Source organism: Companilactobacillus pabuli (genome assembly GCF_014058425.1).
Taxonomy (GTDB): Bacteria; Bacillota; Bacilli; order Lactobacillales; family Lactobacillaceae; genus Companilactobacillus; species Companilactobacillus pabuli.
The window spans coordinates 1,787,815-1,903,157 of record NZ_CP049366.1 but is presented as its reverse complement, the minus strand read 5'-3'; the positions used below and the strand labels follow the sequence as shown (position 1 = coordinate 1,903,157).

General features: G+C 35.2%; 115 protein-coding genes, 1 tRNA gene and 1 other annotated feature (2 of these 117 only partly in view). Of the genes, 83 read left to right on the top strand and 33 right to left on the bottom strand.

Going from position 1 to position 115,343, the window contains the following annotated elements:
• Positions 1-148: the 3' portion of a helix-turn-helix transcriptional regulator gene (locus G6534_RS09290; RefSeq protein ID WP_182082628.1), read on the top strand. It extends 869 nt beyond the left edge of the window; 148 of the gene's 1,017 nt are visible here — the last part of the coding sequence; its start codon lies off the left edge, out of view; its stop codon occupies positions 146-148.
• A 40-nt stretch (positions 149-188) separates the two neighbouring features.
• Here the strand turns inward: G6534_RS09290 and G6534_RS09285 are convergent, their stop codons facing one another.
• A complete protein-coding gene (locus G6534_RS09285) occupies positions 189-779 on the bottom strand; it encodes a hypothetical protein (protein ID WP_182082627.1) in 591 nt (196 codons plus the stop codon).
• 204 nt (positions 780-983) lie between these two features.
• Here G6534_RS09285 and G6534_RS09280 point away from each other — a divergent pair, with 204 nt between their 5' ends.
• The gene (locus G6534_RS09280) at positions 984-1,649 is read left to right on the top strand and encodes a type 1 glutamine amidotransferase (RefSeq protein WP_059075025.1); all 666 of its coding nucleotides are present in this window, start codon (positions 984-986) and stop codon (positions 1,647-1,649) included.
• Between the two features lie 9 nt (positions 1,650-1,658).
• Positions 1,659-2,261 (top strand): alpha/beta hydrolase, encoded by a 603-nt coding sequence (locus G6534_RS09275; RefSeq protein WP_059075024.1) that lies wholly within the window; start codon positions 1,659-1,661, stop codon positions 2,259-2,261.
• Between the two features lie 19 nt (positions 2,262-2,280).
• Here G6534_RS09275 and G6534_RS09270 read toward each other — a convergent pair whose 3' ends face one another.
• Positions 2,281-3,093, bottom strand: a complete 813-nt coding sequence (locus G6534_RS09270; RefSeq protein ID WP_059075023.1) for a hypothetical protein — start codon at positions 3,091-3,093, stop codon at positions 2,281-2,283.
• A 375-nt stretch (positions 3,094-3,468) separates the two neighbouring features.
• Entirely contained in the window at positions 3,469-3,708 is a 240-nt protein-coding gene (locus G6534_RS09265) for a hypothetical protein (RefSeq protein ID WP_059075137.1), read from the bottom strand.
• Positions 3,709-3,836: 128 nt separating this feature from the next.
• On the opposite strand from G6534_RS09265, the gene G6534_RS09260 reads away from it, so the two are divergent.
• From G6534_RS09260 to G6534_RS09250, 3 genes are all read left to right on the top strand, one after another.
• Positions 3,837-4,217 (top strand): YueI family protein, encoded by a 381-nt coding sequence (locus tag G6534_RS09260; protein ID WP_059075136.1) that lies wholly within the window; start codon positions 3,837-3,839, stop codon positions 4,215-4,217.
• A gap of 15 nt (positions 4,218-4,232) precedes the next feature.
• Positions 4,233-5,213: a ribose-phosphate diphosphokinase gene (locus G6534_RS09255; RefSeq protein WP_059075135.1), complete on the top strand. Its 981-nt coding sequence runs from the start codon at positions 4,233-4,235 to the stop codon at positions 5,211-5,213.
• A 112-nt stretch (positions 5,214-5,325) separates the two neighbouring features.
• Positions 5,326-5,967, top strand: coding sequence for an SDR family oxidoreductase (locus G6534_RS09250; RefSeq protein WP_059075134.1), 642 nt, complete (start codon positions 5,326-5,328; stop codon positions 5,965-5,967).
• 38 nt (positions 5,968-6,005) lie between these two features.
• Here G6534_RS09250 and G6534_RS09245 read toward each other — a convergent pair whose 3' ends face one another.
• From G6534_RS09245 to G6534_RS09230, 4 genes are all read right to left on the bottom strand, one after another.
• Positions 6,006-8,687, bottom strand: coding sequence for a hypothetical protein (locus tag G6534_RS09245; protein ID WP_182082626.1), 2,682 nt, complete (start codon positions 8,685-8,687; stop codon positions 6,006-6,008).
• 142 nt (positions 8,688-8,829) lie between these two features.
• The gene (locus tag G6534_RS09240) at positions 8,830-9,198 is read right to left on the bottom strand and encodes a hypothetical protein (RefSeq protein WP_059075132.1); all 369 of its coding nucleotides are present in this window, start codon (positions 9,196-9,198) and stop codon (positions 8,830-8,832) included.
• Positions 9,199-9,335: 137 nt separating this feature from the next.
• On the bottom strand, positions 9,336-9,539 hold the full coding sequence (locus G6534_RS09235; RefSeq protein ID WP_119317167.1) for a helix-turn-helix domain-containing protein: 204 nt from the start codon (positions 9,537-9,539) through the stop codon (positions 9,336-9,338).
• 9 nt (positions 9,540-9,548) lie between these two features.
• Complete coding sequence (locus tag G6534_RS09230; RefSeq protein ID WP_182082625.1) at positions 9,549-10,022, bottom strand: DUF2975 domain-containing protein; 474 nt, start codon at positions 10,020-10,022, stop codon at positions 9,549-9,551.
• 281 nt (positions 10,023-10,303) lie between these two features.
• Between G6534_RS09230 and G6534_RS09225 the strand changes: the two genes are divergently transcribed.
• The 7 genes from G6534_RS09225 (at position 10,304) to G6534_RS09195 (ending at position 17,861) form a co-directional block, all read left to right on the top strand.
• Positions 10,304-11,140: a PRD domain-containing protein gene (locus G6534_RS09225; RefSeq protein WP_059075130.1), complete on the top strand. Its 837-nt coding sequence runs from the start codon at positions 10,304-10,306 to the stop codon at positions 11,138-11,140.
• A gap of 111 nt (positions 11,141-11,251) precedes the next feature.
• Positions 11,252-13,261, top strand: a complete 2,010-nt coding sequence (locus G6534_RS09220) for a beta-glucoside-specific PTS transporter subunit IIABC (RefSeq protein WP_182082624.1) — start codon at positions 11,252-11,254, stop codon at positions 13,259-13,261.
• Positions 13,262-13,325: 64 nt separating this feature from the next.
• Entirely contained in the window at positions 13,326-14,777 is a 1,452-nt protein-coding gene (locus G6534_RS09215) for a glycoside hydrolase family 1 protein (RefSeq protein WP_059075128.1), read from the top strand.
• Between the two features lie 74 nt (positions 14,778-14,851).
• The gene (locus G6534_RS09210) at positions 14,852-15,049 is read left to right on the top strand and encodes a hypothetical protein (protein WP_059075127.1); all 198 of its coding nucleotides are present in this window, start codon (positions 14,852-14,854) and stop codon (positions 15,047-15,049) included.
• 256 nt (positions 15,050-15,305) lie between these two features.
• Entirely contained in the window at positions 15,306-17,450 is a 2,145-nt protein-coding gene (locus G6534_RS09205) for an SLAP domain-containing protein (RefSeq protein WP_059075126.1), read from the top strand.
• A gap of 89 nt (positions 17,451-17,539) precedes the next feature.
• Positions 17,540-17,698, top strand: coding sequence for a hypothetical protein (locus tag G6534_RS09200; RefSeq protein WP_161936673.1), 159 nt, complete (start codon positions 17,540-17,542; stop codon positions 17,696-17,698).
• Positions 17,699-17,708: 10 nt separating this feature from the next.
• Complete coding sequence (locus tag G6534_RS09195) at positions 17,709-17,861, top strand: hypothetical protein (protein WP_161936672.1); 153 nt, start codon at positions 17,709-17,711, stop codon at positions 17,859-17,861.
• Between the two features lie 270 nt (positions 17,862-18,131).
• Here G6534_RS09195 and G6534_RS09190 read toward each other — a convergent pair whose 3' ends face one another.
• Positions 18,132-20,465: an HAD-IC family P-type ATPase gene (locus G6534_RS09190; protein WP_182082623.1), complete on the bottom strand. Its 2,334-nt coding sequence runs from the start codon at positions 20,463-20,465 to the stop codon at positions 18,132-18,134.
• Positions 20,466-20,552: 87 nt separating this feature from the next.
• On the opposite strand from G6534_RS09190, the gene G6534_RS09185 reads away from it, so the two are divergent.
• From G6534_RS09185 to G6534_RS09170, 4 genes are all read left to right on the top strand, one after another.
• A complete protein-coding gene (locus G6534_RS09185; protein WP_182082622.1) occupies positions 20,553-21,215 on the top strand; it encodes an HAD hydrolase-like protein in 663 nt (220 codons plus the stop codon).
• A gap of 5 nt (positions 21,216-21,220) precedes the next feature.
• A complete protein-coding gene (locus tag G6534_RS09180; protein ID WP_059075238.1) occupies positions 21,221-22,036 on the top strand; it encodes a hypothetical protein in 816 nt (271 codons plus the stop codon).
• Positions 22,037-22,101: 65 nt separating this feature from the next.
• Positions 22,102-23,757: a hypothetical protein gene (locus G6534_RS09175; protein ID WP_182082621.1), complete on the top strand. Its 1,656-nt coding sequence runs from the start codon at positions 22,102-22,104 to the stop codon at positions 23,755-23,757.
• A 47-nt stretch (positions 23,758-23,804) separates the two neighbouring features.
• A complete protein-coding gene (locus G6534_RS09170) occupies positions 23,805-25,508 on the top strand; it encodes a YfhO family protein (protein ID WP_059075236.1) in 1,704 nt (567 codons plus the stop codon).
• A gap of 317 nt (positions 25,509-25,825) precedes the next feature.
• Here the strand turns inward: G6534_RS09170 and G6534_RS09165 are convergent, their stop codons facing one another.
• Positions 25,826-27,217, bottom strand: a complete 1,392-nt coding sequence (locus G6534_RS09165) for a hemolysin family protein (protein ID WP_059074853.1) — start codon at positions 27,215-27,217, stop codon at positions 25,826-25,828.
• A 228-nt stretch (positions 27,218-27,445) separates the two neighbouring features.
• Here G6534_RS09165 and G6534_RS09160 point away from each other — a divergent pair, with 228 nt between their 5' ends.
• The 7 genes from G6534_RS09160 (at position 27,446) to G6534_RS09130 (ending at position 31,760) form a co-directional block, all read left to right on the top strand.
• Positions 27,446-28,006: a hypothetical protein gene (locus G6534_RS09160; RefSeq protein WP_182082620.1), complete on the top strand. Its 561-nt coding sequence runs from the start codon at positions 27,446-27,448 to the stop codon at positions 28,004-28,006.
• Positions 28,007-28,127: 121 nt separating this feature from the next.
• On the top strand, positions 28,128-29,051 hold the full coding sequence (gene gnd, locus G6534_RS09155; protein WP_059074856.1) for a phosphogluconate dehydrogenase (NAD(+)-dependent, decarboxylating): 924 nt from the start codon (positions 28,128-28,130) through the stop codon (positions 29,049-29,051).
• 55 nt (positions 29,052-29,106) lie between these two features.
• The gene (locus G6534_RS09150; protein ID WP_059074857.1) at positions 29,107-29,520 is read left to right on the top strand and encodes a fluoride efflux transporter FluC; all 414 of its coding nucleotides are present in this window, start codon (positions 29,107-29,109) and stop codon (positions 29,518-29,520) included.
• Positions 29,520-29,858, top strand: coding sequence for a fluoride efflux transporter FluC (locus G6534_RS09145; protein WP_059074858.1), 339 nt, complete (start codon positions 29,520-29,522; stop codon positions 29,856-29,858). Before G6534_RS09150 ends, G6534_RS09145 begins: the two co-directional genes overlap by 1 nt.
• A gap of 11 nt (positions 29,859-29,869) precedes the next feature.
• Entirely contained in the window at positions 29,870-30,292 is a 423-nt protein-coding gene (locus G6534_RS09140) for a DUF805 domain-containing protein (protein ID WP_059074859.1), read from the top strand.
• A 52-nt stretch (positions 30,293-30,344) separates the two neighbouring features.
• The gene (locus G6534_RS09135; protein ID WP_059074860.1) at positions 30,345-30,911 is read left to right on the top strand and encodes an SOS response-associated peptidase; all 567 of its coding nucleotides are present in this window, start codon (positions 30,345-30,347) and stop codon (positions 30,909-30,911) included.
• Positions 30,912-30,920: 9 nt separating this feature from the next.
• A complete protein-coding gene (locus G6534_RS09130; RefSeq protein ID WP_082666971.1) occupies positions 30,921-31,760 on the top strand; it encodes a methyltransferase domain-containing protein in 840 nt (279 codons plus the stop codon).
• An 11-nt stretch (positions 31,761-31,771) separates the two neighbouring features.
• Here the strand turns inward: G6534_RS09130 and G6534_RS09125 are convergent, their stop codons facing one another.
• Positions 31,772-32,323, bottom strand: coding sequence for a TetR/AcrR family transcriptional regulator (locus tag G6534_RS09125; RefSeq protein ID WP_182082619.1), 552 nt, complete (start codon positions 32,321-32,323; stop codon positions 31,772-31,774).
• A gap of 430 nt (positions 32,324-32,753) precedes the next feature.
• Here G6534_RS09125 and G6534_RS09120 point away from each other — a divergent pair, with 430 nt between their 5' ends.
• The 3 genes from G6534_RS09120 to G6534_RS09110 are packed head-to-tail and all read left to right on the top strand — an operon-like array spanning position 32,754 to position 36,749.
• On the top strand, positions 32,754-35,126 hold the full coding sequence (locus G6534_RS09120) for an ATP-dependent DNA helicase (protein ID WP_059074862.1): 2,373 nt from the start codon (positions 32,754-32,756) through the stop codon (positions 35,124-35,126).
• Positions 35,116-35,832: a hypothetical protein gene (locus G6534_RS09115; protein ID WP_059074863.1), complete on the top strand. Its 717-nt coding sequence runs from the start codon at positions 35,116-35,118 to the stop codon at positions 35,830-35,832. Before G6534_RS09120 ends, G6534_RS09115 begins: the two co-directional genes overlap by 11 nt.
• Complete coding sequence (locus tag G6534_RS09110; RefSeq protein WP_082666972.1) at positions 35,829-36,749, top strand: sce7725 family protein; 921 nt, start codon at positions 35,829-35,831, stop codon at positions 36,747-36,749. Before G6534_RS09115 ends, G6534_RS09110 begins: the two co-directional genes overlap by 4 nt.
• A 61-nt stretch (positions 36,750-36,810) precedes the next feature.
• On the opposite strand, the gene G6534_RS09105 is transcribed toward G6534_RS09110, so the two are convergent.
• The gene (locus tag G6534_RS09105; RefSeq protein ID WP_182082618.1) at positions 36,811-37,671 is read right to left on the bottom strand and encodes an NAD(P)-dependent oxidoreductase; all 861 of its coding nucleotides are present in this window, start codon (positions 37,669-37,671) and stop codon (positions 36,811-36,813) included.
• A gap of 447 nt (positions 37,672-38,118) precedes the next feature.
• Here G6534_RS09105 and G6534_RS09100 point away from each other — a divergent pair, with 447 nt between their 5' ends.
• The 7 genes from G6534_RS09100 to G6534_RS09070 all read left to right on the top strand — a co-directional run bounded on the left by G6534_RS09100 (position 38,119) and on the right by G6534_RS09070 (position 46,428).
• On the top strand, positions 38,119-38,970 hold the full coding sequence (locus tag G6534_RS09100) for a YitT family protein (protein WP_059074865.1): 852 nt from the start codon (positions 38,119-38,121) through the stop codon (positions 38,968-38,970).
• Positions 38,971-39,059: 89 nt separating this feature from the next.
• Complete coding sequence (locus G6534_RS09095) at positions 39,060-39,641, top strand: NAD(P)H-dependent oxidoreductase (RefSeq protein WP_182082617.1); 582 nt, start codon at positions 39,060-39,062, stop codon at positions 39,639-39,641.
• A 354-nt stretch (positions 39,642-39,995) separates the two neighbouring features.
• Positions 39,996-41,609 (top strand): LTA synthase family protein, encoded by a 1,614-nt coding sequence (locus tag G6534_RS09090; RefSeq protein ID WP_161936664.1) that lies wholly within the window; start codon positions 39,996-39,998, stop codon positions 41,607-41,609.
• A gap of 81 nt (positions 41,610-41,690) precedes the next feature.
• The gene (locus tag G6534_RS09085) at positions 41,691-43,571 is read left to right on the top strand and encodes an LTA synthase family protein (RefSeq protein ID WP_182082616.1); all 1,881 of its coding nucleotides are present in this window, start codon (positions 41,691-41,693) and stop codon (positions 43,569-43,571) included.
• Between the two features lie 126 nt (positions 43,572-43,697).
• Complete coding sequence (locus tag G6534_RS09080) at positions 43,698-44,780, top strand: DMT family transporter (RefSeq protein ID WP_235586380.1); 1,083 nt, start codon at positions 43,698-43,700, stop codon at positions 44,778-44,780.
• 113 nt (positions 44,781-44,893) lie between these two features.
• Positions 44,894-45,805: an aldo/keto reductase gene (locus tag G6534_RS09075; RefSeq protein ID WP_059074869.1), complete on the top strand. Its 912-nt coding sequence runs from the start codon at positions 44,894-44,896 to the stop codon at positions 45,803-45,805.
• A gap of 26 nt (positions 45,806-45,831) precedes the next feature.
• A complete protein-coding gene (locus tag G6534_RS09070; protein WP_059074870.1) occupies positions 45,832-46,428 on the top strand; it encodes an NAD-dependent epimerase/dehydratase family protein in 597 nt (198 codons plus the stop codon).
• 79 nt (positions 46,429-46,507) lie between these two features.
• Here G6534_RS09070 and G6534_RS09065 read toward each other — a convergent pair whose 3' ends face one another.
• Together G6534_RS09065 and G6534_RS09060 are read right to left on the bottom strand one after the other, a co-directional pair.
• Positions 46,508-47,173 (bottom strand): ABC transporter ATP-binding protein, encoded by a 666-nt coding sequence (locus tag G6534_RS09065; RefSeq protein ID WP_059074871.1) that lies wholly within the window; start codon positions 47,171-47,173, stop codon positions 46,508-46,510.
• On the bottom strand, positions 47,173-48,237 hold the full coding sequence (locus G6534_RS09060) for an ABC transporter permease (protein WP_059074872.1): 1,065 nt from the start codon (positions 48,235-48,237) through the stop codon (positions 47,173-47,175). Before G6534_RS09060 ends, G6534_RS09065 begins: the two co-directional genes overlap by 1 nt.
• A 117-nt stretch (positions 48,238-48,354) precedes the next feature.
• Here G6534_RS09060 and G6534_RS09055 point away from each other — a divergent pair, with 117 nt between their 5' ends.
• From G6534_RS09055 to G6534_RS09035, 5 genes are all read left to right on the top strand, one after another.
• Positions 48,355-48,915, top strand: coding sequence for a TetR/AcrR family transcriptional regulator (locus tag G6534_RS09055; RefSeq protein WP_059074873.1), 561 nt, complete (start codon positions 48,355-48,357; stop codon positions 48,913-48,915).
• A gap of 98 nt (positions 48,916-49,013) precedes the next feature.
• Positions 49,014-50,636 carry an APC family permease gene (locus G6534_RS09050; RefSeq protein ID WP_059074874.1) on the top strand — a complete coding sequence of 541 codons (1,623 nt, stop codon included), beginning with the start codon at positions 49,014-49,016 and terminating at the stop codon, positions 50,634-50,636.
• A 432-nt stretch (positions 50,637-51,068) separates the two neighbouring features.
• Positions 51,069-52,697 (top strand): APC family permease, encoded by a 1,629-nt coding sequence (locus G6534_RS09045; RefSeq protein ID WP_182082615.1) that lies wholly within the window; start codon positions 51,069-51,071, stop codon positions 52,695-52,697.
• Positions 52,698-52,827: 130 nt separating this feature from the next.
• Positions 52,828-53,358 (top strand): DUF1836 domain-containing protein, encoded by a 531-nt coding sequence (locus tag G6534_RS09040; protein ID WP_059074876.1) that lies wholly within the window; start codon positions 52,828-52,830, stop codon positions 53,356-53,358.
• A 5-nt stretch (positions 53,359-53,363) separates the two neighbouring features.
• Positions 53,364-54,212: a DegV family protein gene (locus tag G6534_RS09035; RefSeq protein WP_059074877.1), complete on the top strand. Its 849-nt coding sequence runs from the start codon at positions 53,364-53,366 to the stop codon at positions 54,210-54,212.
• A gap of 49 nt (positions 54,213-54,261) precedes the next feature.
• On the opposite strand, the gene G6534_RS09030 is transcribed toward G6534_RS09035, so the two are convergent.
• On the bottom strand, positions 54,262-54,861 hold the full coding sequence (locus G6534_RS09030; RefSeq protein WP_059074878.1) for a TetR/AcrR family transcriptional regulator: 600 nt from the start codon (positions 54,859-54,861) through the stop codon (positions 54,262-54,264).
• Positions 54,862-54,993: 132 nt separating this feature from the next.
• Here G6534_RS09030 and G6534_RS09025 point away from each other — a divergent pair, with 132 nt between their 5' ends.
• From G6534_RS09025 to G6534_RS09015, 3 genes are all read left to right on the top strand, one after another.
• Positions 54,994-55,680: a hypothetical protein gene (locus G6534_RS09025; protein ID WP_182082614.1), complete on the top strand. Its 687-nt coding sequence runs from the start codon at positions 54,994-54,996 to the stop codon at positions 55,678-55,680.
• A complete protein-coding gene (locus tag G6534_RS09020; RefSeq protein WP_182082613.1) occupies positions 55,680-56,648 on the top strand; it encodes an SIR2 family NAD-dependent protein deacylase in 969 nt (322 codons plus the stop codon). The genes G6534_RS09025 and G6534_RS09020 overlap by 1 nt, the downstream gene beginning before the upstream one ends.
• A 125-nt stretch (positions 56,649-56,773) precedes the next feature.
• On the top strand, positions 56,774-57,109 hold the full coding sequence (locus G6534_RS09015) for a hypothetical protein (protein ID WP_153000014.1): 336 nt from the start codon (positions 56,774-56,776) through the stop codon (positions 57,107-57,109).
• A 455-nt stretch (positions 57,110-57,564) separates the two neighbouring features.
• Here the strand turns inward: G6534_RS09015 and G6534_RS09010 are convergent, their stop codons facing one another.
• The gene (locus tag G6534_RS09010; protein ID WP_182082612.1) at positions 57,565-59,880 is read right to left on the bottom strand and encodes an ABC transporter ATP-binding protein/permease; all 2,316 of its coding nucleotides are present in this window, start codon (positions 59,878-59,880) and stop codon (positions 57,565-57,567) included.
• A 156-nt stretch (positions 59,881-60,036) separates the two neighbouring features.
• Here G6534_RS09010 and G6534_RS09005 point away from each other — a divergent pair, with 156 nt between their 5' ends.
• Positions 60,037-60,573: a TetR/AcrR family transcriptional regulator gene (locus G6534_RS09005; RefSeq protein WP_182082611.1), complete on the top strand. Its 537-nt coding sequence runs from the start codon at positions 60,037-60,039 to the stop codon at positions 60,571-60,573.
• On the opposite strand, the gene G6534_RS09000 is transcribed toward G6534_RS09005, so the two are convergent.
• Complete coding sequence (locus tag G6534_RS09000) at positions 60,560-61,090, bottom strand: PadR family transcriptional regulator (protein WP_059074882.1); 531 nt, start codon at positions 61,088-61,090, stop codon at positions 60,560-60,562. The genes G6534_RS09005 and G6534_RS09000 overlap by 14 nt on opposite strands.
• 70 nt (positions 61,091-61,160) lie before the next feature.
• On the opposite strand from G6534_RS09000, the gene G6534_RS08995 reads away from it, so the two are divergent.
• Entirely contained in the window at positions 61,161-62,576 is a 1,416-nt protein-coding gene (locus tag G6534_RS08995; RefSeq protein WP_182082610.1) for an MFS transporter, read from the top strand.
• Positions 62,573-62,749 (top strand): hypothetical protein, encoded by a 177-nt coding sequence (locus G6534_RS08990; RefSeq protein ID WP_182082609.1) that lies wholly within the window; start codon positions 62,573-62,575, stop codon positions 62,747-62,749. Before G6534_RS08995 ends, G6534_RS08990 begins: the two co-directional genes overlap by 4 nt.
• Positions 62,750-62,853: 104 nt before the next feature.
• Here the strand turns inward: G6534_RS08990 and G6534_RS08985 are convergent, their stop codons facing one another.
• Positions 62,854-64,206 (bottom strand): cytosine permease, encoded by a 1,353-nt coding sequence (locus tag G6534_RS08985; RefSeq protein WP_059074649.1) that lies wholly within the window; start codon positions 64,204-64,206, stop codon positions 62,854-62,856.
• Between the two features lie 205 nt (positions 64,207-64,411).
• Here G6534_RS08985 and codA point away from each other — a divergent pair, with 205 nt between their 5' ends.
• Together codA and G6534_RS08975 are read left to right on the top strand one after the other, a co-directional pair.
• Positions 64,412-65,644: a cytosine deaminase gene (gene codA / locus G6534_RS08980; protein ID WP_182082608.1), complete on the top strand. Its 1,233-nt coding sequence runs from the start codon at positions 64,412-64,414 to the stop codon at positions 65,642-65,644.
• Between the two features lie 50 nt (positions 65,645-65,694).
• Entirely contained in the window at positions 65,695-66,378 is a 684-nt protein-coding gene (locus G6534_RS08975) for a GTP pyrophosphokinase (protein WP_059074652.1), read from the top strand.
• Positions 66,379-66,422: 44 nt separating this feature from the next.
• Here G6534_RS08975 and G6534_RS08970 read toward each other — a convergent pair whose 3' ends face one another.
• Positions 66,423-66,965, bottom strand: a complete 543-nt coding sequence (locus tag G6534_RS08970) for a GNAT family N-acetyltransferase (protein ID WP_059074648.1) — start codon at positions 66,963-66,965, stop codon at positions 66,423-66,425.
• Positions 66,966-67,153: 188 nt separating this feature from the next.
• Here G6534_RS08970 and G6534_RS08965 point away from each other — a divergent pair, with 188 nt between their 5' ends.
• On the top strand, positions 67,154-68,800 hold the full coding sequence (locus G6534_RS08965) for an alpha,alpha-phosphotrehalase (protein ID WP_059074647.1): 1,647 nt from the start codon (positions 67,154-67,156) through the stop codon (positions 68,798-68,800).
• Positions 68,801-69,018: 218 nt separating this feature from the next.
• Positions 69,019-69,750: a GntR family transcriptional regulator gene (locus G6534_RS08960; protein ID WP_059074646.1), complete on the top strand. Its 732-nt coding sequence runs from the start codon at positions 69,019-69,021 to the stop codon at positions 69,748-69,750.
• 28 nt (positions 69,751-69,778) lie between these two features.
• Here the strand turns inward: G6534_RS08960 and G6534_RS08955 are convergent, their stop codons facing one another.
• From G6534_RS08955 to G6534_RS08945, 3 genes are all read right to left on the bottom strand, one after another.
• Positions 69,779-70,501, bottom strand: coding sequence for a UTRA domain-containing protein (locus G6534_RS08955; protein ID WP_059074645.1), 723 nt, complete (start codon positions 70,499-70,501; stop codon positions 69,779-69,781).
• Positions 70,502-70,648: 147 nt separating this feature from the next.
• The gene (locus tag G6534_RS08950; RefSeq protein WP_182082607.1) at positions 70,649-71,725 is read right to left on the bottom strand and encodes a GDSL-type esterase/lipase family protein; all 1,077 of its coding nucleotides are present in this window, start codon (positions 71,723-71,725) and stop codon (positions 70,649-70,651) included.
• Positions 71,726-71,878: 153 nt separating this feature from the next.
• Positions 71,879-72,685 (bottom strand): WxL domain-containing protein, encoded by an 807-nt coding sequence (locus G6534_RS08945; protein WP_152999995.1) that lies wholly within the window; start codon positions 72,683-72,685, stop codon positions 71,879-71,881.
• A 304-nt stretch (positions 72,686-72,989) separates the two neighbouring features.
• On the opposite strand from G6534_RS08945, the gene rpsN reads away from it, so the two are divergent.
• The 16 genes from rpsN (at position 72,990) to G6534_RS08865 (ending at position 88,156) form a co-directional block, all read left to right on the top strand.
• A complete protein-coding gene (gene rpsN / locus G6534_RS08940; RefSeq protein ID WP_010018385.1) occupies positions 72,990-73,259 on the top strand; it encodes a 30S ribosomal protein S14 in 270 nt (89 codons plus the stop codon).
• Positions 73,260-73,865: 606 nt separating this feature from the next.
• On the top strand, positions 73,866-74,015 hold the full coding sequence (locus G6534_RS12380; RefSeq protein ID WP_010018386.1) for a teichoic acid D-Ala incorporation-associated protein DltX: 150 nt from the start codon (positions 73,866-73,868) through the stop codon (positions 74,013-74,015).
• Between the two features lie 20 nt (positions 74,016-74,035).
• A complete protein-coding gene (gene dltA / locus G6534_RS08930; RefSeq protein ID WP_182082606.1) occupies positions 74,036-75,556 on the top strand; it encodes a D-alanine--poly(phosphoribitol) ligase subunit DltA in 1,521 nt (506 codons plus the stop codon).
• Entirely contained in the window at positions 75,549-76,757 is a 1,209-nt protein-coding gene (gene dltB, locus G6534_RS08925) for a D-alanyl-lipoteichoic acid biosynthesis protein DltB (protein ID WP_182082605.1), read from the top strand. Before dltA ends, dltB begins: the two co-directional genes overlap by 8 nt.
• Before the next feature lie 15 nt (positions 76,758-76,772).
• Complete coding sequence (dltC, locus tag G6534_RS08920) at positions 76,773-77,012, top strand: D-alanine--poly(phosphoribitol) ligase subunit DltC (protein WP_010018389.1); 240 nt, start codon at positions 76,773-76,775, stop codon at positions 77,010-77,012.
• Positions 77,013-77,020: 8 nt separating this feature from the next.
• Positions 77,021-78,277, top strand: a complete 1,257-nt coding sequence (gene dltD / locus G6534_RS08915; protein ID WP_059074640.1) for a D-alanyl-lipoteichoic acid biosynthesis protein DltD — start codon at positions 77,021-77,023, stop codon at positions 78,275-78,277.
• 124 nt (positions 78,278-78,401) lie between these two features.
• A complete protein-coding gene (locus G6534_RS08910; protein ID WP_161936658.1) occupies positions 78,402-78,815 on the top strand; it encodes a MerR family transcriptional regulator in 414 nt (137 codons plus the stop codon).
• A gap of 144 nt (positions 78,816-78,959) precedes the next feature.
• Complete coding sequence (locus G6534_RS08905) at positions 78,960-80,084, top strand: acyl-CoA dehydrogenase family protein (protein WP_182082604.1); 1,125 nt, start codon at positions 78,960-78,962, stop codon at positions 80,082-80,084.
• A 9-nt stretch (positions 80,085-80,093) separates the two neighbouring features.
• Positions 80,094-80,891 (top strand): electron transfer flavoprotein subunit beta/FixA family protein, encoded by a 798-nt coding sequence (locus G6534_RS08900; protein WP_182082603.1) that lies wholly within the window; start codon positions 80,094-80,096, stop codon positions 80,889-80,891.
• Positions 80,892-81,860 carry an electron transfer flavoprotein subunit alpha/FixB family protein gene (locus G6534_RS08895; RefSeq protein ID WP_059074638.1) on the top strand — a complete coding sequence of 323 codons (969 nt, stop codon included), beginning with the start codon at positions 80,892-80,894 and terminating at the stop codon, positions 81,858-81,860.
• Between the two features lie 209 nt (positions 81,861-82,069).
• Entirely contained in the window at positions 82,070-83,281 is a 1,212-nt protein-coding gene (locus G6534_RS08890) for a quaternary amine ABC transporter ATP-binding protein (protein ID WP_059074637.1), read from the top strand.
• Positions 83,274-84,140: an ABC transporter permease gene (locus G6534_RS08885; RefSeq protein ID WP_059074636.1), complete on the top strand. Its 867-nt coding sequence runs from the start codon at positions 83,274-83,276 to the stop codon at positions 84,138-84,140. The genes G6534_RS08890 and G6534_RS08885 overlap by 8 nt, the downstream gene beginning before the upstream one ends.
• A 10-nt stretch (positions 84,141-84,150) precedes the next feature.
• Positions 84,151-85,056: a glycine betaine ABC transporter substrate-binding protein gene (locus tag G6534_RS08880; protein WP_059074635.1), complete on the top strand. Its 906-nt coding sequence runs from the start codon at positions 84,151-84,153 to the stop codon at positions 85,054-85,056.
• Positions 85,057-85,278: 222 nt separating this feature from the next.
• The gene (locus tag G6534_RS08875) at positions 85,279-86,142 is read left to right on the top strand and encodes a helix-turn-helix domain-containing protein (RefSeq protein WP_182082602.1); all 864 of its coding nucleotides are present in this window, start codon (positions 85,279-85,281) and stop codon (positions 86,140-86,142) included.
• Positions 86,143-86,227: 85 nt separating this feature from the next.
• On the top strand, positions 86,228-87,349 hold the full coding sequence (locus G6534_RS08870) for an AI-2E family transporter (RefSeq protein WP_059074634.1): 1,122 nt from the start codon (positions 86,228-86,230) through the stop codon (positions 87,347-87,349).
• 12 nt (positions 87,350-87,361) lie between these two features.
• Positions 87,362-88,156: a hypothetical protein gene (locus G6534_RS08865; protein WP_235586363.1), complete on the top strand. Its 795-nt coding sequence runs from the start codon at positions 87,362-87,364 to the stop codon at positions 88,154-88,156.
• A 57-nt stretch (positions 88,157-88,213) separates the two neighbouring features.
• On the opposite strand, the gene G6534_RS08860 is transcribed toward G6534_RS08865, so the two are convergent.
• The 6 genes from G6534_RS08860 to G6534_RS08835 form a co-directional block, all read right to left on the bottom strand.
• Positions 88,214-89,425: an MFS transporter gene (locus G6534_RS08860; protein WP_182082601.1), complete on the bottom strand. Its 1,212-nt coding sequence runs from the start codon at positions 89,423-89,425 to the stop codon at positions 88,214-88,216.
• A gap of 159 nt (positions 89,426-89,584) precedes the next feature.
• A complete protein-coding gene (locus G6534_RS08855; RefSeq protein ID WP_059074633.1) occupies positions 89,585-90,034 on the bottom strand; it encodes a hypothetical protein in 450 nt (149 codons plus the stop codon).
• A gap of 109 nt (positions 90,035-90,143) precedes the next feature.
• Complete coding sequence (locus G6534_RS08850) at positions 90,144-90,797, bottom strand: HAD hydrolase-like protein (protein ID WP_059074632.1); 654 nt, start codon at positions 90,795-90,797, stop codon at positions 90,144-90,146.
• 49 nt (positions 90,798-90,846) lie between these two features.
• Positions 90,847-92,028, bottom strand: a complete 1,182-nt coding sequence (locus G6534_RS08845) for a CynX/NimT family MFS transporter (protein ID WP_182082600.1) — start codon at positions 92,026-92,028, stop codon at positions 90,847-90,849.
• A gap of 154 nt (positions 92,029-92,182) precedes the next feature.
• Positions 92,183-92,734, bottom strand: coding sequence for a TetR/AcrR family transcriptional regulator (locus G6534_RS08840; protein WP_057812555.1), 552 nt, complete (start codon positions 92,732-92,734; stop codon positions 92,183-92,185).
• Between the two features lie 11 nt (positions 92,735-92,745).
• Positions 92,746-93,219: a nucleoside 2-deoxyribosyltransferase gene (locus G6534_RS08835; RefSeq protein WP_059074630.1), complete on the bottom strand. Its 474-nt coding sequence runs from the start codon at positions 93,217-93,219 to the stop codon at positions 92,746-92,748.
• Positions 93,220-93,628: 409 nt separating this feature from the next.
• On the opposite strand from G6534_RS08835, the gene G6534_RS08830 reads away from it, so the two are divergent.
• Positions 93,629-94,570, top strand: coding sequence for an ADP-ribosylglycohydrolase family protein (locus G6534_RS08830; RefSeq protein ID WP_059074629.1), 942 nt, complete (start codon positions 93,629-93,631; stop codon positions 94,568-94,570).
• Positions 94,571-94,603: 33 nt separating this feature from the next.
• On the opposite strand, the gene G6534_RS08825 is transcribed toward G6534_RS08830, so the two are convergent.
• From G6534_RS08825 to G6534_RS08815, 3 genes are read right to left on the bottom strand one after another with little or no spacing between them, the layout of a single operon-like run.
• Positions 94,604-95,455, bottom strand: coding sequence for an amino acid ABC transporter substrate-binding protein (locus G6534_RS08825; protein WP_059074628.1), 852 nt, complete (start codon positions 95,453-95,455; stop codon positions 94,604-94,606).
• Between the two features lie 18 nt (positions 95,456-95,473).
• Positions 95,474-96,112 (bottom strand): amino acid ABC transporter ATP-binding protein, encoded by a 639-nt coding sequence (locus G6534_RS08820; RefSeq protein ID WP_119317247.1) that lies wholly within the window; start codon positions 96,110-96,112, stop codon positions 95,474-95,476.
• 12 nt (positions 96,113-96,124) lie between these two features.
• Positions 96,125-96,778, bottom strand: coding sequence for an amino acid ABC transporter permease (locus tag G6534_RS08815; RefSeq protein WP_059074627.1), 654 nt, complete (start codon positions 96,776-96,778; stop codon positions 96,125-96,127).
• 150 nt (positions 96,779-96,928) lie between these two features.
• Positions 96,929-97,149, bottom strand: a binding site (T-box leader).
• A 150-nt stretch (positions 97,150-97,299) separates the two neighbouring features.
• On the opposite strand from G6534_RS08815, the gene G6534_RS08810 reads away from it, so the two are divergent.
• From G6534_RS08810 to G6534_RS08795, 4 genes are read left to right on the top strand one after another with little or no spacing between them, the layout of a single operon-like run.
• A complete protein-coding gene (locus tag G6534_RS08810; protein ID WP_059074626.1) occupies positions 97,300-97,617 on the top strand; it encodes a PadR family transcriptional regulator in 318 nt (105 codons plus the stop codon).
• Positions 97,607-98,269 (top strand): DUF1700 domain-containing protein, encoded by a 663-nt coding sequence (locus tag G6534_RS08805; RefSeq protein ID WP_059074625.1) that lies wholly within the window; start codon positions 97,607-97,609, stop codon positions 98,267-98,269. The genes G6534_RS08810 and G6534_RS08805 overlap by 11 nt, the downstream gene beginning before the upstream one ends.
• Positions 98,262-99,194, top strand: coding sequence for a DUF4097 family beta strand repeat-containing protein (locus G6534_RS08800; RefSeq protein WP_059074624.1), 933 nt, complete (start codon positions 98,262-98,264; stop codon positions 99,192-99,194). Before G6534_RS08805 ends, G6534_RS08800 begins: the two co-directional genes overlap by 8 nt.
• Positions 99,195-99,253: 59 nt before the next feature.
• The gene (locus tag G6534_RS08795) at positions 99,254-100,039 is read left to right on the top strand and encodes a DUF975 family protein (protein WP_059074623.1); all 786 of its coding nucleotides are present in this window, start codon (positions 99,254-99,256) and stop codon (positions 100,037-100,039) included.
• 44 nt (positions 100,040-100,083) lie between these two features.
• On the opposite strand, the gene G6534_RS08790 is transcribed toward G6534_RS08795, so the two are convergent.
• The gene (locus G6534_RS08790; RefSeq protein WP_059074622.1) at positions 100,084-100,734 is read right to left on the bottom strand and encodes a metal-dependent transcriptional regulator; all 651 of its coding nucleotides are present in this window, start codon (positions 100,732-100,734) and stop codon (positions 100,084-100,086) included.
• Between the two features lie 128 nt (positions 100,735-100,862).
• On the opposite strand from G6534_RS08790, the gene G6534_RS08785 reads away from it, so the two are divergent.
• From G6534_RS08785 to G6534_RS08770, 4 genes are all read left to right on the top strand, one after another.
• Positions 100,863-101,384 carry a DUF308 domain-containing protein gene (locus tag G6534_RS08785; RefSeq protein ID WP_182082599.1) on the top strand — a complete coding sequence of 174 codons (522 nt, stop codon included), beginning with the start codon at positions 100,863-100,865 and terminating at the stop codon, positions 101,382-101,384.
• A 53-nt stretch (positions 101,385-101,437) separates the two neighbouring features.
• Positions 101,438-101,511 (top strand) — tRNA-Thr (locus G6534_RS08780).
• A gap of 182 nt (positions 101,512-101,693) precedes the next feature.
• On the top strand, positions 101,694-102,563 hold the full coding sequence (locus tag G6534_RS08775) for a DegV family protein (protein WP_059074620.1): 870 nt from the start codon (positions 101,694-101,696) through the stop codon (positions 102,561-102,563).
• 315 nt (positions 102,564-102,878) lie between these two features.
• Positions 102,879-104,723: a collagen-binding domain-containing protein gene (locus G6534_RS08770; RefSeq protein WP_182082598.1), complete on the top strand. Its 1,845-nt coding sequence runs from the start codon at positions 102,879-102,881 to the stop codon at positions 104,721-104,723.
• A 44-nt stretch (positions 104,724-104,767) separates the two neighbouring features.
• Here the strand turns inward: G6534_RS08770 and G6534_RS08765 are convergent, their stop codons facing one another.
• On the bottom strand, positions 104,768-105,841 hold the full coding sequence (locus tag G6534_RS08765) for an acyltransferase (protein WP_059074618.1): 1,074 nt from the start codon (positions 105,839-105,841) through the stop codon (positions 104,768-104,770).
• Positions 105,842-106,287: 446 nt separating this feature from the next.
• Between G6534_RS08765 and G6534_RS08760 the strand changes: the two genes are divergently transcribed.
• The 6 genes from G6534_RS08760 to G6534_RS08735 all read left to right on the top strand — a co-directional run bounded on the left by G6534_RS08760 (position 106,288) and on the right by G6534_RS08735 (position 110,679).
• Positions 106,288-106,953, top strand: a complete 666-nt coding sequence (locus G6534_RS08760; protein WP_059074617.1) for a CPBP family glutamic-type intramembrane protease — start codon at positions 106,288-106,290, stop codon at positions 106,951-106,953.
• 158 nt (positions 106,954-107,111) lie between these two features.
• The gene (locus G6534_RS08755; RefSeq protein ID WP_059074616.1) at positions 107,112-108,242 is read left to right on the top strand and encodes a helix-turn-helix domain-containing protein; all 1,131 of its coding nucleotides are present in this window, start codon (positions 107,112-107,114) and stop codon (positions 108,240-108,242) included.
• Positions 108,235-108,444 (top strand): PLDc N-terminal domain-containing protein, encoded by a 210-nt coding sequence (locus tag G6534_RS08750; RefSeq protein ID WP_059074615.1) that lies wholly within the window; start codon positions 108,235-108,237, stop codon positions 108,442-108,444. The genes G6534_RS08755 and G6534_RS08750 overlap by 8 nt, the downstream gene beginning before the upstream one ends.
• Positions 108,444-109,349 carry an ABC transporter ATP-binding protein gene (locus tag G6534_RS08745; protein ID WP_182082597.1) on the top strand — a complete coding sequence of 302 codons (906 nt, stop codon included), beginning with the start codon at positions 108,444-108,446 and terminating at the stop codon, positions 109,347-109,349. The genes G6534_RS08750 and G6534_RS08745 overlap by 1 nt, the downstream gene beginning before the upstream one ends.
• The gene (locus G6534_RS08740; protein ID WP_059074613.1) at positions 109,346-109,891 is read left to right on the top strand and encodes an ABC transporter permease; all 546 of its coding nucleotides are present in this window, start codon (positions 109,346-109,348) and stop codon (positions 109,889-109,891) included. The genes G6534_RS08745 and G6534_RS08740 overlap by 4 nt, the downstream gene beginning before the upstream one ends.
• 260 nt (positions 109,892-110,151) lie before the next feature.
• Positions 110,152-110,679: a GNAT family N-acetyltransferase gene (locus G6534_RS08735; protein ID WP_059074611.1), complete on the top strand. Its 528-nt coding sequence runs from the start codon at positions 110,152-110,154 to the stop codon at positions 110,677-110,679.
• Between the two features lie 57 nt (positions 110,680-110,736).
• On the opposite strand, the gene helD is transcribed toward G6534_RS08735, so the two are convergent.
• Positions 110,737-113,010 (bottom strand): RNA polymerase recycling motor HelD, encoded by a 2,274-nt coding sequence (gene helD, locus G6534_RS08730; protein ID WP_059074610.1) that lies wholly within the window; start codon positions 113,008-113,010, stop codon positions 110,737-110,739.
• Positions 113,011-113,335: 325 nt separating this feature from the next.
• Here helD and trpS point away from each other — a divergent pair, with 325 nt between their 5' ends.
• The 3 genes from trpS to G6534_RS08715 form a co-directional block, all read left to right on the top strand.
• Positions 113,336-114,352 carry a tryptophan--tRNA ligase gene (trpS, locus tag G6534_RS08725; protein WP_182082596.1) on the top strand — a complete coding sequence of 339 codons (1,017 nt, stop codon included), beginning with the start codon at positions 113,336-113,338 and terminating at the stop codon, positions 114,350-114,352.
• 129 nt (positions 114,353-114,481) lie between these two features.
• Positions 114,482-114,919, top strand: coding sequence for a MarR family winged helix-turn-helix transcriptional regulator (locus tag G6534_RS08720; RefSeq protein WP_059073636.1), 438 nt, complete (start codon positions 114,482-114,484; stop codon positions 114,917-114,919).
• A gap of 23 nt (positions 114,920-114,942) precedes the next feature.
• A protein-coding gene (locus G6534_RS08715) for an MDR family MFS transporter (RefSeq protein WP_059073637.1) crosses the window boundary here: on the top strand, positions 114,943-115,343 show its 5' end (the start). It continues 1,093 nt past the right edge of the window; the window shows 401 of its 1,494 coding nt (coding positions 1-401); the start codon lies at positions 114,943-114,945; its stop codon lies off the right edge, out of view.

Here is a 115,343-nt window from a genome sequence, read left to right as displayed (position 1 = left end):
TGTCATCATTGAAGGTAGTATTTTTACTGAAGGAGCGTTGTTGTGGATCTTTAGTCAGGGGAATCAATTGAAAGTTTTGGGACCTAATTCATTAATTAAAGAAGTTAAACAGCGTTTGGCTGATACCATGAAATTGTATGAAAAATAAAAAATCGTTTGGAAGTTAATCCAAACGATTTTTTTGAAGATTATTTTTCTAAAATATTCATTACTTGCTTGTGAACTATGTCGGCTTTCCAGTAATGATTATTACTTCCTGAATAATGGTACATGGTTTTTACGGGACGCTTAGCGTAATTAGTCAAAGCTTTATTTACATTTCCACCTAGGGCAACTAAAGTAGCGTCCTTTGAAATACCAAGGTTATCTAGATGATTTTCAAGATTGATAACGTCATCTTGTGTGATATTAACATTCTTACTTGAACTTTCAATAACATGTGATACATCAGTCATGAAAGAGCCCCAAAGATCAGTGTTGTATAAAGCAGCAGCTAAACGATAATCCATACTGCCTTTTTTCCCATGGAAGTTTAAGAACAATTTATCTGGGTCTTGATTAATAGCGGCATTTCCTTGATTCATACCGATAATAACGTATTTTGTGTTTTTTAAACGTTCATCGATATCGCCAGTTAATTTATCCATAGGAAAATGATTTGGTTGATAGTTTGCACCAAAGGCCTTTTCACGGTCATCTGGTGTCATACCAGTTAAATCATCGTTAGGAACGTCCCAGATTTCCCAGCTATCTATCGAAATAAATTTTGCATTTGTCATATAAATATTCCCCCAAGTAATAATTTTTATCGATTTACGTTTTTAGAATAACACGTAGGCATGTCATAATATGTCACTCTAAAGCCATTACTTGAATAAAGTTAAATTAAATATTATTTTTTTTACCATGCTATAATAATTGCATATTGGGCAGTTGCAGGCGATACCCAGACCAAACATTGCCGTTGTCTGAAAGGAATTCCTATGAGAATAAATGTATTGCAACATACTCCAAATGAAGGTCCTGGAATGATCCAAGATTGGTCACAAGAACATGGGCATCAAATGTATATCTATCACCCTTATCAATTCGGACATTTACCATCTGCTGAACAGACAGATATGCTAGTTATTCTTGGCGGACCAATGAGCCCTAATGATGATTTACCTTGGATAAAGCAAGAACGTCAATTGATTAAGGATTTATTGGCTCAAAACAAGCCACTATTCGGTGCTTGCTTTGGTGCTCAACAAATTGCGAAGACGTTAGGTAAGGAAATCAAAAAGGCTCCAGCTAAAGAAGTAGGTTGGGCACCAGTCTATCGACAAAATGAAGCAATCTTTGGTATCCCTGAAAAAATGACAGTTTTGCATTGGCATGAAGAGATGTTTGAAATCCCAGAGAATGCTAAATTATTATTCTCAAGTGATAAGGTCAAAAACCAGGGTTTTGTTATGAATCATCGAATCATCGGCTTGCAATTTCACATTGAACCTAAAGCTGATAATGTGCGTGAAATGGTAGTGAATGATTTTCCATATCTTGAAGGTTCAGTTTTGAATCAATCAGGTGAGAATATTTTGAATACACCAGTACCTGCAGAGAATAAGTTGATTTTAGACCGCATGTTAGATTACATTACAAACTGAGGTGGCATTTTGAAAAAAGCAATTATTTACGTTCATGGTAAAGGTGGCAGTGCTTTAGAAGCAGAGCGTTTTAAGAAAAATTGCCCTGGTTTTAAAATGATTGGCGTTGATTATCGAGAATATTTACCTTGGATTGTTGAGAAGCAAGTACGCGAGACTTATGAGAAATTAACGTCAAAATATGACCAAATATTTTTGCTGGCTAATAGTATTGGCGTTTACTTCTCGATGTTAGCCTTGCAAAATTTACCAATCAAAAGGGCTTTGTTTATTTCGCCAATTTTAGATATGGAAAAATCAATCACCGATACACTCAAGGAAAATAATTTAACTGAAATAGATTTAAAGAATCAACAAGAAATCACTTTAGGTCGTAAGACTTTATCGTGGAAGTATTTACAGTTTGTTAGAGAGCATCCAATCACTTGGCAAACAGAAACCGAAATTCTCTATGGTCAAAAAGATGATCATACTTCAAATGAAGTTTTGAATGATTTTATCGAGAATCATAACGCTCATGTAACGATAATGAAAAATGGAGAACATTGGTTTCATACAAAAGAACAATTAGCTTTTTTAGATAATTGGATGCAAAAAACAGTCGAATCGTAAAATTCGGCTGTTTTTGTTATTAATCGAATGAACGATTATTGTATGGAGGATATCCATCGACACGTACAGTAGATTCGTCATCGATATTCCATTGAATTTTATTGACGTCAGAATAAAAGTTACGACTGGCAAATGAACTTGATACGACATCGACAATTGGTGAATCAGTGGTAAAAGCAAGGTAACGGCCTTCAACGATTGAATTATTGAGAGCATAAAAATCGCTGTCGGGACATTCATCATTGGCATTTATAGTCATGCGAATAAAAGTTAATGATGATTGGAAATCAACGCCAATCGAATGATTGATCAGGCAGTCTTTTTGCTTACAATTTGAATTTTTTAAATAGAGCGTGTTGATTGTATCATTGACGAGTAAATTAGGGCAGTTTTCGAGATATAGACCAGCAGTTTCGATATCAGCAGTTGAAACGACGGAATCATAAAGTGCAAAAGAGGCATTTTTACAAAAAATCGTATTCCAATTGTTGTTAAGAGGATGTAAGAAACGAACGTTTTCAGCATAAAAATGGGCGTCATCGTATATACCAACGGTATTCATCGGACTTTGACCAGATGAAATGGTCATGTTTTTTAGAATAATTTGAACATCATTGCCAATCAAAAGATATGCATGGAGTTTTATCGCACGATTATTGGAATTGTCACCGATGATATTGATACTTTTTTTCAAATTGAAATAGTAAGGTTCATCATCAGAGAAGTAATCGCCATCAGCCAATTTGATGGTGTCAAAAGGTTTAGCAAGATTGAGAGCAGTTACTAGATCTAATTCCTTTTTGTTTGTGTTTTTGATATAGAATGTTGTCATATACGCAAGCCTCCATTTGTTTTATAGTTCCATTATATGGGGACTAGTAGCATAATATGGTAATCTAAAGAAACTACACAAAAATAAAAAACATCAATTCAGATATAGTCGATTAGCGATTTATATGAATTGATGTTTATTTGTTTGATCAAAAAAAATATAGAACCACTATCTAGTCTGGAATAGCAAAGAAAATTAGCTCAGTAGTGAAATTATTCTTAGCAACTTGTTGCTTAGAATAAGGCCGAGTTTTGAGATTTTGCGCACTTGGTTTATGCAAAAGCTCAAAATCGAGCCCACTACGTTCCAGCTAAATTTTCTTTGCTATGGAGGACGGAATATTACACTAATTAAACTCAGAAGGAACTATAATCTTTAAATTTTCTTTTTCAAATGATACTTAACAATACCAGTATCAGAATCTTTAATATCTTTTTTTTCGTCTTTAGCAAAGTAAACAGCAAAGCTCTTATTGTCGGAAACATCTTGTGCAACTACTAGGGATGATTCGTAGGGATCCTTTGCTTTATAAATTTGTGCCCCACGGACTGCTTCGCCGTAATCTTTTGAGTTGGCAATAGCATCGCCGGGGTTAAAAAATACCATTTCATCCATAAGTAACACATCCTTTCTCTTTTTTTCATTATACAATTATTGGCTAAAAGAATGGAAAGAATAACAATATCATTAACTTTTATTAAAAGGTTTTCTCCGCTATACTATGACATATGGAGGGTATATAGATGACTAATGTTGAAGATTATATTAAACAAAATGTTTTTGGCAAGCCACAGTTAAAGCCTGATGAGAAGAATAAATTCTTGGGAAACTTTGCTGAAAGAGTAGCAATTGCTTTAACGATTGCCCAATTAAAAAATGAGGATAATATCAAAACAGTTGAAAGCGTTATGAAAAAATATCCACAGTATCATCTGTACTTAAATGGAAAAATTGATTCATATATACTGGATAAATACCTACAATTGAGTGTAAAATTAAAGTATAAGTTTACAATAGTTTCACAATCGGGAGTCCGTAATAAAGACCGTGCCTTAACTGATAATGACATGGGACTAGTTATTGCTAACGAGGGTAAACCTGTTGATAGACCAGTGCTTATATAATTTTGGAGGACAAAAATGTCTAATAGCTCATTAGATAAAATTGCTTTACTTTCTTTAAATGGTAATAAACCATTAGCAAAAAGAATTTCTGACTACATGGGAATTCCATTGTTGGATGCTACCGTTTCACATTTTAGTGATGGTGAAATCAACATTCAAATGAACGAAAGTATTCGTGGAAAAGACGTTTACATTATTCATTCAGTTTCTGATCCTGTTAATGACAACTTCATGGAATTGATGATTGCTGTAGATGCTTTGAGACGTGCTAGTGCTAACAGCATTACTTGTGTATTGCCTTACTTTGCTTACACACGTTCAGATAGAAAATCTCGTTCTAGAGAACCTATCTCAGCTAAGTTGTTTGCCAATATGCTAGAAATGGGACAAGTTGATCGCGTTATTGCCATCGACATGCATGCTGATCAAATTCAAGGATTCTTTGATATCCCTGTTGATCACTTACGTGCTATGCCAATTTTTGCTAGCTACTTTGAACAAAAAATCAAGAACCCTGACGAATTCGTCTTCGTAGCTCCTGACCACAACTCAACTAAACGTGCTCGTGCTTTGGCTGAAGTATTTGGTTCACAAATTGCTATCGTTGACCAAAGATCAACTGAAGATGATGATGTTATTCCTGATATTATTGGTGACGTCGATGGTAAACAATGTGTTATCGTTGATGATTTGATTGATACAGGTACTAGAATGATCAATAGTGCTGAAGCAGTTAAAAAGGCCGGTGCCAAGACAATTTCTGCCGTTGCTACACATCCAATCTTCTCAAAGAATGCTGCAAAACGCTTAGAAGCATCAGACTTGATGGAAGTACTAGTTTCAGATTCAATTGTCGTTCCAGAAGAATGCCATTTTGATAAATTAAAGATCTTATCTGTAACTGATTTAGTTGGCGATGCTATTCGCATGACTCAAGATAATGAATCAATTGACTCATTATTTGATGTTCGTGATAGCTTCACAATTATTAAATAAGTTAATTAATCTCAATCCTTAGTGATTGGGATTTTTTTGTTATCAAAATACTTAATAATGGAAAAATAAAAAAATTGTTGTTAAGGTAATGGTACTTGAGGAGGTTTTATTAATGAAAGTACTTATTATTGGTGCCCATGGTAAAGTGGGTCGTTTGTTAGTTGACGAGTTGAAAGCTAGAAAGATTGATTTTGCGGCTGGTTTGCGTAAAGAAGAACAGATCAAAGCATACCAAACAGATGGTATTTCAACTCAATACATTGATTTAACAGCATCTCCAAAGGATATTCAAAATTCCATTGCTGAATCTGGCGCCGACACGATCGTCTTCTCCGCTGGTGCCGGTGGTGCTGGATATGACAAGACAATTGAAATCGATTTGGACGGAGCTATCAAGACAATGGATGCCGCTCAAATTCTTGGTATCAAGCGTTATGTCATGGTTAGTGCTGTTTACAGTGATGATCGTACGAAGTGGGAAGCTTCAGGAATCAGACCTTATTACGTAGCTAAGCATTATGCTGACAAGTATCTTCGTAGCACAAACTTAGATTACACAATTGTTCATCCGGGAACTTTGACCGATGATCCTGCAACTGGAAAAGTTAATATCCAAAGCAATTATGAAGGTGGTTCTGTAGCAAGAGCTGATGTCGCAAAAGTTATCGCTCAAGCTATTCAAACTCCATCATCAATCAAAAATGAATACAATTTCTCTGCTGGAGATCAAGATATTCAAGACGTTATTAGATAACAAAAAGGAGCCTGATTGTGGGCTCCTTTTTTGGTGCTTTAATTAATGTCAGCGTCAGCTAAACTCCATTCCAAAACCCCAGTATATTTACCAGCTTCGTTCAAACCAGTTTGTTTCAAGATTACACCCGTGTCATCTTTCCAAGAATCAGAAATCATTGTTTCAGTTTCTTCAGGATAACTGTGATTGTCTTGTTCAATCAAAGTTGGCGAATCATCTAAAGCAGATCTTTGGTCGTCATCGATATAAAGTAAACTACCGGCGAATTGTTCGTTGTCATTAGCTTTAGTTAGAGGTGTGACTACACGAGTTCGTAGTTGCCAAGGGTTGTTACGACTTGTTACTTTAACGTAGCCATCATCTTTACGTTGGATGTAGTCAGCTTTGCTAGAATAATTGATATCATTGAAAGAAATACTCTTGGAGGCATCGACTTCGAGAATTTTATCAGGAACTACTTCAACGAAAAACTGAACATTATTAGAAACCTTAGAGTCCTTGTCGGTTACAGTGATTTCAATTCGGTGAGGGTTGTTCTTTTCTAATGAGAAGGTATCCCAAAAGTCACTTGTCGAATCAAAGATTGTTTCATTGATAGGAATTTCGATTTTTTCAGTCGTATCATTGCCAGTAACATTGAGTTTACTTTCAATCTTTTTATAATTATCGATATTGATATCAACGATTAATTCATCTCCAGGAACAAATTTTTGCTCAGGATTGTAGGACAATTCGATAGGTAAAGTGATATTAGGATTATCTTGTTGGAAACGAAGGGTGTAATTTTCTTCAAGCCCTTTAGCCATTAAGCTCCAGTTCTTCTCATAACGGATGTTAAATTCTGGAGAACTAGTTGAAATGATGGCATTGCTACCGTTGAAGTAGGCGGGTGCTTTTTGAACTAGATGGTCTTTTAAATCTTTATTAATAGCTGTTCCAAAAATTTTAATATTGGTAATTTTATTGTCGGCGTTATCGAGATCTTTGGAAAGTTTTTTGTTAATTAAACGGCTGTTAATGGAGACTTTGGTACTAGTACTTTCAGCTTGACCACTAGTCAAAGAGACATCTGAAACTAATAGGTCGTCTTGAGTACCGTCTTGATATTCGATGTAGCCGATACGTTTTTGCCCGGGAGTATTGGGACTGTCTTCTTGGCGAAAATCTAAGTAAGTTTCCATATCAGGGATTTGGATAGCAGCGACAATGTCTTTCCAAGAAGGTTTTTGTGAATCGGGAAGAATCTTGGAATCAGATTTGGTGTCATCATCTTTAGCGTGACGAATTTCATAATTTAAATCGACCGAGTCGCCACTGTTGACGTCAATGTCAGTTGATTGGTCAGTAATAGTTTTGTTTAGCGTTAAGTCTGTTATCGAACTGTTGGCGATTGGGCTAGGGGAGTCAGGTAGAGTTTCCAATTTGACATATTTGTCAAAAACAGTGCCTTGACTAGAATCATTATTTTGTCCCAAAGTACTATTGGCTCCAGTAAAGCCCCAATAAACGTTATAGTCACCATTGTGAACATCGAATGTACTCATTGGGATTTTTATAGAAGAATCTACACGCTTGAAGTATCTGTTACTAGTCTTATTTGTATTTGTGATGCCATTCTCATCTTTATCATTAAAAGAATAGCTTAAAGTTCCGGCAAGAAGATTTTCATCTGGTTCCCAACTTATTGTTACGTGATGCCATTTTACACCATGCCCAAAGTAATCTTCATCATCGATTAATTCAGCTTTTTGTATATTTGAATGAAACAATCCCATGGTTGAAGAGACTTTATCATTTTCAAATTCAGTAGGTAATGAAGTGGTTGGAAAAATATTTGAATACGAATATGGAGAGTTAGGTAAAGCAAATGCAATATGTCCTGTAGAATCACTATCCATAGTGTTTCCGTTTGCCTTTATTCCTAAGAAAGATTCTGGTAAAAGAATATTGTCAGGAAATCCAACATCGGCGGGAGATTTACCGGCATTTTTTAAATTTCCATCAAAAGAATGAGATGTAACATATTTGTCAATTGAAGTGATACCAATCTTGTCAGTTTTGTATTGGAGAATTATGGGGGTTGAATCATCTCCAGTATCACTTGCTTTATTTACATGCGAATCGAATTCTAATGCAATGCTATTTTTAATCGCAGTATTAGAAATGATATCGGATGTAGCTGGAGTCGCAGAGATACCAAAATTGATTATGGATGTATAATCTAATCCATAAACACCTAGGCCTTGTAAACCTGCACCCATGGCCGTTGTTTTGCGAGGATCGTTTTGCAATACAAAAGCCATACCTTCACCATTAGATAATTTCGAATTATTGTATTCCCCGAATGATAGCCAGGCTGATATACTTTGCTTTTGTGATAAATCCCACATTTTGTTATCCCTAGACCAAATTGTTCCGTAAGTACCAATATTTTTTGTGTGCATATCATAGACTAAACTCATTGATTTCTTTTGATCACTTCCAGGGCCACTAGTGAGTTTGATAGTTTCATTGTTTAAAATAGTAGTACTGTTTGTTGTAAAAGGATTTGAACCGTTTGGTGGATTAATGACTGTTGGTGTACTAATAACCATATGGTCATTCAAAGGCAAACCCACTGGTTCAGCTTTAACAGTAGTCAAAGGTATAAAGAAGTTTATAAGTAGCACAAAAAGGGATATAAAAATATATCCAATCAGATGCTTATGATGTCCTTTCATCGAAATTCACACCCCTAAAATGTATATTCATTGTATACAGTAGTATATCAATAAATGAATACGCTTTCATTTCATTTATTAAAAATATTATTTTTCCTAAATGAAACGCAAAAAAACCGATCCCAAAAGGAATCGGTAAAAGTTAAGCCATCGTATCTTCAACGACATATTCGTTTTTATTTTTGAAATTAGGAAGAATTTTATTCTTAAGTTGTTGGTTTTCGAAGATGACCGCGTCATATGGGTGATCCTTCAAGTAGCTTGCAACTTTATTAGTAAAATAATTGAATTTCAAAACATCATGCTTATTGGATTTTTTAGAAAATTTCTTAAAGAATGAATTCAAAAGTGAATCAAATAATAAAATCCGTTTAGGTATCTCAATTGATTGAGTATTTCTCGTATACCAAATTTTTTGAGTTCCTGGGGTAAAAATGACATCAACATCACTATTGTAGGGAATCTTATTGATATCTAAAGCTACGGCAATAACTTTCTTTGTCTCTGACATAATCTAAGACTCCTTTCTATAACTTCAACTGCATATTAGCATAAGAAAAATTATATTATTTAAAGATTGCTTGATGATTTTGTGAAGATACGAGCTGAAGCTTAAAGGAGTAAGGAAAGAGCTATATATACATTCCGTCATTCCTGTATATATTCTAAGATATCACCGGGCTGACAGTCTAGTGTTTGACAGATTTTTTCTAAAGTTGAAAAACGAATTGCTTTAGCACGTCCATTTTTCAAAATTGAGATGTTAGCTTGCGTGATACCAACCTTTTCAGCCAATTCGGTAACAGTCATATTCTTTTTGACTAGTAGAAGATCTAAATTTATTTTTATCATTTTGACCTCCTATATCGTTAATTCATTTTCTTGTTTAAATTGAATCGAGTTGATCAGAATTTTTTCCATGACTGAAATAAAAGCGGCAATTGCACTGGGAAAGAAGATAAATCCTAAGGCAACAATAATTAATCCAGGAGCATCATCGATATCGGCAGCCTGATAAGCTATCGGTAAAATTGCGAGTAGAACAACTGAACAGGCGATGAACAGATAGCGGACCATTCTAACGAAATGTAGTGCCTGTTGGGTAAAGAAATTATGATTGTCAATCAATTTGAAAATTCTAAATAAGTAGTAACTGATGACAAGGACTAATAGACCCACAGTTAAAAAGGTCACGCCAGCAACTGTTGTTAATAAATCAAAGGGATGATCTTGAATAGCGTTAAGCATGCTCATCGATAACATGACTACAAAGAATAAAACAAAAGCATCTATAATCAAAGTAACAAATTTTAGTAAAGTAGTTTTGATTTTCATAATCGAAATCTCCTTTGTGATTAAGGATATTTTAGCTCATTTTATATTGATAAACAATATGAATTTATTGAAAAACAATAAAGAATATACTTTTGAATATTTAGCTATTTATTTTTGATATAAATTTTTTATAAAAAATGACTTGACGAGCATTGTAGAAAACGCTATCATAATGCTCGTAAACAAAAAGCGTGTTACTGATTCGATCAGGCATAAACCTACTAACTTGTTACACTATAAGTGTAAGATTAGTGGGTATTTTTTTTGAGGAGGGTATATTTTTGAAATTTGTCAAAAATTATAATAATAATGCCGCTCTTGTCGTCGATGATGAAAACGTTGAATGGATGATTGTTGGAAAAGGAATTGGATTTGGCAAGAAGCCGGGTGATTTGGTGGACGCATCAAAGATTACTCAAAAATTCAAATCAGTTAATAATGATGAAATCGATACTTTAAAAGAGTATGACGAAGACATTATTAATGTAACGACTGACATTGTTCAAGACGTCGAAGCTTTCTTGAAAGTTAAATTCAATGACTATCAATATTTGATTTTGGCTGATCATATCAATTTCGCGTATAAACGTGCTAAAGAACACATTGAGTTTACAGATCGAGCAGTTAGTTGGGAAGTTAAAAAATTATTCCCTAAAGAATATCAAGCTTCTGTTCGAGCTATTGAAATTATTCGAGAAGATTTGGGTGTCATGTTTCCAAAGGGTGAATTAGTTTTTCTAACTTATCATTTCGTTAATCTCGAAAATGAAAAGGAAACTTTGCAAGATACGATTCAAGTGTCAAAGATGATTGCGGATATTATTAATATTATTCAGATCAGTTATCACACGACTTTGGATGATGAATCATTTAATTACAGCCGCTTGGTTTCGCATTTGCGATATTTTTTAATTAGAAAATTAAAATCAAACAATACTTCAACTGAACAATTGGATCCGAGTTTATTGAAGCTGATGATTATGAAGTATCCTGATGAAAATGCGACAGTCCAAAAGATCTCAACATTTTTACGCAATACTAAAGGATGGGCACTTTCCCAAAATGATCAAGTTTACTTGATTTTACACGTTTGGCGAGTGACTCATCGTAACAATTAAATATAATAGCGTGTTACTGTTCGGCAGGCATAAGCTCAAGACTTACATTACTCAACACTTTTGGTGTGGGGATGTTGTCTTGAGCTTTTTTTGTTGGAGAAGGAGGATATTATGATTAAAGATTATGACGGCTTAGCTAAAAAAATAGTTAAGTTAGTTGGTGGCAAAGACAATGTCAAAAGCGTTGTTCACTGTGCTACTAGATTACGTTTCAAATTAAAAGATGAGAAAAAAGCCGGCACCGAAGAATTAAAAGATACAGACGGTGTCGTTACAGTTGTTCAAAGTGGTGGTCAATACCAAGTTGTTATTGGTAATGAAGTTGCCGATGTTTACGATCATGTTATCAAAGTGGGTGGTTTCCCAGATGGTGGAGCTGTTCCTGATGATTATGGTGAAGAAGACGAAAATATGAGTCTTCTTGATAAATTTATTGATTTGATTTCTGGTATTTTCGCTCCAGCCTTAGGTATTTTGGCTGCTACCGGGATGATCAAAGGTTTAGCAACAATTCTTTTGACCTCCGGTTTAATTACTAAGACCTCTGGTACTTATGTAATTCTTTATGCTATTGGTGATTCATTCTTCTACTTCTTACCAGTTATCTTAGGACTTTCGGCTGCTAAGAAGTTCGGTGTTGATCAGTTTATCGGTATGACGATCGGTGCGGTTTTGGTTTATCCAACTATCGTAGCTTTGAATCCTACTGCCGTGGCTGGTAAACCACTTTTCACATTGTTCTCAGGAACAATGTTATCTTCACCAATTCACATTACTTTCTTAAAGATTCCAGTAATCATGATGAACTATACTTCATCAGTTATTCCAATTATCGTAGCTGTATGGTTAGCTTCCAAAGTTGAAAGATACTTCAAGAAGATTGTTCCAACTGTTGTTAAGACATTCTTAGTTCCATTCTTTACATTGTTGATTGTCGTTCCTTTGACATTATTAATCATTGGACCTATCACTTCATGGGTCAGTGACGCATTAGCTGCTGGAGCTTCAGCCCTATACAACTTGAGTCCAATTATCACAGGTGCTGTTCTTGGTGGTTTATGGCAAGTACTTGTTATCTTCGGATTACATTGGGGACTTGTTCCACTACAAATGCTTAATTTACAAACACTTCACAGTGATCCAATTCTAGTTCTAACAATTGGTGCTTCATTTGCTCAAATCGGTGCTGTTTTAGCCGTTATTACGAAAGTTAAGAGTAAGAAAGTTAAAGGTTTAGGTTGGTCCGCTTTCTTGTCAGGTATCTTTGGTATTACTGAACCAGCTATTTATGGTATTACTTTGCCACGTAAAAAAGTTTTTGCTATGAGTTGTGTCGGTGCTGCTATTGGTGGTGCTTTTCTAGGTCTATTTGGTACTAGATATTACATGACTGGTGGTTTAGGTGTCTTCACATTGCCTAGTTTGATTGGCCCTAAGGGTATCGATATGGGATTCTATGGTGCTTTGATTTCATTTGTAATTTCATTCTTATCAGGTTGGCTTTTAGCTTTGTTCTTCGGTTTCAACAAAGAAGATTTGAAAGCTGAAAATTCTAAACCAGAACATGTTGAAAACACAAATGCAGAACCACAATTAGCTACAGCAACATTAAACTCAGATTCAGCTACAGCCACAGCTGCTCCTGAAACTGTTGAAAAAGATCCAGTTACACCTGAAACGGTCGTTAGTCCAATCAAAGGTTCTGTTGTTCAATTAGCAGACGTCAAAGATGAAGTATTCTCTTCTGGTGCTTTAGGTAAAGGAATCGCTATTATGCCAGACGAGGGTAGAGTTTATGCCCCAGTTGATGGTAAAGTTTCCGTCGTTTTCCCAACTAAACACGCTATCGGAATCAATTCTAAAGACGGTGCTGAATTATTGATCCACATTGGTATGGATACAGTTCAACTAGAAGGAAAAGGTTTCACTAGTCACGTTGAACAAGATCAAGAAATTAAAAAAGGTCAATTATTAATGGAATTTGATGTTGACGGTATCACTGACCAAGGTTATGACGTTACAACTCCAATTATCGTGACGAATAGTAAAGACTATAACGATGTCGAAGTTGTTGCTGATGGTCAAGTTAACGATGGCGATAATTTGATTAATTTGAAATAGGCTTGTTTTCAAGTCAAAGAAAACGTTACCATATTAATAGATTGTAAAGAAGGAGAATTTAATTATGACAGTATTTCCAAAGAACTTTTTATGGGGTGGCGCTACTGCTGCTAACCAATACGAAGGTGCCTGGGATGTTGATGGCAAAGGTGTTAGTACAGCTGACCTCTTATTAGGTGGTACATATGAGAAGCCACGTGTCTTCACTAAGACCGTTAAACAAGGCGAATATTATCCATCTCACCAAGGTAGTGACTTTTACCACCACTACAAGGAAGATATTAAGTTACTAGCAGGCATGGGTTACAAGACTTACCGTTTGTCAGTTGGTTGGACAAGAATTTTCCCTAACGGTGACGATGACCAACCTAATCAAAAGGGTTTGGACTTTTATCGTAATGTCTTTGAGGAATGTCATAAATACGGTATTGAACCATTAGTAACAATTTCTCACTATGAAATGCCTTATCATTTAACTGAAGCTTATGGTGGCTGGGGTAACCGTAAGGTAATCGACTTTTACGTTAAATACGCTAAGACTTTGTTCACCGAATACAAAGATCTCGTTAAATATTGGTTAACATTTAATGAAATCAATATCGGTATGATGTTTGGTGGCTATATGTCACTAGGACTTCCAGTTGAAGACGGTGCTGCACCATTCAATCCTAAGATGAGTAACGACGATATCCAAGCTAACCTACAAGGCTTGCACCATCAATTCGTTGCCAGTGCTTTGGCAGTTAAAATTGGTCACAAAATCAATTCTGATAACATGATTGGTTGTATGATTGCCGGTAACGTTAACTATCCACTAACATCTAACCCTGACGATGTTTTGAAAGCTCAATTGGCCAACGAAATCAACAACTACTATTGTGGTGATGTTCAAGTTCGCGGTGCTTATCCACACTTTGCTAAACGCTTCTGGGATGAACATGATGTTAAGTTAGACATTACAGCTGAAGATAGTGAAGTACTTAAAGAAGGTACAGTTGACTTCTATAGTTTCAGTTACTATTCATCAAATACTTTGACAACTGATGAAAGTAAAGCTGAAGCTGCTGGTAACTTCAGTACTGGTGTGAAAAATCCTTACTTGAAGTACAGTGAATGGGGCTGGGCTATGGATCCTAAAGGTCTACGTTGGTACTTGAATGATATCTATGGACGTTACGGTATTCCTATCATGGTCGTTGAAAATGGACTAGGTGCTCGTGATGAAGTCAAAGCTGATGGTTCAATTGACGATGATTATCGTATCGAATATCTCAAAGGTCACATCGAACAAATGAAAGAAGCTATCAAAGATGGTGTCGATTTGATTGGTTACACTCCTTGGGGTTGTATCGATCTAGTTTCTGCCGGAACTGGTCAAATGGCTAAACGTTACGGATTTGTTTATGTAAATCGTGACGATAATGAAGAAGGAGACTTTAGCAGAACTCCAAAGAAGAGTTACTACTGGTACAAGAAAGTTATCGCTTCTGATGGTGAAGATTTAGAAAATAACTAAGCATCTGGATTGCACGTTGTTAAAAAATCTTCCATAATATAGGTGAAATCTCAAAGCAAAGAGGTAATAATTTTATGAAAGACAAAGTACCGAGGTTTTCGCTTAGAGTATCGATCCTAATATTAATCGTACTAGCAATAATTTTGTACTTCTTCAACCAACCAAATGCGTTCTTAGCATTATTTGCGGTCTTAGTGTTGTCGATAGTTTATTTAGGTGGTATGGAGAAGAATCACGAAATATTCATGCGACATCATAAACGTTGGTTGTAAAAAATGAATAAATAAATATAGACAGAATTGTTTTTTAAAGCATTCTGTCTTTTTTTATGTGATCTATATTATTAAAAAAAGTTCAGTAATTAAAAATTTTTGGTATGATTATCCAAAATAATGTAATCGCTTTATAAATTTTATGAATTGTTTAAACTTTTTTAAGAAAAGAGGGTATTTTGTCCTTCTTTTTTTTGTATTTCTTGATATGATAAAGGTGTTTAGATATATATAATTTATCAGGGAGATATGTGCTATGAAAAAAATAAAAATGATAGCTTTGACTGGTATTTTGTTATCGAGCACTATTTTAGGGGCAAATACAACAGTTGCACAGGCTAGTTCCAACAAGGCATTAAGCGTTGACAAAACTGAAATCGCTAACAATGTGATTCAAGTTATCAACGAGTTATTGAATTCAAGTTCTACTGCTAGCAACGTTAATTCCCAAATGAAGTTTTCTGATCTAGAAGATGGTCAAACTATGTATGCTGCGCCAATCTTTGGTCAAAAGACTGACACTCAATTTGACAATGTCTTGCAAGGGGAACTAAACGTAGTCGATAGTAACGAACAATTGGTTCCTATGACTACATCCAATAAGGATTCAAATGGATTTCCTAAGACAGTCAAGTACACACTTAACGGTGTAACTAAGACTGTTACAGTAGATTATAATTTTGCCAAACCAATCGTTTCATTTACTAATAATAGTCAGATTATGAACTTCAAAGATGGAGACACTGGTATCGAAAATACTGCTGAAAATTCAGATGTTAAGGCTATAAGTTCTAATGGTGCAGACGCTAATGGCAAAGAAAATACTGCTACAGTATCTGGAACAATGTCATCGGATGGGAAGACAGTAACTTTCACACCAAAAGACAACTACATTACAGGTATTAAAGCTGAAAGAACAGTTAATACATACACGGCACCTAATTGGACAAAGATTAAAAATTCAGTAGGTGGTACGGTTAATGATCTTAATGATTTGAACGATATTGGGATGCTTAACGATAACGGAAATATGTATTTGTTAAATACAATTAATAGCAAAAATTCAGAAGACGGCAAAACAGCCACTTTTGATTATAAAGCTACAGCAATTGATACAGCCGGTAATACGGTGAAAGATGCTATTAGTGGAGAACCAATTACATATACTTCTGGCAATCAAACGATTAATATTGATTCAAGTACCGTTCATCCAGTAATAACATTCAAAGATAAAAATTCAGGAAATGTAGTATATACGGCCTTCCCTAAGGATAAAACCACATTTACAACTGAAGATGTTGAAGGACTTCTTCCTGAAAAAAGTGGTTATGCTTTGAGTGGCAATTATGGTGACTTTACTGCAACTTCTAACAATAATAAACAGACATATTACGTAACTAAGAGCGCCGATACTACTGTAAATTATATAGATATTACAACTGGTAATAATGTGGGTTCTGAAGAACTCCAAGGTAATGAAGGTACATCAGCTGTTCTTACAAATGTTCCAGAAAACTATAAGCTAGTTAATCAGTCTGATATACTTCAAAATTTAAGTAGCTTAACTCCAAGTAAAAACATTTATGTAAAACCAAAAGCAGATTCCAATTCCTTAAATTACACTGTAACTTTCAGAGACAAAACAACTGGTAAAGTAGTTGGAACGGAATCCAAAGGTACTGGTGATTTCGGTAGCTACATTGGAGTTACAGCTCCTGATGGCTATGCATTGGCAACTGTTATCGACCATGGCTTTATTCTTTTGAAGAATGACCAAAAGGTAACTAAGTATGTTGTAGCTGCTGACACACCTTATAATATCTCCTACGTTGATCAAGATACTGGTGAAGAAGTCGGTACACAATCAGGTAAGGGCGCCAATGAATCGAAGATTGTTTTGAAGGCTCCAACTGGTTATGCTTTCGTTAATGCAGATGACATTAATTACACAATCGATAAAGATACACCAACTTCAACAGTTTACGTTCAAAAATCAGATCAAACGGTTGATAATATCGTCTCCGGTTATCCACACAACGGTAATATCAAGATTTATGATGGTAACGGCAAATTAAACGATGATGTAGTCCTTTCTGAAGGTTCAAGTTGGATCATCGATAAGACTGTAACCATCAATGGCGCTGAATACTATCGTGTTGCAACGAATGAATATGTCAAAGCTAGTGATGTTTACAAGTACACACCTCTACAAACGGTGGCTGTAACTAATGGAACAAATGTCACACCAGTTTATAACTCTAAAGGACAATTAATTATCGATCGTGCCCTAGACGTTAATACACCTTGGTACACCGATAGAAGTGCCACAATTAGAGGCAAGAAGATGTATCGTGTTGCTACAGATGAATGGATCAAAGCAAGCGACTCAACATTAAGATAAATTCTAAAATACACTGACTTTGTTGGTGTATTTTTTATTTTGTTCCCGCTTACATTATGGGTTACACTATAATCAAAAGGAGGCATAAGATGCGTAGGATGATTAAAATGTTGCTGATAGTTATGGTGGCAGCTTTAGTAGTCGGAATTGTTTCAACGTTAAAATTAAATATGTTAGTACAAAGTTTGATTTATGCCATAGTTATTGGTTTAGTCATTTATGCAATTGCCAAAAAAGTTGATAAATAGGGAGCAAATTATGGATAGAAGTATGCAGGGCATGATTATGGGGTTCATCGCCTTCATTGTTGTTTTTGGATTAAGCATGTTGAAGGTTAGTCAAACAGTCATTGGAGCGGTATTGGTTATCGCTATATTGTTAAGTGCAGTAATTATGAGAAGAATTAAATAAAAAAACATCTATTCAGATTTTTTACATTTATCTGAATAGATGTTTTTACTATTAAAAGATGTTTTTTGAATTGAAATTAGAATTACTATCTAGTCCGGAATAGCAAAGAAAATTAGCTCAGTAGTGAAATTATTCTTAGCAACTTGTTGCTTAGAATAAGGCCGAGTTTTGAGATTTTGCGCACTTGGTTTATGCAAAAGCTCAAAATCGTTCCCACTACGTTCCAGCCAAATTTTCTTTGCTATGGAGGACGGAATAAAACTATTATATTTATTTCCAATTAATTTTTGAAAATACCCGACGACCTAAGACTTCACGCATGAACATAAATAAAGGCCAAGCGGTCAGGAAAATAGCGATGTACAGGTAAGTGTAGTGCCAATTTAAAATACTTTGTAAGCCAAAGGCCTTTTCACTGAAGATGAAAGTGATAATGAAAAGAGCAAAGGCGATACCAATCATAATTTGCTTTCTGACATACAGAGGATTAGCAATCGAAATCAAAGCGCAGAAACCAATTACACCGATTGTAAAGACCGATAATGTCGAAGTGATTTCGTAGGAGAAGTTAAAGTGATTCCCCAAAATCGAAATTGCCACGATAAAGGCAATATTGCAAATAGCGGCTGGTAAAGCAATCTCCATGACGTTATGCATGAAACGTCCTGCTGGTGGGGTATAGTTTGGTTCCAAGGCTAATAGGAAAGTTGGAATACCGACAGTCAAAGCGTTGATTGGCGTTAATTGAGAAGGTTCAAATGGATAACCAGTTCCCAAAATAATGAAGAGAATCGATAGTACTACTGAATAGATGGTTTTGATCAAGAATAGTGAAGCGACACGTTCAACGTTATTGATTACTCGACGACCTTCATTGAGCATGAAGATCATGGAATCGAAGTTACGATTTAATAAAACGAAATCCGCTGCAGCTTCGGCCGCATCACTTTCACCAGCAATAGCGACACTACAATCAGATTGGCGCATGGCTAAAACATCATTGACACCATCGCCAGTCATACCAACAGTTAATCCATTATCTTGCATGGCTTTGATCAATTCTGATTTTTGACTAGGACGAACCCGACCAAAAATTTTATAATACTTGACCAATTCATGATAGTCTTTAGATTCATCAACTTGGCTCATATCGATGTAGTCATTTCCAGAAGCAATACCTGCTTGAGCAGCAACATTAGCTACAGTAACGGGATTATCACCAGAGATGATTTTGAGATTGATACCTTGATTATGCAAGTAATTGAAAGTATCGGGAGCTTGCTCTCTAACTTCGTCAGAAATTAATAATAAACCTAGAACTTCTTGTTGAGAGGTTTCTTTGAGTATCGCAATAACTCTGAATCCTTTTTGAGCAGCTTGTTGAATTGTATTCGTTATTTGTGAACTAGGATTTTTGATGATGAATTCTGGGGCACCCATGATGTAACGAGTATCGTCATTAGTGACAAAACCAGAATATTTAGTTTCTGATGAAAATGGGATGACCTTCTTTACATCGCTTTCGAATGCTTTGATTTTTAAAGCCTGGACAGCTAAAGCAGTTGCATTTGATTCTTGAGTGACGTCGACGATTTTTTGAGCAATTGCTTGTACGTTTTGTTCGCTGGTTTGATAACTGATAGTTTTTTTGACAGTCAATTTACCAGTTGTAATCGTACCTGTTTTATCAAGGCACAAGACGTCGACTCGAGCTAGGATTTCAATGGCACTCAAGGAACGAACCAAAATACGACGTTTGGATAAATTGTAAGCTCCAGTAGCTAAAGCCACGGACGTTAATAAGACTAAGCCTTCAGGAATCATCCCAATAACTGAGGCTGAAGTTCCAAGGATTGATTTAGCAACGTTGTTATTTTGAGAATAGGTTCTGAAAAATAGTAATAAACCAATTGGAATGATAGTATATGTTAGAATTTTAATAATATTATTTATAATTTTCATCAAAACACTAACAGAACGTTTTTCCTTACCGACAGCAGAAGAAATTTTGGAAACAAAACTTTCTTTACCGACTTGTGTCAATTGGATTTGAGCTTGACCGGCGACGACAAAACTTCCTGAGAAGACCTCATCATTGACCGTTTTACTGATAGTATCAGCTTCACCTGTAATACTTGATTCATTAGTTTGCAAGCCATTAGAAGTGCGAATAATACCATCAGCGGGGATAGTATCGCCACGTTTGACCGTTACGATATCGTCCTCGACTAAATCAGCAATATCGACTTTTTCTAATTGTGAATTTCTAGTAACATTAAAGTTAGCTGAGTTGACCAAGCTGATTTTATCAACGGTGATTTTGGCACGGATTTCCTGATAACTTCCAATAATAATATTGGCAATAACGGGACCTAGGAAAAAGAGATTTCGATAGGATCCAGTCCAAAAAATTAAAATAGCGATGACTAGATTTAAAAAATTGAACAGAGTGAATAAGTTATCGGCCAAAATTTTTGGAATCGGACGCGATAATTTTTTGATTTGAACATTTGTCAGTCCCCGTTGTACTCGGGAGTCAACCTCTTGACTAGTTAATCCTTCGTCGAGACTGGTATATTTTTGAGGTTGTTTGATTTTTACCATACTCTACCTACGACTGTTAGTTATTTTCTATTGAATGCTATATACTCTTTACATAACTTAAATTTAACATAAAAGGATGAATTTAATTTGAACAATTTATTTTTTGATCTGGATGGAACGATTATTAATTCTGAAATTGGAATTATGAAGAGCTTGAAGTACATGTATGAGCATACTTTAGGTTACGTTCCACATGATGATGCCACTTTGCATACTTTCATCGGACCAACAATTGGTGCATCTTTGCAAAAGTACGACCATGTAGCGCCAGATGACCCATTTATTAATCAAAGTATAAATGCTTTCCGTGAGTACTATCAAGAAGAAGGCTGGGAGCAGTATACTGTTTTTGATGGCATTTATGATATGATGGAGTCCTTGAAGAAAGCTGATAAAGAACTCTTCATTGCGACTTCTAAACCGGAAGTTTTTGCGAAAAAGATTATTGATCAACTAGATATGAAACAATACGTACGACATGTTTTCGGGGCAGCTGAAGATGAATCGATTCGTTCTTTAAAAGAAGACGTTATCTCTTATGGAATCGAAAAAACTTCAGTTGAGTTAGACACAAAGAATCTTGTTATGGTTGGGGATCGTAGCAGTGATATTGTGGGGGCACATAAAAATAATTTAAAAGCTATTGGGGTAACTTATGGCTTTGGGGATTATGCTGAATTGAAATCTGCCAATTCAGAATGGATCGTAAATAAACCACAAGAAATTGCTAAACTAGCTATGGAGAATTAGAAATTATGAGCAAGTCATTGTCATACAACAGACACGGTTTTACTTTGATATTATTGTCAATTTGTTTAATGGTTATCGTTTTCTTAGGGATAACTCTGTCCACAGTCTTAAACAGTAACTATGTCAAAAAAGTCGTTAGTAGTGATACTAATGTTACTTTGATCAGAAACTATACGAATCAACGTTTAGGTAGACTGGTCAATAGTTATTCTGTTTCAACTGATTTGTCAGCGGTGAATCTAACTAACAAAGATGTCAGAAGAATTATTAATGTTTCAGTAGACGAAGTGTATGATGATGACTCGCAGTTAACTATCGGTAGTAATATTTTGTCCACTATTAGTACTAAATTGAAGGACCAAGCCAATAAGTACGGTTTAAATATTGATAGTGAGATTGATACAGTTATTAAAAGTAACGAAGGTATAATGAATCAAATCGTCAATAATGATTTAGGACCGATTGAGACTGTTATTGAACGAGTCCAAACTATCAAGCGTTTGATCAAGACCGTTATGGTGATTGCGGCTGTCTTGTTCGTTATTTTAGCGTTACGTTTGCGTGCTAAAGTCGGTTCTAATATGTTATTCTTCCATCATTTGGGAACAGTGGGAATTTGCACATCGATTTTATTAGCGATGCTCTTAGGAGGTACGTACTTTCCATTGCAGGATTACATCGTAAACAATATAGATTACAATGTCAGAGATGTATTATACAATGTCCTAAACGGAATATTTATTAGTTATATTTCCATTATTTTTATGGTATTTATTGTCAGTATTCTGGATTGGGGCAGTACTGTTAAGTATAAATATTGAAAAACAAAATTTGAGGGAACTTGAGGACTTAGTCTTCGAGTTCCCTTTTTTATTAGGTCAAAATTATGAAAAAAATACTTTTGAAATACAAATTTCCACTGACATTGATTTTGTTTTTAGTAGTTAGTATTCTTTCAATTTATTTAACGGGACTGGACAGACATATCTGGTCTTTTTTGGAAATGGGCAATGACGGACGTTTCCACGTTATGAGAATGCAAGGACTGTATGAAGCCATCAAACATGGTAATTTCTTTCCAGTCGTTAATATGTCATTTTTGGGTGGATTTGGATACATCTCAAATATTTTTTATTCTAATTTGTGGCTTTACCCGGTAGCTTTTTTACGACTATTGGGAATGACGACCGTTCAGGCTTTTATTAGTTTTTATGTTTTGATAAATTTCGCAACATTTGTGATTTCATTTGAATCTTATTATGTGGTTAGTCGAAGATTTGATAAGAGTTTGGTCTTTAGTTTTGTTTATACTTTATCGGTTTATCGGATTTTTGATATGGTACGTCGTTTCGATATCGGCGAAGTATTAACTTTGACGTTTTTACCAATCGTTATTTTGGGCGTCTATGAGATTTTTTACGCAGATAATAGTAAGTGGTGGTATCTGACGATTGGGATGACGGCGGTTATTTATTCGCATGCTTTGTCACCGATATTAATTGCCATTTTTATTTTGTTAGTCATTATTTTCCGTATCAAAACTTTAGTTGAAGAACCAAAAAGAATTTTAACGTTGGTTTATTCAGGATTATCGTCGTTATTATTGAGTTTAGGGTACTTTTTACCGATGTATGAACAATTGAAGCATACTCAATTTAAATTAACGCATGCACCATTAATTTATGTCTCACAAGGTAGTATGCAAATTTCAGATTTAATTAAATTGAGTTTGGAAAATGATCTTTTCAAGCAAAATATTGGAATTTTGATGTTATTGATGGCTTTAATTGTTCCAATAATAGCTTGGAAGGCAGCACCAGCAGTTCGTGATTTTGCAATTATTGGTGAAATTTTGTTATTGATGACGACCGATATTTTTCCATGGAATTTATTTATTCATACACCATTGAATATAATTCAATTTCCGTGGCGCTTTAATATGTTAGTGACAGTCTTATTTGCGGTTATTTTAGCCAGTGATCCTTGTGATTGGTTGAATCGCTTTTGGAAAAAAGGTGCAATCATTAGTTTAACAATTATAATAATTTGCTTGGCTGAATTTAGTTTGGTTACTAACCATCCAACCCAAGATGACAGTTACGCTGCTTTTAATAATTTGGACGTTTATAGTATTGGCGCAGGGCAGGAATATTTACCTAAAAACGCTAATTTGGAACAGTTGCGGAGAACAAAACACGTGCCCGAAGTTAAAAGTGGTTCGATAAAAATTAGAAATTTTCAACAAAAAGGTTCTTCAATTAAGTTGAACTTCAACGCTACTAAAGCCGGAAAAATCGATCTACCGATTATTGGATATTACGGATATTCGTCCAATTCGTCTACTGGAGATGTTTCAGCGGTAAAAATGGATCAAACTAACAATGGTTTAGCTCAAGTAAAAGTCCGTGGTAGTGGGGTTGTACGAGTTAAATATGAAAAAACTCCCATTCAAAAAATCAGTAAATTGATATCCATAATTAGCTTTTTAATAATGATTATTTACATTTTTCGTCAAAATAGAGTTTCTTCAAAACTTGAATAGTGAGTATAATATGTGATATTGCATGTACAAAGGAAGGCATTTATTTTATGCAATTAAGTTTTTTGAAGAAAAAATCCACTAAGAAAATCACAATAATTGTATTTACAATTTTACTTTTCTTATTAGTTAGTTTTTTAGCACTTTATCAAACGCAGTTTTATCATGGGAAAATTTGGACTTATTTAGGTACTAGTGACGACCGTTTTCACATGATGCGGATAGAGGGCTTGTATCATTCATTACAACGACATCAATTCTTCCCATTTGTAAATATGTCATTTATGGATGGTTTTGGATATATTGTCAATATCTTTTACTCAGATCTCTTATTGTATCCCGCTGCGTTTTTACGCTTGATGGGATTTTCAAGTGCTCAAACTTTGATGGGATATTATTTATTCGTTAACTTTTTGACTTTTGGAATATCCTTTTTGTGCTTTTACAAAGTCAGTCAAAAGTATCTCAATAGTTTAGTATTCAGTTTCGTTTATACTTTGTCGACTTATCGTTTGCACAATTTATTGTTTCGCCATGACTTAGGTGAAGTCGGAGCTTTCATTTTCTTACCCATTGCGATGTTAGGTATTTACGAAATTTTTTATGGTAATCGTAAGAACTGGTGGTATCTAGCTTTTGGAATGACGGCAATCATATACTCGCATGCAATTTCACCGATTCTAGTAGCTATTTTGATAGTTATCATCGGTTTGTGTCAGTATAAAGAAGTTAAAAAGCATCCTAAACGTTTATTGTCATTGGGATGGGCAGCGTTGTGCTCTTTGTTGCTATCAGCAGCGTATTTCTTGCCAATGATTGAGCAATTGCGACATACGAAATTTGTTTTAACGCAGTCAAAGGGAATTTTACCAAAGGGTGCTACTAGTTTCTTTGACATGAGTAAATGGAGTTTGAACAATGGTCTAGGTGAACCAAATATTGGTATCGTCTTATTCATTGCGGCCATCGTAATTGTTTTGTCATTTACTAAGATTAAGAATAAGGCTGTCAAAGATTTTGCGTTAATAGGTGTTATCTTATTGCTTTGCAGTACCAAAGTCTTTCCGTGGGTGATTTTAAATCATACGCCATTCAAAGTAATTCAGTATCCTTGGCGATTTGATATGTTGATTACTTTGTTATTAGCTATTGTGGTGGCAAGTGATCCGTTAAAACTCTTTAATAGTAAATTAGCCAAAAGTGGTTTGATAGTCTTTACTTTGTTGTTTGCTATTTCGGCTAGTTATCGTTTGGTACAAGGATCATCATTACAATTTGTTGATCAGAGTGAATACAATCAACTAGAGCCCTTTAGTATTGGCGCAGGGCAAGAATACTTACCGCAAGGTACTAGTTTAAGTGATTTACAAAGAACGCCTCACAAGCCACAAATAATGGCTGGTAAGGCTAAAATTAGTCAGTTTAAGCAATATGGAACGCGCCTGAGCTTTAGTTTTAAAAATGCTAAACACGCTAAAGTAGATATTCCTATTATTGCCTATTATGGTTTTCAATCGACTCAATCGGAAGGTAAAGTATCCAACTTGCGAGTAGATAAGACTAATAATAATTTAGCTCAAGTGACGGTCAACGGCAGTGGAAAAGTTGTCATTGATTACTTTGAGACGATGACGCAAAAAGTTGCACGTCGCATTTCGTTCTTATCATTGTTGATTATGATAGCAATTATTTTTATCAATAAATTGAACTTAGTAGATTTTGGAAGAATCGAAGGTTTACGTTCTAAAGAATAAAAAAATAGCATCTATTCAGATGTAGTCGATCAACGGCTGCCATTATCTGAATAGATGCTTATTTGTTTGATCCTATAAAAAATTGAAAATTACTATTTAGTCCGGAATAGCAAAGAAAATTGGCTCAGTAGTGAAGTTATTCTTAGCAACTTGTTGCTTAGAATAAGGCCGAGTTTTGAGATTTTGCGCACTTGGTTTATGCAAAAGCTCAAAATCGTGCCCACTACGTTCCAGCCAAATTTTCTTTGCTATGGAGGACGGAATTATAAACTAACTTAAGAAAGAACCCCAATGTGGATTCAACTTTTTTGTTCAGTTTATTTATCTTTCAAATCATCAACGTCAGTCAATGATGCTAAATTATCTTGTTTCGTAACGGCTTTTTTATCAACGGTAACTTTGAACCAGTTAACGAAACCGTGATCGAATTCTGCAACTTCAAAATGGAAGTTATCCATATCAAAGGTAGAACCCTTTTGTAGGTTAGGGAACTTTTCAATTAAGTAACCACCAACGGTAATGATATCGGATTTTTGAAATTCACTAACGTCGGTTCTGAAGTAACGTTCAAAATCGTATAACGTAGTCTTACCAGAAACATTGTATGAACCATCTTCATTTTTAACAATGTATTCATCAGAAACATCATCGATTTCATCCTTAACTGTTCCAAATAATTCTTCGTAGATATCTTTATCAGTGACGATACCACTAGTACCACCGTATTCATCAACGACAATAACTATAGGTGTCTGTTTCTTGATCATTTTGGATAAGATATCTTGAATTGGCATGGTTTCGGGAACGGTATTGACAGAACGCAAGATACGACTGATGCCAACATCGCCATCGACTTGGTTTTGACGAACGATATCATATGCATAAACGTAACCTAAGACTTTATCTTTATCATTATCCGCTACAACAGGGAATCTAGAGAAACCTTGTTGTAAATAATCTTTGATAACATCTTTGACTTTATCCGTTATATCGACAACATAAAGACTTGTCCGATCGACCATGATATCCTTCGCAACTTTATCATTCAACTCAAAGGCACGCTGCATGAAGATAACGTCATCTGGTTCCATGTCGCCACCCTTGATCGAAGACTTAGATAATCTCAAAATTTCAGATTGTGAGAAGACCTCATTTTCGCTATCAGCTGGTTTCATACCCATTAGTCTGACGATTCCAGATGCGGAAACATTTAGTAACCAAACGAACGGATAAACGGCAACGTGGAAGAAACGTAATGGCGTAACGACTAACATCAACATCTTCATTGGCATATCGATTGAGATATTCTTTGGAACGATTTCTGTTAAAACCACTTCCAAATAAGTTAGTAGTAAAACACCAACGATTGAACTCAAAGCATGTAGGCCACTACTACCACCGGCAGAAATATGAGCAACACCTAGTACTTCTATCAGTAAGTATTCGATGGTACTTTCACCGATCCAACCTAAAATGATACCAGCGATACTAGTACCAACTTGAGTAGTCGACAAGTATTCGTTTAGATTATTGACCATCTTTAAAGCACGTTGTAATTTCTTTTTGTTTCCTTCACCTTTTTGAATGGCATCTTCTAGTTGACTGGATCTAGTTTGAACTAAAGCAAACTCAGCAGCCACAAAGAAGAAGGCAAAGATAAAGGTAACAAGTATGATAATAAAATTTGTTGTAATTGCAGAACTTGACAATATATTATTTCCCCTTCTATTTCCTGTAAATCGAATTATACACCAAAGAAAAACCGACTGTGTCGGCAAAGAGTAAATATTTTATCTTTTCATCTTCAGTATATCCAATTTAGTGGTTAAAATATAGCTAGGACAATTTTATTTTGAGTTCGTTATGAATTTTGTAGTTGAACTTAACAATCATTATTTTTATAATGAAGAGAATGAAACAACCTTGGGGGAATCCTTTTGAGTAAAGTAAAAACTAACAACCTATTAACTCCTGCACAAGCCGCAAAGGACTTGGGGATCAGCGTTGCAACGCTACGTAAATATTCTTTGATAGTCGAAAAGACTACTGCCAATAGTAAATACTTTGAGCGTAATAGTCAGAATAATCGTCTCTACACTCAGAAAAATATTGAAGATTTTAAAGAAATGGTCAAACTAAGTCATGGACCAAAGATGACTCTAGAAACTTCAGCTGCACAAATTTATCCTGCTGCCGATGCCAAAGAACCTACTGACACTAAACAAAACGATGAAATTGCAGATTTGCAAAAAACTGTTGCTAAATTAGAATCAGAAAATAAGAAGCGTGAATTAACTATTAAAGAATTACAACAAGAGTTAAATGATGCTCAAAAATCAAAAGAACAACTCCAAGTTGAGTTGGATACTTTGAAGCAACAAGCTGAAGAAAAAGTTGAAAATAATGACACGAAAAAAGATGAAAACATCAAAGAACGTGTAAACGAAAAGGTTAATGATGACAAGAAAGGTCATTGGTGGAACAAGTTCATGGGCTAATCAACCAATAAACCTTATGATATCAACCTCTTAAGCAATCGGGTCGTACCAAAATGTTGATTTTGGTGCGGCTTTTTTATGTATAATTAGAACTTGTGATAACAACTTAGGAGGATTAATTTTGAAATTAGCAATGATTGGACTCGGTAAGATGGGAATCAATTTAACCGAGAATTTGATTCGTAACGGTAATGAAGTAGTTGCTTTTGATTTAAATGATGGTGCCAGAAACGATGCTTCAACTTTGGGTGCACGTGTTGAAAAAAGCCTTAAAGATGCGGTTTTGGCTTTGGATGCACCACGTATTGTTTGGGTAATGTTACCAGCGGGGGACCCAACTAATACAACAATCGATACCTTGAGCGAAATTTTGGATGAAAATGATATCGTGATTGACGGTGGAAATTCATTTTACAAAGATTCATTGCGACACAATAAAATCCTAACTGATAAAAACATTAAGTTCTTCGATGTTGGTACATCAGGCGGTATGAGTGGTGCAAACCGTGATGGTAATTTCATGATCGGTGGAGATGATGAAAAAGCTTTTGAATATATCGAGCCTATTTTCAAAGGAATTGCACAAACTGATGGTTACTTATACACTGGAAGAGCTGGTAGCGGTCATTACTTGAAGATGGTTCATAACGGTATTGAATACGGTATGATGCAAGCTATCGCCGAAGGCTTCGATGTTTTGAAACATAGTGAATTCGATTATGACAATGAAGCGGTGGCTAATGTTTGGCAACATGGTTCAGTTGTTCGTAGTTGGTTGATGGAATTGACACAATCAGCCTTTTCAAAGGATCCAGACTTAGACGAAATTAAAGGTGTAATGCATTCTTCTGGTGAGGGTAAATGGACAGTTGAAGAAGCTTTAAGATTGCAAGTTCCAACACCTGTAATTGGAGCTTCATTGATGATGCGTTATCGTTCATTAGAGGATGATACATTCACTGGTAAAGTCGTAGCGGCCTTACGTAACGAATTTGGTGGACACGTTGTTGAAATAAATAATAACGGAAATAAAGATAAAAAATAATTAATGAAAAACTTGTCGTTGGCAAGTTTTTTCTTTTTTTGTAAGGAGTTTTTTGGTGAAAGAACGTGGAAAAATATTTTTATTGGTATTGTTAGGAGCTTTTATCGGTAGTGATTTGCGTTATCTAGAAAGTTTGATTTTTAAGGCATCCAACGGTTTTCCTTGGGGAACTTTGATAGCCAATTTAACAGGTGCATTCTTCATGCCTTTTTTGATTCATTACTTGCAAGACAGATATAATTTATCACCGAAAACAATTTTGACCTTGAGTACAGGTTTATTAGGCTCTTATACGACCTTTTCAACCTTTATAGCCGATAGTTATCGATTGTACCAAAATGGTAGTTGGTTTTTATTGGCGATTTACTTGTTTGTAACGATTGTTGGTGGCTTTGTTGTAGCGCTACTCGGTAATTATTGGGCTGCCAGTCGAGCATTCATCGATTATGCCAAAAGGGAGCGAAACTAATGAATTTTTTAATTGTTGGTCTAGGTGCAAGTGTTGGCGCAATTTTAAGAAATGAATTGACACTCTTACAAAGTAAAATAAAAATTGATTTTCCAGTAATAACATTGTTGATAAATATTTTTGGAGCGTTATTATTAGGTATCTTCACTGCACAAATTCATAACGCTGCTTTATTATTGTTAGGAACTGGTTTTTGTGGTGGTTTTACTACCTTTGGAACCTTGAACATGGAATTGAGTCAACTATGGTTTCAACGACGCTTCGTTCGCTGTTTTCTTTATTTCAGTTTGACTTATATTTTTGGTATCCTAGGATTTGTCATAGGAATACACGTATAGGAGATTTTTTTATGCAGATAAAAGAACCAATTTGGAATGAAAGCTTTCGACCAGGAATTATTTCTTCAACTAAATTATATTTTCAAGATCTCTTTGTTGGTGCTAAAAGAATGAGTCGCAAGGATTTCTGGTGGGGCTATTTAGGCTTTAGTATTGTAGCTTATGTCATTGTGGCATTATTAACATTTATTCTAACTAAAATGCCGGTAATGGATTATTATTGGAGTTCAATCATTGGCGTAGTGCTGGCTATAACGATGGGTTACTATTGGATTGCTGTCTTTACTGCCATTATTAGACGTTTACATGACCGAAAAATGCGCGGTTGGTGGGTGTTGTTAGGAGTAGTTCCATTCGTTGGAGCTATTGCTTTGATAGTGTTATTGTGCTTGCCACAACGGAATCTAGGCAATCGTTTTCCCAAAACAATCTAAAACTTTGTTAAACTAGAGCAGAAATGTTCTAGTTTTTTGTTGGAGGAAAAATATGTGTGGACGATTTTTGTTTGAACCTGATCAAAATCCTGAAATAAAACGAATTTATCAGTTAGCAAAGAATGCTGGCTTCAATCCTAAAACGGGTGAAGTTTTTCCGACCGATGAGACAGCTTTGATTATTGCTGGAAATCGTCAAGTTCAAGTTGTCGGTATGAAGTGGGGCTTTCCGGGCTTTAAAACTGGTCAATCACTGATCAATGCCCGTAGTGAAACGGTGCAACAAAAACCGATGTTCGCAGATTCATTTTTAAAACGGCGTTGTGTTTATCCAACCACAGGTTTTTTTGAATGGAATAAAGCCAAACAAAAATATAAATTTAATTTCTCTAATGATCCTCAGACGCTTTTTATCGCTGGTTGTTACAACTACTTTGACAATGTAGCTCAAAGCATCTTATTTACAACGGCACCCAACGAATCAATGGTACCTGTTCACGATCGAATGCCATTGATCTTACAAAAAAATCAAATCAATGCTTGGATTTATAACGATGACTTTGCTAAAAACTTTTTGGATACGGCAATGCCACAATTGTACTCACAAGCAGAAAAATAGGTATTTATTATGAATGATAAGATTCAAAAATTTAGTAACAGTCAAGATTTCTTTCAATGTCCAATCTGTGGAAAAGAACTAAAATTAGTTGGCAATAGTCTGTTTTGTAGTAATGACCATTGTTTCGACATTTCTAAAAAAGGATTTGTTGACTTTGTTTTAAATAATAAGGCATCCAAAAATTATGATCGCGATTCTTTTGAAAATCGTCATTTAATTTTGGAACATGGCATGTATGATCATATCGCTAATAAGTTAGTTGAATTGATTAAAAAATTACATTTAGAAAGCATTTTAGACGTTGGCTGTGGCGAAGGTTATTATGCTAAAAAAATTGCTCAAGCGGGGATTAAGGATGTTTTGGCTTTCGATATTTCTAAAGATTCAATTCAATTGGCAGCTAAAGGTATTAATACGCCGGTGAAGTGGTTTGTGGGTGATTTGGCTCATTTACCAATTCAAGATAATACGGTCAAGGGTATCATTGATGTCTTTTCGCCAGCTAATTATGCGGAGTTCAATCGTATTTTAGATGCTGGCTATGTTTTAAAAGTTATTCCCAATCAATTTCACGTTCAGGAGCTGCGCCAAGTAGCAAAGGACCAGTTGCAACAAGCAGAGTATTCGAATAAAAAAGTTCTAGATTATTTTGAAGAACATTATGAATTGATTGATCAAATAGATGCTACGGAAACTTATCCAGTGACAGAAGAAGTTAGAACGGCGTTTATCAATATGACGCCACTTTTATTCAACGTCGATAAATCAAAAATTGATTGGTCACAAGTTAAAAACATTACAGTTGGTTCAACTATTTTAGTCGGACAACAAAAAAATCGTCGAAATTAATCGACGATTTTTTATTTGGCATATTTTTGTAGGTCGTTTTTGAAATCACCTTGAACTAATGTAGCAACTTGTTGAACGATTTCTTTAGGGTCTTCTTTAAGGTCATTTTGAACCCATTCATGAATTAGAGCTAATAAGGCTAATGTGTAGAAGTGGGCGATGAAATCTTTATGCTTTTGTTCAACGATCATATCTTCAGCCACTTTTTCTACAATATCGATTACGTAGCTATAAATAACCTTGAAGATGTATTTTTCCATCAAGTCACGATAATTAGATTGATAGGCGTTTTTGACGATGGTTTTGTTGTTTTGCATAATCGTCATAACGGCGTAGAAACCACATTGCCACTTATCATAACTGGCAGTTTTATCCAGAATTTTTCGGGCGTTGGTACAAGCTGCATATTCTACTAGTTCATAAATATCAGAAAAGTGGTTATAAAAAGTTTGTCGAGTTAAGTTGCATTCAGTCACGATATCCTTAACGGTAATTTTATCGACTGGTTTTCTCTTTAAAATATCACATAATGACAAAGCTAGAGTTTCTTCAGTTGTAGGCATCGTATCCCCCAAATATTCTCAAGTGAATTCAATTATATAATTTTTTAAATAAAAGTACACAGGAAATTTGGTTCTTTTTTTATGTTGATTGGTGTAATATGCCGTCCTCCATAGCAAAGAAAATTTGGCTGGAACGTAGTGGGCACGACTTGGAGCCTTTGCTAAGACCAAAAACGGGCAAAGTCTTCAAGCTCGGCCTTATTCTAAGCAACAAGTTGCTAAGAATAATTTCACTACTGAGCCAATTTTCTTTGCTATTCCGGACTAGATAGTGGCTTTATTCTTTGTGTCTTAATTATTGGGAATAAAAATAGCAGACGACGGACGACGAAATTTAACTAAAATTTTATGAGTATTTAAATTAGGATAATAAAGACAAAACAGAACGTATGTTTTACAATGTTAATTAACAATTACGAGGTGGGAAAGTATGGCGACTAAAATTGGAATTCGGCAATTAGTAGAATTCGTCTTGCGCAGTGGTGATTTAAATGAGACTAAAAATAGTCAAAATACAGCCTTGAATGGTGCACGAATTCACCGTCGTTTGCAAAAAAAGCGTAGTAAGGATCCAGATTATCAGAGTGAAGTCTATTTAAAAACTGAAGTGACGATGAATGATAACGAATATTTGATATCAGGTCGTGCCGATGGTTTAAAAATCACTGATAAGAATGCTCTGATTGAAGAAATTAAAACTTCTGATCAACCATTTGAAGAATTAAGCGATAATACCTTGGAATTGTATTGGGGACAGGTCAAGGTCTATGGTTACTTGATTTTAAAGGATTATCCACGATTTGATCACGTGACTTTAAGGTTAACGTATTTCCAAGTTAGTACCGAAAAGATTATGACGGATGAACAAGTTTATAGTCGTGATGATTTAAACAAATTTTTTAAGGATTTAATCAATGAATATGAGTATTGGTTAGTTTTGCGCGCTAATTTACGAAAAGAACGCAATACTTCAATTAAAAAATTACAATTTCCCTTTCCACAATTTCGAACTGGTCAACATGAATTAGCGGCAGCAGTTTATAAGACGATTTTATATGAAACCAGATTATTCGTTGAAGCACCGACGGGTACTGGAAAGACGATTTCAACGTTGTTTCCGGCTATTAAAGCGATGGGAGAAGAAAAAATTCAGCGACTATTTTATTTAACAGCTAAGCAGAGCACCAGAAGAGTCGCTGAAGAAGCAATTGATTTGATGGCCAGTAAGGGACTGAAATTAAAGAGTATTACGTTGACAGCGAAAGACAAGATTCGTTTTCCTGAACAAGATGTTCCACCAGATAAAGATCCTTATATGATTGGCTATTATGATCGTTTAAAACCAGCTTTGTCAGACTTATTGACTAATGAAGACAGTATTACCCGTGAAGTAATTGAAAAATACGCTAAGAAGCACCAAGTTGACCCCTTTGAATTTTCACTAGATGCTTCGTTATTTTGTGATGTGATTATTTGTGATTACAATTATTTATTCGATCCGTTAGTTTATTTACAACGTTTCTTTATTGAAAAAGATACTGATAATTTCTTCTTAATTGATGAGGCACATAATCTAGTCAGTCGTTCTCGATCGATGTATTCAGCTCAAATCAGTGATCAAAAAATTGCTAGTTTGTTAAAAGCAGCCAAGAAGATCAATACGCAACCAAGCGCTGATTTTCAAAAACAAATAAAGAAAGTTCGGCGAGTATTCAATCAGATGAAGAAAGTCCTAAAAGAAGACGATTTAACTGAAAGAATTACTTCTGATGTCCCAGATAAACTATTGAATACTTTGAGTAAATTTAATGACTTTATGACTGATTGGATAGCAGACCAACAGCCGTCGGATTTTCTCGAGAGTGCCAAAGATTACTTCTTCGATAGTTTAACGTTTGTCAAAATCGGAGCGTTATATGACGATACTTATAAGACAAGAATCGTGATTGAAGATAAAAATCTAATTGTTAAACAGTTATGCTTAGATCCTAGCCACTTCTTAGATAAGTCGTTAGATTTAGGGTTAGGAGCAGTGTTTTTTTCAGCTACGTTATCGCCAATGGACTATTATCAAAGCGTTTTAGGTGGCAAAGAAAACAGTTTGGCATATCAATTACCGTCTCCTTTTCCTGCACAAAATCAAGTTATTATGGTCACACGGTACATTCAAACAACTTATCGACAACGTCCTTTTAGTCAAGATGATATCGTTGAAAGTTTACATACTTTGATTAGCGGTAAAAAAGGTAATTACTTATGTTTTTTCCCTTCGTATGGCTATTTAAAGCAGATTGAAGAGCGTTTTGAGGAAGAATATCCAGAAATTCTAACAGTTACACAGACAAGTGCAATGAATAATGTGGCTCGTGATGAATTCTTAAATAAATTTCAGGATAATCCTGATCATACATTATTAGGATTTTGCGTTCTTGGTGGAATTTTTTCGGAAGGTATCGATTTACGAGGTAATAAATTAATAGGTGTTGCCGTTGTCAGCGTGGGATTACCTGGACTTAGTGCAGAGAATAATCTGATACGTGATTATTATGATCAGGAAAATGGACATGGTTTTGAATATGCTTATCAGATGCCCGGTATGAATAATGTTTTGCAAGCTGCTGGAAGATTGATTCGCAGTAGTCACGACAAGGGAATTATTTTGTTGTTGGATCAGCGTTTTGCTAGTTTTCGTTATACACAGCTTTTCCCTAATCATTGGCAAAATCGACAGAATTTAAATTCAGTAAAGCAACTACAACAAGCTGTGGATAAGTTTTGGAAAGGAGTTTCAGATGAAGACTAAGTTAACTAAAAATTTAGAAAGTACGCTATATCAATATTGCTTAGAACAAGGTTCCTACGTGGTCGAAGAAGTATCGATGCCTGACAAAAAGGGAATCGTGGATACTTTGAGTTATCAACAATTAACTGATGGCAAGATTGAATGGCGTTGTTATGAATTAAAAGTTACAAAAGCTGATTTTCATTCCAAAGCTAAATTATCTTTTATCGGTAACTACAATTATTTTGTCCTACCACAAAAATTGTTTGAAGAAGTTCAAAATGAAATTCCTACTCATATCGGCGTTTTAATTTATCGAGCTTTTGATAAAAAAGCTATCGAAAATTCACCACAAACCTTACGAGCACCAGGATTCTTGACCGTAGCTAAAAAGGCTCAATATCAGGATTTACAAGTGGATGAGACTAAGCTGACTAGTCATTTTGTCGCTTCTTTATTTAGAGAAGTGGATAAGGCCAAAAAAGTTGAAAAGGGTCTGCAATTGTATTCTGATGATAAATTATTCAAAGAATTAAAAAAGCGTTCCAAAGCTGGTTATGATGTCTACACTCCGGATCACAATCTTTATGACCGTTTTGTAGATGATTTGAAGGATGAGGCTATTGATTCACTTCAAGAGGAATTAGATGCTCGCAATGAGCAGTACCAAACTTTGAAATTAGAATTACAAAAATTGCATCAACCAAATTTGGAGGATAAATTATGATTTATTATCCTTATTTACGAGGTAGGATGTATGATTTATTGGCATTAAAGGAATTAGTTGAGAAGAAACTTTTGAGTAAGAATATCATTCCAATAATCGAGCCAGTTAGAGATTCCAAAGAGCTGTTGCAGACGGTTCGAACTTTGATAAAGTTTCAACATCCATTTAGCGTTATAGCGAACCCACAAGTTAGTGTTTATGGCTTGAATGATACAAAATTATTTCCTTTGCCAGATTTATCAAAGTTAAATTTCTTTTATCCAAGTGCCATCTTGGCAGCTGATTTTAGTAGTGAATTCGTTCAAACTAGCGGCTCACAAAAGTCTTTGTTGATTGCTAAAGATTATGAATTGTTAAAGGCTTATCAAAAAACGCGTGTTTTGCAAACTGTGGATAAAGTTTTAATTCCCGATGTTGCTCGCATGCAACAACTTGTTTTTGACAAATCGGTTAAATTGACAGATCCGTTGACCTTTGTTAAACATGTTGAGGATTATCAATTATTGGAAGATGAATTTTTTGAACCGGCGGATTGGTATCATCAGGTGGATGATTTTAAAGGTTTTGGTGACTATTCAATGGTTGGACATGTTTATTTTGATAAGGGGATGCCATCACGGGCAATTGCCTTACATGTAATTTATGCGACTAAGACTGGTGAACTAAGAATTCATCATTTTGTTTCCGATAGTAATGAGAAAATGAGTGGGCAAAGGGAAAAATTTTTTGAAGCTTTAAACAAAATGATACCTTGGTGTCAAAAGAATATTTTTGGTCTCAATAAAACTCCAGCTTTGGAAGAATTATTGAGTTATGCACAGCAGAACAAGTTTCCTGGCTTAGGAGTAGTCAAAAAATTATCATTGATGCACCATTTTGAATTGATGAGTAGATTATTAGAATTAGAAAATAAATAAAGGACATCATTAGAATCGCACGCAGTTTTGATTGCATGAATTCTAATGATGTCCTATTTTATTACCACAATTTGATTAATGCTTGTGTTCCGTCATTACCGAGACCCTTTTCATCGACTAAGGTTTCGTAAAGTTTCTTAGCTTGCTTAGTAGCTGGTAAGTCTAAATTCATCTTTTCACTTTCATCAAGTGCAATTCGAAGATCTTTTAGGAAGTGCTTGGAATAAAAGCCTGGTTTGAAATCTCCTTTGAGAATTCTAGGACCGTAATTTTCTAGACTCCAGTTATCTCCGCCACCGCCTTCGACAGTTTCGAGGACTGCTTGTAGATCTAGCCCGGCTGCTTTAGCGTAGACAAACATTTCTGTTAAACCAGTCATTGTTCCGGCAATCATGATTTGATTAGCCATCTTTGCATGTTGACCAGCTCCGTATGAACCGAAATAGTGGGAAGTTTTACCGATAATCTCAAAGATTGGTTTGAGGGTTTCGAAAGCTTTTTTATTACCACCAACCATGATAGTTAATTTGCCATCACGAGCACCAACGTCACCACCTGAAACAGGAGCATCGATTGATTCAACACCAATTTCTTCAGCTTTTTGACCAATCTTTTTGGCTAAGGTAGGTGTACTAGTTGTCATATCAACGATAATCTTGCCAGCACTTAATCCGGCAAAAATACCATTATCTTTAAAGTAAACATCTTCAACATCTTGTGGGAAACCGACCATAGTGAAAATAACGTCGGTATTTTGTGCAACAGTTTTAGGATCAGAGAACCATTTAGCACCTTCATTAATCAGAGGTTCAGCCTTTGATTTTGTTCTAGTATAAATATCAACATCATAGTTAGCTTTCAATAGATTATTGATGATACCGCTACCCATAACGCCAGTACCAATGAAACCAATTTTTTGCATATTACTTCCTCCAATCATCAAGTTAATTATATTATACGAAAAATCTTCTAGTTAATGATATGATTACCTATTTATTGACCATGTTTGTTTGCTATAATTCAGTTGATGTTGTTAATCAAGTTAGTGTTAAATTCCGTTATCAATTCCAGCATCCACAAAACTGTCACTACCGACTAGATAACGTCTTTTACTTGTTACTCCAGTGATAAAAAAGAACTACTATCTAGTCCGGAATAGCAAAGAAAATTGGCTCAGTAGTGAAATTATTCTTAGCAACTTGTTGCTTAGAATAAGGCCGAGCTTGAAGACTTTGCCCGTTTTTGGTCTTAGCAAAGGCTCCAAGTCGTGCCCACTACGTTCCAGCCAAATTTTCTTTGCTATGGAGGACGGCACGCTACACTAACTTAAATTTAGAAATAACTAAAGAATAGATAGGAGGGGTATTTCGTGAAATTTATTAAGGACTACTATAAAAGCATTTTAGCAGCTTTGTTTTATGGAATAACCTCGGCTCTAGGTATTCAATTACTTTTGCAGCCGGCAAAGCTTTATACCAGTGGTGTTACTGGTGCATCACAGTTAATCGTGAACTTGTTGAATGAGTTTGCACATACGAGTACGCCTGTTTATTTATGGTATGTCTTGTTGAACTTACCATTGATTATTTTGGCTTGGTTGAAGTTAGGAAAGAAATTTACGATACTTTCGATTATTTCAGTTGCTTCAGCTTCAATATTTATTTTGTTTATACCGTTATACCCAATCACTAAAGATCCGCTACTTTCAGCCGTCTTTGGTGGAATCCTATCCGGGGCTGGAATTGGTCTTTGTTTCCGTTACGGCTTCTCGACTGGAGGTACTGATATTATCGCTTTGATCGTGCAAAGAAGCACCGGAAGTTCAGTTGGTCAAGTTAGCTTTGCCATAAATGCTGTTATCATTACGATTGCAGGCTTTGCCTTCGGTTGGGAACTAGCTTTGTATACAATTATTTCTATTTACATTACTAATATGGTAATAGATAAAATGTATATTCAACAACAAAAAATTACCGTTACAGTATATAGTCATCGGGTCGATGATATTTCGAAAGAATTGCTCAAATCGCTTAACCGTGGTTTAACACTCGATTATCATTTGCGTGGTGCATATTCTGGTGAAGAGATTGGTTCAATTACGATGGTTTTGACTAAATATCAATTGTTTTTTGCTAAAAAAATCATTTTAAAAGAAGATCCACAAGCATTTATCAATATCCAGCCAACAATGTCCATTGCAGGTAAATTTAACGATAATTAATTTCAAAAAACTGTATAAAAATATTTATTAATTGGGTCTGGAAATCGTTTACAATATAGATTAATGTGAAGTATGAAGGAGATTTTAATATGAAAACTGTTATTTATACTCATCCATACACGGGGAGCTTTAATCATGAGATTTTGAATCGATTAACTAATTCGTTCTCAAAAAATGATGAGGAATTTGAAATAATCGATCCTTATGGCGATCATTTTGATCCAGTACTCTCTGAAGAAGATTTGAAAGTCTATAGTCAAGGTAAGACTAGTGATGAATTAGTCAAAAGATACCAGCGTAAAATAGCGGCATCAGATGAATTAGTATTCATCTTTCCAATTTGGTGGCATAATTTACCAGCCATGTTAAAAGGCTTTTTAGATAAGACGATGTTGAATGGTTTTGCATATAACGAAGACAACGGCTGGAAGGGTTTGCTGACCAACATTAAAAAAACTACCGTTATAACGACGTCGACAGTAACTAAAGAGTACTTAGAAAATAATTGTGGCAATCCAATTCAAGATGTTTTTATTGCACGAACATTGAATGATTTGGGAATTGATCCACAAACTGTTAAATGGATTCACTTTGGTCAAGTTAATACCACTACTGACCAGATTCGGGCAAAATTCTTAGATGATTTACCTGATTTATATGCGAATAGATAAAAATAGCGCCGATTAGACTTTTTTTAGTTTAATCGGCGTTATAATATCTTTTAATAACATTGTAATTATGAGGGCGTTTTAATGCATAGAAAGAGAAGGAATAATTTAGGCTGGTTACAGTTAATATTTATGATATTAGCGGCCTTTGTGATCGGCTTTTGTTTAAATTTGGCACAAACCGGTGATTTGATTTTCACTAAACAAATAGTTTTTGGGACAAATTGGAATACTTATTTGCTCACTACGGCAATTATTTTCATTATTTATCTAGGGTTATATGGTTTATTTAACCGTTTCTTTTATTCTTCCGCAGTATTTTTTGTTTTCTTTTTGATTTATGCGGTGGCCGATAGGATGAAGGTAATTTACCGCTCTGAGCCGATTTTACCTAGTGACCTGTTGCTATTGAAGAATACAAAATCATTATTATCCATGTTGACTCCTAAGCTCATTGTTGCTGTAGTGGTAGCATTAGTAATCGTTATAACGGTATTTGTTTTCCTAGAGATACGCGTTGGGAAAAATATGTTGCGTTTCAAGCCAATTACGAGATTGATTTTTGTTGGATTGACAGCATTTAGTATCGGTATTTTTTATACTGCCAATGATAATAGTTCATTAACATATCGTTTACTAGCAGCTTCTGGATATACTAATCTAGATTCGAATATTAATAAATCAGCTAATACTAATGGTCCAATGCTGACATTTTTAGGCAATATGTACGTCAATATTATGGAAAAACCACAAGACTACAGTCAGCAGACAATGGCCAAGATAGTTAAGAAGTACCAAGAACAAGCTGATGAAATAAATAAAAATCGTGATAATGATGATCTTTCTGATCAAACCTTGATTTTTGTCCTTAGTGAGAGTTTTTCTGATCCGACTAGAGTTCCCAATCTTAAAATGAATCAGGATCCAATGCCCAATATACGAAATATTGAAAATTCAACGACTTCAGGATTGATGATGAGTTCTGGCTACGGTGGCGGTACCGCTAATATGGAATACATGACCTTAACGGGGTTAGCTTTGAATCAATTCTCGAATTCGTTACAGTCTCCATATACACAAGTAGTTAATAAGCAGGAAAATCCTATTAATATTGCCAACAGTTTTAAGACTGCCAGTGCTATTCATCCTTATCATGGCAATTTTTATAATCGCAATAGCGTCTATAAGAGTTTTGGTTTTCAAAGTTTTCGCAATATTGATACGACAGGGGATTCAGCGTTGAAATATACGACGACTTTACCGGGAATGGAATATATCAGTGATGAATCTGCTTATGATAATGCTTTATGGCAGGTTAATCATATTAATGGTGGCCAATTTATCAATTTAGTAACGATGCAAAATCACATGCCTTATACGAATAATTATACTGACAATCAATTTACTAATACGGGGTCGGCTATTTCTGATAAAAATCGTGATCAGGTAAATAATTATGCTAAGGGTTTGAGTTATACAGATAGTGCTACAAAGGATTTCTTGGATAGGATAGATAAAATCGATAAACCAATTACAATTGTATGGTATGGCGATCATTTACCAGGAATTTATGATGGTAACGATATGTATAAGAATAATGTGGCTCAACACCAAACAGATTATTTTGTCTATAGTAATAAATATGCCCGTGATCACAATCAGGGAACGACCAAGTTAGATAACGCTACTAAAGTTACTGATCCTAATGGATTTATTCCTTTAGCTTTGAAACAAATGAACCAAAAGGTAACACCTTATTATGCTTTACTAACTGAGGTACAAGAGAAATTGCCTGCTATGGCAAGAAATATCGATGAGTCTAGTAGTAATTTGTACGTTAATGAAGATAGTAAACAAGTGAAAGAGTCGGATTTAACGCATGAACAAAAAGAATTGCTTCAGGATTATCGTTTAGTTCAGTATGATCTCACTGCTGGCAAAGGATATACACAAAAAAGTATTAACAAATAGGAACGAATTGGGAAATCGATTCGTTTTTTTTGTTGTTTTAAATTAATATATTCATATACGTCAAATAAAGGGTATGGGGATATGCATATTAAAAAATCTTTTTTTATTTACTTGTTACAATTTTTATTCATGTTGTTTTCCGCCGCATTAGTTGGTTATCTACTTCATCTTTCACAAACAGTTGATTTTAAAGCTACCAACCAAGCTGTTTTTCATACTAATGTAGCAGCTTATCTGTTAACAATAACGATTCTGTTCATATTATATCTAGCAGTTTATGGTTTGATTAATCGCTTCTTCTATGCAACGGCCATTTATTATATTTTCTTTGGCATTTACATTGTGGCCAATCGCTTAAAAGTGGCTTATCGAAACGAACCAATTATGCCTAGTGATTTAGCGCTTTTAAGAAGCTGGAAACAGCTATTTTCGATGATCAGTTGGAAAATAGTTATTTTAGCCATCTTAAGTTTTGTAATTGTGATAGGATTTTGTGTCTTTTTGGGCAAACATTTCTCGAAAAAAACTTTGCACTTTAATCTAATTACAAGAATTATTTTGGTTGTCCTGGGAGTCGCCACTATCGGGTCGTTTTATAACGTTGACAAAGAGGGCTCCTTTATGAATAAAGTCACTGCCAGAACGGGTTATATCAACTTCGCACCTAATATTAGTTTAATAGCCAATACCACAGGGCCCTTATTGCCATTTTTGGGTAATATTCATACGGATATTATGGATAAGCCACAAGATTACAACAAGGAAACGATGCAAAATATCTTACATAAGTATCAAAAAAAGGCTCAACAAATCAATCAAAACCGTCCTAATCAAAATTTGAATAAGCAGACGTTGATTTTTGTTTTGAGTGAAAGCTTTGCTGATCCAGTACGAGTTCCAAACGTTACGATTAATCAAGATCCTATTCCTAATATCAATCAAATAAAGCAAGAAAATACCTCAGGATTGATGTTAAGTTCTGGTTATGGTGGCGGAACAGCCAATATGGAATACATGGCTTTTACTGGTCTAGCTTATAATCAATTTGCTAAATCATTGCAGTCGCCATATACACAATTGGTAGTTAATCAAGATCATCCTATTAATATTATTAATAGTTTTGATTATGCAGCGGCTATTCATCCATATTATGTTAATTTTTATGACCGTGATATTGTCTATCCCAAATTAGGCTTTAATAAATTCAAGAATTTTCAAACTAAAGGCAAGGATGCTTTAGAATACAAATCTAAACTCAGCTACAGTACCTTTGTCGACGATGAGTCTTCCTATAAAGAAACTTTGAAACAAGTTAATGCCAGAAAAAAGGGTCAATTCATCAGTTTAGTGACGATGCAAAATCATATGCCATTCAATGTAACGTATGATAATAATCAATTTACTTATAAGGGTTCAGCAGCGGGTATTCCACAACAAGTTGCTAATTATGCTAAAGGAATTAATTATACCGATAATTCGACTAAGGAATTTTTGGACAAGTTAGATGCTATACAAAAGCCGATTACAGTTGTTTGGTATGGTGATCATTTGCCAGGATTGTATGATAAAAATTCCATGGAAAAATACAACGTTGTACAACATGAAACAGATTATTTCATTTATAGTAATAAATATGCTTTGAGTCACAATTATGGAACTAAAAAGATTGAACAGAATACAGCTATAACTGATCCAAACAGTTTTATTCCTATTGCTTTGAAACAGATGAAACAAAAAGTAACGCCTTACTATGCGTTGTTGACTAAAGTTCAAGAACAATTGCCAGCCACTGCTAAAAATAGTGTCGGTAATAGTGAGGATTTGATGGTCAATCAAAATGGCAAACAAATTTCGTCTAATCAGTTGACTAAGTCTCAACGTAAGGTTCAAAAAGATTATCGTTTAGTTCAATATGACCTAACGGCGGGTAAAGGTTATATTAAGTCCAAAATTAATAAATAATATCTTTTTTAGAGTTGAAAACACTTTCATTTTTTGGAACCCTTTTCGTAGGAGTACACTTAACATATTCACTAACAAAAATGGGGATGAAATTAAGTTTTGAATTTTAAGGGTTTTCTATACATATTGATACCAACATTTCTTTTCAGTTCAATGGAAATTGCATTAAAGATTGCTGGTGGACAGTTCAATCCAATCGAATTGAATTTTATTAGATTCTTGATTGGTGGACTAGCCCTCTTACCATTTACTATTCTTTACCTTAAGAAGAACAATGTAAAAATTTCTAGATCTGGCTGGGGTCGTATTGCTTTGACAGGCTTTGTCATTGTCGTAGTAAGTATGACTTTATATCAAATCTCAATTGGAATGTCTAAAGCATCAGTTATTGCTATCATGTTGAGTGCTAATCCAATTTTTGGTTTGATTATCGGATTTGTGTTCCTCAAAGAAAAATTATCGAGAACTAATGTTTTAGCATTGATTCTCACATTAGTCGGTTTATTGATTATTATTAATCCATTCCACTTATCAGGTGCAATGGGAATCATGTTAGGTTTATTATCATCAATTATCTTTGGTGTTTACGGTGTTATGTCACGTGTTTACGGTGGAAAGATAGGCTTGAATGGTCTTTCAATGACTTGTCTAGCTTTCTTATTCGGTTCTGGAGAACTCGGTATCTTGATGGGTATCAGTCATATTCCAGCCGTTGCTAACGCTATTCCTAGTAACTTTTCACAATTTAGTAATATTCCATACTTCCAAGGCATTTCCTTACAAACCTTGCCATTGATCTTGTACATTTCAATCTTAGTCACAGGTGTGGCATTTGGATTGTACTTCCTATCAATGGAAAAAGTTGGAATCTTGCAGGCTTCATTGATTTTCCTAGTTAAGCCTGCATTGGCACCAGTCCTATCACTTCTAATTCTTGGCGAAGCAATGACTGTTAATACGATCTTTGGTATTGTAGTTATCTTGCTAGGTTCATTAGTTACACTTATGGGAGAAAAAATTGCTTACCGTGTTATGGCAATCTTCAGACGTAACAATCCTGAAGCTCATCAAGAAGTGGACGAATTGGAAGTTGTTAAAGATAAAATTGAAAACAGTGAGCTTGCCAAACGTCGTAAAGCCACTGAAGAAGCTGTTCGTGATACTCTTGAAGCTAAAAAAGAGAATCGAGAAGTACCTTCTGAAGACTAAAATATTGATTAATAAGATTATGCAAATTATGCATAATCTTATTTTTTTGCAAAAAATTGAGCTATTATGAAGGTAGCGGTTTCAAGCGACCCGATATTAAGGAGGTTTTGCGAATGGATAACTTAATTAAAATTGGTAATACTGATGTAACTAGTAAAAAGATTGGTCTTGGGACTAACAAAGTTGGTGGACACAATCTATTTGAAAATTTAAAAGATGAAGATGGCTATGCTGTTGTTAAAGAAGCTATCGACAGTGGTATCACAACTTTGGATACAGCCTTCATGTACGGACTCGGTCGTTCGGAAGAGATTATTGGCGATGTAATTCAAAACTATGATCGTAGTAAATTGGTTATCGCTACTAAGGCTGCTCAAGATCCTGATAATGACTTGAAATATAATAATAGTCCTGAATTTTTGAAAAAGTCAGTTGATTTAGCCTTGAAACGTTTAAAGACTGACTATATTGATATTTTCTATATTCATTTTCCAGATGAAAAAACACCTAAGAATGAAGCAGTGGCCGCTTTGAATGAGTTAAAGAAAGCTGGAAAGATCAAAGCAATCGGAGTTTCAAACTTCTCGTTGGAACAAATTAAAGAAGCTAATAAAGATGGTTTAGTTGATATTGTGGAAGATAATTACAGTTTGGTACATCGGGATGCCGAACAAAGTTTATTCCCATATTTGAGAAAGAATAATATCTCATTTGTGCCATATTTCCCATTAGCTTCAGGTTTGTTAACGGGTAAATATAATGCTTCTGATTATAAGAAATTTAAGCAGTTTACTAAAGATGAGTTCGATAATATCTTGAAGTCGATTGATGTCGTTCAAAAAATTGCTGATAAGTACGACGCAACCGTTGCTCAAGTAGTTTTGGCATGGTATATGAAGAATCCAGATATTTCTATCGTGATACCAGGTGCTAGAAAACCAGCCCAAGTAGATCAAAACGTGAAATCTTTGAGTGTTGAGTTAGGTAATTCTGATTACCATGTGATTGATGAAGCATTTGAATAAGTTTTAAATTGAAAGGATTTTTAATTATGGCAAGAAAAGTAGTAATTTTTGGTGCAAATGGATTCGTAGGTGGCGAATTCGCTAAACAATTTATCGAAAATGGAGATTCAGTAACAAGTGTTTCTAGAACCGGTGAACCTTTAGGCAATGAATCATGGTATAGCAAAGTAGACTGGAAAGTCGGAAATGCTTTAGGCACTGGCTTTTGGGAAAATTATCTAAAGGACGCTGACGTGGTTGTTGACACAATTGGTGAATATCAAGAAAGTCAAAATGAGAACTTAACTTTTGAGAAGGTTAATTATCAAAGTGCTCTAAATATTGCCGATGCAGCTGAAAAGAACAAGGTTCCAGTCTTTGTTTATATTTCAGCTGATGATATTCCTGGTGCTAATAGGCGTTATATCAGTACTAAACGTGACGCTGAAGATAACTTGAATAAGCGTAGTTTTAGAACGGTTATCATGAGACCAGCTACAATGGTGACCGATGATGATAAAGTTGATTCTGATTCCAAGTACCGTAGTTTACCTGTCAGTATGGTTGCCTTAGCAGCCTTAGATGCTGTGGATAATGATAAGGAAAATGTCACTTTGGGCGTTGACGATATTGATAAATTGTAATCATTCACTGTTGTTATAAATATAAAAGACACCATAATGCTCTCAAGTGAGTTGTTATGGTGTCTTTTGCTAGTAATTATTATTGAACTTTCTTTAATTTACCGTCTTCAATTTCCCAAATCGTATCGACTAAATCAAGCACTCGCTCATCATGAGTTACCATGACGGCAGCTTTGTTTTCTTGATGAACCGTCTGTTGAATGATGGAGACGGCATCATGCCCTCTTTGGGAATCAAGACTGGCAGTTGGTTCATCAGCTAAAATCAAGTTCGGTTGATTGATGAAGGCTCTGGCGATTGCGACTCTTTGCTTTTCACCACCAGATAGAACGTTTGGATAACTATTGAGACGTGACTTGAGACCCAAATTATCGAGGATTCCTATGGCATCGACTGGTTTTTTAGAAGAAATCTTTTGGATGAATTGTAGTTGATCTTTGATTTTTAAATAGGGAATCAAGTCAGAATTTTGGAAGATAAAACCAATTTGGTTGAGTCGAATCTCGGTTTGCTTTTTCTTGGATAGCTGACTAATATCTTGACCATTTAAGAGTATTTGTCCAGAAGTCGGCGTCAATAAAGCACCCATGATTGTCAGTAAAGTACTTTTACCAGCACCACTGGGACCGACGATAGCCGCAAATTCTCCTTGATTAACTTGAAAAGAGACGTCTTTTAAAACTTCGTTGATATTTTGTCCATCGGGATATTTTTTGATGATATTTTTTAATTCTAAAACTGGCATTAGTTATTACCTCCGATTGCAGAAATTGGATCGACTTTGACAACTTTGATTAAGGATAACAAGGCACTGATCAGAGTGATTATTAGAAAGAGCAGCCCAGTGCCAAGCAAGGTTGTTGTGCCTAAGTTAAATGGCATTGAGGCAGGCATGTAAAGTGAAATACCATAAGTAACTCCTGAAGCAACTATGATAGAAACAAGAGAGAGAATTCCCATTTCTGATAGGACGTGCTTAACTAAATATGAAGTTTTGGTCCCAAGAGCTTTTAGAGTTCCGAAGTCGCTTAATTTTTGTAAATTGATAATATAGAAGAAGACAGCTAGTACGAATAAGGAAATGATGTAAAGGAAACCAATCATTAAGTAGAGTGAACCTTGTTCAGCTGAATATCCGGGGATGGCATCGATTAAGGTTTGTTGACTAATAACTTGATAGCCAGATTTTTTAGAAATTTTACTCTTTAAAGCAATCGTATTGAAATTAGTATTTGGTGAAAGTTTTTGAGCTTGTTTTTGGTTGAGATAAATTACTGGCGTATGTGAATAGGCTTTGTTGTCAGTAAAACCAGCAATTTCAAAGGTTGTTTTGGTGGCTGGGTCTTTGAATTTATCACCGAGTTTGTAGCCGGAAGATTTTAATTTATCGCTGACGACGACTTGGTTGCTGTCAGTATTTCTTAACTTTTGGCCAGAAATAGTTGCGGGGTTCAAAAAACTGTTAGCGTCAATTATGAAATAAGCGATATCAGTCTTCTTACTAGCGTTGTTAGCTTGTTGAATAGACATTTGCGAAACACTTAATTTGGCTGCTTTATCGTGATATTTATTTTGAAATTTTTGCCAATCTTGTTCAGTTAATTCTGAGCGATTCAATCTAGATTCAGAACCCTTTTGTAAAACAAAAGTTTGAGCGGCGGTTTCCTTAATGGCAGAACCAGCGTCATTTGCAAGACCACTAGCTAAACCAGTAATGAACAAAACTAAGAAAACAATTAAAAAAATGATGAGTCCTAAAGCTGAAAATTTCAATTTATCGTGTAATAATTCTTTTATTGTGAGAAACATGTTGTTTACCTCCTGAATGATTCTATCTTATGGAGGAATGGCTTTAGGAACAATAAACAATGGCAGTACTTATGTGTCTTAATACACAGAAATCATGATTTTGTGAAGGAGATTTATATGAATGAAAATGATCGTCGGACTAGACGGACTCAAAAATTGATTCGAGATAACTTCATTGATTTGATGGAACAAAAACCAATCAATGAAATTACGATTCAAGAAATTACCGATAGGGCTGACATCAATCGACGGACTTTTTATCTACATTTCACAGATATTTATGATCTGTTGAGTAAAACTGAAGATTACGTTATGGATCACTTTGCTCAGATGCTGATAAATTTTGAGGCACCAACGAATAATGAAGTTATTGGCCCGGAATTTTTTCGAACGGTCATGGCTTATATTGGTGAAAATCAAAGAATGATTGGCGTCTTATGTCAAAATCCCGACTCGAAATTAATGAAAAAGTTGATTGAATTAACGATTACTAATGGTAAAAAAGTTATTCCATTCGTCCATCCGGAAAATAGTGATTATATTCTTAACTACTGTTGTTGGGGGATGGTTGGTGTTTTGCATACAGCCTTGCGTCAAGGTAAGTTCGATACTGCGAAGTTGTCTGATTTAGCAGATAATTTATTGACTAGTACCTTAAAAGCTGATGGAATCGCATAAAATTAATTAGGAAAACGCTTTTGTCTATGTATGTAAACTAATAAGTTGTAAAATTAAAACTTGTTTTTAGGACAAATTTACATACATAGGGGTTTATTATGGAAGAACTAGAACCAAATAAAAAGTACATCTCCTGGCCAGTTTTGGCGCTGATGGACTTCGTTACCGTAATTGGCTTTGATGATTTAGCGTACAATTTTCAGAGTCAAGGGATGGGGGTTATTACCTCCTGGGTTATTATGCTATTTTTGTACGTCATTCCTTATTCGTTGATGGTGGGACAATTGGGATCCACCTTCAATAAAGAAGGTGGCGGTTTGACTTCTTGGATCAGAGGTACTAATGGTGAATTTTTGGGATATTTCACCGCTTGGACTTATTGGGCTGCCTCGATTCCTTACGTTGTCGACACTGCCAATTCATTAGTCGTTGGGTTAGGTTGGACTTTTAATGGAAATGCCAGTCTACAAAACCACATGTCTAATGGTTGGTTTGCTTTTTGGACTTTAGTTATATTTGTAGTTTTTATTTTTACGCAATCACGTTTTAAACACTCTTTGGAAGTTTTGAGTACGATCGGTGGGGTAGCCATTTTCGGATTGACAGTCTTATTCGTCTTCATGACTTTCGCTGGATTAGCTATGGGTGGACACATTGCCACTCAACCATTTACGATTCACACAATTATTCCGAAATTTAATTTGCACTACTTAACTACTTTGGGACTTTTGATTTATGCGATGAATGGAGCTGAATTGATTGCACCATTCGTTACGAAGATGCGTCATCCGAATAAAGAATTTCCTAAAGCAATGATTATGTTGGCTGCAATGACAGCGTTCTTGACCATTTTTGGATCATTCTCATTGGGTGTTTTCTTCAATGCCTATCATTTGCCAAAGGACTTGAAGATGAACGGTGCCTACTATGCTTTCCAAGCTTTAGGTAATCAATATCATCTAGGTAATACCTTGTTATACGTTTATGCTCTAGCAGAAGTGTTTTATTTAGCCGCTTTGTTAGCTGTCTTGTTGGATGCAATGACAAGAATGTTAATTTCTGATACTGGTAATCGTTACATGCCACAAGTTTTGAAGAAAACTAATTCAGTTGGTTTGCCAGTTAATGGATATTTGTTAACTTGTGGTTTGAGTGCCTTTATCATGTCACTAGGTATTTTCTTACCAAGTATGAACGATATTTTCAACTGGCTCTTAAACTTGAATGGAATTATTTCACCAGGTGTAACTTGCTGGGTCTTCTTCGCCTTCATTAAAATTCGTCAAGATAGTGAAAAGTATCCATCCGATTATGTCTTCATTAAGAATGATAAAACTGCTTTGACAGTTGGTTGGTGGTGCTTGATAGTTACCGCTGTTGCGACAATTTTTGGTATCGGACCTCAAGATGTTGTCTTCGCTTCATCAACATGGTGGTACGAATTGATCATCAATTTTGTTTCAATTATCGTCTTGATTGGATTAGGTTTGATTTTGCCATACGTAACTCGTCGTGAAGAACGTAGTACTAATGGTTCAGCCTTTACACGCCTACAATGGACGGGAATTCTGACAGTTATTTTCTTGACGATTGTCGGGGATTTGTATTTGGGTGGTTCAAACCACACTTACAATATTCATGGAATCGTAGCACTTAGTGTTGTTGGGATTTTGTTAGTTATTTTGTTTGGTTGGAAAGAACACAACTTAAAAGTTGACTAGTCTTTGTCACCAGCCATTATTTATTTTTGCAGATAAAAAACGTATTTATTCAGATTTTGAGACAGATCTGAGTAGATGCGTTTTTTTAGTATTATTAAAAAGTAGGGCCACTATCTAGTCCGGAATATTACCGCCAACTAAACTTTTAATGCTATCTTTTTTTGAATAAGTGTAGGCAAATCAAGAGAGAAAATATTTATATATCACTCACATACCTTTTATGGTAAAATATTTCGAGTTGCTTATTTTCCATAATGTACACCAAAAGGTCAATCTTTTTAGATTGCGGTCATGTCGGGTAAGTAAGCGCTTAAAATTATTTGATATTTTTAGATCATTTTCCTACTATTCAACCGAAAGTATTGTATATTTGAATTAACCGTTAGGTGAGTAAATTAGAAAGATGATTTATTTTCACTTGAGGAAAACGCCATGACAGAATTAGATACAAAGAAGAGATACATCAGCTGGCCAGTGTTGGCCCTTATGGATTTTGTTACTGTAGTTGGATTCGACGATCTGACTTACAATTTCCAGAATCAAGGGATGGGCGTTATTACGTCCTGGATCATTATGATTCTCATGTATGTTATTCCGTATTCGTTGATGGTTGGACAATTGGGGTCCACCTTTGACGATGACGGTGGAGGATTAACTTCATGGGTAAGAGAAACTAGTGGAGAGTTTTTGGGATATTTTGCTGCTTGGACTTACTGGGCTGCATCAATTCCCTACGTTGTTGATACCGCTAATACGATTGCTGTCGCGTTAGGATGGGTCGTTAACGGAAATGCTAACTTGCAGACGCAAATGTCTAATAGTAGTTTTGCCTTGTTCACTTTGTTGATCTTTGTATTCTTTATAATCATTCAATCCCGTTTTGAACATTCGTTAGAAGTACTGAGTACGATTGGTGGAATTGCCATGTTCGGGATGACAGTTCTTTTTGTAATTATGACCGTCACTGCTTTAGGTATGGGTGGTCACATTGCGACTAAACCTTTAACTGTTCATACGATCGTACCGACTTTTAACTTACATTATTTGATGACTCTAGGGTTCTTGATTTTTGCTATCAATGGGGCAGAAAGAATTGCTCCATTCGTGACTAAGATGCGTAATCCTAATCGTGATTTTCCTAAAGCGATGATCATGTTGTCAATTATGACCGGATTTTTAACCATCTTTGGTTCATTTTCATTGGGAGTATTTTTCAATGCCTACCATTTGCCAGATGATTTAAAAATCAACGGATCATATTATGCTTTCCAAGCCTTAGGTCAAAGGTTCCACATGGGAAATACTTTGATGTATGTGTTTGCTTTTACCGAAATTTTCTATTTAGCTGCTTTGTTGGCCGTTTTATTGAATGCAATGACGAGAATGTTGATTTCTGATACAGGTAATCGCTATATGCCTAAATTTTTGCGGAAGACTAATTCTGCTGGATTGCCAATTAATGGCTATATTTTAACAGTCGGCTTGAGTGCCTTTATCATGTTCTTAGGTATTTTGTTGCCTAACATGAAAGACATTTTCAATTGGTTGTTGAATCTAAACGGAATTATTTCGCCGGGCGTAACTTGTTGGATTTTCTGGTCTTTTATTAAGATTAGAATGAATGACGATAAGTATAAGTCGGGATATGTTTACATTAAAAATAAAAAGCTTTCGCTGGCTGTTGGTTGGTGGTGTCTGATTTTGACTGGAGTAGCAACTATCGCTGCTGTCGGTCCACAAGACGTACCATTTGGATCAACAATGTGGTGGTATGAGTTAGTTATCAATTTCGTAGCCATTATTGTTTTAATTGGTCTCGGTTTTGTACTACCATACATTACGAAGAGAGAAAGACGCAGTCAGACTGGAACAGCCTTTACAAGAATTCAACGTATCGGTATCTGGATTGCCGTTCTAGGTACTTTGGTGGGTGACTTGTATTTGGGTGATGTTAATTTCAGTCGTAATATTGGTTATATCATTTTACTAACTGCTGCCGGGTTAACTTTAATAGTTGCCATGGGTTGGCGTGAGCATGATTTGAAGGAAAGTCTTGAATAGTATTCAAGGCTTTTTTTGATACAATAAAATAGGAATTGAGATAAAATCACATCTAGTTTTTAAAACTAGATTGAATAGTTAACAAAACTATGATAAATTATAAAAGTAATTACAAAAGGAGCGCTTTCTTATGGATGAATTACAAGACTGGTTAGACAAGGTAGAGGCCTATCACATGCCAAGGTTTGAGGACTTGCCTGAATTGGATCTATATCGTGATCAACTATTGACACTAGTTGATAAATATATTGGACCCGTTTGGTTGGAGGATGGTCCCGTTGTCACCACATCAATGGTCAATAATTACGTGAAGAACGGTTTATTGCCTCATCCAGAAAAGAAACGATATACTCGTGAACATTTAGCATATTTGATTGCCATAACTTTTTTGAAACAAGTAGTTTCAATCAACGACATTGAAGAAGGTCTGAAGGTAATGACACGTTTAAATGGTGGTATTGCCCAAGCATATGATTTCTTTTGTGAAAAACAAGAAATAGCTTTACGAATGTTGAATCATCGTGAAGAGAAACAAGCTTTATCTGAAAAGGATCAATCTTCAGCTTATTTGATGGTCGAGATGGTGACAATGGCTTTTGCCACGAAACTAATTACGAAGAAAATATTAATGATTGAAAACAATTCAGATGAAAAGAGTTAATTAGAATGGAAAAGATTGCTGTATTGGTAGATTCTTGTTGTGATTTGCCTAAAGAATATCTTAAAAAGGCTGGTATCTATGAGTTACCAATGCAAATTGCTTACCATGACAAAACTTACTTGGACCGAGTTGATATTTCGGCTGAAGAAGTTTATAAAAATTTACCCGTTGAAATTCCTAAGACTTCATTACCATCAGGTGAGTCGATTCAAAAAACTTTGAACCAAATTGCTAAAGATGGTTACACACAAATCTTGTCAATTTCTGTTTCTTCAGGTTTAAGTGGAACATTTAATTTTTTGAAAGTCTTTTTAGACGATGATGATCGTTTTACTTCTAAATATTTTGATACGAAACAAGTTGCGATTGCTTCAGGCTTAATTGCTATTCAAGCTAAGAATTTAATTGATGAAGGTAAAACTTTGAACGAAGCTGCAGCAGCGGTTGAAAAAATGTGTCAAAATGCCATGGTTTACTTCTGTATTCCTACTTTGACTTATTTAAGGGCTGGTGGTCGTATCAGTGCGGTCGCTTCTGCCGTTGGTGGAATGTTGAAGTTAGCACCGATCGTTACTTGTACGCCAGAAGGTACTTACACGATTGCTGCTAAAGCTCGTGGCATGAAAAAAGGTCAAAAGATGATGCTTGGTTATGCTCAAGATTTTATCAATGATGGGGATAAGTATTTGATTGGTATCGGTCATGGTGCTGATGAAGTCGGTGGCCAACACATGCTAGATATTTTGCATGACAATGGAATTAAAGGTCAACAAGAATTTACTGAACAAGTTGGACCCGCTCTAGGAGTTCATACTGGACCTGGCTTGATAGGAGTCGCAGTAGTTAAAATATAAGAAAATAAGGCATTACTTAGTAGTCAATTGATTACTAGGTAATGCCTTTTTATTTGGAATTATTTTTCTTGATAGCTTCATAACCAGCACTGGTGAATTGATTTAGCAATTGTAGTTCACGATACCAGTCATCATCTTTAACGAAATGGTGGCGTTTATTGATGGCAAAAGATCCGTGGATTGAATAGTTAAAGAGTAATTCAGATTCTGATTCACTAAGTCCAGTTCGTTCTTGAATGGCAGGGACAAGCTTATTTTTTTCATGATTGGCAATTCGACCAATAATGTAGTCATTTAAACTGGGATCCATCAATAACTTGCGATATTTGGTAGAATCGGCAATTCGTTGGCAAGCTGGTAAAAGCGATTCATTTTCTTTCAATAAATCCAAACTGGCAGTTGGGTCGATGGTCGAATTGGTTTGATTATTGTCGGTGAACAGTAATGCATCATCCAAAACTGCATTCAAGACAGCGGTTAAATTATCAAAATGTGAATAAAAAGTAGAACGGGTCATATCGGCATGACGACACAGTTTAGCAACGTTGATTTGTGGATAGGGTTCCTGATTGATCAACTCCAAAAAAGAATCCTTGATGGTGTTGATTGTATAAATAGTTCGGCGGTCTAGTTTTCTATTTTTTTGCATACAAACTCCTTTACACTTTTTGAAATCTGTTTTGAAAGTAAGCAATTTTTTAAAAGTGTTCTTAAATCCTAAAAATATATTTCGTACACTGTGTACATAATTGTACTACATGAAGGATAAAAAGGAGAATAAATGAACACACAAATAAATGATGCTAAGCAATTAATTGACCAAAGCGATGCACTTCTAATCAGTGCTAGCAATGGTTTGTCGATTGCTGAAGGATATAACATTTTTGTTGATGATGATAATTTTGAAAAGTATTTTGGTCATTTCAACATTCTTTATGGAATTAACAGTTTGATTCAAGGAGTCTTTACACAAATTCCCACACCGGACCATCGAGAATTCATGCGTAAAGTACATCAATATTTAATTGATGATTATCAAAAGACTGAAATTTTTGCAATGTTGAAGCGAATTGTTAACCAAAAAGATTATTTTGTCGTCACTTCTAACGCTGATACGCATTTTCAATTGAATGGATTTGATCCCGAAAAAATCTTCGAAATAGAAGGAAATTTCGATCAATTAGAAATGCAGTCGCCGCAATGGCAAAAGCAAAAACAACGTTTTGACCAATTTATCAACGACTACGCTGATAAAAAAGTCGTTCAACTTGAATTAGGAATTGGTTCACGAAATAAGTTGATCAAGCAACCTTTGATGAAGGCTGTTAGTCAGCTACCTTCGTGGAATTATGTGACGCTCAATATGGCAAACGAGATCATGATTGCACCGGAAATAAAATCAAGATCCATCGCTTTATCTGGAGATATCGAAACTACTTTTAAGGATTTATTGAAGGAGAATAAATAATGGCTCAATCATTTTATGAACAATTAGTAATGAAGACACAGATGAATTATCAACAATTTTTTAACGTTTACGCTAGTGGCAAGACACCTGTTAAATTGACTGAAAAGCCAATGTTGCCATATGAAGAACAAGTACAGATCCTAGCAGATAAAATCAAAGAAGCTGACCACATTATCGTCGGCGGAGCTTCAGGCTTGTCAGCTGCTGGAGGTGGTGATTTCTATTATGAGGATAATGCTTCGTTTAGAAAATATTTTGGAAAATTTGCTGAGAAATACGGTATTAAAGGAGCTTTTTCAGGAATGCAATATCCTTGGCCTAGTCGTGAAGAATATTGGGGTTATTTAGCTACTTTCTTGCACACAACCCAACATGCTGAAGTTAGAAAGCCATTCCGTGATCTTCAAGAAATTTTGAAGGGTAAAGATTATTTCATCTTAACAACTAATCAAGATATTCAAGCTATCAAGGCTTTTCCCGAAGAAAAGGTTGCACAGATTCAAGGGGATCATCGCTATTTCCAATGTTCACAACAATGTAGTGACGAAGTCTGGGATGCGGTCAAGCCAGTTGAAGAAATGATTCAAGCCATGGGAGATGATACTAAAGTCCCAACTGAATTGATTCCTCGTTGTCCTAACTGTGGCGCTGAAGCCTTTCCTTGGGTACGTGGTTACGGTAATTTCTTAGAGGGAACTAGATATCATCAAGAATACCAAAAGATATCTGACGATGTTTTGAATCATTTGCATGACGACCATCTTTTATTGATTGAATTAGGTGTAGGTCGCATGACACCAATGTTTATTCAAGAACCTTTCTGGGGCTTAACCGGTAGTCTTGACGGTGCCTATGACGTTATGATCAATCGTGATTATCAATTTTTGCCAGAAGAAATTGAGGATAAAGCTCAAGCTATCAAGGGTGATATTTCTCAAGTATTGGATGATGTCAAAGCCGCAATGTGATTTTGGAACTCTAAAACTTTTTTGATATGATTAGGGAAAATCAGTTTTAGGGGGATTAACAATGGAGCAAGTGGAGAAACTATCGTCGTCGATAATTTTGCTCAATTTTTATTTTGATTGCAATTTTGCACAACCATATTTTAATTGTGGCAATCTTAGCGGTAGTAGTTTTAATCTTGTGGAATATTCCAGCTTATCTTGAGTCCAAACGTTCTAAAGTAACAGTGTTAAATCAAGACTATATTCTCTTACAGAATAGCTCTTTATTGACTAAGCAAACGATGTTCATTCCTAAAATGACAATTCAGTTTTTAAAGAGACGTATAAGTTTGTGGCCAGAGAAAAAGCAAATTGCTGGTTTAACAGTCAATGTACGTTCGGGAATTACCAAACGTAGTTTTAATATAGATTATCAAAAACAAGCCGATATTGATTCTGTTATGAAATGGTATAAAGAATAATTGTAATTAATTTAGATGATTGCTAAAAATTAAAACAGCAGTTATAATATCCTTGTAATTGAAAAGAGACCAAGAGGATGTACCCCTCTTAGCCTCAATCATGAGTCTGAATAGATTTGTTGGTGAGCTAACCTTTACGGTTAGCTTTTTTGATTATCGCATATGCAATGGCGAAGTTAATACTTGCCATCGATACGGTTAAAATGAAAAAAGCGACCATAATGCTCAATCCAACTCCTACTATTCGATTTCTTCATAGTCATGCACCTCCACTTGTAAAAGTAATTGAGGGGTGCTGCACCATTCAGCTTTTACGCTCACTAGACCAAAATGGGAGCGACCCATTAGAGCTTGGCCATGGCTTAAGAATAGAGATAAATTGAATTTCTAGCAATAAAATAATGCAAAAAAACTCCTCAAAATTAATTGAAATTTTGAGGAGTTTTTATTATGAATTATTCAGATCTAAGTGCTGTAGCAGCATCTTTCTTAGCTGCCATCTTAGCAGGGATGTGACCACCTAAAACAGTTAGAATCGTACTGATAATAACCAAGACGATTGCATGAACTGGATTTAGTTGTGAGACATTCTTCAGATCAGTCATGTTTTGCAAGATGATATTGATTGGGAAAGTTGCCAACCAAGCGATGATAACACCAAGTAATCCAGAAGAAACACCTAAAATAGTAGTTTCAGCATCGAATACTCGGGTAATATCTTTCTTTCTAGCACCCAAAGCTTTTAGAATACCGATTTCTTTAGTTCTTTCAAGTACAGATGTGTAAGTAATGATAGCAATCATGATCATACTTGTTACTAGAGAAATTCCGGCGAAGGCTACTAAGACATATGTGATGGCATCCATTAAACCACCAGTTAAGTTAGAAACTTGACCAGCTAAGTCGGTATAGATAACTTTGTTAGATTCCTTCTTGCCCTTGTTGTATTTATCCAAATAGCTGAGGACCTTATCTTTGTCCTTGAAAGTATTAGGGTAGATCAAGATACTTGCAGGAGTTGTGGAACCACCAAGATAACTAACTAGTGAAGTCTTAGTTGTATCGTCAACGTTGCTACCGGTTAGAACATTGCTGTCACTAGCCTTTTGAGCTTTGACGATATCAGAATTTTTGTTAGTTTGGATAATATCTTGAGTTAGCTTGTCACTGTAAGCAATTCCGGATGAAAGGATGTTTTCAGATGATTTTGATTTAACCTTCAAGATACCAGCAATCTTAATAGTTTTGTTATTAGCGTTATTGTAAACGTCGTTTAAATTAGAATTTGGTGTGTAAAGATTGTCACTAACCTTGTTGTAGTAGTCATTATTAGCAACTACCTTTAATTCTTTGCCAACTAATTTGTTGAAATCAAATTTTTGATTGTTTTTAACGTTCATACCAAGGTTCTTTAGAGCATTGATATTAACTGAATTGTCGCGGTCAACTAGCAAGATAACGTCATTTTCGTTCTTAGGAAGGGAACCGGCGATAACTTTGTAGTGTTTCTTCAAGAAATTGTTGCCGTTAGAAGATGGATAAACGGAAGTTCCAATACCAGTTGATGAAGCCATAGCAGCAGACATGCCGCTCATAGAATTAGAACTATTAGTATTGGAGAATTGAGCTGTTTTGACTTTACCGTCATTCTTAGTCAAAAGATTCATACCAGTTGAATAAGTATAGGTAACATCTTTACTCAATTCTGGATCTAAGTTCTTAATATAGTTTAAGTAATTCTTGTTCAGTTTATTAGTGTGAGTCGATTTTTCTTGTTGACTCAATTTAGCAGTAACTTTTTTGGAATTGGAATTTTTAACTTTATCCACAGAAGCTGTTTGCTTAGAGGCAGTTTGCGAAATAGTAACTGGGAATTGCGCTAAAGTATTGCCTTGAGTCTTGTCGATTTGTTTTTGGAAACCAGATGACAAAGCTAAAACAATGGCGATACTGATGATACCAATACTTGAAGCAAAAGCGGTCAGAGCAGTTCTGGCTTTTTTAGTTTTCAAGTTAGTAAATGACAACTTCAAAGCAGTCCAGAAAGTCATCTTAGTTTTCTTGAGTTCAAAATTATCTTTAGAAGTATCTTCAACGAAAGGATTTGAATCATCGAGGATTTTGCCATCAGCAAAGTTGATAATACGATCGGCATATTCTTTAGCCAAAGTAGGATTGTGGGTAACCATGACAACTAGTCGTTCAGCTGACAATTCTTTGATCAGTTTCATGATTTCTTCACTAGTTTCAGTATCCAAAGCACCAGTAGGCTCATCACAGAGTAAAATCTCTGGATCATTGGCAATCGCACGAGCAATCGCAACACGTTGTAATTGACCACCAGATAGTTGGTTAGGTTTCTTGTTGATATGTGGACCTAAGCCAACTCGTTCTAAGGCTTCGCGAGCTTTTTTCTCTTTTTCCTCATTAGGGACACCACTAAGTGTCATTCCCATTTCTACGTTATCTAGGATACTTAAATGTCCAATGATATTGTAGCTTTGGAAGATAAACCCAACGGAATTGTTACGATAAGCATCCCAATCAGCTTCAGAAAAGTCCTTAGTAGATTTTCCATTGATAACTAGATCCCCTGAATCGTAGATATCCAAACCACCGATACCATTGAGCATGGTAGTTTTACCAGAGCCACTAGGTCCTAAGATGGCCACGAATTCTTGCTTACGAAAAGCAACAGAAACGTCATCTAGAGCTTTTGTGACGGAATCACCAACATGGTAATACTTTTTAATATGTTTTAATTCCAGCATTAATTATTCTCTCTAACTTTAAGATTTTAATGTATTATAACAATTAATTTGGTAATATGTCATTATTGTTGCAACACCATGTTTCATATAATAGAAAATATATTTAATAAATTCAATCATCAATCTGAGACAAACTGTTGCATAAATGGAGGAGCCATGGTCGGAATCAAGAATAATAAACAAGCACAACATACTAAGAAAGTTTTACAAGAAAATGTCTTACAATTGCTACAGAAAAAAAGCCTCAGTTCTATTACGGTTACTGAGGTTTGTCAAAAGGCACACGTCAATCGGACGACCTTTTATCGTTATTTCGATGATATTTATATGTGTGTTGATAAAATTGAAAGTGAATTTTTGGATGGTTTAAATATGCCTAAAGAAATCTCACCAGGAAAAGCTTTACAAAGATTATTAGAAGGTTTTTATGCTAATCCTCAAATTAGTAATTTAGTTTTTATTGAAGGTGAGACTAAGCTATTAGAAAAAATGCATAATTCGATGGAACATGGCAGTCAACATCTTGAGCCAATGACTGGATATCAAGAGACTTATATTATGTTAGGAATGCAAGGAATCATGAAGCGTTGGGTCAAAAATGGGATGCCAGAAACGCCAGAGGAATTGACTAATATTATTATTCGAGTGGCTTTTGCGGATGATTTACAAAAACTTCGTTCTAGTTTCTTTTGATAGCTGAGTTTAGAATTTTAAGATCAGCTTTTTTATTAGCAAGTTCTTTTTTTATGATCAGTTCACGCCCATATTGTTCTGGATGTTGCACGACTTCAACTAATTCTAGTTCCAATTGAGCTAGTTCAACGTTAATCGTCTTTTTACGTAAAATCATTAGGGGCTGTAAAATATCCTGATCTTCTTTCCCTAAGAAATGCAATCGTAAAACAAAATCGTCATTATTCAGTTTGGTAATTTCGGGTGTTAGGGGAATTTTTAACCAATCATTGAATAACTTTAAACCTTGAGAAGAGATTCGATAGGTTTTTTTTCTGGAATTTTCTACTTTGTCAGGAACTAACTCAATTAATTCTTTTTTGAGTAGTCGACTTAATTCTGGATAAATTTGACTAAAAGGAGCACTCCAAAATTCAGCCTTTTCTTTATCAAAAGTTTGTTTGATATCGTAACCAGTCATTTCCTGGCGGGTGAGTAGACCTAAAATCATGTATTGTAAAGTATTTGTACGAGCCATATTCTTGTCCTTTACTTTTTTAAACTATGTATTAAACTATATATATTAATATATAGTATTGAGGGTAATTATGGAACAAATTAAGAATAAAAACTTAACGATGATCCTAATAGGAATTGGGATCGTTATTTTTATGTCTACTTTAGATAGTAGCATCGTTACCGTGGCACTACCAGTGTTGAGCAAGGCTTTAAATACTAACATAAGTCTGATTAACTGGGTCGTAACGATGTATTTGATCGTGATGAGTAGTACTTTAATGATTTTTGGAAAACTTGGTGATAAGTATGGCAAAATCAAATTTTTCAAATGGGGAACCTTATTATTTGTCATCAGTTCAGCTTTGTGTGCTATGTCAGTTAGTTGGTTAACTTTGATAATTTCACGAAGTCTACAAGCAATCGGTGCCGCAATGACAATGGCTACTTCAAACGGAATTATTGTCGAAGTTTTTCCAGATAGTCGTCGTGGACAAGCATTGGGTTGGATGGGTTCATTTGTTTCTTTAGGTGGAATTATTGGACCTAGTATTGGAGGAATCTTATTGAATTTCTTCCCTTGGCATATCATTTTTTGGTTAAACGTACCAATCGGTGTTATTGCAATATTTCTATTATTTAGATATCTACCTAATAAGTTGGATCAGAAATATGCAAATCGAGGCTTTGATTTAACTGGTTCGGTTCTTTTAGTAATTGGTTTTACTAGTATGTTTGTCGGAATTTTATTGAGTCAACAATTGGGATGGGCTGATTGGCGTATCCTGACTATGACAATCGTTGGTTTGATTTTGTTAGTTATTTTGTATCGTTATGAAGCTAAACAAAATGAACCAATTTTACCAGTTAATTTATTCAAAAATAAGTGGTTTACAATACAATTATTAGCATGTTTTATGGTATTTATCATTGACTTCTTCTTTGATGTCATCGCACCATTTTACTTACAAAATGCTCGTGGGTTCAGTCCATTATTCAGTGGCTTCTTCTTGTTGATTTTCCCGGTCGTACAATTGTTTGTGGCACCAATCTCAGGAGGTTTGGCTGATAGACACGATCCATTCAAGATTACTCTGGTTGGATTAGCCATTATTAGTTTTGGGCAGATTTTCTATGTTATTAGTGGGTTAAACAATACTATTTTGATTTTTGCTGTTGGCGCTGCTTTGGCAGGTTTGGGTAATGGATTGTTCCATTCACCTAATAATGTATTGGTTATGAGTAACGTTTCGCAAAAAGATTACGGTTCTGCTGGTAGTGTTTATAGTTTGTCAAGAACAGTCGGAATGGTAGTTGGATCAGCTATGTCGACGACTTTATTGTTCGGTTCGATGTCAATTTTGGATGGCAGTCGAGTTAAGTCATACATACCAAGCAAGCCGCAGTTGTTTATTGACGGAATGCACATTACTTTTGGTTTGTCTTGTGCAATCAGTGTTATTTTGTTGATAGGAATTTTTGTTTGGCATCGTCGTAGTAGTAAATGAATTTGCTAAATATTCCGTCCTCCATAGCAAAGAAAATTTGGCTGGAACGTAGTGGGCACGATTTTGAGCTTTTGCAAAATGCGCAAAATCTCAAAACTCGGCCTTATTCTAAGCAACAAGTTGCTAAGAATAATTTCACTACTGAGCCAATTTTCTTTGCTATTCCGGACTAGATAGTGATTCTGTTTTTTTATATTGACAAATAAAAGCATCTATTCAGAGTTATTACTCCAAATAGATGCTATTTTTGACCTTGAATAGAATTTTTTTACGTAATTTAAATTGTATTAATTTTTTTAGTTCGAGCACTAACTAAGTAATAAAGAATAGCAGTGAAGATCATAGCAGGGAAGGTGGCACCGACTGTTTGAACGATGAAGTCCAATTTGTTTAATCCTAAGTAACTCAAGACTCCGATTGCCCAAGTAGTGATTGCCATTAAATTGACACCCTTTGTATACCAATATTTACCCTGAGGTTTAGAAAGTTCGCTGACTTGATAATCTTTTTTCTTAATGAAGAAGAAGTCTACTAAGAAGATAGCAATTTCTGGTCCTAAGAACATTCCGATACCGTCTAAGAAGGTTTCAAAGGTAGTTAAGAAACTAGCTACATAAACGGGGATGAAGGTCATGACAGTGGCGACTAGAGTGACGATCCACAAGGCTGGCGTTAATTTGAGTTTGTGGAAGATATTAGTCATTGCTGAACCGGCAGCCATTAAATTAACTGCATTGGCGGTGGTACTAGTGATGACGATGACTAACATGGCTAAGATTCCTAAACCTAATTTAGCGGCAATAGTACTAGGATCAGCGTTGTTAGGGTCAAATTTGTTGATGGTGATGGCTGTGGCGATAGTTGCAATCAAACCGATGAAGGCAAACCAGAACAAACCGATATTGGCGCCGAAGAATGAAACGGTTGTTGCAGCGTGTTTATCTTTTGTAAAACGACTAAAATCAGCGGCAGCTGTGACCCAAGCTAAGTTGAAGGCTGCTAAGATATCGACGATTTTTCCACTAGGTAGTTGGAATTTAGCGGCTGGTTGCCATTTGACGATTTCATGGAAAGGAACGGTTTTTAGAACAACAATGGATTCCCAAGTTACTAAGATAATTACTAAAATAATTCCGAAGCGTTCGATCCATTTTACTGATTTTTCCCCGACTGAAATACTGATTAGATGTAGAATGGACATAACGACAATTCCAATGATGATGCTGAATTGATTGTGGAAGGCTGAATTGTTCCAGCCTAAGATGTCTTTCAAGATGAAACTAATGGAAGTAGCGGCAATAAAAGTATTGATGGCTGCCCATCCGATGAATTGAATGACATTAATTAAAGATGGCAAGATGGAACCTTTGACGCCAAATGATGGTCTAGTCAAAGTCATAGCTGGTAATCCGGTTTTAAATCCCATGTAAGATGCTAAAGCCAATAAAACATAGGACAAAGAACCGACAATTACTAATAAAGTTGAGGCCTTGATTAATCCAACAGCGGCGATGACGCCACCGATATACCAAGTTCCGTTATTAGCGTTAGCTCCAATCCAAGTGGCAAAAAGATCCCATTTGGACATGGCCCGTTGATCTGGTGTTGTTGCTTGAATATGTTCTTTCATATTAGTTTCCCCCATAATCAGAGCAGTAAAAAAGGGGACTGCACCTGAGCAGTTCCCTCAATAATTAATTATTTACCGCTCTTTTATCAGCCTCACTGGACTGTTTTAAAAAGATTTTTATATTGTTGTCAGTTTAGTTTATGAACTTGGCAATGTCAACTAATAAATTGTATACTATATCAAAAATTCAAAGGAGTGTATCTCGATGTTATTACAACAAGTCAGAATCCAAAATCAATCCGCTCAAGATATCAGAATTGAAGATGGTAAATTTACTGAGATTGCCGACCATTTGACACCAAAAGATGGCGAAGAAGTAATCGTTGGTCATGAAAAATTAGTTTTGCCACCATTCATTGATCCTCATGTTCACCTCGATTCAACCTTGACAGCTGGTCAACCAGAATGGAATGAAAATGGAACTTTGTTTGATGGAATTCGCATCTGGACTGAGCGTAAGAAATCATTAACTTATCAAGATGTTAAAAAACGTGCCACTTTAGCTTTGAAGATGCAAGCTAGTCACGGAATCCAATTCGTTCGTTCCCACGTTGATGTAACTGATCCTAGTCTAAAAGCTCTCAAAGCTTTGATCGATGTTCGTGAAAGTGTTAAAGACTGGATGACCTTGCAATTAGTCGCTTTTCCACAGGAAGGAATTCTTTCTTATCCAAATGGTAAAGAACTAATGCAAAAAGCAGTTGATTTGGGTGTTGATGTAGTTGGAGCTATTCCACATTACGAATTTAATCGTGAATACTCAGTTGAATCGTTGCGCTTTGCTTTTGATCTAGCACAGAAAAATGACTTGTTGTTCGATGCACATACTGACGAAATTGATGATCCTAGTTCTAGAAGTTTAGAGACTCTAGCAACCTTAGCTTATGAAAGTGGCATGGGTCAACGCGTTACAGCTTCACATACGACCGCTATGGGATCATATAACGATGCCTACATGTACAAGTTGATGCGTTTGTTGAAGATGTCGAATATGAACTTTATCTCTAATCCTTTAGTAAACATGTACTTAGGTGGACGTTTCGATACTTATCCTAAGCGTCGTGGTTTGACTCGTGTGAAAGAATTAACTGAAGAAGGAATCAACGTCGCCTTTGGTGAAGACGACATTAAAGATCCTTGGTATCCAATGGGTAACGGTAATATGTTCGATGTTTTGGCTGAAGGATTGCATGCTACGCAAATGATGGGACACCAACAAATTATGGACTCATACAAGTTCATTACTCTAAACAGTGCTCGGGCTTTGCAAGTTGAGGACCAATACGGAATTGAAGTCGGCAAGCCTGCTAATTTCGTCTTATTGGATGCTCACAATTTCTATGATGCCATCAACAAGCGAGCTGCAGTTTTATTGTCAGTTCACAATGGAAAAGTTATTGGTAAGACTAAACCTGCTGAAACAGAATTATATATTTAATAAATTAGGGGGCAGCCAATTGGTTGTCCTTTTTTTGTAAGGATGGGAATATGATATTAGAAAGACCCAATGTTATTAATTTACATAAATTACAGTCACAACTGGGTGGTTTAAAAAAGCGTCCGAATATTGATGAATTATCAAAAATGATTAAAATGTTTCAACTTTATCAAGCTGGTCAAAAGGAGATCAGTACCAAGCTAGAAAATCTTGATTCAGAATTTCAAGTTAATTACGATTACAATCCAATTCATCATATGGAATCCAGAATGAAAGATATGCAAAGCCTTTTACAAAAAGCTGAGCGTAAAGGCTATGAATTAACAGTTGAGAGTATTGAACAAAATATTTTTGATATTGCCGGTATTCGTGTAATCACTAATTATGTTGATGATATTTATAAAATTGAAAAAATGTTGACGAAACAGTCAGATGTGACTTTATTGCGCCGTAAAGATTACGTTAAACATCCCAAAGCCAGTGGTTATCGTAGTTTACATATTGTTGTGAAAGTGCCGGTTTTTCAAGCTGAAGGACCAATTGATGTGCCAGTTGAAATTCAAATTAGAACCGTTGGTATGGATATGTGGGCAAGTTTGGAACATAAGTTGCGCTATAAGACGAATGTCGATAAAAAATTAGTTGATCAATATGGTGACCAATTACAAGGATATGCAGATGAATTAGAAAAAATTGAGCGTGGTATGCAAGATATACATCAAAATTTAATCTAAAAAAAGGGCCTTAGTTCACTGATAGTAGCGAATTAAGGTCCTTTTTACACAGCCTGCTCTGATGCATTATTTAGTAGCCAATTTTCTTTGGTCAGTTCGTAAGCCATGACAGTTCTGACTTCTCCAGTATGTGGCGAAGGGAAGGTGCCAATGGAACCTAAATCAGTCATGCCCATTTTTTCCATCACTCGACCAGATCTAGGATTAAGACTAGCATAGTGAGCTTCTACTCGTTCGAAGTTTAAATCTTCGAATCCATAAGCCATCATAGTTTTGCCAACTTCCGCAACGAATCCTTTGCCCCAAGCGCTTTGAGCTAGAGCATAAGTTAGTAAGGCACTGTAGCCTTCGGGATGGAATTCGTAAAAACCAATTAATTGGTGAGTATCTTTAGTTTCGATACCAAAAGAATAGATTGATCCTAGAAAGTGAGAGTTAAAAAGTTCAGCGAAATTATTCTCGGCTTGAACATTGCGATACCTAGTGTATCTAACTACCAAAGGATCATACAAGATAGCTTGTAAGTCGTTAAAGTCCTCAATTTGAATCGGACGAATAAGTAATCTCTCTGTTGTAATTTGACGCATCTTTTTTTCTCCAAATCCTCAATTAGAATTAGAATATAAACTATTATTTAGCGTCTGTAAACTATTTTATTTCGAAAAAAGCAATGAGTTAAAATAATTTAAATCATTGACAGGTGTATAAACATATTATAAAATTACGGCGTTAAGTAGGTGCATTTTTAAATTTCAATATTGAGGAGTTTTAATTAATGAGGGAATGGCAAAAAGAAACTGTGTATCAGATTTATCCACGCAGTTTTCAAGACTCTAATGGGGATGGTATCGGTGATATCAACGGTATTATTTCTCGATTAGATTATTTACAAAAGCTTGGAATCGGTTTGATTTGGCTAACTCCAATGTATCGTTCACCAGGTAATGATAATGGTTACGATATTGCAGATTACTATCAAATTGATCCTGTTTTTGGAACGATGGAAGATTTCGAGAATTTATTGAATGAAGCTCATAAGCGTAATATCAAAATTATTATGGATATGGTTTTGAATCATACTTCTAATGAGAATCATTGGTTCCAAGAGGCTTTGAAGTCAAAAGATAATCCATATCATGATTTTTATATTTGGAAAGATCCAGTCGGCGGGCATGAACCTAATAATTGGGTTTCCAAATTCAGTGGTAGTGCATGGAAATACGTACCAAAGTTGGACCAATATTATTTACACTTGTATGATGTGACAATGCCGGACTTAAATTGGCGTAATGAAAAATTGCGTAATAAGATTTTTAAAATGTTAAAATACTGGGCTGCTAAAGGAATTGATGGCTTCCGTTTGGATGTTATCAACAATATTTCTAAAGATAAAGAGATGCCTAATGACACTTTTGCTACACCTCTAGACGACGGACGTAACTTCTATACCAATGGGCCACATGTACACGAATATATTCATGAAATGTATGAAAAAGTTTTTGGACCTAATAATTTTGTAACGGTTGGAGAATTGTCTTCAACGCCTATTTCTGAAGCAATTAAGTACACTAATCCAAATCGCCAAGAACTCTCAATGGCCTTTACTTTCCACCATGTCAAAGTTGATTATACTAATGGGAATAAATGGACGCTCGGACAATACAAATTGTCTGATTTAACGAGAATTTTGAGTGATTGGCAAGTGAAGATGAATGCTCATGGTGGTTGGAATGCATTGTTCTGGAATAATCATGATCAACCACGAGCCATCTCAAGATTTACTAATGATACAAAATATCGTGATCAATCAGCTAAATTATTAGCAATGGTTGAATTCGGATTGCAAGGAACACCTTATATTTATCAAGGTGACGAAATTGCGATGAAGAATGCTTATTTCACTGATATTAAGCAATATAACGATCATGAATCAATCAACGCTTACAATGAACTGCTAAAAAATGGTGTTGCTAAGGAAAAAGCTATTAAGATTTTACAACAGAAATCGCGTGAAAATGCTCGTTTGCCAATGCAATGGAATTCTCAAAAGAATTATGGATTTACAACGGGCCAACCATGGTTAAAGCCACTACACCATGATGACTATTCAGTTGAAAAAGTCTTAAAAATGAAGAATAACGTCTTTGATTTTTATCGTGCGTTAATTTTCCTACGCAAACACAAACAGATTCTCATAAATGGACAATATAAATTATTAAATTCGCAAGATAATAGCGTTTATAGCTATGAAAGAATTAATAATAAAGGTAAAATTTTAGTAATGGCTAATTTCACTGATCAAATGCAAGAACGAAAAATTGCTAATGGTTTTGATTTGTTGCTTGGTAATTATGAGGGAATCAAGTTAAACAAAGGAACAGTAACTTTGCGACCATATGAATCAGTCATGTTAGAAAAATGATTACTATCTATCTAGTCCGGAATAGCAAAGAAAATTGGCTCAGATGTGAAATTATTCTTAGCAATTTATTGCTTAGCAAAGGCTCCAAGTCGTGCCCACATCATTCCAGCCAAATTTGCTTTGCTATGGAGGACGGAATACTTAACTAACCTAATTAAAAAGAACTCACCTGGAGAGGGTAATTCAAATTTTGCAGCATCAAAATTGAGGAGAAAAAAATGCCAAAGAACTTATATTCAGATATTTATCATATATTAAAAGGTGAAATTGATAGCAATGTTTATCCACCTAAAACAATTTTGCCAGGTGAAGAAGAATTATCACAGCGCTTTAGTGTAACTAGAAACACGATTAGAAGAGCGTTGAAAAAACTTCAATCCGATGGCTTAGTTTATACAGTTAAAGGTCGTGGAGTAGTTGTTTTGGAACCAATTGTGGATAATCGAGTGATTTTCTCAGCTGCTAACCATTATGGTTTCCAAGACTTGATGAGTTTTCCTCAAAATAAGTTTATTAAAAAGTTGAGTACTAAGGTTTTGAAATTTGAAGAAGTTGAGATTGATGATGAATTGTCTAAGCATACTTCTTTTTCAATAGGAGATATGGCTTACTATGTTGAACGTTTACGTTTGGTTAATGGCAAAGCTATGGCTATGGATACAAGTTATTTCAGACAAGAAAATATGCCTAATTTAACCATCGAAAATGCTCGAAATTCAATTTACCAATATATTCGTGATGAAAAGTTATTTAAAATTGCGGCAGCACGTTCAGTCGCCACTGTTGAGACAGTGACTCAAAAGGAAGCAGACTTTTTAAATCTTAAAGAAGCCAATTGCGTAGGTGCCTTAAAGAAATACGTTTATACTGATTTGGGTAATTTATTCGAATGTACTGAAACTAAATATGTTCCTGATCATTTCTCATTGGTGGGATTTGAATCATATTAAAAAAGTCGACCAAACGGTCGGCTTTTTTTTAGAATTTAATAATTTGATTGAAAATGAAGTTATCGGGTATGAAATGTGACTCGGTATATTCGAATTGCTTACCATCATCGTTAAAAGCAAAACTTACCATGTTACCGACACAATTGTTGATACCTAGGTTTAAGTTCTCATAATCGACTTGTTCAGCGTGTTCGATTCTTAATTGACGTTTAACAACAGCAATTTTCATCTTCATGTCATCTTTAATATATGAATAAATGGAATCTTTGGCGATTTCTGCGGTAATACCAGGTACGATTTGAGCATTGAAGTAGTTCAAATCTAGAACAGCATTTTTATTGTTGATACGACGTACACGTTTGATTGCATAAACCGGGATACCGACGGCAAAAGAAGTTTTATGACTGAGTTTTTCATCAACGATTATTTGTTGAAAATCGGCGATGATCGTTGCTCGTTTGATATCTTCTGCCTTATTCAAGTTTTGCAAACCGTTAATATCACGAAGACTCAAATTGATTTCTTGAGTTTTGGGTGTTTGTTCTAGAACGACGACACCTTTTCCTTTGACGCTGTATACTAGTCCTTCATCAGAAAGCTGTTTGATTGCTTTGCGGATAGCATAACGACTAGCGTTAAATTCCGCAATCAATGATTCTTCAGTAGGTAAACGCATTTTAATATTATATTTTCCATTGATTACACGTTGTTTAAGTTCTTGATAGATATCTTTATTAGTAGTCTCAGCCATTTATAACGCTCCAATACAATTGATCAATATATACTATTAATAATATATTATATTGAAAATGATTTAAATACGATATTGCAAGAAATAGTACATTTATGCATAATACTATATTCCAAAATTTAATATTGATGAAAATTTCAGGAATAATTAAATCATTCTTTTTCTAATTAGCTGTTCTTTAATATAGTTAGCGACAATTTTGCCACCAGCACTAGAAAAATGAACATGATCTCCGCAATCAAATTCTGGTTTAAGATGATGATCCTCACTGACTAAAGTTGATAAGTCGATAATATGTGGCATTTTCAGTAGTTCGTAGTTGATAGCCAAACGTAATTGTTCCTTCTTATCATTCCATCCAGACAAATTATCGTTCATATTGCCATAAGCGGGTGTTATCGTCATAGGAACAAAAGTTGCGTCGTGTTTTTTGCATTCGGCCTTTAAAAGATGTATTGCCGTAATAACTGCACGAGAAGTAGGCAATTCACTGATAGGCGTGCCGGTACCAGGATGTAGTAAATCATTGATACCTTCCATAAAAATGACAATATTAGGTTGGAAGTTGGCCAACATATGATCAAAACGAGTAAATCCAGCTTCACCGAAACTAGTGGACCATTGAGAAGTGCTATTTCCTTGATGTAAAAGACGATTGCCTGATATTCCAAAATTACCAGTCATAATGTGAAAATTCTGCTCTAGGTCTTTTGCTAAAGGTGCTGAAAAGTTACCTTGATTAGTTAGAGAATCACCAAAAAATGCTATTTTTTCATAAGTTTGATTAGTTTGAACTTGAATAGCTGATATTCCAAAAAAATACTTCGGCATTTGTGGATGATTATTTTTTGTCTTAATTAAATCATTGGAAATAGTTAATCCAACCGAATGAATCGTAATTTTAGGTGAAGTAATATCGACTGACAAGAATGTATTAGAAGGTAAGTCGATATCGATCCAATCTGACCATTGGATTAACCGTGGCTCAATTTGGAAACTAGTTTTATGGTCCAACGTTACAGGAATTTTGTGAGATTCTGAATCATAGATTTCCATATGTGTGATTACAAGTGGCGTTTCATCGTAAAGATTGTTTAATTGAAAACGAATTTTTTTGGTTGCCAAGGGTTGAAAAATTTGTAGATGTTGAAATTGATCCCGATTGACTTCAGTTAAATTGTCATAATTAGTAAAATTATGTTTCCACGTCGTTGTAATAATCATTTTTATGCCTTCTTTAAGTGGTGAATTATTCTCTACTAATATGATAGCATGTTTAAACAATTTAAACTTAAGAAAAATACAAAAATTAATAAATTTTTTGCAAAAAAAATCCATAGAATCCAATTAAAGATCCTATGGTAAATAAGAGAATAATTATTGAGTCACGCTAGGTTTAGCACTCAAAGTCCAAGTAATTACAGCATTTCTTTTCTTAGCTGATTGTTCAGTTCCGTTATTAGTACCACCGACGTGCAATTTTGCTGAATCAGGCGTGTTGAATTTGGCACTGACGATACCAGCATTATAACTGCCTTTTTCAAGGTTCATAACAGTTGCTGGGGCATCTTGTTTAGTGCTGTCAATTGTTGCAGCTTGAGTAGATAAATCTTTTGAACTATTGGAAATGTTTTGTTGATCGCCGTTCAATAGGGGAATGGCACTTAAATATAAGATAGCATCCAAATCGGCTGAGGTATCGGTATCAATTGTCTTGAGAGGACCCATTGAAGCTGTCAAAGTAAAGCCAGGCATGTCGCTAGTCATATTACGTGAATCAATAACCTCCAAAAGTCCGTCATCGTTACCGTCGATACCAGCTGTTGATCCATCAGTAAAGCCAGTCGTATCAGTAGTATTGCTCTTTAATTTACCAGTTGAGTTAGCCATCAAAGAACCAAAATTGAAGTTAGGCACCGCTTCCAAAGTTAAAATTCCAGAGAGTACAGTGACACTAACATTCGATTGAGCAGTAGTATTGCCATCATCAGTCGTACTATCAGAAGTTGCAGTTGTAGTATCTGATTCGGGCAAAGCACTATAAGTTGTAGTAATTGAATTGTTAGTTTCATTTTGAACTTGAAGTGCCTTTGTTGCTGCTTGAGCTGTAGTTAAAGGAGACAGAGATAGACTAAGGCTGATTAGTAGCAATAAACGAACGACATTTTTAAACCATTTCATCATTTGTCCCCCTAACTTTTTATTTAGGTTTCAAAACGCACCTATACCATGTCTAAAGTTTAGCAAAATAAATCATACGGTTTGTATCGTAATTCATAAATGTTTTTTATCTAAACTGAAACAAGATTAATTTTTACGAACTATTATTTTAGTTAACCAGTATTTGAAAAAATTTTTACTGAGACTTATAAATTGCTTTCGAACAAATTATTTGATACTGTTTGTCTTTACTGATAAGTTTGAGATGAAGAAAGAAATCACTAGTAATGACTTCCTAACAAACATAAAAAAAGAGGTTAGGTAAGATATGGCTCGCAAAGCTAAAATTGAACGTGAAAAAAGATTACAAGAAACAGTGGCTCATTACGCTAGTTTGCGTAAACAATTGAAAGCCGCCCATGACTATCAAGGATTAAGTGAATTGCCAAGAGATGCATCACCAGTTAGAATGCATTCTCGTGATCAATATGATGGTCGTCCACATGCATACTTGAGAAAATTTGGTATGTCGAGATTAACTTTTCGTAAGTTAGCTCATGAAGGTAAAATTCCTGGCGTAAGAAAAGCTAGCTGGTAATAGTAAGTTTTATCTAAATTGATTTAAGAATAGAAGAAGGACCTTATTAGAATGACAAATTCTAATGGGGTCTTTTTTAATGCTCTCGAATATATTTATCCATTAATTTAATTATTAAAGATATTGTTGGGAAATAACTGCCTAACAATATCGTCATTAAGAAAGCGTTTTATCTTACAAAAATGTCACATGAGACTAACACTTTAGTCATTGTATCAAGCATTTATTTACTTTTGAAAACTCACGGATAATAATGAAAAACGGTTGTTGGGAAGATTAGCCACAAGAGGTTTCAAAAAATGAAATAGTCAAAAATTAAAACTACAGAGCGTATATTTTGAAATGCGATTATTAATAAATTATAATTAATTTGTTTAAACAGAAGTGACGAAAACCCGCAATGAAATAGGAAATAATCAAAAAGGACAAATAATTTTTACAAAACGAGCCGACTATAGACAATTATTTTTTTATTATAATGTTTATACAGGTGATATAGAAATAACAATATTCAATTATTTTGATTCGTTTTTTGGTTTGACACCATTTATTTTGAATGGTTATATAGTTTCCGCATGAGCGAAGTCTTTTATCGAGGTGTTATTTATGAAAAATAACTTTCTAGATTTTTTAAAGAAGCCAATCACAATGTTCGTTATAAAAACAATTGTATTTTTCGCAATTTTCATTGTGCTTTTATACATTTATGGATACAACGGCGTCGGCAGTGCCAAATTTATTTATAACGAGTTTTAGTGAGAAGAAGGGAAAATCGTATGAACAAGATTATTGAGAATATCACAACTACCGCGTTACAAAACCCCGAAAAGATTTGCTACCAAAATGGTGAAGAAACACATACTTATCAAGAACTACTGCAAAAATCAGATCAAGTCGCTAGTTTCTTGCAGGATAAATTCTTACCTGCGAAGAGTCCTTTGGTCATTTTTGGAGGACAGCAATTTGAGATGTTAGTTTTGTTCTTGGGTTCGATTAAAGCTGGACATCCTTATATTCCAGTTGATGACGCTTCTGATCCATCACGAGTTATTCAAATTAATGGGGTGGCAAAACCAAGTCTGATTTTAAATTGGAGTAATATTACGGATTTTGGCGTGGAAACTCCCCAAGCTACTAAGACTGAATTGCAACAAGTTTTATCATCTGACAATAATATTTACGACAGTAACAAGAGTGTCGGTTTAGACGACGATTTCTATATCATCTTTACTTCTGGTACAACGGGAACTCCCAAAGGTGTGCAAATAAGTACGAATAACATTTTGGATTTTGCACATTGGGCTCAAGAGAAGTTTGATTATACCGACCAAATGAAGATGTTGTTACAAGCTCCTTTTTCATTTGATCTTTCAGTTTTTGATATTTACCCAGGATTAATGAGTGGCGTTACTTTAAACGTTGTGGACAAAGATACGACTAAAAATTTCGGTAAATTGCAACAAGCCATTTTGAAATCCGACTTTAATACGTGGGTTTCAACACCATCATTTTTTGAAATGTGTTTGTTATTTAGAGGCTTTGATGAAGAACATCTACCTCAACTAAATAAATTCATGTTCTGTGGTGAAGAGTTGACGCATGCAACTGCTCAAAAGCTGTTGAAGAAATTTCCAAGTGCCAAAGTTTATAACACTTATGGTCCAACAGAAAATACGGTAGCCATCACATCAGTTTTGATCGATCAAGCTGCGTTAGATAAATATGATCGCTTACCAATTGGTTATCTCAAATCCAACATGGAGCACAAAATTTTGGGTAGCGTTGATTCAAAGACCGGTATGATGACTGGTGAATTGCTAGTCAGTGGGCCAGATGTTTCCAAAGGTTACCTAAATAATCCTGTTCAAACTCAAAAGGCTTTTGAAAATATCGATGGTAAGATTTTCTATCATACCGGTGATATGGTCAGCGAGGCTGAAGACGGCTTGCTATATTACCATGGCCGAACAGACTTCCAAATCAAGATGCACGGTTATCGGATTGAACTAGAAGAAGTTGACTCACTTTTGGGTAATCTTAAACAAGTTAAACAATCTTGTACCGTACCGCTTTATAACAAAAAGAAACAAGTTAATAAAATGATTGCTTGTATCGTTTTGGAAGACGAATATAGCAATTTAGATACGAATGATTTAACAGATACGATTAAAAATTCACTTAAAGAAACGACGATGGAGTACATGATTCCTAACGTTCTCAAATTCGTCAAACAGTTGCCAATTAGTAAAAATGGAAAAATTGATAGAAAGACTTTGATAGGCGAGATTAATGAATAACATTACTCCTTATAGCAGTCCACATTACTTTATCTATTTACTATTACTTTTATTGCCAATCATGATTGGACTGTGGTTTGGCAAACGACTTCACATTTATGATTTCTTCGCAACTGTTGTGATTCTTTGGATCACGTTCTTTGGTGGAAACATGTCGCAGGGAATTTCATTGATCTTTTACATTCTCTACGAAATGTTACTAGTATTTATTTACTTGTCGTATCGTAAAAAACACAATAATTTCTGGATCTTTACTATGTTTGTCGTACTGGCGATTGTACCGCTGGTCTTCGTCAAGTTGGATCCACTATTGAAAAATGCCACGATTTCCTTATTTGGTTTCATGGGAATCAGTTATTTAACCTTCAAAGCGGTTGAAATTATCATGGAAATCCGTGATGGGGCAATTAAGAATATTAAGCCATATGAGTTCGTTCGGTTCTTACTATTCTTCCCAACCATCTCTTCAGGACCAATTGATCGTTTCAGACGTTTCCAAAAGGATGTTTTAAAGGTTCCTAGTCGTGATGAATACGTTGAGTTATTACACAGTGGTGTTAATAAATTGATGCAAGGTTTAGCTTATAAATTCATCATCGGTTATTTCTTCGGAACCTTATTGTTACCAAAGATTCAAATTTTGACCTTGTCTTATCGTGGTGAAACACCATTAGGTATTTCTTGGGCTTTGGTGGCTTACATGTATGTTTATAGTATGTATTTGTTCTTTGACTTCGCTGGATATTCATTATTTGCTGTTTCAATCAGTAATTTCATGGGTATCAAGACGCCAATGAACTTCAAGGCACCATTTAAGTCCAAAAACATCAAGGATTTCTGGAATAGATGGCACATTACCTTGTCATTCTGGTTCCGTGATTTCATCTACATGCGTTTGATGTTTACGATGATCAAACACAAGTGGATCAAGAATCGTGTCAATATCGCTAATTTCGGTTACTTGACCTTGTTCTTGATCATGGGATTTTGGCACGGCGAGACTTGGTACTACATCGTTTATGGTTTGTTCCACGCCGGAGCAATGATCACCAACGATGCTTGGTTGAGATTTAAGAAGAGACATCGTAAGAGTATTCCAAGCAATAAACTTACTCATGCGTTTGCGGTCTTCTTGACTTTCAACGTTGTATGTTTCAGTTTTATGATTTTTTCAGGTATTTTAGATAAATTATGGTTTTAGTTAGGAGAGCTTATTATGGACGAAATTAAAAACAAAATTGTGGATATTTTAAAAGATGTTACAGGTTTGGATGATGCAGGCTCAGACGCTGATCAAGATCTATTCAAAGATGGCGTTCTAGATTCAATGGCAACTGTAGAAGTTCTAGTTACATTACAAGATACTTTTGGTATCCAAGTGCCAGTTTCAGAATTTGACCGTTCACAATGGTCAACCGTAAATAAAATTGCTCAACGTGTACAAGAATTGGAATAGAGTAGATTATGAAAAAAAAGTTATGGATGATTTTTGGACCTGTTATAGTTGCTATTGTTGCATTGTTGATTCTTTTATTTGCACCAATCAATTTTAAAACTGTCACTCCTAAAAAAATTGACCAAGCGGCCACTTCGTTGGACGTGCGAGTTTTAAAAGGTGAGAGTGTTAAGAATGCTGCTGAAAAAGAAAACTACATTCCTATTATTGGTTCATCGGAACTTTCTCGAATGGATCCGTTCCATCCATCTTCCATGGCGCAAAAGTATCATTGGAAGAATAAACCATTCTTGCAAGGTAATCCCGGTACTGCTTCATTGACTCAAGCTATTAACGTTGGTGGAATGTCTAATTTGAAAGGTAACAAAGCTGTCTTTATTATTTCACCACAGTGGTTTACTAAGACTGGTGTTCCTTCTGACGCGTTCAAATATTTCCTATCACCATTACAGTTAACAGGATTTATTTTGAATTCTGATCATGGTGATAAAGCAATGAATAAATATATTGCCAAAAGGGTACTTGATCTGGGTGTTAGCAAAGGTCCAATTGAAGATGATGCTTTAGAACGTATTTCTAAAGGCCAACAGATTACTAACTTCCAACGGATGTACATTCAACGGATTTCACGCTCAAGTCTACAAAGTCAGGATAATCTCTTTGGAGCACTTTCGATGAATGATCACCAAAAGATGATTGATAAAGCGGCTAGTCAATTACCTGATACTTATGATTACAAGCATTTGAATCAATTAGCCGTTAAGTTAGCAAAGAAACATTCAACTGATAATGATTTACAAATTGGTAATTCTTTTTACAAGAAAGAGTTGAAAAAGAGAATCATCAAGTATAAGAATGCGCATAGACACGTCACTTATACACGTTCCCCTGAGTATAACGACTTTCAAGCATTGCTATATATGTTTGCCCAAAATAAAACTGAAGTAATGTTCGTCATTCAACCTATTAATCCTTATTGGGTCAAATATACAGGAATGCCAATGAGTTCCATTACTAATTTTGATAAGAAGATCAAATATCAATTGAAGTCTCAAGGTTTCAATAATATTGTAGATTTATCAAACGTTAAGAATCCTAATTATATTGCTGAAGATACGATTCACATGGGCTGGCGTGGCTGGTTAATGCTAGATAAGAGTCTTAAAGGCTATTATCAAACTAAGAAAGCTAACCCTAAGAATACGCAATATCACATGAATAGTTACTTCTTAACGAATGAATGGGCTAGCGATAATCAATTTTAAGAATCAATGAAAAACCTCTCTGAATGGATCAGAGGGGCTTTTTTGATGTAAAGATGTTATCATCACACTATATGTTAAGTTAACTTTAGGTCAATGAGAAATGAAGGAGGATTTTATGCAAGAAATAGAAACTACTTATTCAATCGGTGAAGTAGCCGAAAAATTCGGTTTGTCGGTTCCAACGTTACGTTATTATGACAAAGAAGGTTTGATTCCCAACTTGAAGAAAAATTCGGCTGGGGTACGTCGTTTCACCGATGAAAATTTAAGTACTTTACAGATAGTTGAATGTGTAAAAAATGCTGGGATGCCAATCAAAGAAATCAAGCAATTCATCAAGTGGACGACAGAAGGTGATGATTCGTTACAGGAACGCTTTGATATGTTCTTACAATTACGCTTGTCAGTTCAAGAACAAATGCGTCAGTTACAAGAAACACTCGATGTTATTAATTTTAAATGTGAGTACTATGGTAAAGCGACAAACGATGGTACAGAAAAATTTGTTAAAGAAGAAATGCATTTAGATAAGCCCTAATTCTAATATATTAAGGTAATCAATTGTATATAATATAATTATATTTACTTTATACCAAAACTAATATATCATGAGCCTAGATAGATTAGTTTTGGTATTTTTTTATTCTCATATGTGAAAAAATTAACATTCAAGGAGAGCGTTATGGATCAAAATAAAACGAGTAAAGAAATCCTATTGCGGATGGTTAAATCGTTCACTGAAAACGAAGTAGCACCATTTGATATGGAAATCGATCATACGAGATCATATGTAAATGACTTGTTAAATAAAATAAAAGAAACAGATTTGTTAAGTACGATGTTACCTAAAGAGTATGGTGGTGCTGGATTTGATGGTTCAACGACCGCCAAAATGATTAACGAAATTGCTCGTGGTAATGCAAGTTTAGCAGTTACTTTGGAAGGTCATTTCAAATCAATTGACCAGATTGTTAAATTTGGTAATCAAGCTTTAAAAGATAAGTATTTGCCACAGGCAAAATCACGAATTATTGCTTTTTCGATGACTGAACCTAGTGGAGGTTCGAATCCTTTAGGAATTAACTCACATGCAGAACATGTTGGTGACAAGTGGATTATTAATGGCGATAAGATCATGATCACTAATGGAGGATTGGCCGAAATTTATTGTGTTCTTGTCAAAACTGCACCTGAGGAATTATCCTTCTTTGTTATTGATAAAGATATGGAAGGATTTGAATTTGGTAAACAAGAAAACTTCTTAGGTCTGACGGGAGTGCCAGTTGGTGAAATCGTCATGAACAATATTGAAGTCAATGAAAGTCATTTGTTAGGCAAAGTTGGCATGGGAAAAGAAATCGGCGACAGTGCTCATAATGACGCTCGAGTATTGATGGGAGCTGTTTTGACTGGAATTATGGAACATGAATTGGATATCGTAACAGATTATGCAACCCACAGAAAAGCTATCGATACGCCAATTATTCAAATGCAAGGTATTCAAAGAAAAGTGGCTGATATTGCTATTGCTAAGGAAACGACTAAATTACTTTATCAAAAAGCCGCTTGGCTAAAAGATAATCGCCAAGATTACGAAGAAGAAGCTGCAATGGCTAAGGCTTATGGTAGTCGAAGTGCTGTTAAGTCTGGTGATGATGCTTTACAAATTTTGGGTGGATACGGTTATAGTTTGGATTATCCAGTTGAACATTTGATCAGGGATGCCAGAGCGATGGAATTAGCTGAAGGTACAGTTGAAAAGATGCGGACAGAAATTGCTTTGATTGAAGCAAAGAATAGAGCCTAGGAGGAAGTCATGAAAATAGTTGTTGGTATTAAACAAGTTCCTGAAACGACAAATGTCAAAATTAACGAAAAAACAAAGAACATTGATCGACGTGGCCTAGGTGGTGTTATTAATTCTTATGATTTACACGCCTTGCAAGCAGCATTAATGATTAGAGATCAAGTTGGAGGAGAAGTTATCACCTTATCAATGGGTCCTGATGATTTCGCTGTTTCATTACAAGAAACCTTGGCACTTGGAGCTGATAAAGCAGTTCTTTTGTCAGATCGTGCTTTTGCTGGTGCCGATACGTTGGCAACCGCTTATGTACTAGGTGAAGCAATCAAAAAAATTGGTGATGTTGATTTAGTAATGGTTGGACAACAGTCAGTCGATGCTGATACTGGTCAAGTAGGACCAATCATTGCTGAAATGCTCAACGTTCCTCAAGTTACCTATGCTGATAAAATTGAGGCCTTTGAAGACCATTTGGTGATTGATCGTAAATTAGAAAATGTAGAACAAACGATTACTGCTAAGCTACCAATTCTTTTAACAGCTACTGATAAAGCTAATAATCCTAAATATAAGAATGTTGTTGAAATCGCCAAGAGTTTTGATAAGCCAATTATTACTTGGCATGCCAGTGATTTGAATTTAGACGAACAACGAGTTGGACAAGCGGGTTCTCCAACAATTGTTCGTTCAATTTCTGAACCTAAAAAAGTTGCTAAGAAGAATCATCGTTTGTCAGATGATCCAGTTACGGCTGCTCGTGAATTAGTGGATATTTTAAAGCAAAAGAATATTTTGACGGAGGACAAATAGATGACGGTAATAAAAGAAAATTGGATTTTTGCAGAAAATGATTTAAATGAAATCAATCCAGTAACTTTTCAATTAATTACTAAGATGAATCAAATTAGTCATGATCCTGTAGTAGTCATCTTGATTGAAAAAAGTACTGCTAATTTGGAAACCGCTTTGAGTGCTTATGGTCCAGACAAAATTATTACCATCAAAGATGATGATTTAGTTAACGGTGATGATTTAGAGGTTACTGATGCCTTGGCTGATTTAATTAAGCAAAAAGGTACACCTAACACTTTGATTTTTCCGGCAACTGTTGTTGGACGTTCAATTGCACCTCGATTGCAAGCTCGTTTACAAACCGGGTTGACAGCTGACTGTTTAGATTTGCATTTTGAAGATGATTTATTGGTACAAACTAAACCTTCATATGGTGACAATATTATGTGTGAAATTACGATTCCAGATTGTCGCCCACAGATGGTCACAGCCCGTCCCAATGTTTTCAGCGCCGAAAAGAAAATTAATCCAAATTTGCAAATGGAAACCATTTCCAACATACAATGGAAGAAAGACAATCAATTACAAATAAAAAGTCGTGTTTTACCCGTTCAAAAAGCTAAGGATATCAAGCAGGCAAAACGTGTTGTAGCCATCGGTCGTGGTAGTAAAACAACCAAGGATATTGAAGTTGCTAAGAGTCTGTCTCAGAAGTTAAATGCTAGTCTTGGAGTAACACGACCATTGACTGATTTGGAAGAGTTTACAATCACTAATCAAATTGGTCAAAGTGGGCAAACAATTGCCCCTGATTTACTGATCAATTTAGGAATTTCTGGAGCGGTTCAATATACTTCAGGAATATCAAATGCCAAAATTGTTGTTTCGATTAATACGGATAAAAACGCACAAATTTTTAAGCATTCAGATTATTTTTTTGTCGGGAATGCTCAAGAATTCGCTAAGTCGCTTGAAGCTATACTATAACTACATTACGTCTTCTATTCATAACCTGGAATAGAAGATTTTTTTATGAATAAATAATTTAAAAGAATAGTAATAATTTGCATAAGCAAAATATATTTGTTAGGGTTATAAGGGTCGTTGTTATTTCTTTATTGTTAAATAACAGCTTTTTTATTTCTAATTATTGAGCATAAAAGTAAGTTTAATCAATTCCAAGAATGGGGGATTTAATGAGTACTAATAAGAGTACAAAAGTAGAAGTCAAAAACCTAACAAAAATCTTTGGTAAGAGAATCGCCAAAGCCAAAGAGTTAAGCAGACAAGGAAAAGATAAATCAGAAATTCTCAAAGAAACAGGTGCCACAGTCGGTGTAGACCGTGCGAATTTCAAGATTTATGATGGTGAAATTTTCGTTATCATGGGTCTTTCCGGTAGTGGTAAGTCAACATTGGTAAGAATGATCAATCGTCTTATCGACCCAACAGAGGGTGAAGTTTTGATTGATGGCGAAAACGTCATGAAGATGGACAAGAAAAAGCTTCGTGATGTTCGTCGAAAGAAAATGAGTATGGTTTTCCAAAACTTTGGATTATTACCTAATCGAACAGTTTTAGAAAACACTGAATATGGCTTGGAAATTCAAGGAGTAGAAAAAGAAACTCGTGAAAAGAAAGCCAATGAAGCACTAGAAACAGTCGGAATTACAGGTTACAACAATGAATACCCTGATCAATTATCAGGTGGTATGCAACAACGTGTTGGTTTAGCTCGTGCATTAGCCAACGACCCCGAAATACTATTAATGGATGAGGCTTTCTCAGCTCTTGATCCATTGAACAGAACCGACATGCAAGATCAGCTATTGGATATTCAAGATCGATTGCATAAGACAATCATTTTTATCAGTCACGATTTGAATGAAGCATTGAAGATTGGTGATCGAATTATGATTATGAAGGATGCTAAGGTTATTCAAACTGGTACGCCGGAAGATATCTTGACACATCCTGCCAATGAATATGTTGAAAACTTTATTGAAAATGTGGATAGAAGTAAGGTTCTTACTGCTGGTAATGTTATGATTCGTCCAATGACAATCAATATCGAAAAAGCTGGTCCACGTTTGACATTGAAGATGATGAAAGCTAATGAAGTTTCAACAGCTTACATTATCAACAATGAACGTAAGTTACTTGGTGTCGTCGATGCCAATGATGTGATTAAATTAGTTCGCGAGAAGAAAGGGGATATTACACCTATTATTCAAACCAAAGTTCCTACAACAGATGAAGATACTCCAATTTCAGATTTGATGGATGATATCTCGCAAACAGGTATTCCATTTGCCGTTGTAAACGACAAGAAACAATTGAAAGGAATCATTGTTCGTGGTGCCGTACTAGGTGCCCTTGCAGGAAATGAGGTGAGTGATTTTGAATAGTCTTTTACTATTAGGTAGTATTCCAAAACTTCCATTAGCTAATTGGATCGATAATTTTGTTGATTGGCTAGTTCAATTCACTGGTTTCTTCAATGCTATTACTAATTTTATTGGTTCAATCAATAGTGCCTTTCAATGGGTCTTTGATCTGGTTCCAATTTGGTTATTTATTATTTTAGTACTTGCTCTAACTTATTTTGTTAATCGAGATAAACAAAACTGGGGACTATTAATTTTCGAGTTCTTAGGATTGTTGTTAGTTTGGAACTTAGATTACTGGCGTGATATGACCCAAACATTATCATTGGTTCTATCATCTAGTTTGATTGCCATCATCATTGGTATTCCGTTGGGAATTTTGATGGCTAAGAGTCACACGGCTGAAGTTATCTTAAAGCCAATTCTTGATTTCATGCAGACAATGCCAGCCTTCGTTTACTTGATTCCTGCCGTTGCCTTGTTCGGTATTGGTATGGTTCCAGGTATCGTGGCTTCAGTTATTTTCGCTATGCCACCAACAGTTAGAATGACTAACATGGGTATTCGTGAAGTTCCTAATGAATTGATCGAAGCTGCAGATTCATTTGGTTCAACTGAATGGCAAAAATTGTTCAAGGTTGAATTACCAATCGCCAAAACTAGTTTGATGGCTGGTGTCAACCAAAGTATGATGCTTTCACTATCAATGGTTGTTATTGCTTCTATGATCGGTGCTATGGGACTTGGTACACAAGTTTACTTCGCCGTTGGTAGAAACGATGCTGGTAATGGTTTCGCCGCTGGTTTGGCAATCGTTATCTTGGCAATTATTTTGGATAGATTGACTCAATCACTAACAAGAACACGCAGAAAAAACTAGGAGGGATTTTTTGAAAAAACAAAAGTTTATTAAACTTTTCTTATTAGCTTTACTAATTATCCCAATTATTTCCGCATGTAGTTCCCAGACAGCTCCATACAACAGTAAGGAAAAGTTGGGTCCCCAAATTAATTACACGATTACTGGTATTGATGCTGGTGCTGGTGTGATGGCGTCAACTCAAAGTGCTTTATCAGATTACAAGCTAGAAGATAACAACTGGCAATTACAACCCAGTTCAACTTCAGCTATGACTAGTACTTTAGATAAAGCCTATAAGAATAAGCAACCAATCGTAGTGACTGGTTGGCAACCACACTGGATGTTTAAGAAGTATAAATTAAAATTCTTAAAAGATCCTAAAAATGTTTATGGTAAAGCCGAGCATATTAGTACGATTGTTCGTAAAGGTTTAAAGAAGGATTCACCAGAAGCTTATACAATTTTGGATCGATTCCACTGGACACCATCACAAATGTCTGATGTTATGTTAAATGTTAACGACGGAATGGATCCTAAGAAAGCTGCTAAGCAATGGATCAAGAAGAATCCTAAAGTCGTCTCACAATGGACTAAGGGTGTCAAAAAAGTTCATGGTAAGTCAATCAAGCTAACTTATGTGGCTTGGGACTCTGAAATTGCTTCAACTAATGTAATTGCTGAAGTATTAAGAGAACAAGGCTACAAAGTAACTATCCAATCAATGGAAATGCAACCAGTTTGGGCTTCAATTGCCACAAAGGCTGCCGATGCTACTGTCAGTGCTTGGTTACCTAAGACTTCAGCTAAATTCTATTCTGATTATAAGGGTAGATTTGAAGATTTAGGTGCCAACTTGAATGGTGCTAAAGTTGGATTAGCTGTGCCAACTTACATGAAAAATATAAATTCTATTGAAGATTTAAAAACAAAATAATAAAAGTTAAAAAATGGAAGAAATTCCATTTTTTTTTGCGCCAAAAATCGTTTTTATACACTAATGGAATATTTAATTGGTTTGTTATTCCTTAAATCATATGAAATAATATTAAAAAACAGGACAAATTATCTACTTAGTATGGAATTCAATGACATGACATGAGGGAGGGTATATAATTAAATTAATTATAATATGAAATTTTTATATAGGGGCGATGGCGTGGATATACAAACGTTTATTGATAAAAGAAAAAAGTTAGGTCTCTCCCAAAAAGAATTAAGTAACGGCATCTGTACTCAAGCAACGCTTAGTAAATTTGAAAATAATGGTAAAATTCCTTCCTTGAAGATTTTGATTCAATTGTGCAATCGCTTGGATTTATCTTTAGATAGTATCATTGGTGTTAGTGACAATAAGAGTCAGCAAGTTATCAAACAAATGAACAAGGCAGAATTTAATTTGATAATTCAAGAATATGAAGACTCTTGGGAAATTATTAAATCAATTGATCCAAAGGATTTAGCTGATGATCGTGATGCTATGATGCAATATTATTATCTCAAAGGTTACTTAAATGTTTTGGATGATGGAGATTTGTTTGATGCGGTCTTTGACTTTAATCGAATCTTATCTGAATTAGATGGCCGTGGCGAAACTATTTTTACTTTCTTATCCTTTGTCGGAATGGGAATGGTTTACGCCAAGCAAGGCGATGATCAAAAGAGCGAGTATTATTTCAGCAAAGTATTCAGTAATATTTATACAATGTCGATTGATGATGTAAATAAAATTTGGCGCTATATCAATATTATTTTTTATTGTGCCATTTATTACTCAGAAAGAAATGATTTGGAAACAGCTAATGCACTTTTGAAATATGGTGTAAAAATCTGTGCGCAAAATCATGTAACTTATTACATTGCTCGAATCTATGCTCAATTGGCAATGAACGAAAGCCGTGTTAATGGTAACAATAAGAAAGTACGTAACTTTATGAATAAGGCGTTAGTCTTTTCAGAATTTAATCAAAATGAAAAAGAAATAGCTTTGATTAAACGTTGGGTCGCAAGCAATAAATTATAATTCTTATTAAAGAAGACTTCACAATAATTTAGTGAGGTCTTCTTTTTTGTTATCATAGACAATAAGTATAGTTAGGAGAGAAATTATGAATGTTAACCGCAAGCAAATTATCAAATACGGGATAGTCATTGTTTTAGTACTGTTTTTAATAATCTATCCAGTACAGATTTATAAAATTGCTCTGAATTTGTTTAGTGTAATTTTACCGTTAGTTTTAGGAGCCGTTTTAGCATATGCACTCAATATTTTGTGTGTTCGCTTGGAAAAACATTTCTTTCCTAACACTAAAATAAAATGGATTCAAAAGACACGGCGCATGTGGGTGATTTTACTATCGCTCTTAATTGTTATTTTGGTCATGGCTGGGGTATTTAGATTGGTTTTACCGCAATTTATCAGTGCTTTGACTAACTTTTTCAAATCGATTCCTTCAATCTTCAGTGACCTAGCAAGTTTTGCTGAAAAGCTCAATAAAAATTCAGTAATATCGGATCAATTGGAGTCAGTTAATGTTGATTGGACTAGCGTACAGAGTAAAGTTATGAAATTCTTAACTAGCGGCGTTGGTGGAGTCTTTGGTTCTTCGATTAAAATAGTTACTGGATTTGCTAAAGGACTCTTCAATTTTATTTTGGCCTTTACGTTTGCCATTTATATTTTGGCTTCCAAAGAAAAATTGGGTGCACAATTTAGAAAAGCAGGACGTGCTTTTATCAAACCAGAACATTTAAAAAAGACAGATTATGTTTTATCAGTAACTAATAAAATGTTCAGTAGTTTTATTGTTGGACAAGTTACAGAAGCCATTATTTTAGGGACTTTGTGTTCATTAGGTATGGTTTTATTCAAATTTCCTTATGCTTTACCCGTTGGAGCATTTGTCGGCGTAACATCATTAATTCCAATCCTAGGCGCTTGGATGGGTGGAGCGGTTGGTTTCTTATTGATTGCTGTGGAATCGCCGCTTGACGCTGTTTTATTCATCATCTTTATCTTGGTATTGCAACAATTGGAAAGTAATTTGATTTATCCTAAAGTTGTTGGTACTTCAATCGGTTTGCCAGGAATTTGGGTATTAGGTGCTATCACTGTTGGTGGCGGCTTAGGTGGAATCGTAGGAATGTTATTGGGCGTTCCAGTAGCAGCTACGATTTATAAGTTAGTTAAAAATGAAGCCAATCGTCGTTTGAGTAAAACGAATTTATAAAAATGAGGTGCAATGATTGTGTGGGATAGTTATTTTGGTTTCGTAATCACTTTTGTGGCTGTTTTTACATTAGTTCCTTATTTGACGTCCTTATTAACATCTTGGCTAGGACATCTTTCCAAAATTACTTTAGTTAATAATTTAGGCAATAATAGTCAATTAGTCGTTGGTGGTCTAGGTGTGATAATCCATGAGTTAGGACATGCCATCTTTGCTTATTTATTTGGACATCAAGTTACTAAGGTTCAATTGTTAAATTTGAATTATCGTCAATCGGGATCTTTGGGTTCGGTTGACCACCGTTATAACGACCGCAATGTATATCAATTGTTAGGTAATTTCTTCATCGGTTTGGCGCCGTATTATGCGTGTTCGTTGGCGTTGTATTTTTTACAGAAATTTTTGTTGAAAGCCCAATTCAGTGTGACTTCGTTAGTACAGGGCCTAGATACTAATACTACTTTGTCATTTCGTTTGATTTTTGAGTCAGTTTTGGATAATTTAAAATCCAGTTTTGCTAACGCTTCTTGGACAATGGTAGCTTTGTATATTTTGTTAACAATCATGATTGCCAGCACGGGTTACGATTTGAGTAGAAACGACTTTATGACTGTGAATAAGGGGATTTTGCCTTGGGTAGTAGTTTTAATAGTTTTTGGTTCGATTTTTTATTGGTTTAACATCCGAACTGCTATTATAAGTGGTTCGGTTTACTTCATTTCATTTTCAATTTTGTTTATGATCCATGCAATTATTAGTATTGTCATTGCTATGTTAGTAATTAAAATACTAGGAATGTTTCATTAAAGATAAAAATAGGGCATTACTGGGGAGTTACCTCTAGTAATGTCCTATTTTAATTTTTTAGATTTTCTTGTAATTTTCAGCTTTGAGGTTAGTGATAGTTAACATTACTAACAAACTGATGATGTAAAGTGTTGAGATGAAGACCATTACGGTCATGATATTGTAGTTGTCTAGAATGAATCCAATGGCCAAACTTGAGAAACCACCGATACAACGACCAACATTCATGATGACGTTGTTGGCAGTAGCTCTAACCTCCGTTGGATAAAGACGACTGACGATGGCACCGTAACCGGCAAACATTCCGTTAGAGAAGTAACCAACGACCGCACCGACGAGAATCAATGACCAGACGTTACTTGGTAGAGTTAAAACATAAACGCCAATAGCTGAAGCAGCTAGGAAAATTCCGAAGGCTAGACGTGGTCCTAAATTGTCCAAAATCCAACCGAAAGTTAACATTCCGGCACACATACCTAGAATTGTTGCAATCATCCAAGTTGAAGCACCAACAGTTAAATTCATTTGTTTTTGCATAATAGTTGGTAGCCAATTCATCAAACCAAAGTAGCCGGCGATTTGAACGATAGCCATGATCATTAAAGCAATGGTTTGATAAGCAATCTTAGGTGTAGCGAAGAGTTGCTTAACGTTACCGTGTTTTTCTTTGGAGGAATTAGTGAAAGCAGTACTTTCTCTTAAATGTCTTCTGATGAAGAAGGTAATAACGACAGGAATGACACCGAATAAGAAGAGTGCGTGCCAACCCAATGTAGGTAGGATCAAGGCTGCTAGTAGTGAAGCAAAGATAGCTCCGACTTGACCGGCCATACCGACCCACGATGAAACGCGACCTAATTTTTCCTTTGAAAAGCTTTCGGCTAGAACAGTCATACCGATTCCGTATTCACCACCGGCACCGATACCGGCGATAAAACGACAAATATAAATTGCTGTAAGATTGTGAGCGAAGAACATTGCTGCAGTCGCAAAGGCGAAGATAAAGATTGTATGACTGAAAGTTTTGATACGACCGATTTTATCGGCTAAAATTCCAAAAAAAATACCACCTAATAACATACCAATGTTAGTGATTGTTGAAATCAATCCTGCTTGCGTGCCGCTAAGATGCAATTCAGCGATGATGGATGAAAGAGCGAAGGACAAAAACATTACGTCCATGTTTTCCAATCCAAATCCTGAAGCTGTCGAAGCAACTACTTTAGCTTGGTAGTTATCGAGCTGGTTCTGTTTTGATACTATTTTCATTTTTTTCCCTCCAAAATTGATGCTCACTGACATCATTTATTTTGCTTGAATGTATAATAGCACAAGGTATTTTTTTAAACAACCATCGTTCAAAAAGTTGGTAGACATTTAGGCATTAAAAAAGCTAGCTGATAAGTTTTTATCAACTAGCTAATTTTTTTAGTCTGTAAATGATTGATTCAATTTATTCAATTCGCTGCCATTGAACTTAATGTCATCCAATTGGTCAGCTTTTTCATGCAAAGTGTTGGTTATCTTATCAGTCAAAAAATCGACATCGCTTTGAGAAGTATTACTTGGGAACATTCCAACAATCAAGTAATCAATTGGTGTTCTATCATTTCCCCAAGCCACAGGGTCTTTGAAAGTCAAAGTCATAGTGTGAGCCCGACTCTTTTTATCGCTAGTAACGAACATGAAAACAGCACGATTTTCGATGAAATTGTCATCTTGGGCAGCACTAGCAAAAATACTACTTTGAATATTTTGTTCATCAACGTTGAACTCTTCAGCAGTCTTTGAAGCAGCTAGTTTTAAAGCACTCATTTCATTGTTATCTTTTAATTCGATGTTTGCGGTTGTGTGGTTCTTTCTGAAAATTTTGAACATAATTGTTATCTCCCTTGCATAATTATTTTACAAGTATCGACATGTCTAACTCTTTACAACCATTATGTTATCTTATCGAACCCGTTTCATAGCAAGGGTAAAAACTAAATTATTTAAATTTTTTTACGGCATCAGGAATATCGGTAACGTGATCGACAATTAAATCGGCACCAGATTCTTTTAATTCTTGCTGATTACCGAAGCCATATGTGATGCCCAAAGTGTGAACGTCATTTTGAACTCCACCTTGCATATCGGTCATGCGGTCACCAATCATAATGGAATCTTCAGCAGCAGATTTACTGTCATCAAGACCGTACTTAAGAATGGCTGGTTTAGTATTACGAGTGAGTCCGTCTTCGGATTGACCATAAAATCCTTCAAAATAATTGTCCAAACCTAAATGCGGAATGAGAATTTTTAGCATAGATTCTGTTTTAACTGATGAAATATAAAGGTTATAGCCTGCATCTTTTAGCTCTTGTAGCATGTCTTTCATACCAGGATATAATTCTAGTTGATAGACGCCTTTAGTATTGTAGTAACTTTGGAAAGATTTGACTGCTTCTTGATAGCGAGCCTTAGGAAAGTCAGGATAAAATCTCTCAAGGCTGTCGACTAGAGATGGCCCGATAAATTTCTTATAAGTATCGACACCGAGGTGTTCCATCTTCAAGTCGTTGACCATATATTCTAGAGCATTGACAATACCCTCTTGGGTATTAGCAATCGTACCATCAAAATCAAAAAACAAATTCTTCATAAATTTTTCTCCTCAATGATTAATATTATTTAATTATAATACAGAATAATTATTGTTCTGCAATAGGTTGGTGATGGGCAATTAAAATTCCAGATAAAACGAGTAGGACGGATACTAAAACTAAAATCCCCAGAACTAAATTCCAAGAACTCAAGGCGTTTTCCAAGTATCCAAATAAGACTGGACCAATAGCGCCCAATAGATATCCAGCTGATTGTGCCATGCCTGATACCTCAGCAGTTTGGTAATGATTGGTCGTTTTTTCGGTAAAGAAAATTACTGCCATGTTGAAAGCAATTCCCGAACCAAAACCCGTCACAACTGTTACGATACTTAGAAAAATCAAATTGCCAGTAGGGAATAAATACCCAAGCGGAGCAATAGCATAACCGATCGTTAACATGATCAATAAATGTTTGAAACCGTGTTTTTTGGTTGAAAAATAAGGAACAATAAATGAACAAGGCAAGCCACTCAATTGCAAAACGGTTAATAAATTACTAGCTAAAATAGCACTGGTACCGTGGCTTTCTAGCATTGAAGGCAACCAAGTGACGAATGAATAATAAACTAGTGATTGAAAGCCAAAAAAAGCAGTAATCAACCAGCCAAGTGATTGGTTCCAAACACTACGGTAAGTGACATGTTTAGTGCTGGAGGTGTCCCGTTGATTATAGCGTAAATTAGGTATCCAAAAAACCAGAGCAATAATAGCTGCAATTGATAAAATCATTAAGGTAAGTTGTAAACTGATTTTGGTAATTAATACTCCAGCCAAAGCCGTTCCGATTGCACCAATCAATAGCATCGACATCGTATACAGACTAGTTCCCAAAGGAATTTGATTAGGTAAGTGATCCTTAATCATTGCTGGGACCAAAACGTTCCCACTATCGATACCAACTCCGACTAGAAAAGTTCCAAACATCAGAGCTCCAATTGTAGGGATGACACGTAAGTAACTACCGATAATTAATAATATAAAAAATAAGAAAACCGTCAATTCATTACCGAGTTTCTTGGCAACTTTGACGATAATTGGTGAAATCAAGGCGAAGGTAACCAGTGGAATTGATGTGATAAGTCCGGCCAAAGATTTAGGAATGCCGAGATTTTTTTCAATCGTGCTGAGTAGTGGTGGAATCATGGTAATTGGTAATCTTAAGTTAGCGGCAATTAACATCATGCCAAATAAGAACCACGATTTATTGATTTTTGTGGATGCTTTCATAATTTCTCCCAAGTGTTTGATATTAATTTAATTTTAAACCTAATAAAAGGTTGTGCCAAATTTGCTTTGCCGTGGAGGACGGCAAGATAAATACTAACAAACAAAAAGCCTCATCAAAATGAGTTAATCATCTTGATGAGGCTTAAAAATAATCTTATTTAGACCATTTAGCAAAGAAATTCTCAGTAAATTCAATAAATTTAGTTCGAGAAACTTTAAAATCATTATCTTCTAAATATTCAACTAATCCAATCAAACCACCAACAATAAAACTGATCATTAATTCAGGTGCATCTGATTCAGTAATCATTTTGATCAGAGGATCTTTTTGACTGTTAGGATCTTTACTTTTAGTTTTAACAATATCTTGGAGAATACTTCTAAACTCAGGATAGAGATTTGCCTTCGTTTGATATTGTGGAGAAATATGGTGGATAAAATTGCTATTCTTTTCCATGAAATCAGCAATTTGATAGACAATCGTTTTCGCATTGGAAGTGTTGTTGATCAAATCATCTAATAAGTAAGAAAAGACTGAATGGAGCAATTCATATTTATCACTAAAGTAGCGGTAGAAGGTACTATGGTTAATTAGAGCCTCGTCACAAATATCACCAACAGTGATTTTTTCGAATGGTTTCTTTTGAAGTAGGGAAATCATCGCTGTGATAATCGATTTTTCTGTTCGTTGTGTTACTTGTGACATTTTTGTTCCTCCTAGAACACTTTTACATTTTCATAACGAGTCATCAATGAATTAAAATCATAATCCTTGATCTCTTTGATATTTTCAGAACCATTAAAGAAAGCAGTTAAACTGGCAGCCAACATTAAGTTAAGTGGTTGATCATCAATGTTTCTAACGCCAATAACCGGAATATTGTGAGCTGATGCATAGCCACATTCCCAAACAGTTCCAGAGTCTGGTTCAAACTCGTTTTCTTCTATTTTATAGTCTAACATTGCAACGACTACATCCGAAACATTAATATTGTTAATATCATGTTTGAAGACAGCTGTTTGCCATTCAAATGAACCAAATTCGGCTGCATCATAAGCATGCTTGCCAGGACGGAAGACGTCACCAATAGTAGGATTTTGTTCTAAGAGAGCTTGAACGTCGTCTAAACGTTTGACTTGTTGATCACTGAAAAATGGACCTGCTAAGTAAACACGATTCTTTTTTTCCATGGTTTTAGTAATAACTCCTTTATGTTTATACTTTAATTATACTGAAATGTTCGGAGAATGCTCATGAAATCGTTTTTAAAGAACGATATTAATTCCTTAATAATCTACAAAATCCTAAAATAATAATTGCTCAAATTGTCAAAAAAGCCTTTTCATTTGATTCATAAGATGATATAACTTTTCTAGGGCATGGAGGCAATGCTTATGAATAAAAAATTACCAAGAACCAACAATGACAAGAAAAAAGTCAGTTGGTTAGCCGCATTCGGGATTCTTTTAGCGGTTCTTCTTTTAATTTTTTAGGATTAAACGTGCTTATAGATGGGAAAAAATGTAGTATTCTTAATATGTAGAAAAATTAAACTGAGGCTAGAATTTAGTCTCAGTTTTTTGATGGGAGATGAATTAAATGCAAGCGTACCAAATTGAGAATATTCTTTATGCTGGCGTAGTTGGGGATGCCTTGGGAGTTCCAGTTGAATTTGATAAGAGAGATTCATATTATATCGATTCAATGACTACGGGTACTTGGGAACAGCCAAAAGGGAGTTGGTCTGATGATACATCATTTACCTTACCGTTATTGGAGAATTTAACTGCTGGTCAAAGTTATGATGAATTGATGCAAAAGTTCGTCAATTATATGTTTCACAACGAATATACGCCTAATGGAGTAGCATTTGGAATTGGTAACACTTGTGCTAAGGCTTTGCGTAATTGGTCAGTTAATCATTATCCAGCTTTAGAATCTGGGGATAAAAGCGTGGAAGCAAATGGTAATGGAGCATTAATGCGTCTAGCACCATTGGCAATTGACTTAGTTAATGAATCTAATTTAGATCAACGTCTCCAATTAGAACGAGAGTACACTAGTTTGACGCATCGTCATCCACGAAGCATTGTTGCTAGCTATATTTATTTAGAAATTATTCATAGTTTATTAAATGGTCATTCATTATTATCCACCTTAGATACTTTACCTAATCAGCTTACGAAGGCTTTAGAAAATCGTCCTAGTGAGCTAAAAGAATTGCCTTATTTTGAAGCAATGTTCCAACCAGGATTTGCTACAACTTTACGCAAAGATATTAAATCTACCGGTTACGTTGTAGATACATTGTTAGCCAGTATCTGGAGTGTTTTAAACTCTACTAGTATTGACGGAGCAGTGATTTTAGCAGTTAATTTAGGCGAAGATACTGATACGATTGCAAGTATTACTGCTACATTAGCTAGTTGTGAAAACTTGAGTGATCATATCAATGATGAATGGAAGAGCCAATTACAGAATAAACCACTATTAGATAAATTTATTAAGCCATTTGCTAAAAAAGAAACCACAAAATCATAAAAAAATCGTCAGTTTAAATTCTGACGATTTTTTTTATTTTTCAGGTTGAATTAATGAATTATCGGAATTACCAAACCATTTTTTGTTGATTTGTTGTAATTCACCAGTGTTGGCCAAATTTTGTAAACCTTGATCAATTTTCTTCTTCAAAGTTTTATCACCTTTTCTCATACCGGCGGCGAAATCTTCACCTGTAAAACCACCGCTAGTAATACGATATGAGTCAGGATTCTTTTCTTTACTAATATAGTAACCAGCATAGACACTATCGATTAAAAGACCTTGAATTCGGTTGGCGTCCAGATCCATCAAAGCGTTGTTGAAAGAATCGTAAAGTACCGGAGTCTTATTTTTGATGTAGTTTTTTAACATTGCAGGATGTTCGTCTAACAAACTAGCACCAGAGGAACTTGTTTGAGCTCCGAGAGTTTTACCTTTCATACCCTTAAATGAAGTGATATTTTGGTTAGTTTTGGTTACCAAGACTTGACGGTTAGCCATGTAAGGACGCGAGAACATCAATTGTTTCTTACGAGCCGGTGTAATCGTATAACCGTTCCAGATCAAATCAATTGTTCGATTTCTTAATTCAGTTTCTTTCATATTCCAATCGATGGGTTGGAAATCAGCCTTAATACCGTATTGTTTGAAAACAGCTTTGGCTAAATCAATATCATATCCAACCAAATTACCGTTCTTTTGACGAAAGCCCATAGGAACGAAGGTATCGTCCAATCCGATGATGACACGACCTCTTTTTTTGATAGATGACCAAGTATCAGTCGTATTAGCTTGTTGGGCTACTGACTTCTTGTTGTCACTACAACCAGCTAATAAACCAAAGAAGGCTAAGAAGGTCATGAATAGTAATATTTTTTTCTTCATAATTTAATCCCCCTATGATTAATTGTTCAATGGTTTTACTTCTAGTAGTTGATCAGCAATCTTTTTGGCAAAGTCAGGATCGTGGGTGATGACAATTTGAGTGATGCCGGTTTTTTTCAAGTCCAAAATAACTTGGGCCACGGTGTCACGAAGACTTGGATCTAGCGCTGAAGTTGGTTCGTCATAACAGAGAATTTGAGGTTTCATGGCTAAAGCACGAGCAATAGCAACACGTTGTTTTTGACCACCAGATAGCTCGAAAGGATATTGATTTTTGAGACTAGTTAAACCTAATTGTGCTAAAAGTTCATCGACATTTTTTTGGACGGTTTGTTTGTCTTGTTTTAGGACCATTTGTGGAGCTAAAGCAACGTTTTCCATAACGGATAGATGAGGGAAGAGATTGAAATCTTGGAAGACAACGCCAACAACACGTTCTTTGACTGATTCGTCGAAGGGATCAAATGGTTTATCGTTGAGAATAAAGCTACCAGAATCGATTTTTTCTAGTCCGGCGATACAACGTAAGAGAGTAGTTTTACCAGCACCACTAGGTCCAACGATACTTAAGATTGAATTATCTTTAACTTCGAGATTTAGATTATTTAAGATGGTCTTGCCATCAAAGCTTTTAGTAATATTATTTAATTTCAACATATTTTCTCTCTCCTAACGATAATAACTGAAACGTTTTTCTAGAATTTTTAGTACCCAAGTACAAATTAGAGTTAATAGTAAGTAGATGATACCAACTAAGACTAAAGGAAGTAAGGTAACATCACGTGAACTGGCAATATTTCCGGCACGAAGCAAGTCGCCTAAACCGATTACGTAAACTAAGGACGAATCCTTAACCAAGTTGATGACTTCATTACCAATTGAAGGTAAGACGATTTTGACAACTTGAGGAATAATGATTTTACGAATCGTTTGCCAATAACTGAGTCCGAGAACTTTAGCACCCTCGAATTGTCCCTTGCTGACGGTTGAAAAACCACCACGGAAGATTTCAGCGAAGTAAGCAGTGTAGTTAAGAATGAAGGCAAACAATGCGGCATCGTATCTTTCAAAAACGATATGTGCAAATGGCATGTTAGGTAAGCCATAGAAAACAAAAATTAATTGCAGTAGTAAAGGAGTTCCCCGCATAACCCAGATGTAAAAAGAAATGATCCAACTGAGTGGTTTAAATTTGGAGCTGCGTCCTAGTGATACCAAAACTCCTAATGGCAATGAACAAACAAGTGTCCAGAAGAAAACTTTCAAAGTCATTACCGTACCACTTAGAAGTGACGGTAAAATTTCAAAAATGTAATTCATCATAATATCTCTCCCCTTTTTCAAATATAAAAAAACGCCCACTAGCATATAGCTAGAGGACGTCTTGACGTGGTTCCACCTCGAGTTCGTTAGTATCTCACGGTACTAACCTCAAGAAGTTATTGTAAAAAAATACCCTCCTAGTCAAAAGACTAAGAGGGCGAATATTCGCGGTTCCACCTCTGGTTCCCAATACCTCACGATATTAGGCTCACGAAGTTACAATAACTTCAGCTTTAACGGTGCTACCGAAATGACCTACTTGATTCAATCATTCAACTTACAGATGTGTTTCGCCAAGGACTAGATCAACTCGCACCACCGTTGATTCTCTGGACTAGTTAACTCAGTTACTCTTCTGTCGTCGTTTTTTATATTTGTTATAAATGTTGCAACTATCGTACGGCCTAAAATAAATAATGTCAAGTTTTATTTATTAAAAATTGACATATGATGTTATTTATAATATATTGTTACTGAAATGATATTATATGACGTATAGTATTGAGAAATGAGGAGATAATATGGCAATTCAAGTTTCAACTGAGATTCTTGAAGGTTCAGTTTTAGCTCTGTTAACTAAGCAAGATTACTACGGTTATGCAATTACTAGAGAAATTAGGAAGAGTTTTCCAATTTCAGAGTCAACGATGTATCCTATTCTTCGACGTTTAAAAAAGGAAGAGTGGTTGAGCACATACGATGAGGCATACGAGGGTAGAAATCGTCGCTATTATCAAATAACAGATTTAGGAAAAGAACATTTAGAACAAATCAAAGTCAACTGGCAGGAATTAAAGGCAGCCACAGATGCTATCTTGGAGGGGAAAAATGAAGAATAAAGCAATAGATTCGTACATTGATGAATTCAGAATTTATTTACATCAACTAGATGAAAAAGAACAAGATGATGTCATTGAATTTTATCGCGAATACATGATTGATGCAGATTTACAAACTTCAGATAAAATTATCAATGAATTAGGTACACCAAAGCATTTAGCTCGAAAGGTTTTGGCTGATTATTCGATTAAGATGTCTGAGGAAAATTATCAAAATATCAATAATGGTCAAATTACTAGTAATGAACGAGCTTCACGTAATTTGAAAATGATTGGTTTAGTTATTTTAGCTTTGATGGCTTCACCAGTAGCTATTATGATTGCTATCATTTTAATTCCATTACTACTTTTGTTTTTCGGTATGGTAATTTTCATGGTATTGCTATTCTTATTCCTTCTAGCAATGTCTGTAGTACTTGGCGTTGGATCCATTTTTGTTGGTTTAGCAGTGATTTTTCAGTCATTTGCGACAACTATCTTTTTTGTCGGTGTTGGATTGTTGATTTTAGGAGTAGACTTTTTCTTGATTCCTATCGTTATAGCGCTAATTAAGTGGTGCTTTAGTGTAGTGGTAGTCTTCTTCCGCTGGTTAGGTAAGAAACTTTTGTATGGTCGTAAGACACCAATGAAGGGGGAGAAAACTAATGCGTAAGTATTTTGTAACGGGTTTTTATTTATTGATTATCGGTGGAATCCTTTTGCTTGGTGGAATTCTTTTGGGAGCCAATACTTCAGTAGTGTGGGATCACGGATTTAAAGTAGCGCAAAAAGTGGATGAAACTTATCCATTGAATAATTTTAAAAATGTTTACGTCGAAGGTCAGGACGCCAATGTTAATTTCAAATTAGGTGACCGTTATAAAATCCATATCGATGGAGATAAGTCTCAAGCTCCTTCGTATAAGGTGAAAAAAGATACTTTAACTATCAATGGTAAAAAGAATAACAAGCATGTTGGAGTTAATGTTTTAGGCCACGTTAAGGTAACTATTACGATTCCAATGAATAAAACTCTTGATAATGTTAATTTACGTTTGGCTAATGGAACGGTGAACATCAATGATGTAACGATAAATAATCTAGTCAAAACGGCTAAAGATATGGATTATGATGCAAATCTTTACATTACCGATGCAACGATAAATAATTTAGAAAAAATCAACCTGTATGACGCTACATTTAATGTTGCTAATTCAAAAATTAATAATATGACCTTGGTAGCAAGTCAATATTCGGATGTGATTATGAAAAATTCTACTTTAGTTAAAACGAGTATTAATTTAAATGAATCAACGTTAAAAGTTAAACAATCTAATTTAGATACGATGAATTCTTTGGCCAATCACAGTCGTATTACGATGGATAAAGTAGTTTTTATGAATAAAAATGATTTCCGCCTCTTCAGCAATGGACACTTTACTGGTAGTGACGTTACAGCTGATGGTTTAGATTTAACTACAGCGGATGGCGTAGTCAGAGTTATGGATAAGAATTATGGTCACGAATATCAAAATAAAGTTGATGCAAGTAATTTATTGAGTGTCAAAGCAACCAAAGGCTCAATTACAATGAAGTAAATTAGTAGCTAGTAATTATCTTTGTTATAATGGCGTTATTGTAATTGTGAGGGATATAGATGAATAATAATCGAATATCTGCCTTGGAGATCAGACGTGAGGCCCACAGAGCTTTTCGCAAAGATATTAAGGGGAACATTTCTCTTAATGTCGTTCCAATTCTTTTGAGATTTTTGGCAGTGTACTTTGGAACCAAAATTTACACGACGTGGATGGCTAACTTGAATGTCAATCTAGCTGATCCATCTCAAGCAAGTCAACGACTATCAGAAATATCTGCCAGCATGGCTAACGATCCTAGTTCGGCTAATCAATTTATGTTGACACTGACTCCTGAAACGAGTGTTGTTGTCTATGCTTTTATGTTTTTCTTTATTATGGTTTGTGTCGGCGTTTCGTATACTTTGATCGATAAATTGCGTAATCCTGATTATCAAATCAATGCTTTAAAAGGTAGTTTACAAGCTTTTTCAGGCCGTTATTTCTTTCCACTATTGTTTATAACGGCGTTATTCGGACTATTCTTAGAAGCAGGATTAATGTTGTATATTATTCCTGGTATTTGGTTCTTGATGATCTTTTCACAGGCCTTTTTTATTTTTAAGGATGATGTGGCTGATCAAAATAAATGGACTTTGCGTATGGCTTTTTCCAGTTTTAGTCGTAGTTCAGTTTTAATGCGTGGATACAAGTGGGCTTATTTCTCACTTTGTCTTGAATTTTTCTTCTGGGAAATTTTAAATGCTTTAACACATGAATTATTATCGATTTGGCTACAACCATATGAACAATTAACAATGGCTATTTTCTATCAAAGGGTTTTGGAAAATAATCGTAAGAAATAAAAAATAATCCTCAATGTGATTAATTCACACTGGGGATTATTTTTTTATCGTGTTTCAACAAAAATATAATCGATGGCCTTAGCACCAATTGTTAAGTTAGAACCATCTGCTTTTTTTACAACTAATGAATTGTCGAATTTTTCATGTTTGATAACTTCGATCGTATCATCAATTTCGAGATTTAAACTACCAAAGTATTGAAGAAAGTCATAGTTATCAGATACACGGACAATTTGAACCTTAGTTCCGTCGGGAATCATACTGAGCAATTTATCATCAGCATCAGTTTCACCTTGACCGTTTCCAGGGATAATTCCACCATGTGGACAACGTTGAGGGTGATCAAGGAAATCATTCAAGTGATCAATCAAATCGTCGTCAGAAGCATGTTCTAGCGCATCAGCGTTGTGGTGAACATTGTCGACTGGGTATTTGAGACATTGATTAAGAAATACTTCCCAAAGTCTATGTGTACGAACTAGTTTTTCAGAAACTTTATTTCCCTTAGGTGTTAAGACAATTTTGTTGTATGGGGAATGTGTTAAATAGCCTTCACTTGCTAAAGCATTCAGCATTTCGGTAACAGATGGAGCGGACACATTCATGATTTCTGAAATACGTTTGTTAGTGATCTTTGTGAAGTCATAATTCAATTCATAAATGGTTTTTAAATAATTTTCTTTGTTAGGGGACAATTTTACAACCTTTCGTTTAGCCTAATAATATTCTTAGCCCTTCTATTATAGCGCATATCATTCAACTTTGATATTGCTTAATGTTAAAATAAATATGTGATTGAGAATTTGAGAAGGGGAAGATATGTATGAGTGAACCAAAACGCCATTTTGATTGGTTTGGTTTTATCATTGGCTTGATTTCTTTGTATGCGGGCTATTTAGTAATGTGGTATCCGCTAAAAAGTTTATCGACCATTGCCGGAATTTTTGGCTTTTTTATAATTTTACGAGGGGTTTACCAATTATGGTTTGGCTCTCAAATGACACGCTTCTTGGGTGTTAGAAGTGGTTGGACAATTTTTTCAGCCATTGTGAATATTATTATCGGTATTATTTTTATTGCCCACTTAAATGTAGGGGTTATCGCAATCATTTATATGTTTTCAATTTGGTTCTTGTTGGATGCGGCTTTCCAAATTTTTACCGCACGCTTTTACCATTTCTTCGGTAAAAAGTACTATTGGTTGATCGTGATTTTGGCGGGATTAAATCTCTTGTTTGCGATTATTCTATTGTTCAATCCAGTTTTGGCAGGAGACTTCATTGTTTTCCTATTAGCCTTTTTCTTCTTTGCCACAGGAGTAGCCGAAATTATTGAAGCATTTTAATTAAAAGCATTCTCTACAGTATCTAAGTTTGCTAAAATGTAGGGAGTGTTAATGCCGTCTTAGCTCAGATAGGTAGAGCATCACCATGGTAAGGTGGGGGTCGTCGGTTCAAATCCGATAGACGGCTGTATATATGGCAGTTGTACGTTTTCGTACAGCTGTTTTTTTATTCAAAAAATTAATAATAATTAATTAATATGTATATAGTTTTAAAAACTAGATTACGTAGTTTACAGAATTAAAATTAATGGTATTATTAATCGGTGACTTAAATAAAGTAAGTCATTATTTAATTTGAGGGGGTAGACTATGTATCAAATTTTAACGGATTCAGAATGCGACCTACCTTTGGCAACACTGAAGGATAGCAATGTTGATGCAATCTGCTTCCATACAAAAATTGGTGCTGAAGATATCTACAATGATTTTGGTCAAAGTTATGATATTGAAGAATTTTACCAAAAGATTCAACAGGGAATCATGCCAACTACTACACAAGTTAATATTGGTGAGTATGTGGAATTCTTTAAACCTTACGTAGAAAAGAAAACACCAATCGTCTATATTGGCTTTTCTGGTGGATTGAGCGGTTCCCTTTCTAGTGCTAAACAAGCTAAGGATATCTTATTAGAATCATTTCCAGAAGCAACAATAGAAATTGTTGATACAGCTGCTGCCAGTGGTGGTGAAGGTCTGTTAGTTTTGCAAGCAATCAGACTTCAAAAGGCCGGCAAGAATTTGCAGGAGTTAGTGGAATGGTTCAATAATAATAAATTACGGCTTCAACAATGGTTTACTGTCGATAATTTAAATTATTTATATCATGGTGGCCGAATTTCTCACACTTCAGCGACTTTGGGTACGCTTTTAAAAGTAAAACCTATCTTAGATGTTGATCCTAATGGTAAGTTACGTATGATCGAAAAAACTCGAACACGTAAAAAATCACTTTTAGATTTGGCCAACAAAGTAATTCCGGCAATTCAAAATGATATTGATCAACCAATTATCATCACAACTAGTGGCGATTACGATGCCGCTCAAGTTGTTAAAAATAAAATTCAGGAGTCGATTTCTGAAGCTGATATTCAGATTTATCCAATTGGTATGACGATTTCTAGTCATACAGGTTTTGGTTGTGTAGCAGTTTTTGCTATGGGTTCTGACAATCGACAATAATTTTTCTCCCCGTGACTATTTATGAAATAATTCAAGAAAGTTCAATTCCTAGGAATTGGGCTTTTTATTTGTCAAAAAGCAAAAAAGAAATCATACAAAAGTAAACTTTTCTATTTTTGTATAAAAGCTTAGTAATGTTGTTAAATCAATCTTTTCTTTAACACTTCTGTAATAAATAAGTTATAGGATTATAATCCGATATTAATTTGACAATATTTTGGAGTAGCGTAATAATTTTCATATGTAATATTATTACCTGATTTATTACCAATAGATAATAATTATTCTAAATTGAAGAGGGAGATTTAGTTAATTATGTTAATGAAAAAGGGAAAAGAATGGGCTTTATCTTGTGTAGCTGTAAGTGCAGCAGTTTTGATGGGAATGTCAACGACAACCCAAGCTGATGCCGCAACTACTGTCAATAATGGTTTCACTAATAGTACTTCTGTAAGCGATAACTCAACTGCATCGCAAACAGCAGATACTACAAGTGGTACTGCGACAACTCAAGGTTCAGCACAAGCAACAAGTAATACAAATAGTGCAGCAACAACACAAAGTACAACACAATCTCAAACAGCGGTTACTCAATCAGTAAATGATGATGTTCAAGATGGTGGAAGTGTTAGTGATGACTTTAGTAATGAAAATAGTAATCAATTAGGTTATGCATCAAATTTCCATATTTTTGCCAATGAAGCAACTTTGAATGCTCATACTAATGGTAATTTAGCTGTTGGTACTTTAAACGGAAACGTTAATTTTGGTACAAATATTCGTGAAGGTTATTTGAATAAAGATATTTCTTATGTTCAAAATCACAATGCTATTGCTTCAAGTTCGTTTGTCCAAGGGAATGCTGATCGTACTAATAAGGTTGTTTTCGGCGAAGGTAATGATATTGATGTTACTGATACGACTCGGACTAAGGTTGATGGAACTAACATTGATCACTTGACTAAAGATGAAACGTATCAAGATAAGAATGGTAATACATATATTGATTTTGGTTCACAGTTCTCACAATTAGAGAGTAAATCAAATACACTTTCTAATATGGAACCAACTGTATCGGTTCAAAATAGTGATTTTCCAGATCGTAACCAACGAGTTATCAACTTAGAGGATTACAACCCTAATGAAAACAATCAAATCATTATCAATTTAGATGCTGATGTTTTAAATACTGATACCCCAATTTACATTACCGGTTTATCTGCTGATAAAGGTGGAACAAGTATCATAATTAATGTTGATACAAAAGGTCAAGATCCATATGATGTTAATTCACAAGTTAAATTGACCTTTAACGATGGTGAAGGTGCTGATGCCAATCAAAAGGATCGTCCTAATCAGGAAACAGAATACTTTGATGACAACCACTTGCTATGGAACTTCTATGACAGCACAGCTAGTGATAATTTGTACACAGGAACAATCGATGTTAAACGTCCATTCCAAGGCAGTGTTTTGGCTCCAAAGGCAACTGTGATAGCTGATGCTAACCTTGATGGTAATATTGTAGCTGACAAAGTAATCGTCAACGCCGAAACTCACAGATGGGATCTTCAAGACGATAACGCTACAGAAACTGAATTCGAAAGACCTGTAACAATTCCTGGTGAACTTCCTGATGGATTACCAGATGAAGGAAAAGGTGACGAAAACGACGGTGGCAATATCGAAAACCCTGATGAAGAAGAAGAGGAAGAAGATATTGACCCTGACACTGGTGATTTGATCGAAGTTGATGGCGGTTCAGAAGGTCAAAAGCCAGATACTGATGATAATGGCGAAGAAGATAAAGACGACGAAGACGAGGATAATGAAGGTTCAGAGGAAGAAAATAATGGTTCTGATGAATCTAACGAGTCTGAAGAAGGAGAAGAAGCCGGAGAAGAAGGAACTGATGGACTATTAGATGGTGATGGCAATACTATTACAAACGGTGGTTCAGAAGGAAATTCTGAAGGATTATTACCTGGTGTTGCTGGCAGTAACATTACTGAGTCACAAGGCTCAAGTTCAGATTCAGGAACTACAGGAAAACTACCACAAACTGGTGAAACAACTGGTATTCTTGCAACAATTCTAGGCGTTATCTTGGCAGCCTTTGGTGCAATTTTGAAATTTACTAGAGTTAAAAAAGAAGATTAAATTAGATATAAATAAAGCCTCCACGATTAATTCGTGAAGGTTTTTTATTTGCGCTTTTTAGAATTACCAGTTAGCAAATAATTGATACCGGGAATCCAATTTAGAATCCAAATGATAATGATTGATAAAATTAAGACAACGATGTATCTCAAGAAAGTAGCAGTTAATCCATGAATAGCAATGTGATTCATGAACCAGGGTTCAATGAACAAGATCAATAAATTGTGGATCAAGTAAACTCCGAATACTAGTGGTGATAAGAATTCAAAAGTCTTAATTGTAATGTTGGATTTGATTTTACTGCCCCATTTTTGTAGAAGTATAAAAGCAGCTACTGACATGATAGGGATGTAGATTGAAGTGACGTAGTAGCCGTTATTGCTGTCAAAAATTTTAGGAACAGCTTCAGAAATGAAATTACCACCCAAACCAGCAATTAGGAAAATGGCAATTAAAACAAGATTATTGGCTTTTTCAACTTTTAGTTTTGTTAATAAATAACCAAGGATAAAGTATCCTGTGAATCCCCCAACTAAGAAGAAGTTAGCTACTGGTGATAGAGTCAAGATTTTTGTGTAATCTTTGGGCAACATCACAGCAAGCGATGGTAATAATGAGCAAGTAACTAACCAAATCCCCGTAACATAAATCAACATTTCATTAGAAGCGTGTTCAACAAAAGTTCTGATTACCGGAGAAAGAATATAAATTCCCACAAGTGGATACATGAACCAAAGTGTTGGAGAAGTTGGTTGATAAAGAATAGTTTTGACAACGCTCATTACATTTTTAAATGATAACGAATGTGCATAAATTCCAACAACGATAGGTGAAATTATTGACCACATGATAAAGGGAATGGCCACATGCGGGATTCTTTTTTTCCAAGTATAGCTTAAAGAAGTCGTTTTTTTACTATTGAGCAGCAGTGATCCAGAAATCATGAAGAAAACAGGAACACTGATATGGGCAAAGTAATTTAAAATTTTAGTGATCTGCCATTGTCCACTGCCAACATTCAAAGTAGTATCAATAGCAGAAACGTGGATAAAGACCACTAAGAGAATGGCAATAACACGGATAAAATCTAAATAAAAAATCCGATGATTCTTATTCATAAAAAAAAATCCCTCCAAATGCAGGTTTGGTTATTAAGATACCGTCGTCCGTAAAATTTCCGTGGGTAGCTGGAACGCTGCCGACTAGATTTCGTTTCTTTAGCTTGATAGTATTGAATTAAAGTTAATTGAAATATAGTTAAAATCCACTATCTAGTCGGGAGTGAGAGCCCTGGAAAATGCTCAGCCGTGAAATTTCACTTGGCAATTTATTGCCTAGTGAAAGGTCGATCTTGAAGACTTTGCCCGAACTTGGGCTTAGCAAAGGCTCCAAGTCGTGCCCACAGCGTTCCAGCGTTTTCCAGGGCCGAACGGACGACGGCATCTTAATTACATCTAACGCCAAACCTAAATACTCTATTAATAATAGTTGAAAACAAGAAGAAAATGAAGTATTGGCGTATGATATAATGACAAAGTAAAATTATTGATTGGAAGAAGTTATTATGCGCGTAGGAGAATCTCCAGGAACAGATTTTGTCAGATATTTAATATGGATAGCATTTTCCATCGTAACATTGATGTTGAAAAATAATGCGGCAAATAGCAAAGGATTGGACATGCCAATCATGATAGCCTTCTTTGTCGTTGGATTAATTACGCTATTTTTGATGATTAGAAAATATATTCGAGAAGAAAAATCGTTTTCCGATACAGCTGATGGTTTCGTATATTCGTTATTATCTAATGCTGGATTGGTCAGTTTGATGATAATTTTGGTTTGCTTAATGCGGATCATGGTCAGTTATTTGCAAATTTCCGGTAAATTGCCTAAGTTTGCTAATGATGATGTTTCAAGTGCCGAGCAAAGCGTTTTTGTCTTTAATATGGTTGCAAATGTTTTTGTTATAACGATTCAGCAACAACTAGTGCAAACCGGATTTTTCTTCAATTATTTCTTTAGAAAGAGTTCGGCTTACAGTGCCATTATGGGAATTCTATTGAGTGGAGTCATTGCTGGCTTAATCAGTTTACCTGGTTCTGTATTGCAATTCTTTATGATGATGGCCTTAGGTTGGTGCTATGCTTTGACATACTTGTACACTAAGGATGAAAAGATGGCTATCTTTGTAGCTATGGTTAGTGCAGCAGTAGGAACAATTATTATTTAAATATAGATGGGTCTAATGTCGTAGTTTGAAACTATGGCATTAGGCTTTTTTTATTTTTAAAAGTATCGTGAAAGTTGATAAATACCATCTAGAGTTAACTAAGTATCGCTATACTAAACATAATTAACCCAATATAATTATTACAAGAGGTGATAGAGATGAAATTGGATATGAGTAAGATTATTTTGCAAAAACGCAAAGAAAAGCAAGTCACGCAGCAACAATTAGCCGATTTCGTTGGTGTATCTAAGGCTTCAGTTTCCAAATGGGAAAAAGGGCAAACGTATCCGGATATAACATTGTTGCCTTTATTAGCAAGCTATTTTGATATCACAGTGGATCAGTTATTGAGTTACAGTAATAATTTATCCGCTGAACAAATTAGAGAAATTTATCAGTCTTTAGCCAATTCCTTTAAAGATAATTCACCTGAACAAGTTTACAAATCATTTGAAGAAATCATTCATCGCTATTATTCTTGTGCACCGTTAATTTTAGAAATGGGTCAATTCTTAGTTAACCATGGAGATTTGTTTCCTGGCGACGACAAGAAAAATAAAACCGAAAAATATTTAACCCAAGCCCAAGATCTTTTTCAACATGTTTCTGAAATATCAAATGACCCAGAGCTTTTGGCAAAGGCTAAAAACTTCTCAGCCTATTGTTCATTGATTTTGCAAAAGCCAGATGAAGTTTTACAAAAATTAGGTCAATATGTGCCCGAATATTATCCAGTAGAAAGTTTGATAGCTTGGGCCTATCAATTAAAGGGTGAGAATGACAAGGCTGTGGCGACAACGCAGAGTGCTTTATTTCAATACATTGCCGTCATGATGAGTCAGTTAACTAATTATCTACAATTAGTTGTTAATCAACCTCAGAGATTTTTAGCTACTTATCAACGTGGACAACAAATAATTGCAGCTTTTTCTGTTAAAAAATTAAATCCAACTATTGTAATCAATTTTTTGACTTCAGCAGCGTTTGGTTTTGCTCAAGTTAAGAATGATGAAATGGTCAAGCAGTGTTTGTCTGAGTATGTTGAACTCTTGAAAAATGTTAAGTTTCCACTCAAACAGCATGGAGATAAGTATTTTGATCAAATAGATGATTGGTTAAAACAGACTGATTTAGGTGATAATTTGCCTCGAAGTGAACAACAATTAAAAACTGATTTCGTGACGATGATTACTCAGAATCCAATTTTTATGTCATATCAAAATGATAAAGAGTTTAAAGAAATTTTTGATCATTTAAACAGAATAAAGGAGAATTTGGGCGATGAATAATCCAGACATTTTTTTCAATAATTTACCACTATTTATTCCACTAATAATTTTGGAATTGATTTTAGATATCGTGGCGTTGGTCCATATTTTCAAGCATCAAAAATACCGTTTTGGAAATAGGATTCTGTGGATAATTCTGGTTTTATTATTCCAACCAATTGGTGCCGTCGTTTATTTATTAGTTGGCAGGGAGAATGAATAATGTCGATTTTGGAATTACACAACGTCAAAAAAAGCTTTGGTGATAAGGAAATCATCAAAGGATTAGATTTTTCCATTCCGGAAGGTTCAATCTTTGGTTTTGTTGGTGAAAATGGTGCTGGTAAAACTACTACGATGAGAATGATTTTAGGATTGGAAACTATTGACTCAGGGTATATCGAAGTTAATGATAAAAAGGTTCGTTACGGAAATTCGCTTACTAATCAAGTGATTGGTTATTTGCCAGATGTTCCTGAATACTATGATTACATGAATCCAAGTGAATACTTAACACTCTGTGGGCGTTTGACTAACATTCCTAAAAAAGAGCTACCAAATCGTATTACGAAGCTTTTGAAAACAGTTGATTTACCAGTTAATAAGAAAAGGATTGGTGGCTTTTCTCGGGGAATGAAGCAACGTTTAGGAATTGCTCAAGCATTATTGAATCAGCCCAAATTACTAATTTGCGATGAACCAACTTCATCCCTTGATCCGATTGGTCGAAGTGAATTCTTAGCTTTGTTGGCAAGCTTACGTGGCGAAACGACGATTATCTTTTCAACGCATATTTTGAGTGATGTTGAAAGAATCAGTGACCGTGTAGGCATACTCGATGATGGGATTTTAAAAGTAAACGATACGCTCGATAATTTAAAAAACGACTATGCTAAACCACAAATAGTTTTGAACTTTGACTCAAAAAATTCAGCTCAAAAAGCCAATGTTGCATTAAATCAACAAGCGCTTCAAAACAACACGCAACTGACCATTGTTTATCATGGTTCGTATCAGAAAAGTGCTAAATCTATTTTGGAAAAGCTATTAAAGTTCGACTTAGTACCAATTTCTATGAGTAGGCAAACCACTAGTCTGGAAGATATCTTTACGGAGGTAACTCAATGAAAATTTGGATTTTTATGCGTAAAGAACTATTGGAATCATGGCGTAATTACCATTTATTGATTATTGCAGCAATCTTCATAGTCTTTGGGATTGAGGGACCATTGATGGCTAAGTTAACACCGGATATTTTAAAGATGGCTTCGACTAGTCAGATGACTATCAAAATGCCTGATCCTACTAGTGTTGAAGCGTGGCAACAGTATTTTAAAAACATGACCCAAATTGGGATTTTTATTTTAGCAGTTATTTTTAGTGGAACTATCAGTAATGAGATATCTAAAGGAACTTTGGTTAATTTGGTGACAAAAGGATTACCACGGTATGCCATAGTTATTGCCAAATATGTCGTTGCCATGTTGCAATGGTGTCTAGCAGTAATTGTTGCTTTTTTGATCAACTGGGGTTATACGGCGTATTATTTTCCAGATGATAAAAGTCCTAACATTTGGACAGGGATGTGGCCTTTATTAGTTTTTGGATTATTGTTTGTTGCAGTGGTGATTTTTGGTTCAACACTAAGCAAAAGTAATTATGTTCATTAGTTTGATGCTAGTGAATATGTTTGAAAAATTACAGAAGTATAATCCGATATCATTGGTCAGTGATAATTTGGATTTAGTCAAAGGCACAGAAAAAATATCTCATATTTATCCAGCCATTTGGATCAGTATTGTGGCGACGATAGTAGTTTTAGCTATCTCGATTATGATTTTAAATAGAAAAAAGATAGGTTGATATTGTCGCTATTCAGTCCGAAAAAATGTTATACAATGATATACAAATAATAAGTGAAGGTGACAGTATGCGGGAATGGTTGGTTCGAGAAAATATTAAATTGAAGATTGTTGATCCTAAGGATGCAGATAGTCTTTATGAGCAAATCGAAAAAACTAGGCCTCAATTAGCTAAGTTCATGCCTTGGGGCGAATCGACTAAATCTGTGGCTAGTGAACGGGCTTTCTTAGAATATTGTCAAGATCGCATGGCAGCAAAGAAATTATGGGTTGCCAGTATCTGGATCAATGGACATCCGGTTGGAATGATAGACTTACATAATATCGATCTTGATAATAAACATGCTGAAGTTGGCTATTGGCTTGGAGGAGAATTTCAAGGTAACGGCGTTATGACTGATTGCCTGAAAAAATTACTAGAAATTGGTTTTGATGAATTGAATCTGCATAAAATTAAACTTATGGCAGAAGAAGTTAATCTTGCTAGCAATGCAGTTGCTAAAAAAGTCGGTTTTCAGTTTGAAGGTACATTGAAGGATGAAATTTTTTCGGCTGGTAAATATCACGATGCATTATTGTACGGATTAGTAAAATAATTAGAAAAAAACTCCAATGAGATACCCACATAAGGATATTTCATTGGAGTTTTTAGATTATTGTTCAGAAATCAAATCTGAAGATTCGTTACTTAATAATGGTGAAACCGTACCATCGACACATAAAGTCAAACTGTGCATAGCTCGAGTACAGATAGTATAAAGAACATCAGTACTACGACTGTCAGGATAGTTTTGGTCTGAGACGTCATGTCCAATAACAGCATCGAATTCCAAACCCTTTGCCAAATAAATTGGTAGGACTAGGATTCCCTTAGGAATAGAACGAAAGTCAGCATCAACTAAAGTAATAATAGATTCATCACTGAAGTGGGTGTAAATTTGTTCAGCTTGGGCTTGATTACGTGTCAAGATAGCGACTGTTTCGTATTTCTTATTGAGTTCTTTAGCTGTTTCTTTCAAACCTTGGTAGTAATTGTCATCGTCAAAGACCTTGATTACGGGATCTTCACCTTGACGAGAAAAAGCTTTGATTTCTTCACCATTTGGCAAGAGTTTAGTAGCAAAGTTAGTTATTTCAGCAGTTGAACGATAACTTTGGTTTAGCGTAATAGTGTTGATACGCTTTTTGCTGAATAGTTCATTAACTTCGGTAACAAGATCTTTTTGACGATAAGAACTAGTTAATACATCTTGGGCACGGTCACCCAACAAGGTCATCTTGGCATTTGGAAAAGCGTGGGAGATGTATTTGAGTTGAGCCATTGTGTAATCTTGCACTTCATCAATGAAGATGTGTTGAATTGAATGATTAACACCGCCGTCAGTGACGATATCGCGTAAGTAAAGGATGGCAATTGAATCACTGAGGTTTAATTTATGAGCTTCAATATTGTTGTCGATAGCTTCAATCATTGTTTGCCAAACGCTGTCAGAAACTAAATCTTGGTCCATTTCGTTGAGCAAGAAGAGGTATTCCTTGTAAGGATTAAAGAAATAGTCATTGATGAGGGCGTTATAAATTGGTGCGTAACGTTCTTTCAAAAATTCTTCGGCGATAATTTCACGTTGATTAGTTGATTCTTCAATGTTGTGGTCAGTGATTATTTGTTGGAAATCTTCATCGGATAAATTATCAATTTCAGCCTGAACCCAATCTTCATTACGATCTTCGTGGATTCTTTTTTGGAGACGTTTGATCAAGGCATTTTTCGTCTTTAAGAAACGATCAGTGATATGGTAGGCGTGATTGATTGAATCATAAATTTCGGCCATTTCTTCTTTAGTAAAGAAAGGTTTACCTTCAAAGATAATATCTTCAAAATGCAAGATGTGTTCAGGATGATCTTCTTCAAGTTCAGCCAACTTATCTAAGAAGTCGCCGCTTTCTTTGTAAAGTCGCATTTTAACTGTTGATTCAGGCAAATTGCGTTCATCTTTTTCATAACGTTCAAATAGAGTTTCTACTTGAACACCAGTTAGTCGTAAAGAAATAAATTCATTTAGAGTAACCTGACGCATGTTTCGTTCACCCAAACTAGGTAAGACTTCAGAGATGTAATTACTGAATAATTTATTAGGGGAGAACAAGACAATATTGTCGGCATTCATCGTCGAACGACTATGATAAAGCAAGTAAGCTACACGTTGCAAAATGGCAGAGGTTTTACCAGATCCAGCTACACCTTGAACTAATAAGACGTCGGAGCGAGTGTCACGGATAATGACATTTTGTTCGTGTTGAATTGTGGCAACAATGTTCTTTAAATATTCATCACTGTATTCACTTAAGACTGATTGGAGAATTTCATCACCAACAGTTTCATTAGTATCAAACATATTACGAATATTATTTTTAACGATTTGGAATTGACGTTTCTTTTTTAGTTCGACTTCGGCCTTACCATTAGGAGTTTGGTAGTGCACTTTGCCGAGCATTCCGTTGTAGTAAATTCCGGAAATAGGAGCACGCCAGTCGTAAATTAGGAAGTTTCCGTCATCATCTTGCAACGTAGAAGTACCAATATAGAGAGTATCTTCTTCGCCATCTTCGACGATATCGATTCGTCCAAAATATGGGGAACCTTGAAGATTCTCTAATTTGAGACGGTTAGCGTTTAAAATATTTTCATTTTCGACTGCCAAGGCAACCAATTGCTTCTGTTGTTGAACTGAAGCGTTAGTTTCCATTTGGTCATCGACTTCAAAAGTATTAACTTTGGTATTTTCACCGTAATTGCGATAAATACGATGGGTTTCTTGATGAGCTTGGGCAATGCTTTGGTCAACTCGTTTGATCTTGTTGTCGATTTTTTCAGCAACTGAATTGACTCTTTGTTGTTCTTCATCTTTTGATTGATTAATCGTCATTAAAATCCCTCTCACGTTGACAATTTGTCGATTTTTAATTATGCTAATAGCAATTAGAGTACATTAAAGCATAAGCATTTTTTAGTACTAATTCAAGTAAGTTGGTTCAGAGAATAACTTCACGGCTGCAAAAGTTATCGACCTTGAGTTAGGAAGTGGGTATGGTTAGTCACCTTATAACTTTGAGCGGTAGAGCAATCTACAAGACAGGTGGCACCACGCTTTTGCGTCCTATTATTATAAATAATAGGGCGCTTTTTTTATTGTGGAGAGCCATTATACCACCAGAAAAATCTTTGTGCATTAATTAATTCAGGAGGAAAACATGAAAACAAATACTATTTTAACTGGGGATCGTCCCACAGGAAAATTACATATTGGACATTATTTAGGTTCATTGAAAAACCGCGTTAAGCTCCAAAATGAAGGTAAGTACAAGATGTTTATCATGATTGCTGATATGCAAGCTTTGACTGATAACGCCCGTGACCCTCAAAAAGTTCGTAATAGTTTGATTCAAGTTGCTTTGGATTATCTTTCAGTTGGAATCGATCCTGCTAAAACTAATATTTTAGTACAATCACAAATTCCTGCTTTGAATGAATTAACGATGTATTACCTAGATCTTGTAACGGTTTCTCGTTTGGAAAGAAATCCAACTGTTAAAACAGAAATCAAACAAAAGAGTTTTGGACAAAGTATCCCCGCAGGATTCCTAACTTATCCAGTTAGCCAAACTGCCGATATTACAGCTTTCAAGGCTGACACAGTTCCTGTTGGTGACGATCAAGAACCAATGATGGAACAAGCTCGTGAAATCGTTCGTACTTTCAATAATACTTACAACGTTGATACTTTGGTAGAACCAGAAGGCTACTTCCCACCTAAGGGACAAGGTCGTCTACCTGGTATCGATGGCAATGCTAAGATGAGTAAATCACTAGGTAATTGTATTTACCTATCTGATTCAGCGGATGAAGTTACTAAGAAAGTTATGTCTATGTACACTGATCCAGACCACGTTCATGTTGAAGACCCTGGAAAAATTGAAGGCAACACTGTCTTTACTTATCTTGATGCTTTTGGTACTGATAAAGAAAAAATTGCTCAATTAAAGGAACAATATCAAGCTGGTGGTTTGGGTGATGTTAAAGTTAAACGTTATCTAAATGATGTCTTGCAAGAAATCCTTGAACCAATCCGTAATCGTCGTGCAGAATATGAAAAAGATATCCCTGGTGTTTACGATATTCTTAAAAAGGGTAGCGACAATGCCAATATCGTTGCTAACCAAACTTTATCTGAAGTTAGAAAGGCCATTGGTGTTAACTATTTCGACTAGTTTCTGAAAATTAAAAACGCTTTTACAGAAAAATGCTATGCTTAACTCTTGATTTTATCAAGAGTCGGGTGTAGCATATTTTTTGTTCTAAAATATTAAAAGTTTTTTTTGAAAAAATGAGGTGACTTAATGGACGATTATAATTTGGTTGGATTCGTGATGCGATATTCGATGATTAAGAAGCGAATTGCTGCTAAGTATTTAAAAAAAGAGGATCTGAATACTTTTGAAAGCATTCTTTTAGGCATCGTTTATAAAAAACAAGAATGCAGCCAAGATAAAATCGGAGAAATTACATTATTTGACGGTGCTAGCATCGCCAGAGCCTTAAAAAAACTTGAGGATCGTGGTTTTGTCTCTCGACAGACTGATCCCAATAATCGTCGTAAGAAAATCGTAACTATTACCGACGCAGGACAAGAGCTTTATGATGAAGTCCGTAAAGCTTTTCATAAGGGTAATGATGCGATTTTTAAAGACATAACTTCTGAGGAACAAACACAATTAGAGAAAATTTTGATGAAAGTCTATAAAAATTTAGACAACATCAAAATTGAGTCAAATTAAAAAGAGAAGAGGATTTTGTTATTATGGCGAGCAATAAACCAATTGTTGACGCACATGGGAAGACCTTTAACCGTAATTTACTAGTTTTGGTTCTTCTTGTGGGTACCTTTTGTACGGTTTTAAACGGTACAATTTTAACTACTGCTTTTCCAACTTTGATGAAAGAATTTAACGTAACGACATCTGATGTCCAATGGTTAACAACTGGATTCTTGATGGTTAACGGAATTATGATTCCGGTTACCGCTTGGTTAAGTAATAACTTTAGTACAAAGATTTTGTACATTATCGCAATGTCGACTTTCTTAGTCGGTACTATTATGGCCTTTGTGGCTCCGACTTTCTGGGTTATCCTAGCAGGTCGATTGATTCAAGCTATTGGTGTTGGTATTACCATGCCTTTAATGCAAGTAGTTATGCTATC

What these genes read in the sequence shown, in the direction of transcription:
- G6534_RS09285 (WP_182082627.1), bottom strand. Translation starts at nt 779, where the DNA reads ATGACAAATGCAAAATTTATTTCGATAGATAGCTGGGAAATCTGGGAC.
- G6534_RS09280 (WP_059075025.1), top strand. Translation starts at nt 984, where the DNA reads ATGAGAATAAATGTATTGCAACATACTCCAAATGAAGGTCCTGGAATG.
- G6534_RS09270 (WP_059075023.1), bottom strand. Translation starts at nt 3,093, where the DNA reads ATGACAACATTCTATATCAAAAACACAAACAAAAAGGAATTAGATCTA.
- G6534_RS09265 (WP_059075137.1), bottom strand. Translation starts at nt 3,708, where the DNA reads ATGGATGAAATGGTATTTTTTAACCCCGGCGATGCTATTGCCAACTCA.
- G6534_RS09260 (WP_059075136.1), top strand. Translation starts at nt 3,837, where the DNA reads ATGACTAATGTTGAAGATTATATTAAACAAAATGTTTTTGGCAAGCCA.
- G6534_RS09255 (WP_059075135.1), top strand. Translation starts at nt 4,233, where the DNA reads ATGTCTAATAGCTCATTAGATAAAATTGCTTTACTTTCTTTAAATGGT.
- G6534_RS09250 (WP_059075134.1), top strand. Translation starts at nt 5,326, where the DNA reads ATGAAAGTACTTATTATTGGTGCCCATGGTAAAGTGGGTCGTTTGTTA.
- G6534_RS09245 (WP_182082626.1), bottom strand. Translation starts at nt 8,687, where the DNA reads ATGAAAGGACATCATAAGCATCTGATTGGATATATTTTTATATCCCTT.
- G6534_RS09240 (WP_059075132.1), bottom strand. Translation starts at nt 9,198, where the DNA reads ATGTCAGAGACAAAGAAAGTTATTGCCGTAGCTTTAGATATCAATAAG.
- G6534_RS09235 (WP_119317167.1), bottom strand. Translation starts at nt 9,539, where the DNA reads ATGATAAAAATAAATTTAGATCTTCTACTAGTCAAAAAGAATATGACT.
- G6534_RS09230 (WP_182082625.1), bottom strand. Translation starts at nt 10,022, where the DNA reads ATGAAAATCAAAACTACTTTACTAAAATTTGTTACTTTGATTATAGAT.
- G6534_RS09220 (WP_182082624.1), top strand. Translation starts at nt 11,252, where the DNA reads ATGATTAAAGATTATGACGGCTTAGCTAAAAAAATAGTTAAGTTAGTT.
- G6534_RS09215 (WP_059075128.1), top strand. Translation starts at nt 13,326, where the DNA reads ATGACAGTATTTCCAAAGAACTTTTTATGGGGTGGCGCTACTGCTGCT.
- G6534_RS09210 (WP_059075127.1), top strand. Translation starts at nt 14,852, where the DNA reads ATGAAAGACAAAGTACCGAGGTTTTCGCTTAGAGTATCGATCCTAATA.
- G6534_RS09205 (WP_059075126.1), top strand. Translation starts at nt 15,306, where the DNA reads ATGAAAAAAATAAAAATGATAGCTTTGACTGGTATTTTGTTATCGAGC.
- G6534_RS09200 (WP_161936673.1), top strand. Translation starts at nt 17,540, where the DNA reads ATGCGTAGGATGATTAAAATGTTGCTGATAGTTATGGTGGCAGCTTTA.
- G6534_RS09195 (WP_161936672.1), top strand. Translation starts at nt 17,709, where the DNA reads ATGGATAGAAGTATGCAGGGCATGATTATGGGGTTCATCGCCTTCATT.
- G6534_RS09190 (WP_182082623.1), bottom strand. Translation starts at nt 20,465, where the DNA reads ATGGTAAAAATCAAACAACCTCAAAAATATACCAGTCTCGACGAAGGA.
- G6534_RS09180 (WP_059075238.1), top strand. Translation starts at nt 21,221, where the DNA reads ATGAGCAAGTCATTGTCATACAACAGACACGGTTTTACTTTGATATTA.
- G6534_RS09175 (WP_182082621.1), top strand. Translation starts at nt 22,102, where the DNA reads ATGAAAAAAATACTTTTGAAATACAAATTTCCACTGACATTGATTTTG.
- G6534_RS09170 (WP_059075236.1), top strand. Translation starts at nt 23,805, where the DNA reads ATGCAATTAAGTTTTTTGAAGAAAAAATCCACTAAGAAAATCACAATA.
- G6534_RS09145 (WP_059074858.1), top strand. Translation starts at nt 29,520, where the DNA reads ATGAATTTTTTAATTGTTGGTCTAGGTGCAAGTGTTGGCGCAATTTTA.
- G6534_RS09140 (WP_059074859.1), top strand. Translation starts at nt 29,870, where the DNA reads ATGCAGATAAAAGAACCAATTTGGAATGAAAGCTTTCGACCAGGAATT.
- G6534_RS09135 (WP_059074860.1), top strand. Translation starts at nt 30,345, where the DNA reads ATGTGTGGACGATTTTTGTTTGAACCTGATCAAAATCCTGAAATAAAA.
- G6534_RS09130 (WP_082666971.1), top strand. Translation starts at nt 30,921, where the DNA reads ATGAATGATAAGATTCAAAAATTTAGTAACAGTCAAGATTTCTTTCAA.
- G6534_RS09125 (WP_182082619.1), bottom strand. Translation starts at nt 32,323, where the DNA reads ATGCCTACAACTGAAGAAACTCTAGCTTTGTCATTATGTGATATTTTA.
- G6534_RS09120 (WP_059074862.1), top strand. Translation starts at nt 32,754, where the DNA reads ATGGCGACTAAAATTGGAATTCGGCAATTAGTAGAATTCGTCTTGCGC.
- G6534_RS09115 (WP_059074863.1), top strand. Translation starts at nt 35,116, where the DNA reads ATGAAGACTAAGTTAACTAAAAATTTAGAAAGTACGCTATATCAATAT.
- G6534_RS09110 (WP_082666972.1), top strand. Translation starts at nt 35,829, where the DNA reads ATGATTTATTATCCTTATTTACGAGGTAGGATGTATGATTTATTGGCA.
- G6534_RS09105 (WP_182082618.1), bottom strand. Translation starts at nt 37,671, where the DNA reads ATGCAAAAAATTGGTTTCATTGGTACTGGCGTTATGGGTAGCGGTATC.
- G6534_RS09095 (WP_182082617.1), top strand. Translation starts at nt 39,060, where the DNA reads ATGAAAACTGTTATTTATACTCATCCATACACGGGGAGCTTTAATCAT.
- G6534_RS09090 (WP_161936664.1), top strand. Translation starts at nt 39,996, where the DNA reads ATGAAGGTAATTTACCGCTCTGAGCCGATTTTACCTAGTGACCTGTTG.
- G6534_RS09085 (WP_182082616.1), top strand. Translation starts at nt 41,691, where the DNA reads ATGCATATTAAAAAATCTTTTTTTATTTACTTGTTACAATTTTTATTC.
- G6534_RS09075 (WP_059074869.1), top strand. Translation starts at nt 44,894, where the DNA reads ATGGATAACTTAATTAAAATTGGTAATACTGATGTAACTAGTAAAAAG.
- G6534_RS09070 (WP_059074870.1), top strand. Translation starts at nt 45,832, where the DNA reads ATGGCAAGAAAAGTAGTAATTTTTGGTGCAAATGGATTCGTAGGTGGC.
- G6534_RS09065 (WP_059074871.1), bottom strand. Translation starts at nt 47,173, where the DNA reads ATGCCAGTTTTAGAATTAAAAAATATCATCAAAAAATATCCCGATGGA.
- G6534_RS09060 (WP_059074872.1), bottom strand. Translation starts at nt 48,237, where the DNA reads ATGTTTCTCACAATAAAAGAATTATTACACGATAAATTGAAATTTTCA.
- G6534_RS09055 (WP_059074873.1), top strand. Translation starts at nt 48,355, where the DNA reads ATGAATGAAAATGATCGTCGGACTAGACGGACTCAAAAATTGATTCGA.
- G6534_RS09050 (WP_059074874.1), top strand. Translation starts at nt 49,014, where the DNA reads ATGGAAGAACTAGAACCAAATAAAAAGTACATCTCCTGGCCAGTTTTG.
- G6534_RS09045 (WP_182082615.1), top strand. Translation starts at nt 51,069, where the DNA reads ATGACAGAATTAGATACAAAGAAGAGATACATCAGCTGGCCAGTGTTG.
- G6534_RS09040 (WP_059074876.1), top strand. Translation starts at nt 52,828, where the DNA reads ATGGATGAATTACAAGACTGGTTAGACAAGGTAGAGGCCTATCACATG.
- G6534_RS09035 (WP_059074877.1), top strand. Translation starts at nt 53,364, where the DNA reads ATGGAAAAGATTGCTGTATTGGTAGATTCTTGTTGTGATTTGCCTAAA.
- G6534_RS09030 (WP_059074878.1), bottom strand. Translation starts at nt 54,861, where the DNA reads ATGCAAAAAAATAGAAAACTAGACCGCCGAACTATTTATACAATCAAC.
- G6534_RS09025 (WP_182082614.1), top strand. Translation starts at nt 54,994, where the DNA reads ATGAACACACAAATAAATGATGCTAAGCAATTAATTGACCAAAGCGAT.
- G6534_RS09020 (WP_182082613.1), top strand. Translation starts at nt 55,680, where the DNA reads ATGGCTCAATCATTTTATGAACAATTAGTAATGAAGACACAGATGAAT.
- G6534_RS09010 (WP_182082612.1), bottom strand. Translation starts at nt 59,880, where the DNA reads ATGCTGGAATTAAAACATATTAAAAAGTATTACCATGTTGGTGATTCC.
- G6534_RS09005 (WP_182082611.1), top strand. Translation starts at nt 60,037, where the DNA reads ATGGTCGGAATCAAGAATAATAAACAAGCACAACATACTAAGAAAGTT.
- G6534_RS09000 (WP_059074882.1), bottom strand. Translation starts at nt 61,090, where the DNA reads ATGGCTCGTACAAATACTTTACAATACATGATTTTAGGTCTACTCACC.
- G6534_RS08995 (WP_182082610.1), top strand. Translation starts at nt 61,161, where the DNA reads ATGGAACAAATTAAGAATAAAAACTTAACGATGATCCTAATAGGAATT.
- G6534_RS08990 (WP_182082609.1), top strand. Translation starts at nt 62,573, where the DNA reads ATGAATTTGCTAAATATTCCGTCCTCCATAGCAAAGAAAATTTGGCTG.
- G6534_RS08985 (WP_059074649.1), bottom strand. Translation starts at nt 64,206, where the DNA reads ATGAAAGAACATATTCAAGCAACAACACCAGATCAACGGGCCATGTCC.
- codA (WP_182082608.1), top strand. Translation starts at nt 64,412, where the DNA reads ATGTTATTACAACAAGTCAGAATCCAAAATCAATCCGCTCAAGATATC.
- G6534_RS08975 (WP_059074652.1), top strand. Translation starts at nt 65,695, where the DNA reads ATGATATTAGAAAGACCCAATGTTATTAATTTACATAAATTACAGTCA.
- G6534_RS08970 (WP_059074648.1), bottom strand. Translation starts at nt 66,965, where the DNA reads ATGCGTCAAATTACAACAGAGAGATTACTTATTCGTCCGATTCAAATT.
- G6534_RS08965 (WP_059074647.1), top strand. Translation starts at nt 67,154, where the DNA reads ATGAGGGAATGGCAAAAAGAAACTGTGTATCAGATTTATCCACGCAGT.
- G6534_RS08960 (WP_059074646.1), top strand. Translation starts at nt 69,019, where the DNA reads ATGCCAAAGAACTTATATTCAGATATTTATCATATATTAAAAGGTGAA.
- G6534_RS08955 (WP_059074645.1), bottom strand. Translation starts at nt 70,501, where the DNA reads ATGGCTGAGACTACTAATAAAGATATCTATCAAGAACTTAAACAACGT.
- G6534_RS08950 (WP_182082607.1), bottom strand. Translation starts at nt 71,725, where the DNA reads ATGATTATTACAACGACGTGGAAACATAATTTTACTAATTATGACAAT.
- G6534_RS08945 (WP_152999995.1), bottom strand. Translation starts at nt 72,685, where the DNA reads ATGATGAAATGGTTTAAAAATGTCGTTCGTTTATTGCTACTAATCAGC.
- rpsN (WP_010018385.1), top strand. Translation starts at nt 72,990, where the DNA reads ATGGCTCGCAAAGCTAAAATTGAACGTGAAAAAAGATTACAAGAAACA.
- G6534_RS12380 (WP_010018386.1), top strand. Translation starts at nt 73,866, where the DNA reads ATGAAAAATAACTTTCTAGATTTTTTAAAGAAGCCAATCACAATGTTC.
- dltA (WP_182082606.1), top strand. Translation starts at nt 74,036, where the DNA reads ATGAACAAGATTATTGAGAATATCACAACTACCGCGTTACAAAACCCC.
- dltB (WP_182082605.1), top strand. Translation starts at nt 75,549, where the DNA reads ATGAATAACATTACTCCTTATAGCAGTCCACATTACTTTATCTATTTA.
- dltC (WP_010018389.1), top strand. Translation starts at nt 76,773, where the DNA reads ATGGACGAAATTAAAAACAAAATTGTGGATATTTTAAAAGATGTTACA.
- dltD (WP_059074640.1), top strand. Translation starts at nt 77,021, where the DNA reads ATGAAAAAAAAGTTATGGATGATTTTTGGACCTGTTATAGTTGCTATT.
- G6534_RS08905 (WP_182082604.1), top strand. Translation starts at nt 78,960, where the DNA reads ATGGATCAAAATAAAACGAGTAAAGAAATCCTATTGCGGATGGTTAAA.
- G6534_RS08900 (WP_182082603.1), top strand. Translation starts at nt 80,094, where the DNA reads ATGAAAATAGTTGTTGGTATTAAACAAGTTCCTGAAACGACAAATGTC.
- G6534_RS08895 (WP_059074638.1), top strand. Translation starts at nt 80,892, where the DNA reads ATGACGGTAATAAAAGAAAATTGGATTTTTGCAGAAAATGATTTAAAT.
- G6534_RS08890 (WP_059074637.1), top strand. Translation starts at nt 82,070, where the DNA reads ATGAGTACTAATAAGAGTACAAAAGTAGAAGTCAAAAACCTAACAAAA.
- G6534_RS08870 (WP_059074634.1), top strand. Translation starts at nt 86,228, where the DNA reads ATGAATGTTAACCGCAAGCAAATTATCAAATACGGGATAGTCATTGTT.
- G6534_RS08865 (WP_235586363.1), top strand. Translation starts at nt 87,362, where the DNA reads ATGATTGTGTGGGATAGTTATTTTGGTTTCGTAATCACTTTTGTGGCT.
- G6534_RS08860 (WP_182082601.1), bottom strand. Translation starts at nt 89,425, where the DNA reads ATGAAAATAGTATCAAAACAGAACCAGCTCGATAACTACCAAGCTAAA.
- G6534_RS08855 (WP_059074633.1), bottom strand. Translation starts at nt 90,034, where the DNA reads ATGTTCAAAATTTTCAGAAAGAACCACACAACCGCAAACATCGAATTA.
- G6534_RS08850 (WP_059074632.1), bottom strand. Translation starts at nt 90,797, where the DNA reads ATGAAGAATTTGTTTTTTGATTTTGATGGTACGATTGCTAATACCCAA.
- G6534_RS08845 (WP_182082600.1), bottom strand. Translation starts at nt 92,028, where the DNA reads ATGAAAGCATCCACAAAAATCAATAAATCGTGGTTCTTATTTGGCATG.
- G6534_RS08840 (WP_057812555.1), bottom strand. Translation starts at nt 92,734, where the DNA reads ATGTCACAAGTAACACAACGAACAGAAAAATCGATTATCACAGCGATG.
- G6534_RS08835 (WP_059074630.1), bottom strand. Translation starts at nt 93,219, where the DNA reads ATGGAAAAAAAGAATCGTGTTTACTTAGCAGGTCCATTTTTCAGTGAT.
- G6534_RS08830 (WP_059074629.1), top strand. Translation starts at nt 93,629, where the DNA reads ATGCAAGCGTACCAAATTGAGAATATTCTTTATGCTGGCGTAGTTGGG.
- G6534_RS08825 (WP_059074628.1), bottom strand. Translation starts at nt 95,455, where the DNA reads ATGAAGAAAAAAATATTACTATTCATGACCTTCTTAGCCTTCTTTGGT.
- G6534_RS08820 (WP_119317247.1), bottom strand. Translation starts at nt 96,112, where the DNA reads ATGTTGAAATTAAATAATATTACTAAAAGCTTTGATGGCAAGACCATC.
- G6534_RS08815 (WP_059074627.1), bottom strand. Translation starts at nt 96,778, where the DNA reads ATGATGAATTACATTTTTGAAATTTTACCGTCACTTCTAAGTGGTACG.
- G6534_RS08810 (WP_059074626.1), top strand. Translation starts at nt 97,300, where the DNA reads ATGGCAATTCAAGTTTCAACTGAGATTCTTGAAGGTTCAGTTTTAGCT.
- G6534_RS08805 (WP_059074625.1), top strand. Translation starts at nt 97,607, where the DNA reads ATGAAGAATAAAGCAATAGATTCGTACATTGATGAATTCAGAATTTAT.
- G6534_RS08800 (WP_059074624.1), top strand. Translation starts at nt 98,262, where the DNA reads ATGCGTAAGTATTTTGTAACGGGTTTTTATTTATTGATTATCGGTGGA.
- G6534_RS08795 (WP_059074623.1), top strand. Translation starts at nt 99,254, where the DNA reads ATGAATAATAATCGAATATCTGCCTTGGAGATCAGACGTGAGGCCCAC.
- G6534_RS08785 (WP_182082599.1), top strand. Translation starts at nt 100,863, where the DNA reads ATGAGTGAACCAAAACGCCATTTTGATTGGTTTGGTTTTATCATTGGC.
- G6534_RS08775 (WP_059074620.1), top strand. Translation starts at nt 101,694, where the DNA reads ATGTATCAAATTTTAACGGATTCAGAATGCGACCTACCTTTGGCAACA.
- G6534_RS08770 (WP_182082598.1), top strand. Translation starts at nt 102,879, where the DNA reads ATGTTAATGAAAAAGGGAAAAGAATGGGCTTTATCTTGTGTAGCTGTA.
- G6534_RS08765 (WP_059074618.1), bottom strand. Translation starts at nt 105,841, where the DNA reads ATGAATAAGAATCATCGGATTTTTTATTTAGATTTTATCCGTGTTATT.
- G6534_RS08760 (WP_059074617.1), top strand. Translation starts at nt 106,288, where the DNA reads ATGCGCGTAGGAGAATCTCCAGGAACAGATTTTGTCAGATATTTAATA.
- G6534_RS08755 (WP_059074616.1), top strand. Translation starts at nt 107,112, where the DNA reads ATGAAATTGGATATGAGTAAGATTATTTTGCAAAAACGCAAAGAAAAG.
- G6534_RS08750 (WP_059074615.1), top strand. Translation starts at nt 108,235, where the DNA reads ATGAATAATCCAGACATTTTTTTCAATAATTTACCACTATTTATTCCA.
- G6534_RS08745 (WP_182082597.1), top strand. Translation starts at nt 108,444, where the DNA reads ATGTCGATTTTGGAATTACACAACGTCAAAAAAAGCTTTGGTGATAAG.
- G6534_RS08740 (WP_059074613.1), top strand. Translation starts at nt 109,346, where the DNA reads ATGAAAATTTGGATTTTTATGCGTAAAGAACTATTGGAATCATGGCGT.
- G6534_RS08735 (WP_059074611.1), top strand. Translation starts at nt 110,152, where the DNA reads ATGCGGGAATGGTTGGTTCGAGAAAATATTAAATTGAAGATTGTTGAT.
- helD (WP_059074610.1), bottom strand. Translation starts at nt 113,010, where the DNA reads ATGACGATTAATCAATCAAAAGATGAAGAACAACAAAGAGTCAATTCA.
- trpS (WP_182082596.1), top strand. Translation starts at nt 113,336, where the DNA reads ATGAAAACAAATACTATTTTAACTGGGGATCGTCCCACAGGAAAATTA.
- G6534_RS08720 (WP_059073636.1), top strand. Translation starts at nt 114,482, where the DNA reads ATGGACGATTATAATTTGGTTGGATTCGTGATGCGATATTCGATGATT.